The organism is Tenacibaculum sp. Cn5-46, from assembly GCF_022347705.1.
GTDB classification, from domain to species: domain Bacteria; phylum Bacteroidota; class Bacteroidia; order Flavobacteriales; family Flavobacteriaceae; genus Polaribacter; species Polaribacter aiptasiae.
In genome coordinates this window covers 1-115,343 of record NZ_JAKRGD010000001.1, presented here as the reverse complement: position 1 = coordinate 115,343, position 115,343 = coordinate 1, and the positions used below count along the sequence as shown (strand labels likewise).

Annotated in this window: 105 protein-coding genes, 1 tRNA gene and 1 pseudogene (1 of these 107 running past the window's edge); 51 read left to right on the top strand and 56 right to left on the bottom strand. The window is 30.4% G+C overall.

Annotated elements, in window-relative coordinates:
* From MHN29_RS00525 to MHN29_RS18330, 23 genes and pseudogenes are all read right to left on the bottom strand, one after another.
* Positions 1-465, bottom strand: partial view of a deoxyribodipyrimidine photo-lyase gene (locus MHN29_RS00525; protein WP_235273567.1) — the 5' portion only. 831 nt of this gene lie to the left of the window's left edge; only the first 465 of its 1,296 coding nucleotides appear in the window; it begins with the start codon at positions 463-465; its stop codon lies beyond the left edge, outside the window.
* The gene (locus MHN29_RS00520; RefSeq protein WP_235273569.1) at positions 455-940 is read right to left on the bottom strand and encodes an SRPBCC family protein; all 486 of its coding nucleotides are present in this window, start codon (positions 938-940) and stop codon (positions 455-457) included. Before MHN29_RS00520 ends, MHN29_RS00525 begins: the two co-directional genes overlap by 11 nt.
* A gap of 1 nt (position 941) precedes the next feature.
* Positions 942-1,484 (bottom strand): glutathione peroxidase, encoded by a 543-nt coding sequence (locus MHN29_RS00515; RefSeq protein WP_370630554.1) that lies wholly within the window; start codon positions 1,482-1,484, stop codon positions 942-944.
* A complete protein-coding gene (locus MHN29_RS00510) occupies positions 1,485-2,009 on the bottom strand; it encodes a CIA30 family protein (protein WP_235273570.1) in 525 nt (174 codons plus the stop codon). It abuts the gene before it with no gap.
* Between the two features lie 11 nt (positions 2,010-2,020).
* A complete protein-coding gene (locus MHN29_RS00505) occupies positions 2,021-2,698 on the bottom strand; it encodes an SDR family NAD(P)-dependent oxidoreductase (RefSeq protein WP_235273571.1) in 678 nt (225 codons plus the stop codon).
* Positions 2,695-2,919 (bottom strand): hypothetical protein, encoded by a 225-nt coding sequence (locus MHN29_RS00500; RefSeq protein WP_150899926.1) that lies wholly within the window; start codon positions 2,917-2,919, stop codon positions 2,695-2,697. Before MHN29_RS00500 ends, MHN29_RS00505 begins: the two co-directional genes overlap by 4 nt.
* Positions 2,916-3,611: a GTP cyclohydrolase I FolE gene (gene folE / locus MHN29_RS00495; protein ID WP_150899925.1), complete on the bottom strand. Its 696-nt coding sequence runs from the start codon at positions 3,609-3,611 to the stop codon at positions 2,916-2,918. Before folE ends, MHN29_RS00500 begins: the two co-directional genes overlap by 4 nt.
* Complete coding sequence (locus MHN29_RS00490) at positions 3,574-3,990, bottom strand: 6-carboxytetrahydropterin synthase (RefSeq protein WP_235273572.1); 417 nt, start codon at positions 3,988-3,990, stop codon at positions 3,574-3,576. Before MHN29_RS00490 ends, folE begins: the two co-directional genes overlap by 38 nt.
* Positions 3,991-3,992: 2 nt before the next feature.
* Positions 3,993-4,259, bottom strand: a complete 267-nt coding sequence (locus MHN29_RS00485; RefSeq protein WP_150899923.1) for a TIGR03643 family protein — start codon at positions 4,257-4,259, stop codon at positions 3,993-3,995.
* Complete coding sequence (locus MHN29_RS00480; RefSeq protein ID WP_235273573.1) at positions 4,256-4,675, bottom strand: hypothetical protein; 420 nt, start codon at positions 4,673-4,675, stop codon at positions 4,256-4,258. Before MHN29_RS00480 ends, MHN29_RS00485 begins: the two co-directional genes overlap by 4 nt.
* Before the next feature lies 1 nt (position 4,676).
* Entirely contained in the window at positions 4,677-6,137 is a 1,461-nt protein-coding gene (locus tag MHN29_RS00475) for a cryptochrome/deoxyribodipyrimidine photo-lyase family protein (protein WP_255689039.1), read from the bottom strand.
* A gap of 81 nt (positions 6,138-6,218) precedes the next feature.
* Positions 6,219-7,631, bottom strand: a complete 1,413-nt coding sequence (locus tag MHN29_RS00470) for an SDR family oxidoreductase (protein ID WP_235273575.1) — start codon at positions 7,629-7,631, stop codon at positions 6,219-6,221.
* Positions 7,632-8,243, bottom strand: coding sequence for a flavin reductase family protein (locus MHN29_RS00465; protein ID WP_235273577.1), 612 nt, complete (start codon positions 8,241-8,243; stop codon positions 7,632-7,634).
* Complete coding sequence (locus MHN29_RS00460; protein ID WP_235273578.1) at positions 8,243-9,553, bottom strand: AarF/ABC1/UbiB kinase family protein; 1,311 nt, start codon at positions 9,551-9,553, stop codon at positions 8,243-8,245. The genes MHN29_RS00465 and MHN29_RS00460 overlap by 1 nt, the downstream gene beginning before the upstream one ends.
* Positions 9,550-10,203 (bottom strand): TetR family transcriptional regulator C-terminal domain-containing protein, encoded by a 654-nt coding sequence (locus MHN29_RS00455; RefSeq protein ID WP_235273579.1) that lies wholly within the window; start codon positions 10,201-10,203, stop codon positions 9,550-9,552. Before MHN29_RS00455 ends, MHN29_RS00460 begins: the two co-directional genes overlap by 4 nt.
* Positions 10,204-10,208: 5 nt before the next feature.
* Positions 10,209-10,688 (bottom strand): TspO/MBR family protein, encoded by a 480-nt coding sequence (locus MHN29_RS00450; protein WP_235273580.1) that lies wholly within the window; start codon positions 10,686-10,688, stop codon positions 10,209-10,211.
* Positions 10,678-11,376, bottom strand: a complete 699-nt coding sequence (locus tag MHN29_RS00445) for a lycopene cyclase domain-containing protein (RefSeq protein WP_235273581.1) — start codon at positions 11,374-11,376, stop codon at positions 10,678-10,680. The genes MHN29_RS00450 and MHN29_RS00445 overlap by 11 nt, the downstream gene beginning before the upstream one ends.
* Positions 11,373-11,819: a sterol desaturase family protein gene (locus MHN29_RS00440; RefSeq protein WP_235273582.1), complete on the bottom strand. Its 447-nt coding sequence runs from the start codon at positions 11,817-11,819 to the stop codon at positions 11,373-11,375. The genes MHN29_RS00445 and MHN29_RS00440 overlap by 4 nt, the downstream gene beginning before the upstream one ends.
* A 1-nt stretch (position 11,820) precedes the next feature.
* On the bottom strand, positions 11,821-12,663 hold the full coding sequence (locus tag MHN29_RS00435) for a squalene/phytoene synthase family protein (RefSeq protein WP_235273583.1): 843 nt from the start codon (positions 12,661-12,663) through the stop codon (positions 11,821-11,823).
* Positions 12,647-14,128 (bottom strand): NAD(P)/FAD-dependent oxidoreductase, encoded by a 1,482-nt coding sequence (locus MHN29_RS00430; RefSeq protein WP_235273584.1) that lies wholly within the window; start codon positions 14,126-14,128, stop codon positions 12,647-12,649. Before MHN29_RS00430 ends, MHN29_RS00435 begins: the two co-directional genes overlap by 17 nt.
* 77 nt (positions 14,129-14,205) lie before the next feature.
* Positions 14,206-15,168, bottom strand: coding sequence for a fasciclin domain-containing protein (locus MHN29_RS00425; protein ID WP_235273585.1), 963 nt, complete (start codon positions 15,166-15,168; stop codon positions 14,206-14,208).
* A gap of 210 nt (positions 15,169-15,378) precedes the next feature.
* A complete protein-coding gene (locus tag MHN29_RS00420) occupies positions 15,379-16,056 on the bottom strand; it encodes a B12-binding domain-containing protein (protein WP_317208014.1) in 678 nt (225 codons plus the stop codon).
* Between the two features lie 6 nt (positions 16,057-16,062).
* Positions 16,063-16,272, bottom strand: a pseudogene (locus MHN29_RS18330) (MerR family transcriptional regulator); the annotation flags it as partial.
* A gap of 113 nt (positions 16,273-16,385) precedes the next feature.
* Here MHN29_RS18330 and MHN29_RS00415 point away from each other — a divergent pair.
* Positions 16,386-17,336, top strand: coding sequence for a GSCFA domain-containing protein (locus MHN29_RS00415; RefSeq protein ID WP_235273587.1), 951 nt, complete (start codon positions 16,386-16,388; stop codon positions 17,334-17,336).
* 9 nt (positions 17,337-17,345) lie between these two features.
* On the opposite strand, the gene MHN29_RS00410 is transcribed toward MHN29_RS00415, so the two are convergent.
* Positions 17,346-17,627: a rhodanese-like domain-containing protein gene (locus MHN29_RS00410; protein WP_235273588.1), complete on the bottom strand. Its 282-nt coding sequence runs from the start codon at positions 17,625-17,627 to the stop codon at positions 17,346-17,348.
* A gap of 47 nt (positions 17,628-17,674) precedes the next feature.
* Positions 17,675-19,417 carry an aromatic amino acid hydroxylase gene (locus MHN29_RS00405; protein ID WP_235273589.1) on the bottom strand — a complete coding sequence of 581 codons (1,743 nt, stop codon included), beginning with the start codon at positions 19,415-19,417 and terminating at the stop codon, positions 17,675-17,677.
* 112 nt (positions 19,418-19,529) lie between these two features.
* Here MHN29_RS00405 and MHN29_RS00400 point away from each other — a divergent pair, with 112 nt between their 5' ends.
* The 7 genes from MHN29_RS00400 (at position 19,530) to MHN29_RS00375 (ending at position 28,764) form a co-directional block, all read left to right on the top strand.
* Positions 19,530-20,303: a M48 family metalloprotease gene (locus MHN29_RS00400; protein ID WP_235273590.1), complete on the top strand. Its 774-nt coding sequence runs from the start codon at positions 19,530-19,532 to the stop codon at positions 20,301-20,303.
* 9 nt (positions 20,304-20,312) lie between these two features.
* Positions 20,313-20,438 carry a hypothetical protein gene (locus MHN29_RS18250; RefSeq protein ID WP_255689047.1) on the top strand — a complete coding sequence of 42 codons (126 nt, stop codon included), beginning with the start codon at positions 20,313-20,315 and terminating at the stop codon, positions 20,436-20,438.
* A gap of 561 nt (positions 20,439-20,999) precedes the next feature.
* Positions 21,000-24,932, top strand: a complete 3,933-nt coding sequence (locus MHN29_RS00395) for a GEVED domain-containing protein (RefSeq protein ID WP_235273591.1) — start codon at positions 21,000-21,002, stop codon at positions 24,930-24,932.
* Positions 24,933-25,079: 147 nt separating this feature from the next.
* Entirely contained in the window at positions 25,080-26,597 is a 1,518-nt protein-coding gene (gpmI, locus tag MHN29_RS00390) for a 2,3-bisphosphoglycerate-independent phosphoglycerate mutase (RefSeq protein ID WP_235273592.1), read from the top strand.
* A 10-nt stretch (positions 26,598-26,607) separates the two neighbouring features.
* Entirely contained in the window at positions 26,608-27,144 is a 537-nt protein-coding gene (locus tag MHN29_RS00385) for a thioredoxin family protein (RefSeq protein WP_235273593.1), read from the top strand.
* Positions 27,145-27,173: 29 nt separating this feature from the next.
* On the top strand, positions 27,174-27,992 hold the full coding sequence (gene map, locus MHN29_RS00380; protein WP_150899901.1) for a type I methionyl aminopeptidase: 819 nt from the start codon (positions 27,174-27,176) through the stop codon (positions 27,990-27,992).
* Position 27,993: 1 nt separating this feature from the next.
* On the top strand, positions 27,994-28,764 hold the full coding sequence (locus MHN29_RS00375; RefSeq protein ID WP_235273594.1) for a class I SAM-dependent methyltransferase: 771 nt from the start codon (positions 27,994-27,996) through the stop codon (positions 28,762-28,764).
* Here MHN29_RS00375 and MHN29_RS00370 read toward each other — a convergent pair.
* Positions 28,761-29,735 carry an FAD:protein FMN transferase gene (locus MHN29_RS00370; protein ID WP_235273595.1) on the bottom strand — a complete coding sequence of 325 codons (975 nt, stop codon included), beginning with the start codon at positions 29,733-29,735 and terminating at the stop codon, positions 28,761-28,763. The genes MHN29_RS00375 and MHN29_RS00370 overlap by 4 nt on opposite strands.
* A 132-nt stretch (positions 29,736-29,867) precedes the next feature.
* Between MHN29_RS00370 and MHN29_RS00365 the strand changes: the two genes are divergently transcribed.
* The 11 genes from MHN29_RS00365 (at position 29,868) to MHN29_RS00315 (ending at position 41,215) form a co-directional block, all read left to right on the top strand.
* On the top strand, positions 29,868-30,716 hold the full coding sequence (locus tag MHN29_RS00365) for a flagellar motor protein MotB (protein ID WP_150899899.1): 849 nt from the start codon (positions 29,868-29,870) through the stop codon (positions 30,714-30,716).
* Between the two features lie 169 nt (positions 30,717-30,885).
* The gene (gene rplM / locus MHN29_RS00360; RefSeq protein WP_150899898.1) at positions 30,886-31,341 is read left to right on the top strand and encodes a 50S ribosomal protein L13; all 456 of its coding nucleotides are present in this window, start codon (positions 30,886-30,888) and stop codon (positions 31,339-31,341) included.
* Positions 31,341-31,727 carry a 30S ribosomal protein S9 gene (gene rpsI, locus MHN29_RS00355; protein ID WP_150899897.1) on the top strand — a complete coding sequence of 129 codons (387 nt, stop codon included), beginning with the start codon at positions 31,341-31,343 and terminating at the stop codon, positions 31,725-31,727. The genes rplM and rpsI overlap by 1 nt, the downstream gene beginning before the upstream one ends.
* 120 nt (positions 31,728-31,847) lie before the next feature.
* Positions 31,848-32,612 carry a 30S ribosomal protein S2 gene (gene rpsB, locus MHN29_RS00350; RefSeq protein WP_150899896.1) on the top strand — a complete coding sequence of 255 codons (765 nt, stop codon included), beginning with the start codon at positions 31,848-31,850 and terminating at the stop codon, positions 32,610-32,612.
* A 90-nt stretch (positions 32,613-32,702) separates the two neighbouring features.
* Positions 32,703-33,671 (top strand): translation elongation factor Ts, encoded by a 969-nt coding sequence (gene tsf, locus MHN29_RS00345; RefSeq protein WP_150899895.1) that lies wholly within the window; start codon positions 32,703-32,705, stop codon positions 33,669-33,671.
* A gap of 110 nt (positions 33,672-33,781) precedes the next feature.
* Positions 33,782-34,492, top strand: a complete 711-nt coding sequence (gene pyrH / locus MHN29_RS00340) for a UMP kinase (RefSeq protein ID WP_150899894.1) — start codon at positions 33,782-33,784, stop codon at positions 34,490-34,492.
* Positions 34,493-34,539: 47 nt separating this feature from the next.
* Complete coding sequence (gene frr, locus MHN29_RS00335) at positions 34,540-35,094, top strand: ribosome recycling factor (RefSeq protein WP_150899893.1); 555 nt, start codon at positions 34,540-34,542, stop codon at positions 35,092-35,094.
* 97 nt (positions 35,095-35,191) lie between these two features.
* On the top strand, positions 35,192-37,555 hold the full coding sequence (locus MHN29_RS00330; RefSeq protein WP_235273596.1) for an RND family transporter: 2,364 nt from the start codon (positions 35,192-35,194) through the stop codon (positions 37,553-37,555).
* 77 nt (positions 37,556-37,632) lie between these two features.
* Positions 37,633-39,066: an asparagine--tRNA ligase gene (asnS, locus tag MHN29_RS00325; protein ID WP_235273597.1), complete on the top strand. Its 1,434-nt coding sequence runs from the start codon at positions 37,633-37,635 to the stop codon at positions 39,064-39,066.
* Between the two features lie 83 nt (positions 39,067-39,149).
* Positions 39,150-40,613, top strand: coding sequence for an RNA polymerase factor sigma-54 (gene rpoN / locus MHN29_RS00320; RefSeq protein ID WP_235273598.1), 1,464 nt, complete (start codon positions 39,150-39,152; stop codon positions 40,611-40,613).
* Positions 40,613-41,215, top strand: a complete 603-nt coding sequence (locus tag MHN29_RS00315; RefSeq protein ID WP_235273599.1) for a hypothetical protein — start codon at positions 40,613-40,615, stop codon at positions 41,213-41,215. Before rpoN ends, MHN29_RS00315 begins: the two co-directional genes overlap by 1 nt.
* Here the strand turns inward: MHN29_RS00315 and MHN29_RS00310 are convergent.
* From MHN29_RS00310 to MHN29_RS00285, 6 genes are all read right to left on the bottom strand, one after another.
* On the bottom strand, positions 41,210-41,884 hold the full coding sequence (locus MHN29_RS00310; RefSeq protein WP_235273600.1) for a porin family protein: 675 nt from the start codon (positions 41,882-41,884) through the stop codon (positions 41,210-41,212). The genes MHN29_RS00315 and MHN29_RS00310 overlap by 6 nt on opposite strands.
* A gap of 83 nt (positions 41,885-41,967) precedes the next feature.
* Positions 41,968-42,438 carry a biopolymer transporter ExbD gene (locus MHN29_RS00305; protein WP_235273601.1) on the bottom strand — a complete coding sequence of 157 codons (471 nt, stop codon included), beginning with the start codon at positions 42,436-42,438 and terminating at the stop codon, positions 41,968-41,970.
* Positions 42,439-42,456: 18 nt separating this feature from the next.
* Entirely contained in the window at positions 42,457-43,083 is a 627-nt protein-coding gene (locus MHN29_RS00300; RefSeq protein WP_235273602.1) for a biopolymer transporter ExbD, read from the bottom strand.
* A gap of 6 nt (positions 43,084-43,089) precedes the next feature.
* Positions 43,090-43,527 (bottom strand): hypothetical protein, encoded by a 438-nt coding sequence (locus MHN29_RS00295; RefSeq protein WP_235273603.1) that lies wholly within the window; start codon positions 43,525-43,527, stop codon positions 43,090-43,092.
* An 8-nt stretch (positions 43,528-43,535) separates the two neighbouring features.
* Positions 43,536-44,255, bottom strand: a complete 720-nt coding sequence (locus tag MHN29_RS00290) for a MotA/TolQ/ExbB proton channel family protein (RefSeq protein ID WP_235273604.1) — start codon at positions 44,253-44,255, stop codon at positions 43,536-43,538.
* A 254-nt stretch (positions 44,256-44,509) separates the two neighbouring features.
* Entirely contained in the window at positions 44,510-45,541 is a 1,032-nt protein-coding gene (locus tag MHN29_RS00285) for an asparaginase (protein ID WP_235273605.1), read from the bottom strand.
* A 98-nt stretch (positions 45,542-45,639) separates the two neighbouring features.
* Between MHN29_RS00285 and MHN29_RS00280 the strand changes: the two genes are divergently transcribed.
* The 5 genes from MHN29_RS00280 (at position 45,640) to MHN29_RS00260 (ending at position 51,082) form a co-directional block, all read left to right on the top strand.
* The gene (locus tag MHN29_RS00280) at positions 45,640-46,338 is read left to right on the top strand and encodes a zinc metallopeptidase (RefSeq protein WP_235273606.1); all 699 of its coding nucleotides are present in this window, start codon (positions 45,640-45,642) and stop codon (positions 46,336-46,338) included.
* A gap of 208 nt (positions 46,339-46,546) precedes the next feature.
* Positions 46,547-48,919, top strand: a complete 2,373-nt coding sequence (locus tag MHN29_RS00275) for an outer membrane beta-barrel protein (protein WP_235273607.1) — start codon at positions 46,547-46,549, stop codon at positions 48,917-48,919.
* Between the two features lie 69 nt (positions 48,920-48,988).
* Positions 48,989-49,996 (top strand): sensor histidine kinase, encoded by a 1,008-nt coding sequence (locus MHN29_RS00270; protein ID WP_235273608.1) that lies wholly within the window; start codon positions 48,989-48,991, stop codon positions 49,994-49,996.
* Positions 49,997-50,000: 4 nt separating this feature from the next.
* Positions 50,001-50,765 (top strand): LytTR family DNA-binding domain-containing protein, encoded by a 765-nt coding sequence (locus tag MHN29_RS00265; protein WP_235273609.1) that lies wholly within the window; start codon positions 50,001-50,003, stop codon positions 50,763-50,765.
* Between the two features lie 44 nt (positions 50,766-50,809).
* A complete protein-coding gene (locus tag MHN29_RS00260) occupies positions 50,810-51,082 on the top strand; it encodes a hypothetical protein (RefSeq protein ID WP_150899879.1) in 273 nt (90 codons plus the stop codon).
* Between the two features lie 58 nt (positions 51,083-51,140).
* On the opposite strand, the gene lepA is transcribed toward MHN29_RS00260, so the two are convergent.
* The gene (gene lepA, locus MHN29_RS00255) at positions 51,141-52,937 is read right to left on the bottom strand and encodes a translation elongation factor 4 (RefSeq protein ID WP_235273610.1); all 1,797 of its coding nucleotides are present in this window, start codon (positions 52,935-52,937) and stop codon (positions 51,141-51,143) included.
* Between the two features lie 103 nt (positions 52,938-53,040).
* On the opposite strand from lepA, the gene dusB reads away from it, so the two are divergent.
* Entirely contained in the window at positions 53,041-54,042 is a 1,002-nt protein-coding gene (gene dusB, locus MHN29_RS00250) for a tRNA dihydrouridine synthase DusB (RefSeq protein WP_150899877.1), read from the top strand.
* A gap of 3 nt (positions 54,043-54,045) precedes the next feature.
* On the opposite strand, the gene MHN29_RS00245 is transcribed toward dusB, so the two are convergent.
* The 6 genes from MHN29_RS00245 to MHN29_RS00220 form a co-directional block, all read right to left on the bottom strand.
* The gene (locus MHN29_RS00245) at positions 54,046-55,248 is read right to left on the bottom strand and encodes an ABC transporter permease (protein WP_235273611.1); all 1,203 of its coding nucleotides are present in this window, start codon (positions 55,246-55,248) and stop codon (positions 54,046-54,048) included.
* Between the two features lie 37 nt (positions 55,249-55,285).
* Positions 55,286-55,681 (bottom strand): 30S ribosome-binding factor RbfA, encoded by a 396-nt coding sequence (gene rbfA, locus MHN29_RS00240; RefSeq protein WP_235273612.1) that lies wholly within the window; start codon positions 55,679-55,681, stop codon positions 55,286-55,288.
* Between the two features lie 21 nt (positions 55,682-55,702).
* Positions 55,703-56,347 (bottom strand): response regulator transcription factor, encoded by a 645-nt coding sequence (locus MHN29_RS00235; protein WP_255689061.1) that lies wholly within the window; start codon positions 56,345-56,347, stop codon positions 55,703-55,705.
* Between the two features lie 69 nt (positions 56,348-56,416).
* Positions 56,417-57,169, bottom strand: a complete 753-nt coding sequence (locus MHN29_RS00230) for a sensor histidine kinase (protein WP_235273613.1) — start codon at positions 57,167-57,169, stop codon at positions 56,417-56,419.
* Positions 57,170-57,786: 617 nt separating this feature from the next.
* Entirely contained in the window at positions 57,787-58,437 is a 651-nt protein-coding gene (locus MHN29_RS00225; RefSeq protein WP_235273614.1) for a hypothetical protein, read from the bottom strand.
* A 253-nt stretch (positions 58,438-58,690) separates the two neighbouring features.
* A complete protein-coding gene (locus MHN29_RS00220) occupies positions 58,691-59,317 on the bottom strand; it encodes a hypothetical protein (RefSeq protein WP_235273615.1) in 627 nt (208 codons plus the stop codon).
* A 95-nt stretch (positions 59,318-59,412) separates the two neighbouring features.
* On the opposite strand from MHN29_RS00220, the gene mce reads away from it, so the two are divergent.
* The 6 genes from mce (at position 59,413) to MHN29_RS00190 (ending at position 63,086) form a co-directional block, all read left to right on the top strand.
* Complete coding sequence (mce, locus tag MHN29_RS00215; protein WP_235273616.1) at positions 59,413-59,814, top strand: methylmalonyl-CoA epimerase; 402 nt, start codon at positions 59,413-59,415, stop codon at positions 59,812-59,814.
* 62 nt (positions 59,815-59,876) lie between these two features.
* The gene (locus tag MHN29_RS00210) at positions 59,877-60,755 is read left to right on the top strand and encodes an ABC transporter permease (protein WP_235273617.1); all 879 of its coding nucleotides are present in this window, start codon (positions 59,877-59,879) and stop codon (positions 60,753-60,755) included.
* A 6-nt stretch (positions 60,756-60,761) separates the two neighbouring features.
* Positions 60,762-61,004, top strand: coding sequence for a DUF3098 domain-containing protein (locus tag MHN29_RS00205; RefSeq protein ID WP_150899868.1), 243 nt, complete (start codon positions 60,762-60,764; stop codon positions 61,002-61,004).
* Between the two features lie 2 nt (positions 61,005-61,006).
* Positions 61,007-61,816 carry an undecaprenyl-diphosphate phosphatase gene (locus MHN29_RS00200; protein WP_235273618.1) on the top strand — a complete coding sequence of 270 codons (810 nt, stop codon included), beginning with the start codon at positions 61,007-61,009 and terminating at the stop codon, positions 61,814-61,816.
* On the top strand, positions 61,816-62,511 hold the full coding sequence (gene truB / locus MHN29_RS00195; protein WP_235273619.1) for a tRNA pseudouridine(55) synthase TruB: 696 nt from the start codon (positions 61,816-61,818) through the stop codon (positions 62,509-62,511). Before MHN29_RS00200 ends, truB begins: the two co-directional genes overlap by 1 nt.
* Positions 62,512-62,546: 35 nt before the next feature.
* Positions 62,547-63,086 carry a hypothetical protein gene (locus tag MHN29_RS00190; protein WP_235273620.1) on the top strand — a complete coding sequence of 180 codons (540 nt, stop codon included), beginning with the start codon at positions 62,547-62,549 and terminating at the stop codon, positions 63,084-63,086.
* Between the two features lie 3 nt (positions 63,087-63,089).
* Here the strand turns inward: MHN29_RS00190 and MHN29_RS00185 are convergent, their stop codons facing one another.
* The 3 genes from MHN29_RS00185 to MHN29_RS00175 form a co-directional block, all read right to left on the bottom strand.
* Positions 63,090-63,566, bottom strand: coding sequence for an ABC transporter ATPase (locus MHN29_RS00185; RefSeq protein WP_235273621.1), 477 nt, complete (start codon positions 63,564-63,566; stop codon positions 63,090-63,092).
* A 90-nt stretch (positions 63,567-63,656) separates the two neighbouring features.
* Positions 63,657-64,247 (bottom strand): thioredoxin family protein, encoded by a 591-nt coding sequence (locus MHN29_RS00180; RefSeq protein ID WP_235273622.1) that lies wholly within the window; start codon positions 64,245-64,247, stop codon positions 63,657-63,659.
* Positions 64,248-64,357: 110 nt separating this feature from the next.
* Complete coding sequence (locus MHN29_RS00175) at positions 64,358-65,326, bottom strand: NAD-dependent epimerase/dehydratase family protein (RefSeq protein ID WP_235273623.1); 969 nt, start codon at positions 65,324-65,326, stop codon at positions 64,358-64,360.
* 182 nt (positions 65,327-65,508) lie between these two features.
* Between MHN29_RS00175 and MHN29_RS00170 the strand changes: the two genes are divergently transcribed.
* Positions 65,509-66,036 (top strand): hypothetical protein, encoded by a 528-nt coding sequence (locus MHN29_RS00170; protein ID WP_235273624.1) that lies wholly within the window; start codon positions 65,509-65,511, stop codon positions 66,034-66,036.
* Here the strand turns inward: MHN29_RS00170 and MHN29_RS00165 are convergent.
* Genes MHN29_RS00165 through MHN29_RS00155 form a run of 3 tightly spaced genes read right to left on the bottom strand, consistent with a single transcriptional unit; the run spans position 66,020 to position 68,300 of the window.
* Complete coding sequence (locus MHN29_RS00165) at positions 66,020-66,493, bottom strand: regulatory protein RecX (protein ID WP_235273625.1); 474 nt, start codon at positions 66,491-66,493, stop codon at positions 66,020-66,022. The genes MHN29_RS00170 and MHN29_RS00165 overlap by 17 nt on opposite strands.
* A 17-nt stretch (positions 66,494-66,510) precedes the next feature.
* A complete protein-coding gene (locus tag MHN29_RS00160; protein ID WP_235273626.1) occupies positions 66,511-67,224 on the bottom strand; it encodes a LytTR family DNA-binding domain-containing protein in 714 nt (237 codons plus the stop codon).
* A gap of 5 nt (positions 67,225-67,229) precedes the next feature.
* Complete coding sequence (locus MHN29_RS00155; protein WP_235273627.1) at positions 67,230-68,300, bottom strand: sensor histidine kinase; 1,071 nt, start codon at positions 68,298-68,300, stop codon at positions 67,230-67,232.
* Between the two features lie 209 nt (positions 68,301-68,509).
* Between MHN29_RS00155 and MHN29_RS00150 the strand changes: the two genes are divergently transcribed.
* On the top strand, positions 68,510-70,837 hold the full coding sequence (locus MHN29_RS00150) for an outer membrane beta-barrel family protein (RefSeq protein ID WP_235273628.1): 2,328 nt from the start codon (positions 68,510-68,512) through the stop codon (positions 70,835-70,837).
* An 83-nt stretch (positions 70,838-70,920) separates the two neighbouring features.
* Here MHN29_RS00150 and MHN29_RS00145 read toward each other — a convergent pair whose 3' ends face one another.
* From MHN29_RS00145 to MHN29_RS00130, 4 genes are all read right to left on the bottom strand, one after another.
* Positions 70,921-74,382 (bottom strand): efflux RND transporter permease subunit, encoded by a 3,462-nt coding sequence (locus tag MHN29_RS00145; RefSeq protein ID WP_235273629.1) that lies wholly within the window; start codon positions 74,380-74,382, stop codon positions 70,921-70,923.
* A 23-nt stretch (positions 74,383-74,405) separates the two neighbouring features.
* Positions 74,406-75,587, bottom strand: coding sequence for an efflux RND transporter periplasmic adaptor subunit (locus MHN29_RS00140; RefSeq protein WP_235273630.1), 1,182 nt, complete (start codon positions 75,585-75,587; stop codon positions 74,406-74,408).
* Between the two features lie 13 nt (positions 75,588-75,600).
* Entirely contained in the window at positions 75,601-76,923 is a 1,323-nt protein-coding gene (locus tag MHN29_RS00135; protein ID WP_235273631.1) for a TolC family protein, read from the bottom strand.
* A gap of 132 nt (positions 76,924-77,055) precedes the next feature.
* Entirely contained in the window at positions 77,056-77,661 is a 606-nt protein-coding gene (locus tag MHN29_RS00130; RefSeq protein ID WP_150899855.1) for a TetR/AcrR family transcriptional regulator, read from the bottom strand.
* Between the two features lie 126 nt (positions 77,662-77,787).
* On the opposite strand from MHN29_RS00130, the gene MHN29_RS00125 reads away from it, so the two are divergent.
* The 5 genes from MHN29_RS00125 (at position 77,788) to MHN29_RS00105 (ending at position 82,524) form a co-directional block, all read left to right on the top strand.
* Positions 77,788-78,759 carry a polyprenyl synthetase family protein gene (locus MHN29_RS00125; RefSeq protein ID WP_235273632.1) on the top strand — a complete coding sequence of 324 codons (972 nt, stop codon included), beginning with the start codon at positions 77,788-77,790 and terminating at the stop codon, positions 78,757-78,759.
* 51 nt (positions 78,760-78,810) lie between these two features.
* Positions 78,811-78,884, top strand: a tRNA-Ile gene (locus tag MHN29_RS00120).
* 625 nt (positions 78,885-79,509) lie between these two features.
* Complete coding sequence (locus tag MHN29_RS00115) at positions 79,510-80,475, top strand: hypothetical protein (protein ID WP_235273633.1); 966 nt, start codon at positions 79,510-79,512, stop codon at positions 80,473-80,475.
* A 101-nt stretch (positions 80,476-80,576) separates the two neighbouring features.
* Positions 80,577-80,870 (top strand): helix-turn-helix domain-containing protein, encoded by a 294-nt coding sequence (locus MHN29_RS00110; protein ID WP_235273634.1) that lies wholly within the window; start codon positions 80,577-80,579, stop codon positions 80,868-80,870.
* A 100-nt stretch (positions 80,871-80,970) separates the two neighbouring features.
* Positions 80,971-82,524 (top strand): hypothetical protein, encoded by a 1,554-nt coding sequence (locus tag MHN29_RS00105; protein ID WP_235273635.1) that lies wholly within the window; start codon positions 80,971-80,973, stop codon positions 82,522-82,524.
* Positions 82,525-82,621: 97 nt separating this feature from the next.
* On the opposite strand, the gene MHN29_RS00100 is transcribed toward MHN29_RS00105, so the two are convergent.
* The 3 genes from MHN29_RS00100 to MHN29_RS00090 are packed head-to-tail and all read right to left on the bottom strand — an operon-like array spanning position 82,622 to position 83,537.
* Entirely contained in the window at positions 82,622-82,768 is a 147-nt protein-coding gene (locus MHN29_RS00100) for a hypothetical protein (protein WP_159243656.1), read from the bottom strand.
* Positions 82,768-83,052 carry a hypothetical protein gene (locus tag MHN29_RS00095; RefSeq protein ID WP_100210599.1) on the bottom strand — a complete coding sequence of 95 codons (285 nt, stop codon included), beginning with the start codon at positions 83,050-83,052 and terminating at the stop codon, positions 82,768-82,770. The genes MHN29_RS00100 and MHN29_RS00095 overlap by 1 nt, the downstream gene beginning before the upstream one ends.
* A gap of 11 nt (positions 83,053-83,063) precedes the next feature.
* Positions 83,064-83,537 carry a hypothetical protein gene (locus MHN29_RS00090; protein ID WP_235273636.1) on the bottom strand — a complete coding sequence of 158 codons (474 nt, stop codon included), beginning with the start codon at positions 83,535-83,537 and terminating at the stop codon, positions 83,064-83,066.
* Between the two features lie 197 nt (positions 83,538-83,734).
* Between MHN29_RS00090 and MHN29_RS00085 the strand changes: the two genes are divergently transcribed.
* The 6 genes from MHN29_RS00085 to MHN29_RS00060 all read left to right on the top strand — a co-directional run bounded on the left by MHN29_RS00085 (position 83,735) and on the right by MHN29_RS00060 (position 94,382).
* Positions 83,735-83,965 carry a helix-turn-helix domain-containing protein gene (locus MHN29_RS00085; protein ID WP_235273637.1) on the top strand — a complete coding sequence of 77 codons (231 nt, stop codon included), beginning with the start codon at positions 83,735-83,737 and terminating at the stop codon, positions 83,963-83,965.
* 122 nt (positions 83,966-84,087) lie between these two features.
* Positions 84,088-87,336, top strand: coding sequence for an SNF2-related protein (locus MHN29_RS00080; RefSeq protein ID WP_235273638.1), 3,249 nt, complete (start codon positions 84,088-84,090; stop codon positions 87,334-87,336).
* Positions 87,337-87,356: 20 nt separating this feature from the next.
* Positions 87,357-89,528, top strand: coding sequence for an AAA family ATPase (locus MHN29_RS00075; protein WP_235273639.1), 2,172 nt, complete (start codon positions 87,357-87,359; stop codon positions 89,526-89,528).
* A complete protein-coding gene (locus MHN29_RS00070; RefSeq protein WP_235273640.1) occupies positions 89,528-91,378 on the top strand; it encodes a UvrD-helicase domain-containing protein in 1,851 nt (616 codons plus the stop codon). The genes MHN29_RS00075 and MHN29_RS00070 overlap by 1 nt, the downstream gene beginning before the upstream one ends.
* A 47-nt stretch (positions 91,379-91,425) precedes the next feature.
* Positions 91,426-92,238 carry a glycosyltransferase family 32 protein gene (locus MHN29_RS00065; RefSeq protein ID WP_235273641.1) on the top strand — a complete coding sequence of 271 codons (813 nt, stop codon included), beginning with the start codon at positions 91,426-91,428 and terminating at the stop codon, positions 92,236-92,238.
* Positions 92,238-94,382, top strand: a complete 2,145-nt coding sequence (locus MHN29_RS00060; RefSeq protein WP_235273642.1) for a family 16 glycosylhydrolase — start codon at positions 92,238-92,240, stop codon at positions 94,380-94,382. The genes MHN29_RS00065 and MHN29_RS00060 overlap by 1 nt, the downstream gene beginning before the upstream one ends.
* A gap of 118 nt (positions 94,383-94,500) precedes the next feature.
* Here the strand turns inward: MHN29_RS00060 and MHN29_RS00055 are convergent, their stop codons facing one another.
* Positions 94,501-95,799: a site-specific integrase gene (locus MHN29_RS00055; RefSeq protein WP_235273643.1), complete on the bottom strand. Its 1,299-nt coding sequence runs from the start codon at positions 95,797-95,799 to the stop codon at positions 94,501-94,503.
* Between the two features lie 380 nt (positions 95,800-96,179).
* Here MHN29_RS00055 and MHN29_RS00050 point away from each other — a divergent pair, with 380 nt between their 5' ends.
* The 7 genes from MHN29_RS00050 to MHN29_RS00020 all read left to right on the top strand — a co-directional run bounded on the left by MHN29_RS00050 (position 96,180) and on the right by MHN29_RS00020 (position 106,991).
* The gene (locus tag MHN29_RS00050) at positions 96,180-96,635 is read left to right on the top strand and encodes a nuclear transport factor 2 family protein (RefSeq protein ID WP_235273644.1); all 456 of its coding nucleotides are present in this window, start codon (positions 96,180-96,182) and stop codon (positions 96,633-96,635) included.
* Between the two features lie 40 nt (positions 96,636-96,675).
* Entirely contained in the window at positions 96,676-97,341 is a 666-nt protein-coding gene (locus MHN29_RS00045) for a DinB family protein (protein ID WP_235273645.1), read from the top strand.
* 2 nt (positions 97,342-97,343) lie between these two features.
* Positions 97,344-98,162 (top strand): hypothetical protein, encoded by an 819-nt coding sequence (locus MHN29_RS00040; RefSeq protein WP_235273646.1) that lies wholly within the window; start codon positions 97,344-97,346, stop codon positions 98,160-98,162.
* Between the two features lie 291 nt (positions 98,163-98,453).
* On the top strand, positions 98,454-101,543 hold the full coding sequence (locus MHN29_RS00035; protein WP_235273647.1) for a SusC/RagA family TonB-linked outer membrane protein: 3,090 nt from the start codon (positions 98,454-98,456) through the stop codon (positions 101,541-101,543).
* An 18-nt stretch (positions 101,544-101,561) separates the two neighbouring features.
* Positions 101,562-102,920, top strand: coding sequence for a RagB/SusD family nutrient uptake outer membrane protein (locus tag MHN29_RS00030; protein WP_235273648.1), 1,359 nt, complete (start codon positions 101,562-101,564; stop codon positions 102,918-102,920).
* Positions 102,921-102,975: 55 nt separating this feature from the next.
* Complete coding sequence (locus tag MHN29_RS00025; protein ID WP_235273649.1) at positions 102,976-104,208, top strand: DUF4929 family protein; 1,233 nt, start codon at positions 102,976-102,978, stop codon at positions 104,206-104,208.
* Positions 104,209-104,240: 32 nt separating this feature from the next.
* Entirely contained in the window at positions 104,241-106,991 is a 2,751-nt protein-coding gene (locus MHN29_RS00020) for a pitrilysin family protein (RefSeq protein ID WP_235273650.1), read from the top strand.
* Between the two features lie 4 nt (positions 106,992-106,995).
* Here MHN29_RS00020 and MHN29_RS00015 read toward each other — a convergent pair whose 3' ends face one another.
* From MHN29_RS00015 to MHN29_RS00005, 3 genes are all read right to left on the bottom strand, one after another.
* Entirely contained in the window at positions 106,996-108,924 is a 1,929-nt protein-coding gene (locus tag MHN29_RS00015; RefSeq protein ID WP_235273651.1) for an OmpA family protein, read from the bottom strand.
* A 10-nt stretch (positions 108,925-108,934) separates the two neighbouring features.
* Positions 108,935-109,855, bottom strand: a complete 921-nt coding sequence (locus MHN29_RS00010) for a type IX secretion system membrane protein PorP/SprF (protein ID WP_235273652.1) — start codon at positions 109,853-109,855, stop codon at positions 108,935-108,937.
* Between the two features lie 23 nt (positions 109,856-109,878).
* Positions 109,879-115,343 (bottom strand): gliding motility-associated C-terminal domain-containing protein (locus MHN29_RS00005; RefSeq protein ID WP_239176060.1); only part of this gene is annotated, 5,465 nt, incomplete at its 5' end.

Genomic DNA, 115,343 nt, shown 5'->3' with positions numbered 1-115,343 from the left:
ATTTTTATAAGGCGTGTACACGGTATAAGGAGTTCCGTCATCTTTAACAACCTCATCTTTTTCAAAAATTACTTGATCTTTAAACGAATTAAACTCTATTCCTTTCTCTTTTAAAAAGGACTGTACTTGAGCATCTCGATGTATTGCATAAGGTTCGTAATCTTTATTTGTAAAAACCTTTGCTATCTCATACTCTTCAACTAATTTTTGCCAAACATCTATTGGTTTTCCTTTTAAAACCAACAGTGATGATTGATGCTTTTTTAATGTTTCATCTATATTTTTTAACTCTTGATGAATAAAGTTTACACGAGCATCATCCTTAGGTAACTTATCAAGAATACCTTCATCAAAAATAAAAATTGGTAGTACTTTATAACCTGAACTAAGCGTTTTACTTAACGCTTTATTATCATTCAATCGTAAATCTCTACGAAACCAAAAAACAACTATCTTATTTTCCATTAAACAACTTTTCTAAAGTACTGTATCTGTGTTCGAAAATATTTTTAAGTTGTCTTTTTATAAAAACACTTTGCGCTATGTGTCCTAAAAATCCAAATGGAATTTTATACGAAATTTTGTCTTTCATTAATGTTTTTCCTTCTGACAATTCTTCAAACCAATGCTCGTGATGCCACATTTTATAAGGACCAAAACGCTGTTCGTCAATAAAAAATTGTTCATCTTTAACTTGTGTTATTTCTGTAACCCAACTAGACTTTACGCCTGGTAAAATTCCTACTTTATAAGTTATAATTTGCCCTGCATACGCTTTTTTATCTACTTCAGATGTTATTTGAAACCCCATATGTGATGGTGTTATCTTTTCTAAATTTTGAGGAGCACTAAAAAAACTCCATGCTTTTTCAAGAGAAACATCCAACACCTGTTCTGTAGTTAAAGTATATATTCCTGAGTGTTTTTTGAATTGAATCACTTTACAACAGTTTAGTTATTTTACTACTCATAGGTTTTGTTATAGAATAAAACACATCTATCAACCTACCTTCTTCATCTACAAGGTATTTTTGAAAATTCCATTTTACTGAAGAATTCATTTTTCCGTTTTTAGACTTTTGTGTAAGCCATTGATAAATTGGATGTTGATTTTCTCCTTTTACTTCTATTTTTTCTGTCATAGGAAAATCGACTCCATAATTTAACCTACAAAATGATTGTATTTCTGTTTGTGTACCTGGTTCTTGAGCACCAAATTGATTACACGGTAACCCTATAACCACTAGTTTATCTTTATACTTTGTATACAACTCTTGTAATCCATCATATTGATTTGTAAATCCACATTTAGAAGCTACATTAACAAACAATATCTTTTTTCCTTTGTATTGCTTTAGATTCAAATCATCTCCTGATATTCCTTCTATTTTTAGCGTATACAAAGATTCTTTAGGTTCTTTTGTTTGTGCATTTCCTAAAAAACTAAATAATGTCATAAGTATTGTTATTTTTAATAATTTCATTTACCTGATGGTTATTTTTTCTATTTCTAGATTGAATGATTCATTCTTTTTATTTCCTATTAGTATTGCTATTTCCTTTAACTGATTTCCTGAAAAATTCGCTAAATCTAATGTATACCCTCTAAATGACGGGTAAAAATCTGCTAAAGGTAATTCTATTTCTTGGTTTTCAGTAGTAGTTTGAAACTTATGCACATACCAAAAACGTTGACTTCTACTTGCTTTCAACCTTAACTGATATTCTTTACCATCACCTTTTAAATTTAGCACAATTTTTGATTTTTTACCATCTAAATTGATGGCTAATGGTAATCTAGTCATTGCAAATCCACCATTATTTTCTGTTGACACTTCTCCTGAAAAAACTGCTTTACCTTCTTTGTTTACCTCCATTGATGATTTCGATAATCCTCCCATAACCACATCGTTTGTGATATACCATTTTTGAGAATTTTGTGCTTTATCAAAAACCACAATTTCGTCACTAACAAAGAGAAAAACACTTATTAATATTAACCACTTCATTTTTTCTTATTTTAAATTTTTACACTTACTATTCCTGCATCTATCGGAATTATTTGTCCAGTTATTCCTGCTGTCTTATTCGATAGTAAAAAGCAAGCTAAATCTGCCACCTCCGTTGGTTCTAATATTTTCTTCAACGGATGCCTTTCTTTCATTATTTCTTGTTGCTTTTCATTCCTTAACAATCTTGCCGCTAAAGTTGTATCGGTTATTGTTGGTGCTATTGCATTAAAACGAATCTTTGTAGCATATTCTGCCGCTAAGGACTTTGTTAATCCTTCTATTGCAGATTTACTACACGCAATACTAGCGTGAAAAGGCATTCCTAATTTTGACGCTACTGTACTAAAAAAAACTACACTACTGTTATTTTTAGACAATACGTCTTCATAAGCTTTTATGGTTTTTATTGCCCCTTTTACATTGATATTAAAATCATTTTGAAAATCATCAAGAGTTAAGCGTTTAAATGGTTTTAAATTGATGCTTCCAGGGCAATAAACTAAACCATGTATTTCTTCTAACACAGGTAGCTCATCTGTTATAATATCACATTCATAGTTTATGATGTTGGAATGTGTTTCTGTAGAAGTTCTACTTATATTAATAATTTTTGTAGTCTCTTTTAAACTATCTACTATTGCTTTTCCAATACCCTTACTTCCTCCTACTACTACAATTGTTTTCATAACCTACCTTTTAATCTTTTTTCCACCTTTTGCTTAATTAATGTTAGGCGTTTCATGATATCCATCAAGCTTTTATCTTTCGTTTTTTTATAGATTTCATTTATTGATAAAATGATTTCTTTCGCTTTTCTTGATGCTAAAATTTTATCATTTCTAGTTCTTAACTTCTTATGATTTTTTTCAAAATCTAATGCTTCTTGAATTAAATTTACTGTACTCATTTTAAATAATTTTGAAGTTCAACAATTTTCTTTGATGTATTAAAACTACCTCCATAAAAACAGGTTACTGTTTCTGAAGAATCGTCTTTTACTCCTCTTGATGAGACACATAGATGTTTTGCTTCTATAATAACCGCTACATCTTCTGTTTCTAGTATTTCTTGTAAATCTCTTGCTATTTGGTTGGTAAGCCGTTCTTGTACTTGAGGTCTTTTAGCATAATATTGCACGATTCTATTTAGTTTAGAAAGCCCTATTACCTTCCCTGATGAAATATAAGCCACATGTGCTTTTCCCATTATGGGTACAAAATGATGCTCACAATTTGAATAAAAACTAATATTCTTCTCAACCAACATTTGGTTATATTGATACTTGTTATCAAACAACGCTATCTTAGGTTTATTAGCTGGATTTAGTCCTGAAAAAATCTCTTCAATATACATTTTAGCAACTCTTTTTGGAGTTCCTTTTAGAGAATCGTCAGACAAATCTAATCCCATGGTTTCCATTATTTCCTTGAATAAACCTGCTATTTTTTCCTTTTTTTCTTCATTAGAAATCAAAAAAGCATCTGGCACCATTGGTGTTTCTATTCCTGTGTATAAATGATCATCACCTATTTCTTCAACACTCAATCCTGTAAAGTTGCTTTTAGTAGGGATATTCAACAAAGTTTCTTGGTGTTTCATAAAGTTTAATTTTAATTTCTAAATCGTTACGAAGTACGCTTCGCAACTTATTGTAAATCACTATTGCTATGTTTTCTACCGTAGGATTCAACTTTTTAAATTCTTCTAATTCTATGTTTAAATTCTTATGATCAAACGGCTCTAATATTTCTTCTTTTATATGCTTAGATAACTTTTTTGTATCTATTACATAACCTGTATCTTCATCAATTTCTCCAATTATTGTTACTTCCAATTCATAGTTATGCCCATGGAAATTCGGGTTATTACACTTTCCGAAAACTTCTTTATTTTTTTCTAAAGTCCAATTTGGGTTATGCAGTCTATGTGCTGCATTAAAATGTTCTTTTCTTGTAATTCCTAGTTTATGTTTCAACATAATTATCGTTTCGAAACCTTATTATTACTAATATTCCTTTGTCTACTACATTTAAACCTTCCTTTTATAAAGGTTCTTTTAAGTTCATGCTTTGTTTTTCTTCCTTGAACTCTCTTTCTCCATAATCTAAAACTTGATGGCTTAAGTTGTTGTCTCATTAAAACGATCACTTCTTGTTCTTTTAAACCAAATTGATATTGAATTGCATCAAATGTGGTTCTATCTTCCCAAGCCATCTCGATTATTCTATCTAACATTCTTTCATTCATAAAAAATGATTTTGTGTTTTTACTCCCTTCAAATTCATCATTTTATCTATAAACTTTTTATTTTCTTTAAATTTTATGTCCTTACGAAACCTTATAAAACTATTGTCTGAATGAATACTAAAAAATGTATCATTAAACACTACTAACTTATAGTAAGGCACCACCAAACAAAACCTTCTCATTTGCTTTGTTATATAAACTATTACTCCATTAGGTCTTAACTCTATGCTACCATAGTCTAATTCATTCACTTTGGTTAATATTTTTTGGAGATTAACACTTACTTCCTCTACAATCATTCTTCCCGAACCTACCCCTCTTAACTTTAGCGATTGGATAAAACTCATAGGTTTCCCTACTAATGAATTAATTTCTGCTAAATCATCTTTATCCGTGTATGTTATATTGAACAGCATATTATTTAATTATGTGTTTGTTTATAATTCTTAAGCTTTCTCTTATTACGTCTGGATCTTTTTTTAATCCCCAAATAATATCCGATGCTTTTTTTCTTGATGCCTCTACATCTACTATTGGCTTTGGATAATCTTTTCCTAAACTAAAACCATAAAGTTTTTGTTCCAATTCGGTCATTTTAAAAGGTTGATGTTTGAACATTAATGGTAAACCTGCCAATTCGGGTACCCATTTACTTATAAATATGGCATCTGGATCATGCTCTAATCCGTTTTTTATTGGATTATAAATTCTAATAGTATTGATACCAGTTTCACCCGCCTGCATTTGCAGTTGAGGAAAATGAATTCCTGGTTCGAAGTCTAAAAATAATTTTGACAAATATTTAGATGCCTCTTGCCATGGCTGCCATAAATTATGTGTAAAAAAGGACACCAACATTGCTCGCATTCTAAAATTTAAATACCCCGTAGTTATTAAACAACGCATACAGGCATCTATAAAAGGGATTCCTGTTTTACCTTCTTTCCAACCTTTTACATATTTTTCTGTTACATCTTTTTTTAATTTTCGAAATCCTTTATTTATACTTTCTCTTTCCATGACACACTCCATTTCAAACTTTTGTATAAAATGTGCTTGCCATCGCAATCGAGAAGCAAATGCATCTAAAGCTCTCTTATTTTGCACTTTTGACCTTATTGTTTTTACTTGTTGAAAAACTTCTCTTACTGAAAGATTTCCCCACGCTATATATGGCGATAATCGACTACAGCTTTCTCTTGCCTCATTAGGCTTTGATATATGTCTTGCATAATTTTTATAACGATTATTGAAAAAGCTATGCATATATTTTATAGCAGTAGCTCTACCTCCTACTTGAAAATTGCTCTTTTCCGTACTTAAGTCTACTTCTTTTAAGTTTTTTGTTAAAAGGTCAATTTCTTCACTTCTTATAAAATCTGCATTTGTTGGTGTAAAAGAAAAGGTTTTTTTTTCCATATATGACTCCCAATCTTCTTTCCAATGCTCTCTATTTTTTCTACCTCGAAATACTCCATTATGGACATTTTCTTTCCATTCTATCAAATTGTTTACACAAAACCTTTTAAATGACTTATCTCTATTGTAGGTTTTTAATATTCCTGTTTCTAAATGCGAATAAACTTCTGTAATATTTTTTTGTGATTTTAAATACCTAAAAAAAGGAATCACATCCGATTTCACTGATAAAACTTTTGTATTGTATTTCAACAATTCAGAGTTAAGATCTCTTATCGACTCTTTAATAAAGTCCCAATGTCTTTCTGAATAATGTTCATCAACCAAAAGACTATTTTCAAAAAGATAAACAAATAGCACTTTTTTATCAGAATTAAGAGCATTATAAACTGCTTCGTTATCTTGTAAACGAAGGTCTCTCTTAAACCAAACTACTACTATTTTCTCTTTATTATCCAATATTCAAACTCTTTAAATTTTATTTTGTTTAAGATAATCAAAAAATAATTAAACAAAAAATTAATACTCAAAAAAATATACCTATTTAGATAGATGATTTATTAAACCTCTAAAAATAAAACCATGAAAAGGGAGTACTAAAAACCAATACATTCTTCCTAATATTCCTTTAGGTCTAAATACTGCTCTTTGATATAATTTATTCTTCACTATTTTATATTCTAGCCAAGCTTCTCCTGGCAATTTCATTTCTGCAAAAAGCAACAATCTTTTATTCTGTTGGTCCGCTAATAATACTCTCCAAAAATCAAGTGCATCACCAGGTTCTAACTCTGTAGGGTGTCTGCGACCTCTTCTTAAACCCACTCCTCCAAAAACCTTATCAATATAACCTCTAATCTTCCATAAAGTATTAAATCTATACCAGCCCGTTTTTCCTCCTATGCTCCAAATTTTATGTAATGTTTCTGGCTCATCTTTAACATACCTACTCCTAACATCTTTAAAGCATCCAAAATGAGGCAACTCGATATAGTCGCTATATTCTTTTTTAAAAACACCACTTATTTTTGCATCTTTCCAGCTAGAAATCATTGAATTTTGGGCTATTTTCTCAAAAGCTCTATCAACTGCTTCTTTGTAAGTAATTGGTTTTACATTTATTATTTCATTTATATTACTTTCTCTTCCAATCACTTCCACTTTCATACTATCTACCAAAGTTTTAGCTAAATTAAACGAAGTTGAAGTAACAAAATATAACCAATATGATGATAGTTTGGGAGTTAATACTGGTAAGGTAATAATGATACGTTTTAACTTTCTTACTTCTGCAAACTGCAACAGCATTTCCTTATACGTTAAAACTTCAGGCCCAAAAATATCGTATGACTTATTATACACTTTTTCATTAAAAAGTGATTTTGTTAAATATGATAATACATCTCTTATTGCTATAGGTTGTGTTTTTGTATGCAACCATCTTGGAGCGACCATTATAGGGAGTTTCTCCACCAAATCTCTTATAATTTCAAAAGAAGCACTTCCACTTCCAACTACTATACCAGCTCTAAACGTGGTTAAACCATATTTTTTACTACTTAATATTTGTTCTACTTTGTATCTTGACTGCAAGTGCTTTGAAAGCGAATTGTCATTTACTATTCCGCTTAAATATATAACCTGCTTACATGTTGTTTTTTCTACCAAATCTTTAAAGTTTTTAGCACATTTTTCTTCTAAACTTTCAAAATCGTCACTACTGGTAGACATTGAATGTATTAAATAATATGCTGCATCTATATCTTTTGGTAATTGATTTTCTGGCTTTAGAAAATCTATTTCAACAAAATCTATTTCATTTTTAGCTTTTAACTCTAAAGGAATTCTATTTAAATCTCTCACACAACACACAAGAGTATGCCCTTCTTGAAGAAGGATTGGAATTATTCTCTTACCAACATATCCTGTTGTGCCTGTGATTAATATTTTCATTTATTTTGGTCTTTGATACGATAATCTTTTAAACTCTTTTGCTACCATATAAGTATCCAACCCGTTAATTGCTGCTACATTTTCTTTAGAAAGATTTAAAAAACCATCTTCCGACAACATAGTGTCTTCGAAATATAAATCGGTTACCTCTCCCAATACTAAAACTGTATCATTAGCTTTTATGTGGTATTCTTCTAGGTATTTCATTCCTAATTGCAAAGGGGATTCTGCCACAAAAGGTGCATCAAAATTATTTTTATACTCGGAGGTTAAATTAGTTTTATCAAACTCTGATATTTCTGCCGAATATTTTGCTGATGTATGATGCGCTTCTTCTATCATACCTTCACTTATTGCATTAATTGTATAAAACCCTGTTTCTTTAATGTTGTTATAGGTATTTCTGACTACTGTAGTTGGACGCAAGACAAATCCTAAAATAGGTGGATTTGAACCATAATGAACTACTGAACTAAATACCGCAACATTGGTTATCCCTTCTTTGGATTTAGTTCCTATTAAATTTGCCGATTTGTACCCTGAAATGCTATTCATTAGGTTTATTTTATACAAATGCGGAAACGCTTCTATTTCTTTTCTTGTAATATGCATTACAGGTTTTTATAATTATTTATTTTGATTTTTTTTGATTTTAAATCGTGCATCAAATTATACAATCCGAAAAAAGTTCGATTTATATAAATAAAATGCTTGGAACCTCTATTTCCATTCATCTTTTTTAACTCGGTACTTTTAGCATACTTTTGTCCTAAGTCTGCTATTCTTCCGAAAAACTCATCGTCTGAAAAATCAAATTCTTCTTTTTGAAAAGGCTGTGTAAATAAAGATAACATTTCATGAAAAAGCCCTTTAAAGAACTGTTTTTCTTCTTCTGTATCGTCTTTTCTTAAGATTTCAAGTTCGTATAATTTACTCTCAAAAAAAGCTGGATTTTCTATATTCTCTTTTTTTGCTAACTCAAAATAAGGAACGTAAAAATCTTCAGGCACCGACTTCATACAACCAAAATCTATAACAATCAATTCGTTTTTTGGAGATACCAAGAAATTTCCTGGATGCGGATCAGCGTGGACTTTCTTTAAAACATGCATTTGATACATATAAAAATCCCATAAAGCTTGCCCTAATTTATTAGCTTTCTTCTCATCAAGGTTTTGTTCTGTAAACTCTGATAAATGAATACCATCCATCCAATCCATTGTAAGAATTCTCTCTGACGAATACTCTTTATAATAGGCTGGAAACTTCAAATTAGGAATTTTAGCACATGCATTCGCTACTTCATTACTTTGCTTTAACTCTAAGACATAATTTGTTTCCTCAAGTAGCTTATTTTCTACTTCTTTAAAATATTCATCAGAACCCTCTCCTTTTATATTGAACATTTTCATAGCCATGGGCTTTACTAATGCTAAATCTGAAGAGATACTATTTGCAATACCAGGATATTGAATTTTTACTGCTAGCTTTTTATCTTTAACAGTAGCCTTATGAACCTGACCTATACTTGCTGCATTTACTGATTCGTTTGTAAACGTATCAAAAACCTCCTCTGGAGTTTTCTTAAAATATTTTTTAAATGTTTTTACAACTAAGGGACCAGATAATGGTGGTACTGAAAACTGCGATAATGAAAACTTTTCTACGTAAGCATTTGGGAGTAAATTTTTCTCCATACTTAACATTTGAGCTACTTTTAATGCAGAGCCTTTTAATTCCTTTAACCCGTCGTAAATATCTTCTGCATTGTCTTTATTTAACTGGTCTCTAGCTTCTTCCTCTGTTTGTGTTAACTTATTCCCATAATACTTAGCATAATTAACTCCAACTTTTAGCCCTGTTGTTACCAACTTTGTAGCTCTTTCTATTTTTGAAACGGGGATTTTATTTAGCGTTTTCATACCATGGGCATTTTTTCTTTCCACAAAAACTTAGCTAAATCTATCACACTTTTTACTGGTGCTATTTGCTGTATATCGAAACTTGCTTTTACTGATTTCTCTATAAAAACATCTGTTTTCTCAAAATTTGGCGATTCATCATCTATCCAAAACTTGAGAATCATTAATAATTGAATCCAATAACTTTCTGCTATTGTTTTATCCTGAACCTTGTTAATTTTATCATTTTTAAAATCAATCTTTTCAAGAGATATTCCATCTATAAAACTGATAAACTCTTTTCTTAACTCCTTTAAAACTGAAAGCTTGTTAAAATCTAACTTATTATTTTTTAACTGAAGTAAAACGTAGGATCTATTTGCTGTTAACAATTCAAAAAAAGTAAAATAAAAACTTAATAGCTTTTCTTTTGAACCATAATCTTTATAGGCTTCTGTTTTATGAAGCATGTGAATTGTTTCTTTGGCAAACGTTTTAAAAATTTGCTTCTCTAAACTTTCAAAACTTGAAAAAAACTTATAGAAATCTCCCTCTTCAAAATTGTTATTCTTTGCAAACTCAAAAATAGAATGTGGTTTTCCAGATATTAGAACTGAGTTCATATACCATTCTATGATTATTTCTGGTGTTATTTTTTTCTTTCTACTCATAATTTCTAATTATTAAATACTACATAAGCGTTTAAACTTGTAGCGATTGTCATCCAAACTAAATAAGGCAATATTAATAGTGTATAAAATTTCATTTTTTTTAAATACTCAACGGTAAAATACCCTATTAACAGCCACAATGCGGTTATTATAATTAACCCTAAAACTGTATAATGCTGATTGAAGAAGAAGTAATTCCACATAACATTCAAGATCCATTGAACCATGTATAGATATGCAATAAGAAACCCTCCTTTAGTTAGTTTGAATTTGAAGCTTAAGTTGGTCATATAAAATGAAAAACAAAACATGATAAAAAACCAGGCTGCTCCAAAAACCCAGTTTGCTGGCGTCCAAGGCGCCTTATTTAACGATTTGTACCAATCTGTTTGGGGGCCATTATTCATTAACCATACCCCAACGATTAATGCCAAAAAGTTTAAACTTAAAAAAATTAAAAAACGGATAACTTTACTAATTCCCATAGACTTTTGTTTTAAAATGATTAAATATTAACTGTATTGAAAACAATAAGTTAAATGCATAAAACACATCTTCAAGGGGAATCGTAAATAATCGAACATTTATATTTTCTGAGTTGTTATACCAAACAACTGGACTCTCTATAAAACTTCCTGTTAAAATTCCATTTACAATAAAAAAAGGAACTAAAATTATCAGAAAACTTGGAAAATATTCTTGTAACGCAATTAAATGCTTTTTTAAACTATAAAGCATTAATGATAAAAATAATAAAAAATTTACTACCGTGTAAGTTTTATCTAAATTAAATATCAATAACCAAAAAACAATTATTATCGACACCACACTTATGATAATAGTCTGTGTCCTAGACAATTTTAATTTTGGCTGATAAATTCTTAACATCTCATGCGTAAACAAACACGCATAAGGTATGCAGATAAAGAACATCCATTCTTCTATTGGCATTTGCAGTATTTTCGCTCCTAAAAAATAGGTATTGTTAAATCCCCAAACACCATAATTTGTAAAAATTGCATCCCAAACTAAAAAAGGGATCGCAACTATAACTATACTGAGAAAAACAATTTTTGCGTACTTAATAAAGTGTATCTCTTTTTCAAAAATACTATAGAGTAAAGGTATACTTATACTTCCTAAATTTAATATTAAATACAAGTAACTGCTCATTGTCTTTTCTTAAAATATTTAAATGGCACGAATAACATACCAAAGCACTCTCCTTCTTCTTTACCTAAATGTTTGTGATGTATCTTATGTGCTTTTCTTAAACCTCTTAAATATCTATTCTTTGTATTCTTAAACCAACTAAATCTTCTATGAATTAATACATCATGTATTAAAAAGTAAGCTACTCCATACAACAAAATACCCAAACCAATGAAAAACAGATAATTTAATTCAGGTCTAATTCCAAAGTAAAATAGTAACATACTTGGTATTGCAAAAACCACAAAAAAGGCATCATTTTTCTCGAACACATGCGGATAACCTGGTTGATGATGATCCTCATGTAAAAACCATCCAAAACCGTGCATTACATATTTATGAGTACACCATGTAACGCCTTCCATCATTATAAATGTTAGTATTGTGACAGTTGCAAATATCATTTTAGATTAGTTTTAATTTATATTTCACATAACTTCTAGCCAATAAATTAATTTTCATTGGATTAGAAATTCTTATTCTAGTATCCATAATTTTAGACGATGGAGTAGCTTTCAATTTCTTTAAAAGCTTTTTGTAATATCTATATGCTATAAAAACTCCAAACTTTGCTTCTACTGGTAGCTTTAAGATACCATTTTTAAAAGCGTAATCAAAATCTTCTTCTATTTCTTTAATTATCATTTCTTTTGAAGCATCATTTAATTTTTCCAAATTAACATTTGGAAAATATGATCTATTTAGCACTTCATAATCATCTTTTAAATCTCTCAAAAAATTAACTTTTTGAAATGCCGAACCTAAACGCATTGCTGCATCTTTTAATTCATCATATCGTTTTTCATTTCCATTAACAAAAACTTTCAAACACATTAACCCTACAACATCTGCAGAACCATAGATATATTCTTTATACTCTTCTTCTGTTGTGTATTCTGTCTTATACAAATCTGCCCTCATACTTTTCAAAAAAGCACCTACCAAATTATCTGGGATATTATAGGTATTAACTGTATGTATAAATGAATTCAAAATAGGATTTAGACTAATACCTTCCTTCTTTGACGAGTAATAATCTTTTTCAAATTTTGTTAAAAGTTCTTCTTTATTGTACTGATGAAAAGAATCTACGATTTCATCTGCAAAACGGACAAATCCATAAATATTATAAATAGCTACTCTTACTTTTGGCGCTAACATTCTGGTAGCTAACGAAAATGACGTGCTATATTTTTGTGTAACTAATTTACTACACGAATACGAAACCTCATCAAATAGTTTTTTCATTTTGGTGGTTTTTAATGATTAAATCTGAAGCTATTTTTCCTGAAATTAATGAAGGGGGAACACCGGGTCCGGGAACCGTTAATTGTCCTGTAAAAAATAAGTTCTTAACTTTTTTACTTTTTATTTTGGGTCTTAAAAATGCTGTTTGGGTTAAAATATTTGCTAAACCATAGGCATTTCCTTTATACGAATTATAATCTTCAATAAAATCGTTAACACAGTAACTTTCTTTAAAAATCACTGAATCTTTTAATGATTGTTTTGTTAACTTTTCTAACCTTTTAATTATAATGTTAAAGTATTTTTCTCTTAAAGCAGGCGTATCTTCTATCCCTGGGGCTAAAGGAATTAGAAAAGTAGCTGCTTCTTTATTAGTTGGAGCAAAAGAACCATCGGTTATCGAGGGGAAACTTGCATAAAACAGTGGTTCTTTTGGCCAACTCGGTTGATCATAAATTGTTTTGGCATGTTCATCAAAATCTGTATCAAAAAACAATGTGTGATGACATACATTTTTCAGCTTTTCATTAAAGCCTACATAAAATAATAAAGATGATGGGGCAAAAACTTTCTTTTCCCAATACTTTTCAGAATACTGTCTATATTCTTTAGGCAAAAGTGTTTCTGTATGATGGTAATCTGCACCACTTAATACTACATCAGCGTCTATAAAATTACCATTTACTATCAATCCATTTGCATCTCCTAATGGGTTTACACAAATTTCCTCGACAATAGCTTCAGTTTTGAAATGTACTCCTAATGAAACCGCCAAAGAAACCATCGCTTCTATAACTTTATACATTCCTTCAACAGGATGCCAAGTACCTAGGGAGAAATCGGCATAATTCATAAAGTTATAAAAGGCTGGTGTGTTACTTGGTTTTGCACCCAAGAATAAAACTGGGAACTCTAATATTTGAATTAATTTTTTGCTTTTTATTTTTTTTCTTACCTGCTTTCTAATTGTTGAGAAAAACTGAGTAATTTTTCCAATGGTAACCGGCGTTATTAGTTCTAATGGGGATATACCTGGTTTATAAACTAAATCGTTTATAGATACATTGTAATTATACTCTGCCGACTTTAAAAAACGTTTTAGGTATTTTGAACTTCCTTTTTCTTCTTTTTCAAATACCTCATAAATTTCTTCCAAATTACCGGGTATTGTAATCGAATCAAGAACGTCAAAGTACACTTGATAAGCTGGTGTTAATTTGTTTAATTGATAATAATCAGAAGGTTTTTTATTAAAATCGGAAAAAAATTTCTCAAAAACATCAGGCATCCAATACCAAGTTGGCCCCATATCAAAAGTAAAACCATCTCTTTTATATTGTCTAGCTCTTCCACCTACTGTTGAATTCTTTTCATAAACTTCAACTTCATAACCTGCCTTAGCAAGATAACAAGATGCTGCTAGCGATGAAAAACCTGAACCTATTATTGATATTTTTTTTTCCAATTTTATATATATTATAAATATAACTTAAAAACCATTAACAAAAAAGCAAAACCCGCTCATAAACAACAAGTTAACTATTAAGGTAATAAAACACTATCTATAGCATGGATAACTCCATTAGCACCTTGAACATCTGTTACAGATATCCCTACTGATTGACCTGATGATGTTTCTAGCTTTGCTCCACTAGACAAATCAACAGTAACTTTACCTCCACTAAACATAGTTACCTCTTGATTATCGGTTAACTGATCTGCCTGCACATTACCACCTGCAAAAACATGATATTTTAAAACCGCTTCTAAGGTTGCTATTGGAATATCTGCTAGTGAATTCCATGAAGCATTACTATCCAATAAAGCCTGAAAAGCGCTATTTGTTGGTGCGAAAATGGTATAAGGGCCTGACATTTTTAGCAGAGATACAAAATCGGTTGTATGCCTAGTATCTGTTAGTGCAGCCACAAGAGATGTAAAACCGCTATTATTTAAAGCCAATGTTACTACATCTGCTGGCAACATTACTTTATCTATAATATGGACTACTCCATTAGTTGCCGAGATATCCGTTGCTATTGGTTTTGAATCTCCATTGAATTCAACAGCACCTGTAACTTCCACCTGTAATGAAAGGGGCTCATCATTAGGCCCTGTTGCTAATGTATTTACATAAGTATCTGATAAATCATTCTTCATTACTTTGCCACTTAATACATGATACAGTAAAACTGTCTTTAATGTCTCTAAAGGAATATCATTTAATGAATTCCAAGAATTATTTGAATCTAATAAATCTTGAAAAGCTTTGTTATTAGGAGCAAATACCGTGAAAGGACCATCTGCTTGTAAAGCAGAAACTAAATCGGCTCTTTGTAAAGCCGCAACTAAACTACTTAAGTCAGATGTTTTTATTGCCTTTTGTACAATATCATCATTATCAATAATTACTGGATCATCATCACTACAGGATGTAAACAAACAAATACTTAGAAATAAAACTAAGAAGAAGGGTATCCTCGATAAACTTTTTGTAAATAACATAATCGTATTGTTTAATTAGCGCTTACTCTTTTTATTTATGACCTGATTTTCAGCTTCCTCAGGTTTTGTTTAACCTTTTACTGATTTAAATAAACAAAATTAATTTTCAGTAAAAAAATAGTCTTGACTAGCAAAACACATTTCAAAACTACAAATAATGTTTAACAAAAACAAAAAAAGATTAAACAAAATTATTTTTAACAAAAAAAATTACAATTTATTAAGTAACTCAATTACTGAAGGATATATAGAAATATTAGTCTTAAAATCAATACCAACTACATCCATTGCTTTTTTTCCTACAGCCATTAATTCGTGATCAGTGCCTTTTAACACATCTTCTATTTCATAAAAATAATCCACCACTTTATCATCATAAGGACGCACTGTCATAGAAGTAACAAAACATATTTTAGATTTGCTTTCAAAAAAATAATTCAAATTATTCAACGGTAAACTTTGACCTAAATAAATTGTCTGATACCCTCTTAACACAAGCTCATAATTTAAATACATCAACCCTAATTCATGAACTTCATTTTCTGGTAAAAAAAGCACATAAGTTTTATCAGAATTGACTATTGAATGTTCAAGGTTCTCAATATTTATCTGTATTTTCTGAATAATTAAATTTGAAATGAAATGCTCATGAGCCGGCAGAAGAGTATCTGTTTGCCAAAGCAACCCTATATGATTTAAAAAAGGAACAAAGACATCTTTGAATATATTTCTAAATGTTTTCTTGTGAAGTAATTTATTATAAGTATTATTAAATAAAACTTTATCAAATTGAAACATTGCTATCTTAAAAGAATTGATAGCTTCATCATTTACCGCATACTTAAACGCTAATTCCCTAGCATTAACTTTTATTTGATCATTACTCATCTGAGCAATTTTGGAAATCTTAAAATTGTGCTTATTCAACAACACTACATTTAACAATTTCATTAAGCTCTCAGAAGAATAATATCTAATATTTGTATTAGTTCTGTTAGGCTCTAATAAATTATATCTTTTTTCCCATATCCTAATGGTATGCGCCTTTACCCCTGAGATGTTTTCAAGGTCTTTAATCGTAAATATGCTCTTTATATTGTTCAACTTATTTCAGATAATAATAAACAAATATAGTCAAATTTAAATAAAACAAGTAAATTGATTAATTTTTAAAATAACAATAATTATTTTTGACTTGTATAAATAGCTCTCTTTTTATGATACTATCAACTCAGATACCTATTAAAAAAAATCTCCATAACCCAATTAGCTACAAATCCAAAATAACTTTAATAGGCTCTTGTTTCACTGAGAACATTGGCAATAAGCTTACCTATTATAAATTCAGAGCCATTCAAAATCCATTTGGTATTTTATTTCACCCTAAAGCAATTGAAAGCTTAATTACAAACGCTATCAATGAAAAACAATATTCTGAAAAAGATATCTTTTTTCACAACGAAAGATGGCATTGTTTTGACGCCCATTCTAACTTAAGCTCTATCAACAAGGGAGACTTATTAGACAATTTAAATAACAATACCCAACTAACTCTTGAGAATTTAAAAAATTCATCGCACTTAATTATAACGCTTGGTACTTCTTGGGTATACAGACATATTTCTTCTGACAAAATTGTAGCAAACTGTCATAAAGTTCCTCAGAAAAAATTTTTAAAAGAAATCCTTTCTATTGATGAAATTTATGAAAGTTTAGATGCCATAAATACTCTTATTAAATCTGTAAATAAAAACACTTCTATAACCTATACAGTTTCGCCAGTTCGCCATTTAAAAGATGGTTTTATTGAAAACCAACGTAGTAAAGCTCATTTAATTTCTGCTATTCATCAAATAACTGATAACAGAAAAAACATTGACTACTTCCCTTCTTATGAAATTATGATGGATGAATTACGTGATTATAGATTTTACAAACAAGATATGATACACCCTAATGAAACTGCTATAAACTATATATGGGAAAAATTCAGTAGTATATTTTTTAATGAATTAACCCAAAAAACAATACAGGAAATTGAGAGTATTCAAAAAGGTTTAGCCCACAAACCTTTTAACCCTAAATCAGAAGCTCATCTTAAATTCTTAAATAATTTGGAACAAAAAAAGGAAACACTTCAAAAAGCATTTCCTTTTATTAAATTTTAAATTCAATATTTACTTAACTAAATACTGGTCTACATTTTGCCAAGGACCTCCATTAATTACGTCAATTCCATGACCTTGTAAAAACTGTGTAGCCTGTCCACTTCTTCCTCCACTTTTACACACAGCTATTACTGGTTTATTCCAAGATTTAATTTCTTCAACATTTAAAGGCACCACTGTTAAAACTATATGCTTTGCTCCTTCAGAGTGCCCTTCATTCCATTCTGCTAAAGTTCTAACATCTAAAACTACCGCCCCTTTATTTAAATATTCTTGTATTTCGTTTGTCATATCTTTCTTCCTAAAAAAATTTAATAACCCCATTTGTTTTTTAATTCTTACGACAACAAATGTAGTCCGTTTTCTATTAAAGTACTGTAACTCTTGTTACTTTTTAATTTTTCTAAATAATCTCTCAACTCTTCCTTAACCAAATACTCCTTGTCTAAAGCCAATTCATACAACTCTAAAACCAACAACCAATCTTGAGAAAACTCATTTTTTAAAACGTTAAAAATTGAAATTATTTTATCTTCAGTTACTTTATTTTTTTCTCTAACATCCCTTACTTCTTCATATAAACTATAAAGTTTCTTTTGCAAATCACTATAAATTATTTTATCTGTTTTGGTTTCAGAAACTTTCCCTATATCTTCAAAAGAATCAACATCAGCCGGTCCAGAATAAGCTGAAACCAACTCTTTACCTATTGCCATATCATAAATTCCCCACTCTGGCCTGAATAAGACTTGATCTTGATAAGTTACTGTACAATCTTTTAAAGATATTATCAATATTTTCCCTCTTAAATCACGAGTTCCAGTAATTGCTCTTCCTTTTACAATTACACCACTCTCGAATTCTAAAGTCATTTCTTCACCCTCGTATATTCCATATGCTTTTAAATCACGTGGACTCATATCTTCAATAGGCAAATTAATTCCTTTTAATTTCCCTACAGGACTCCCAAAACCTTCTGCATGGTAACTAATTCCATGACCTATCAATTCCTTATCTCTGTTTGCTAAAGCTGTTGGACCAGTTGTTTGGATATAAGCTACTTTTCCTTTTTTATCTTCTATAACATTAGTAAATATTCCAGAAATTTGAATTCCTGTACTTAACTCAACTGTACCTAAATTTTTAGAGTCTATTAATTTTTCAACACCTTTCAATCCACCAGTTCTCAACGCCATTGTATTGGCAAATTCATTTAACACTAGACTTAAATATGCAAAATCTGGTGTAACAAATAATTGTGGTTGTGGTTTTGTTATATCAAAACTAACATTTGCAGCTTCTATAGAATAAGGCACTTTTTTCACCTCATCTTGCATACACCATTTACTTTCTCCTATTGATGAAAGTAAACCAGCACCATAAATTTTAGGGTCATTTAATTCACCTATCAAACCATACTCTACAGTCCACCAATGTAAATTTCTTATTTGTGCCATTTCTGACATCTCTCCCATGTTATCTTGCAACCATTCTACTTTTTCTTGTGCTTCATCAATTTCTTTCTGTGTAGAATTTGGGTTCTCTTTTAATATGGATAATAACCTAATTGCCTCATACATTTCATAATCTTTAGCTGAAGAAATTGCTTTCGAACCAATTTCACCAAACCTACGTAAGTACTCAGAATACTCTGGATTTGCTATAATTGGAGCATGTCCGGCAGCCTCATGAATAATGTCTGGAGCTGGTGTATAAGCAATATGATCTATAGTTCGCATATCTGAAGCTATTACCAACACATTATATGCTTGAAACTCCATAAAAGCATTTGGTGGAATAAAACCATCTACCGAAACAGCTGCCCAACCAATCTCTTTTAAAATACGATTCATTCCTTCCATTTCAGGAATATTCTCAACCGAAATACCTGTTTTTTCTAATCCATTTACATATGAAGAATGAGCTACCTTACCTAAATAATCTACATTCATTCTCATTACATAGCGCCAAACTGCTTGGTTTTGTGCCGTGTACTCTTCATAAGGCTGTCTTACTACAAATTTATGTAAATGCTTAGGTAATTTTTTCGTGATTTCGTTTAACTCAAAATGAGGCTCCATATAGTTGTTTGTTTTGCTGGGTAAATTTAAGTTTTTTCTAGTTTACAAAAAATCGACAATTGTTAAATTATATATTTTGTACCTTTACTTTTATCACAAAAAATCAAAAAACATGAGAAATCGGGGGAGTTTAAGAATTAGACTTTTAATTGGTGCTGGTATTGCTTTATTTGCCTTAGTAAAGTATTGCTCAAGTGCTGAAATCAATCCTTACACTGGAAAAAAACAACACATATCTATTTCTCCTAAGCAAGAAGTAGCTATTGGATTAAGTAGCGCTCCTCAAATGGCACAACAACATGGAGGCTTATACCCTAGTCAGCAATATCAAGATTTAGTAGATAAAATAGGTAAAAAACTTGTTGACAACAGTATTGCTAAACAATCTGGTTATCCTTTTGACTTTCATTTACTACGAGATGAAAGAACCATAAATGCTTTTGCCTTACCTGGCGGACAAATTTTTATCACTTTTGCTTTATTCTCTAAATTAAAAAATGAAGATCAATTAGCTGGAGTTTTAGGACATGAAATAGGTCATGTTATTGGACGTCATTCTGCTGCACGTATGGCTAAACAAGATTTAACTCAAGGTATATTATCAGGAGCTGCTGTTGGTTTTGATCCTAGTACTGCACAAGGAATGGCTGCTATTGCAAATGTTATTAACATGAAATATGGTAGAAGTGATGAATTAGAAAGTGATGAATTAGGTGTTAAATTAATGGTAGATGCTGGCTATAAGCCGGAAAGTTTAATTGGTGTTATGGAAATTTTAAAAGCCGCTGCTGGTCCTAACAGAACTCCTGAGTTTCAAAGCACACACCCTGACCCTGAGAATCGAATTGAAAAAATTAAAGAAGCCATTCGTAAATACAAGAAATAACTCTTCAAAATGCTTTTAGACTCACTAAAAGCATTTTTTGTAACATTTTTGTACAAACCAATACCCACAACATACAACCAAAAAGTAATAGCCATGAGTTTTGGAGGTCCTGTATCAGCAATGATAACCAATTAAAAAAAACAACAAAAGAAATCGTGTATCTACTTTTGAGAAAATTGAAGGCTATGAAACAGATTCTAACACAAAACTTCATTTTGATAAATCGGCTTCTCAACAACTACTTAACCAAATAAAGAATAAGATTCTAAAAGAAAACCAACGAGCCTTGATTAAAAGGATTATATTTTCTTCCTATCTACTTTAACTTACCTCATATATTTTTAATTAAAATTAAGTAAATAATCCTATTCAATAGACATAATACAATTTCTCCCTTCTTAAAAAGATTTTTTGTCCATCTCTACAAAAATCACTTTGTCGATTTTCATTAACATATGTTAATTTTTTAAAAACTCTTTACATTTTCTGTTAAAATAATATCAAAACAAGTATAAATACATCAAAAACAAAGAGTTAACAGAAGATAACTTTGTTTACTAATCAAATTATTAATTAGAAACCATGAAACATTTCAACCCCCACTTATGCTTTCATTTACTATTAATTTTAAGCATTTTACCCCTTAAAGAACTACACTCTCAAAACGTAAAAAGTTCTTGCGGTACAGACAAAGCAATGAAAGAATTATTCGAGAAAAACAAAAATGCTAAAAACGAACTAAATTCTTTACGATTGAAAATCTCCCCCGAAAATCAAGCACAAAAAACTAGTTCCCCATCCTATGTTATACCTGTTGTTTTTCATGTTTTTGGTAAAAATTACAATTCAGGAACTGTAGTTACTCAAGAAATTATTGAAGATGCCTTAAAAAAAACGAATGAAGATTTTCAAGGTCTCAATAGTGATTACAATACCATTGACGCTCCTTTTGATGTTATCAAAAAACCCCTAGACATTACTTTTAAACTAGCAAAAATTGACCCTAACGGAAACCCAACTTCTGGTGTTATTTTTTACAATAAAGCTTCCGGTATGGGAAATTATAATTCTCCAGAAGTAAAGAATGTTGCTTGGGACAATTACAAGTACTGTAACATATACATTACTAGAGACCTATATGGTAACGGTGATTTTTACAATTCAGGAGTTGCATGGTACCCTAACAAAACCATGTCTGACCTAAACATTGCAAGAATTGTTTATAACGGAAGTTATTTAGGAAATAACACTAACGAAAACTTTCGATCTGTTCTTACACATGAGTTCGGTCATTATTTAGATTTACCCCATACTTTTTATGGTGCCGTTTGTTCTACTGACCCAAAAGCTGGTGATGGAATTGCTGATACTCCATCTCATAAAAATAACTCATCAGGAACAGGGTGTCAGGTTATTAAAAACTGTTTAAACCAAGAAATTAACAATGAAAATTTTATGGATTATACAGATTGTTATAAAATGTTTACCCAAGGACAAGTAAACAGGATGATTAATGCTTTAGAAAACTCACCTACAAGAAACACCTTGTGGACTGAAAAAAACCTAATAGCAACTGGCGTAAATTCTAACTTAGGACCAAGATTAATAACTTCAACATCTCAAGTTAAAGAAAGATACTTAAACGATGGTGTTTTAGAAACCTCTATTGAAGTTTCTTGTGAAGAATGCACACTCACAAAAAGTTCTGGAACAATGAATCTTTCTACAGATTATACAGTTCAAAATCTTCCAGAAGGAATAACCACCAAAGTTGATATTATTAACAACACAAAAGCTATTATCAATTTTAATGGCATTGCTACAAATCACTCAGCTTCAAACTCAATAAATAATTTAGCATTTAAATTCAATTCTTCAATTATTACAGGTGGAAGCTCAATTTTATACAAGGACTCTATTGAGAACATTTCTGTAAAGTTTAACGACCCCTACACTGAGTTTTGTAATATTAATATTCGATACAGAACTTATACCCATATTACCAATGTTTCTTTTAACGAAAACAGCAATACTACAGGATACGATGGCATAAGCAACTATGCACCAACAGTAAAATTTAAAGTTAAAAAGAACAAAACATACCCACTAAGCATTACAACCAATAAAGGAGCAGGTGGTGCAAATGATAATTTAAGAATTCAAGTTTGGGCAGATTGGAATTCTAATTTTGTGTACGAAGACAACGAACTTATTGTTAGTCATCCCTATAAAAATACTCAAACTGACAATGACGGGAATTACACCTACAACACAAGTGTTCAAATTCCTAACTCAGTTAAAATGGGCAACACTGCCTTTAGAGTATTAGCACACTATGTACAAAGCAACGAAGGCGACTCAGCTTGTTCTACAATAGATAGTGGAGAATCTGAAGATTACGGTCTTTCAATTGTTCCTGAAAACACTCCTTTTGAAGTAGATTTCTTTGGACAACCTACAACTGTTAACCTATCTGAAGAAGCTCAATTTAACGATTTCTCTATAGCTGCTAATGGAGATAGTTTAAAAAGCTGGAAATGGACTTTTGAAGGTGGATCGCCCGCTAATTCTACAGAAAAAAATCCAACAAATATTTTATTCCCTATTGAAGGTACTTATGATGTAACTTTAGAAGTAACTTCTACAAACGGTTTAAAAAAGACCATTAAAAAAAGTGATTACATTACTTCAAGATTAAAATACTGTAAATCACACCCCAACTATGGCACCTACTTTAGTGTAAATAAAGTCAATTTTAACACTATAAACCACGAACCAGGGAAAAGCAACTATTATAATTATTACAACACCATTTCAACTGATTTAGAAACTGGAAAAACCTATCCTATAACTATTAAATCAGAAAAAGGAAATGGAGGTGATTCTGACGTTAATAAAGTAAAAGTTTGGGCCGACTGGAATTATGATGGTCAGTTTACACAAGATGAATTATTAGTTAACAAAGAAGTGAAATCTAATAACTATGATCAAAACGGAGAATATTCATTTACATCAAATATAACCGTTCCTAACAATGCAGCAATAGGCAAAAAAATTGGACTTCGAATTACTGGTCATTTTGTTGATGGTAAAGGAGAAACTTCTTGTGGTGCTTACGATAGTGGAAACACTGTTGACTACAGTATTTTAATAAAAAAAGGAAACGGGAACACCACATCTTCAATAGTTTCAATTTCTGATGACACTAAAGAAGAAGGAGCTGAATTACAACATTTAGTTACCTTAGACAACACAACTGTTGAAGAAACAAAAATAGCTTTATCTATAAATAATGCCACTGCCATTAATGGAATTGATTTCAGCAACCCAACTTTTACAAATGGAGTTACTTACAACCAAGGAGAAGTTACAATTCCTTCTGGAGTAAAAACATTTACAATAAAAGTTCCAACTATCGACGATTCTACAGTTGAACCTAGCGAAAATTACAATATTACCGCCAACTCAATTACAGCTACTGGAACTATAACCGACAATGACTCCTCTTCTTCTAATTATTGTAGCGCTTCAAACCTTAGAAACGATTCTTACATCACAAATGTGACCTTCGGATCAATTAACAACAGTAGTGGATACAACTCATATTCAAATTATTCAAACATTTCAAATACATTCGCTTCTGGTCAAACATTCAATTTAAAAATTACAACCAAAAACGATCATTGGATATACAATGCTATTGGTACTTGGATTGACTGGAATAATGATGGTGAGTTTTCAGATAACGAAAGAGTATACAAAGCATATAAGGCTGGACCATATGCAACAGACATAACAATTCCTGACAACGCTGTAAAAAATACTACTCTTCGAATGAGAATACGATATGCTTACGGTTCTGAAAATAAGATTACTCCATGTGGTGAAGACACTTACTTTGGTGAAGTTGAAGATTATTCTATCAAAATATCAGCACATTGTTATGCAAGTACACTTAGAAATGATTCATTTATAACCAATGTATCATTTGGAGCAATTAACAATTCAACAGGATTTAATTCATATTCAAATTATGAAAATCTATCACATACTATTTCACCTCAAGAGTCTTTTAATTTAAAAATCACAACTAAAAACGATCATTGGACATACAATGCTATTGGTGTTTGGGTTGATTGGAATAATGATGGTAATTTTTCAAATAGTGAAAGAGTATACAAAGCATTTAAAGCAGGACCATATTCAACTAACATATCAGCACCTAACAATGCAGTAAAAAATACCTCACTTAAAATGAGAGTTCGATATGCATATGGAGCTGAATACAAAATAACACCATGTGGCGAAGACACTTATTTTGGTGAAGTTGAAGACTATACAATCTTAGTTGAAAACAATTCTGTTGCACGAACCGATACAACTAATTTAATTGAAAATATAAAGCTTTACCCAAACCCTTCTGATAGTTTTATATTCCTTAAATTCGAAACAAACAAAAATGTACAATACGAATTAACAAGCATACAAGGTAAAATTATTATGAAAGCTGATAAAACCCCTAATCAAAATCAAATTAAAATATCAGTAAAAGATCTTCCTGTAGGCATTTATTTCATAAAAGGCCAACAAGAAAACAAGATATTCCAAAAGAAATTCTTTGTAAAATAAACTTCTCTAAAAGCATTTTAAAAGACTACTTCGGTAGTCTTTTTTTATTAAAAAACAATACTCATTTTCATCTTATGCAATCGGTTTCGTTAATTTTTAAAAAAGCACTTAAAATCTTTCTTACTTTTGTTTTGTAAAATACACCAAATGAACAAAAAAGTAATCTTAATGATACTTGATGGTTGGGGAATTACTCAAGATCCAAAAGTATCAGCTATATATAATGCAAAAACACCATTTATAAATTCATTATACGACAAGTTTCCGCATGCCGAATTACGTACAGACGGGGAACATGTAGGGCTACCAGAAGGTCAAATGGGGAATTCTGAAGTTGGGCACATGAATTTAGGAGCTGGAAGAATTGTTTATCAAAACTTAGCTAAAATAAACAAAGCTGTAAAAGAAAATACTTTAGCTCAAGAAACAGAATTATTAAAAGCATTTGATTACGCTAAAAAAAATCAAAAAAACATTCATTTTTTAGGATTGGTTTCTAATGGAGGTATTCATTCACATATTGATCATCTAAAAGGCCTTCTTGACGCTGCTAATAAACATGAGCTTAAAAATGTATACTTACATGCTTTTACTGATGGTAGAGACTGTGATCCAAAGTCAGGTAAGTATTTCATAAACGACATACAAGAACACATGCAAAAAACTACTGGGGAATTGGCTTCAATTACAGGTAGATACTATGCAATGGACAGAGATAACAGATGGGAAAGAATACACCTAGCCTATGATGCATTAGTTAATGCTAAAGGAACTTTATCTTTTAATGCCACTGAAAGTATACAACAAAGCTATGATAGTGATATTACTGATGAATTTATAAAACCAATTGTAATGGTTGATAACAACAATCAACCAAAAACTACCATCAAAGAAGATGATGTTGTTATTTTCTTTAACTTTAGAACTGATAGAGGTCGTCAATTAACAGAAGCTTTAAACGAAAAAGACTTCTCAGAATTCAACATGAAAAAGTTACCTTTATACTTTGTTACCATGACAAATTATGACGAAACTTTTAAAAACATTAAAGTAATCTATAACAGTAACAACATAGAAAATACGCTTGGAGAAGTTTTAGAGTCTGCTAATAAGAAACAAATTAGAATAGCAGAAACAGAAAAATATCCTCATGTTACATTTTTCTTTTCAGGCGGTAGAGAAGAAGAATTTAAAGGTGAGAAACGTTTATTATGCCCATCTCCAAAAGTTGCCACTTACGATTTAAAACCAGAAATGAGCGCTTATGAAATTAGAGATGCTATTGTTCCTGAGTTAGAAAACGGAGAAGTGGATTTTGTATGTTTAAATTTTGCTAACGGAGATATGGTTGGACATACGGGAGTTTTTGAAGCTGCAGTGAAGGCTTGTGAAACAGTAGACACTTGTGTTAAAGACGTTGTTACATCTGCTTTAAATAATGACTACACCACTATTTTAATTGCCGATCATGGTAACTGTGAAACAATGATAAACCCTGACGGAACTCCTCATACAGCACATACTACTAATCCAGTACCTATGATTTTAATCGACAAAGAATTAAAATCTATAGAAAATGGGGTATTAGGCGACATTGCTCCTACAATATTAAAACTAATGGGAGTAGATCAACCAAAAGAAATGACACAACATTCACTTATTTAAAACAATAATGATGAGAAAAATCGCATATATACTTTTTACAGCTTTTATAGTTTCATGTGCTTCTGCACCTAAACAAAAACAATTAGCTACTAAAGATAAAGATGGAAATTTAGTTGGTATCGCTACTAAAAAAGATTTCCAACAAGAACCATACGGTTCAGAGTGGTTTAATGATTTTTACAGTTATTATGAAACAGATCAAAACACCATTAATAAATTAAAACCATATTTAAAAGATGTAAAAATCAAAGGATTTATGGGAACTTGGTGTGGAGATAGCAAAAGAGAAATTCCTAATTTTTACAAACTATTAGATGAGACTGGATTCAACTATAAAAACCTAGAATTAGTTACCGTTAATCGAAGTAAAAAAGCAAATGGCCTGGAAGAAGGATTCAATATTCTTAGAGTCCCAACTTTTATTTTTTATAAGGACGGAAAAGAGATTGGTAGATTTGTAGAACATGCTATAGATGGCAGTACAATAGAAGACGATATTTTAAAAATCGTTTCTGGGCAACCTTACACACATCCATATCAAAAATAACCGTAAATTTGCGCTTCAATATTTTTAACATGATCAAATCAAAAACTAGAGAAGAAATAGAATTAATGCGCGAAAGTGCATTGGTAGTGTCTAAAACTTTAGGAATGCTTGCTAAAGAAGTAAAACCTGGAGTAACTACTTTATATTTAGATAAACTTGCTGAAGAATTTATTCGTGAGCAAGGTGCTATTCCTGGTTTTTTAGGACTTTACGATTTCCCTAACACACTTTGCATGAGCCCAAACTCACAAGTTGTACATGGGATTCCAAACAAAACTCCTTTACAAGAAGGAGATATTATTTCTATTGATTGTGGCGCTATTAAAAACGACTTTTATGGAGATCACGCTTACACATTTGCTGTAGGTGAAATAGCTCCTGAAACTCAAAAATTATTAGACGTAACAAAAGAAAGCTTATACGTTGGTATTCGTGAATTAAAAGTTGGAAATCGTGTTGGAGATGTAGGCTTTGCTATCCAAAACTACACAGAAAAACACGGATATGGTGTTGTTCGTGAATTAGTTGGTCACGGATTAGGAAAAGTAATGCATGAGGATCCAGAAATGCCTAACTATGGTCGTAGAGGTCGTGGTAAAAAATTCATTGAAGGAATGGTAGTTGCCATAGAACCTATGATAAATATGGGAACTCAAAAAATACTACAACATAAAGATGGATGGACAATTACCACTTTAGATGGCAAGCCTTCTGCTCACTTTGAACATGATGTAGCAATTGTAGATGGTAAACCAGAATTACTCTCAACTTTTAAATACATATACGAAGCTTTAGGTATTGAAAGCAATGAAGAGGATGAGTTTAGACAACAACCTTTAGTTTTATAAAGTGTCCTTATTTAAAGCCATACTAAACACAATACCTAGACCCATTTTAATAAAAGCTAGTTATTGGGCACGCCCAGTAATAGCCTGGTGGTTAAAAGGTGATAAATTTACTGATCCTATAGACGGTAAATCATTTCGCAAGTTTTTACCATATGGATATGGTATACAAAGAGAAAATGCATTATCACCATCAACCCTCTCACTAGAAAGGCATCGTTTGTTATGGCTCTATTTACAAAACGAATCTGATTTTTTTTCTTCAGAAAAGAAATTAAAAGTACTTCATATTGCTCCTGAACAATGCTTTCTCGATATTTTTAGAAAGCAAAAAAACTTAGAATACATCACTTCAGATTTAGAATCGCCAATAGCAGATGTAAAAGCAGATATTTGTGACTTACCTTTTGAAGAAAATTCTTTTGATGTTATTTTCTGTAATCATGTTTTAGAACATATTCCAAACGACACCAAAGCAATGCAGGAGTTATACAGAGTAATGAAAAGTGGTGGTTTCGGGATTTTTCAAATACCACAAGACCTCAATAGAGAAACTACTTTTGAAGACGATTCTATTACCGACCCAAAAGAACGCGCAAAAATATTTGGACAATACGATCATGTACGAGTGTATGGACGCGACTATTTTGACAAACTTCGCTCTATAGGATTTAAAGTCGATGAAATTGATTTCACAAAAAAAATCGCCCCAGAAAAACTAGAACGATTTGCTTTAATGAAAGGTGAAATTTTACCTGTTTGTTTCAAGAGCTAATTAACATACTCTTTTAATTCATTATTTTTATCGTTATACAACAAAACAACTTTTAACTCAGGATGTTTTGTTAAAAATTCTTTGGTTTTTTCTAATCCCATAGCTAAAAAAGCAGTTGCATAAGCATCTACATCAGCACAATCCCCCTTCATTCTTACAGAAACACTTAATAAATTACTTTCTTGAGCCAATCCTGTTTTAGGGTTTACTGTATGTACAATCTTCTCTCCTTTATCGTTAATTTTATACTTCCTGTAATTTCCAGAAGTAGCCATAGACTCATCTATCAAGTTAATTTCTCTTTGAACAGACCTTGTACCATCTACATTTGGTTTTTCTATTCCTACTCTCCAAGGCTTACCTTTCTTACTTCCACGAGCTCTAATTTCTCCTCCAATTTCAACAATGTAATCCTTAATATTTTTTTGTTCTAAAAACCTCCCTATAACATCAACTCCATAACCTTTTGCAAAAGCATTTACGTTCAATTCAATATTAGAATTATCTCTGTAAACCCTTCTTTCTTTTAATGTAACCTTATCAAAACCTACTCCAGACATAAGCTCTTGAACCTCCTCTTCAGATAAGTTTTTCTTTTCTTTTCCAGAACCAAAACCATATGCATTAATTAATCTCCCAATAGTAGGATCAAAATACCCATCAGTTTCATTATAAATCTTTCTAGCCTTTTCAAAAACTTCTACAAAAAAATCATCAACAACTACAGTACTATCGCCTTTATTAATTTTAGAAATATCTGAAGTCGGCATATAAGTAGACAATGACTTGTTTATCAAATTAAACAAACTATCGATTGATTTCTGATGGTTTTCCTTATTTAAATAAGTAATATGATATGTTGTACCGAAAACATTCCCTTGTAACCTTGTTTTATTTAACTTCTGTTCTTGTTTACATGAAACAAGTAAAAACATCACAATACTAGCTATGTAAATTATATTTTTAAACATCTTTCAAATTTAACTGCAAAAATAATTCATTCTTACTTCATAAAAGATTGTTAATTCTCTTTTTTGTATCATCATTTTTTTAAATTTGCTTTATCATTATATGTAACTATACATCTGAAAAATCAGAATAACATGAAGAAAATATTTTTATTTCTTACCGCAACTCTTTTATTAGCATCTTGTGCTTCAACAAAAGAATTAGATGCTTTGAAAACAAAGCACGAAAAAACAAAAGAAGAATTATTAGCTGTAAAAGCTAACTTAACAAAATGTTTAGTTGAAAAAGATGGTTTCCAAGATAAGGTTTCAAATTTAGAAGCTACTGTTAGTGACTTGAAAAAAGACAAGCAAAACACATTACAACAAGTTGAAAACTTAACTGTTTTAACTAAAGGAGCTAATGACAACATCAAAGAAACATTAACTCAATTAAGTAAAAAGGACAAATACATCAATAGAATTAGAGCTGCTGCTTCTAAGAAAGACTCATTAAACTTAGTTGTTGCATTTCACTTAAAGAAAGAATTACAACAAGGTATTGATGATCAAGATATCGAAGTAAATGTTGAAAAAACTGTTGTTTTCATTTCTATTTCTGATAAGTTATTATTCAAAAGCGGAAGCTATACAGTATCAGACAAAGCTTCAAAAGTTTTAGAAAAAGTAGCTACAGTTGTAAACGGACAACCAGAAATGGATGTAATGATTGAAGGACATACAGATAACACACCTGTTGCTTCTGGATCTGCTTTAAAAGATAACTGGGGATTAAGTGTTTTACGTGCAACTTCTATAGTTCGTGAATTACAAGATAAATACAAAGTGGCTCCTAGTAGATTAATTGCTGCTGGTAGAGGTAGTTTTGCTCCATTAGTAGCAAATGACACTCCTGCTAATAAAGCAAAAAACAGAAGAACTAAGATTATTATCTTACCAAGATTGAACCAATTTTTTGAATTGCTAGAACAAAAAGCAGAGTAATTTAAAAGTTCTATTTATATAAAATAAAAAACGTGCAATTTGCACGTTTTTTTTATATCTTAAAATTAAACTAACCTACTATTTGTCAATCAAATAATTAATCGTACATTTGCACACCTTTTTTAAGGATCAAATTATATATTAATAAACAAAAACTAATCGTGTAATTATGAACACATTAAGTTACAAAACAGTATCGGCTAACAAAAACACTGTTAACAAGGAGTGGGTTTTAGTTGATGCGGACGGGCAAACGTTGGGTCGTCTAGCTTCTAAAGTAGCAATGCTAATTAGAGGTAAATACAAGCCAAACTATACTCCTCACGTAGATTGTGGAGATAACGTGGTTATTATCAACGCAGAGAAAATTAACTTAACTGGAAAGAAGTGGACTGATAAGTCTTATATCCGTCACACAGGATATCCAGGAGGTCAAAGATCATTAACTGCTACAGAAATGTTCGAAAAAGATCCTACGAGATTAATCGAGAAAGCAGTAAAAGGAATGTTACCTAAAAACAAATTAGGTAGTGCGTTATTCAGAAATTTATATGTTTACGCAGGTACAGAGCACAAACAAGACGCTCAAAACCCAAAAGCTATTAACCTTAACGATCTTAAATAATGGAAACTGTTCACAAAATAGGTAGAAGAAAAACAGCTGTTGCACGTGTTTACGTTTCTCAAGGAAGTGGAAACATCACTGTTAACAAAAAAGATTTAAATAACTATTTAACAACTCCTACTTTACAATATAAAGTAAAGCAGCCTTTAATGTTAACTGACAACTTAGAGTCTTATGACATTAAAGTAAATGTTTATGGTGGAGGTGTTACTGGTCAAGCAGAAGCTATCCGTTTAGCAATTACTAGAGCATTAGTAGCTATCAACGAAGAGCACAAAGCAATCTTAAAGCCAGAAGGATTATTAACTCGTGATCCAAGAATGGTTGAGCGTAAGAAATTCGGTCAGAAGAAAGCACGTAAGAAATTCCAGTTCTCTAAACGTTAATCGTTTATTAGAGCTGTTATTTATAAAACAATTTATAACAAACAGTTTAGTATCTAAATATTTCAGACTTTATAAACTACTGAAATATTGCGAAAACAGAACGTAAACACATTTATTAAAATGGCAAACATTCAAGAATTATTAGAAAGTGGCGTTCACTTTGGTCACTTAACAAGAAAATGGAACCCAAACATGGCTCCATACATTTATACAGAGCGTAATGGTGTTCACATCATCGATTTGTATAAAACATCAGCTAAAATTGAGGAAGCAGCAAATGCTTTACAAAAAATAGCTAATTCTGGACGTAAAATCTTATTCGTTGCTACTAAGAAGCAAGCTAAAGATATCGTTGCAGATCGTGCAACAAACGTAAACATGCCTTACATTACTGAGCGTTGGCCAGGTGGTATGTTAACTAACTTTGTTACTATCCGTAAAGCTATTAAGAAAATGGCTACTATTGATAGAATGAAGCAAGATGGTTCTTTTGATGCATTATCTAAAAGAGAAAAATTACAAATCAACCGTCAGAGAGCTAAATTAGAAAAGAACTTAGGATCTATTTCTGATATGACTCGTTTACCTGCTGCTTTATTTGTAATTGATGTAAAGAAAGAGCACATTGCAGTTGCTGAAGCACAAAAATTAAACATTCCAATCTTTGCAATGGTTGATACGAACTCTGATCCAAGACCAGTAGATTACGTAATCCCTGCAAATGATGATGCTTCTAAGTCTATTGATAAAGTTTTATCATATGTAACTGATGCTATCGCTGAAGGTTTATCAGAAAGAAAAGCTGATAAAGAAAAAGCAAAAGCTGAAAAAGCCCCAGCTAAAGAAGAAACAACTTCAACTGAGGTTAAAGAAGAAGCAAAATAATTTAAATTTAAAGGTTTCATTACATTGGAACCTTTAAATTTTTACAACTTTGTACAATAAAATATTTACAACTAAAAAATAACAATAGAGATGTCAGTAAAAATTAGCGCTGCAGACGTAAAAAAATTAAGAGAAAGTACCGGAGCTGGTATGATGGATTGTAAAAATGCATTAGTAGAAGCTGGTGGTGATTTCGATAAAGCAATTGAAATTTTACGTAAAAAAGGACAAAAAATCGCTGCTAAAAGAGCAGATAGAGAGTCTACTGAAGGTGTAGCAATTACTAAAATTAGTGATGACAACACTTACGGTGTTGCTATTGTATTAGCATGTGAAACAGATTTCGTTGCTAAAAATGATTCTTTCAAAGATTTAGCTTCTCAATTTGTTGATATTGCTTTTAACACAAAAACTAAAGAAGAATTTTTAGCTGCTGACTTCGGTGGAATTACTGTTGCTGAAAAGTTAATCGAGCAAACTGGAGTTATCGGTGAGAAAATTGATATCACTTCATTCGAAAGAATTGAAGCACCATTCGTAGGAGCTTATACTCACGTTGGTAAGATTGCTGCAATGGTTGGTTTAACTGCACCAGTTGAAAACTCTGCTGTTTTAACTAAAGATTTAGCTATGCAAGCTGCTTCAATGGGAGCTACTTCATTATCTTACAAAGATTTTGATCCTGCATATGTTCAGTCTGAAACTGAAGCAAGAATTGCTGCTATTGTAAAAGATAACGAAGAATTAGGTCGTTTAGGTAAAACTTTAAAGAACGTACCTCAATTCGTATCTAGATTACAATTAACTGATGAAGCTTTAGCTAATGCAGAAGAAGCTGCTAAAGAGCAATTAAAAGCTGAAGGTAAACCAGAGCAAATCTGGGATAAAATCTTACCAGGTAAAATGGAAAGATTTATTTCTGATAACACAACTTTAGATCAAGAGCAATGTTTATTAGATCAAAAGTTTATCAAAGACGAAAAGAAAACTGTTGCTGAATACGTTGCTTCTTTTGGTGATGTAGAAGTTAAAAACTTCGTAAGAGTTACTTTAGGATAATTCTCAACAGAAATTTTATATAAAACCATCCATTTTTTGGATGGTTTTTTATTTTATAAAAAAACAAACTCAAAAAAAATACGTAGTTTTGCACAACTTTCAACAAGACTATGCAATATAAAAGAATCCTTTTAAAATTAAGCGGAGAAGCTTTAATGGGAGAACGTCAATATGGTATTGACCCAAAAAGACTTAAAGAATACGCTCAAGAAATTAAACAAGTAGTAGACAGAAATATTCAAGTTGCCATTGTTATTGGTGGTGGTAATATTTTTAGAGGTGTTGCTGGAGCTAGTAATGGTATGGATCGTGTACAAGGAGATCACATGGGAATGTTAGCTACTTGTATTAATGGTTTAGCTTTACAAAGCGCATTAGAAGACGAAGGAGTTCATACTCGTTTACAAACAGCTATCGAAATTAAAGAAATAGCAGAACCATACATTAAAAGACGTGCAAACCGTCATTTAGAGAAAGGACGTGTTGTTATTTTTGGTGGAGGAACTGGAAATCCTTATTTTACAACAGATACTGCAGCCGTTTTAAGAGCTATTGAAATTAATGCAGATGCTATCTTAAAAGGAACTAGAGTTGATGGTATTTACAATGCCGATCCAGAAAAAGATAAAGATGCTATAAAATACAACAATATATCTTTTAAAGATGTTATTGAAAAAGGCTTAAAAGTAATGGATATGACTGCCTTTACTTTGAGTGAAGAGAACAAATTACCAATTATTGTTTTTGACATGAATACTAACGGTAACTTATTAAAGTTAGTTTCTGGTGAACAAATTGGAACAATAGTTGATAACGAATAAACCGAAATAACCTCTTTCAAAAACAGAGGTCAATAAATACGAACAAAATGAACGAAGAAATTGATTTTATTTTAGATTCGGCCAAAGAGGCAATGAATAATGCTATAGAACACTTGGTAAAAGAATTACGTAGTATTAGAGCTGGTAAGGCATCTCCTTCAATGTTAGCTAACGTACAAGTTGACTATTATGGGGCAGCCACTCCATTAGGACAAGTTGCTAATGTAAGCACACCAGATGCAAGAACAATTACTATTCAACCATGGGAAAAAAACATGTTGCAAGAAATAGAAAAAGCTATTATGATTGCAAATTTAGGTTTTAATCCTATGAACAATGGTGATAACATTATTATTAGCGTTCCTCCATTAACCGAAGAGCGTCGTAAAGATCTTGCTAAACAAGCAAAAGCTGAGGCTGAACATGCTAAAGTTGGTGTTCGTAATGCTCGTAAAGATGCTAACAATGAAATCAAAAAAACTGATGCTTCTGATGACATGAAGAAAAATGCAGAAACAAGCGTTCAGGATTTAACAGATAGTTTTGTTAAAAATATTGATGAAAAATATTCTGTAAAAGAAAAAGAAATTATGACTGTTTAGGTCTCTTTATAAACATTATAAAAAAGAGTGTTTTTAAGACACTCTTTTTTTTCGTTTAATTGTTTCATTTACCCTAACTTTGCTAAAATTTTTTTGAATGACTTTTTGGACTAAAATCGCAGGATTTTTACTACGAAACCGATACTTGGTTTTAATTACTATAGCTGTTATTACGGGACTTTTAGTCACTCAGATGAAGTATATGCGTTTTTCATATACTGAGGCAAATTTGCTTCCTAAAGACCATGAAGCAAACATTCAATACGACAAGTTTTTAGAAATTTTTGGTGAGGAAGGGAATTTAGTAATCCTAGGTGTAAAAGATTCAACAATTTTTACCCCTCAAAAATTTAACGCTTGGAATAAACTTGTAAAGAGTTTAGACAGCGTAAAACAAGTTGACTTCACTGTTTCTGTAGCAGATGTTAAGCAACTGAAAGCAGATAGAAAAAAGAGAAAATTTATTGTAGAACCTTTATTTGACAAGGTTCCTTCTACAGATGAAGAAGTTAATAAAATAAAGAAACAATTATTTGAAAAACTTCCTTTTTACGATAACCTATTATATAATGATCAAGGTACTTTACAAACTGCCATTTATATTAATAAAGACATTGTAAATACACCTGCTCGTCGAGATTTTATTGCAGAAATTTTAATTCCTACTATAGATAAATTTGAGAAAGATAATGATATAGATGTTCGTGTTTCTGGAATGCCTTATATACGTACTGTAAATTCTCAAAACATTATTAATGAAATGGGAATATTTGTAGTTGGAGCTTTACTAATTACTGCTATTATATTCTTTTTCTTTTTCCGTTCGTTCAGAGCAACGTTCATAACACTATTAGTAGTAGGTATTGGTGTAGTTTGGGCATTTGGATTTATTGGTTTATTCAGATATGAAATCACGGTACTTTCTGCATTAATTCCTCCATTAATTATTGTAATTGGTGTACCTAATGCGGTATTTTTAATTAACAAATACCAGCAAGAAATAAAAAAACACGGGAATCAAGCAAAGTCTTTACAACGTGTAATTTCAAAAATTGGTAATGCTACCTTAATGACAAACATAACAACAGCTTCTGGTTTTGCAACCTTTGTTTTTGTTAAAAGTCAATTATTAAGAGAATTTGGTATTCTGGCATCGGTTAATATTATTAGTATTTTCATACTTGCTTTATTAATTATTCCAATCTTATACAGTTTTATGCCTCTTCCAGAGAAAAAGCATTTAAACCACTTAGAAAAAAGATGGATGGGGAATGTTGTTTCTTGGATGGAACGCATGGTAAAGCAACAAAGAATTGCAATTTATATTACTACGGTAATCGTTATCATATTAAGTATGATAGGATTATTTCAAATCCGAGTTTCAGGTAGTTTAATTGAAGACATGCCAAAAGGTATGCAGTTTTATAAGGACATCAAGTTTTTTGAAAGCGAATTTGGAGGTATTATGCCTTTAGAAATTTTAATTGACACCAAAAGAGAAAAAGGTGTTATGAAACTTTCTACTTTGAAAAAAATGGAAAAGTTAAATGAAACTATTGAAACTTTTCCTGAATTATCAAAACCTATTTCAGTAACTAACTTAGTTAAATATTCTAAGCAAGCATATTATAAAGGAAATCCAAAATACTATCAACTACCAACGAGTCAAGAAAAAGCACACATTTTTGCGTATACTAAAAACTCAAATAGTAACGCTGGTATGTTGAAAAACTTTGTAGACAAAACTGGTCGTTATGCGCGTATCACTACTTTTATGAAAGATATTGGTACGGATAAAATGGACATTATTCAAGATCGTTTACAAGCTGTTATAAAGAAGCAGTTTCCAGACGAAAAGTTTAAAGTTTCTATGACTGGTAAAGCATTGGTATTTTTAAAAGGAACTAACTATTTAATTAAAAACCTAGTTATTTCTTTATCATTAGCCATTTTATTGATTTCAATCTTTATGGCATGGATGTTCCGTTCTTACAAAATGATATTTATATCATTAATACCAAATATGCTTCCTTTATTAATTACTGCTGGATTAATGGGATTCTTTAGTATTCCTATTAAACCTTCAACAATTTTAGTATTTAGTATTGCTTTTGGTATATCTGTTGACGATACAATTCACTTTTTAGCTAAATACCGTCAGGAATTGTTAGCTAACAATTGGAAAATAAAGCCAGCGGTATATGCTGCTCTTCGAGAAACAGGAGTTAGTATGTTTTATACTTCAATAGTATTATTTTTCGGTTTCTTAGTTTTTACAGTTTCTAGTTTTGGAGGAACAATTGCCTTAGGTGGTCTTGTCTCTGTTACTCTTTTATTAGCAATGGTATCAAACTTATTATTACTACCTTCTTTATTACTTTCTTTTGAGAAAAAGATTGCGAATAAAAAGGTTTTAAAAGAAACTAACTTTAAAATTTTGCCTCCAAAAGAAGACAAATAAAAGTTTATTCGCATTTTATATATCAACATTGCTCAATTCTTTGTAAAAAAGTATCTTTGCTCTTCAATTTTTAAAAGATGAAAAGAAGTAGCGTTAAAGAATTATTACATTCTGAAAAATTTTTACAAGAAGTACATGTAAAAGGATGGGTTAGAACTTTTAGAAGCAATCGTTTTATTGCTCTAAATGATGGTTCTACTATTAATAATATTCAATGTGTTGTCGATTTTGAAAATACAAATGAAGAACTTTTAAAAAGAATAAATACTGGCGCTGCAGTAAGCATTACAGGTACATTAGTTGAAAGTCAAGGTAAAGGACAAAAAGTTGAAGTTCAAGTGACAGATTTAGAAATCTTAGGTGATTCTAATCCTGATGAATATCCAATTCAACCAAAAAGACATAGTCTTGAGTTTTTACGTGAAAATGCGCATTTACGCATTAGAACAAATACATTTAGTGCTGTTATGAGAGTGCGTTCAGCTTTATCTTTTGCTGTTCACAAATATTTTCAAGAAAATGGTTTTAACTATGTAAACACACCTATTATTACTGGATCTGATGCTGAAGGAGCAGGTGAAATGTTTCATGTTACAAACTTCGAAGCCAACAAAGCTCCATTAAATGAAGAGGGTAATGTAGATTACACTCAAGATTTCTTTGGTAAAGAAACAAACTTAACAGTATCTGGTCAATTAGAAGCTGAGACTTATGCAATGGCATTAGGTAAAGTATATACTTTTGGGCCTACATTTAGAGCTGAAAATTCTAATACAACACGTCATTTAGCTGAATTTTGGATGATTGAACCTGAGGTTGCATTCAACGATTTAGATGCTAACATGGACTTATCTGAAGATTTTATTAAGTCAGTTTTAAAATATGTATTAGATAACTGTAAAGATGATTTAGCATTTTTAGACAACCGTTTAACGCAAGAGGAAAAATCTAAACCTCAAGCGCAACGTAGTGAAATGACTTTAATTGAAAAGTTAAACTTTGTTGTAGATAACAACTTTAAACGTGTTTCTTATACAGAAGCTATAGATATATTACGTAACTCTAAGCCAAATAAGAAGAAAAAATTCCAATTTCCTGTAAACGAATGGGGTGTTGATTTACAATCGGAGCACGAGCGTTATTTAGTTGAAAAACACTTTAAATGTCCAGTAATCTTATTTGATTATCCTGCAAATATTAAAGCATTTTACATGCGTTTAAATGAAGATGGAAAAACTGTACGTGCTATGGATGTTTTATTCCCTGGTATTGGAGAAATGGTTGGAGGATCACAACGTGAGGAGCGTTTAGATGTATTAAAAGAGAAAATGGCTGCTTTAGATATTCCAGAAGAGGAATTATGGTGGTATTTAGATACTCGTAAATTTGGTACAGCTGTACACTCAGGTTTTGGTTTAGGATTTGAACGTTTAGTATTATTTACTACAGGTATGAGTAATATTAGAGATGTTATACCATTTCCTAGAACGCCTCAAAACGCAGAGTTTTAAAAAAATCATAAAACTTATAAACACAATCGTCATTCCTTATAGAATGGCGATTTTTTTTTAAGCCTTTTCTTATATTTGTAGATATGCTAAAACAAGGTTTACATCATAAATTATTACAAAAATTATCTCCTCAACAAATTCAGTTGATGAAACTAATTCAATTGCCTACGCAAGCATTTGAAGAACGTTTAAAACAAGAAATAGAAGAAAATCCAGCTTTAGATACTGGTAAAGAAGAACCTGAGAGTTTTGAAGATACTTTATCTAATGATTCTGAGTATGATGATACTGGAAACGAAAAAATTGAAACAGACGATATTAATATCGATGAGTATTTAAGTGACGATGAATTTCCTAGCTATAAAACTCAAGCAAATAACTATTCATCTGATGATGATGAGAAACAAGTTCCTTATGCAGCTGGAACTACCTTTCATCAATCCTTAAAAAATCAATTAAATACTTTTAGAATTGATGATGAAGAACGTGCTATTGCTGAATTTTTAGTCGGAAGTATAGATGACAGTGGTTATATCCGTAGAGATATTATTGATTTAGTAGATGATTTAGCTTTTACTCAAAACGTATTTACAACTGAAGAAAAGGTAACAACTGTTTTAAAAACTGTAGTTCAACGATTAGACCCTATTGGTGTTGGTGCTTTAGATTTGAAGGAATGTTTAATTATTCAACTTAAATCTAAACCTGAAAAGAAAAGTACTTCATTAGCGATTAATATTCTCGAAAATGCTTTTGATCATTTTGTAAAGAAGCATTATAAGAAGCTTCTTGAAAAGTTTGACATTGATGAAGAGCAATTAAAAGAAGTAATTGCTGAAATAAGTAAACTAAATCCAAAACCTGGAAGTTCGTATGCTGGTAATAATAAAATAGCAGAACAAATTGTTCCAGATTTCTCAATTCGTATTATTGATGGCAATTTAGAACTTACTTTAAATTCTCGAAATGCTCCTGAATTACATGTCTCTAGAGAATATAACAACATGTTAAAAGGATACAGCAAATCTAAAGAGAAAAGCAAAGCTCAAAAAGATGCTGTATTATTTATAAAACAAAAGTTAGATGCTGCTAAATGGTTTATTGATGCTATAAAACAGCGTCAACAAACGCTATTAGTTACCATGAATGCTATTATGCATCGTCAAGAAGAGTATTTCTTAACTGGTGATGAACGTAAGTTAAAACCAATGATTTTAAAAGATATTGCTGATGAAATTCAAATGGATGTATCAACAGTGTCTAGGGTTGCTAATAGTAAATATGTTTCTACACCTTATGGTACCAAGTTAATTAAAGACTTTTTCTCTGAATCAATGAAAAATGATCAAGGAGAAGACGTGTCAACTAGGGAGATTAAAAAGATTCTAGAGACTGTTATTAATGAAGAAGAAAAAAGAAAACCTCTAACTGATGAGAAATTATCTAAACTTTTAAAAGAAAAGGGATATCCTATAGCTAGAAGAACTGTAGCTAAATATAGAGAACAGTTAGATATTCCTGTAGCTAGATTACGTAAAGAAATATAATGAAACGTTGGTATAAATTCATATCAACCATTCTTCACCCAATTGTAATGCCTACGATTGGGATTATTCTTTATTTTATATTAACTCCAATTAATTTAAGTACACGACAGCAATATACCATATTGGGAATTGTTTTTATTGCCACTTATATTATTCCACTTCTTTTATTAGTTTTTTTAAAGCGTATAAACTATATAAAATCATTTCAAGTACATGGAATTAAAGAACGACGAATTCCAATATTTTTTATGATGACATTATTGTTTATGGTTGGTAAGTTCTTTGCCGAAATAAGTATTATAAGAGATTTATCTTATTTATTTTTCGGTGTTGTATTAGGCTTAATTGTAATTTATTTACTTTTTATATCAAAAATAAAGACCAGCTTACATCTATTGTCAATGGGAGCAGCAACTGGTTATTTTTTATTATTCCAACAAATACATAATATCAATATCCTACCTTTAATTATAATTTTTATTTTACTTTCAGGGATATTAGCAGCCTCAAGATTGCATTTAAAGGCTCATACTAGCAGAGAAGTGTATATTGGTTTTTTTATTGGCTTAATTAGCCCTTTTTTAGCTTTCTATATCTTATAACAGATAAAAACTTAATCCAAACTTAATTACCTTAGTATTTATTGGATTTCCATTTAATACAGCATTTTTAAACATAGATGTTAAGCCATAGTAGGCATGAAAGTTAAAAGTACCATATCCAGCCGACAGTATTAAACCTGCTTGAAATTTATTGAACTGAGAAATATTTGAAAAAGTAACAGTTTTACCAGCCGCATTATTATAACGGAAAACATTACTAAAATTATAACTTAGTTTAATACCTGTATAAACTCTCCAAAAAGAATAGGTTTTCGCTGTTGAAGTTCTCCATCTAAACTGAATAGGCATTTCAATAGCATGTGTTTTTAACTTATTAGCTGTAATTGTATTATTAACCTCAAATACATTTCTATCGGTTTCTGAAATATTTAAACTATGATTAAAGGAATCAAAAGTGTATCCTAAACCTACTCCAATAGCTATTTGACCACTTTTTACTACTGGAATATCTTTTATATAACCTCCAGAAAAACCAAAAGAAAAACCACTTTTAGCAACTTCTAATGGTTGGCTATTTAACACATTATATGTTACATCAATATATAACTGATCTTCCCAATACTTATCTCCTATTTGTAAAGAATCTTTTTGAGAATAAACACTGATAGTTAAAAACAGTACAAAAAATGCTTGAATATATTTCATCATAATAATCTAATGCTAAATATACTTTTTTTGTATAAAAAAAGAGCAACCATAGGATTGCTCTTTTTTAATTTATTTAAAAGTAATTACTTTTTAATTTCACTTGCTTTATGAGTAGATAAACTCAATTTAAGAGCATTTACATCTCTTAATTTCTCGCGAATATCAGCTAAAGTACCAACATTCGATTCTGTATCCATTTTTAAAGAAGTTGTCATAAAAGGAACTTCAGCTTCAGAAACATTACTTCTTTCTAAAAAGATAAAAGCTGGTACATCATCAGGTGTAGCGATTTTATCATTTAACTGAATTCTATTATAACTAGTTCCATATTTAGCGTCTTTTGCTTTACCCACATAAATAGTACTTACTAAACTTTTACGTTCAAGTTTTTTAACTTCGCTTGCACTTGGTAAACGAGGGTTTTCAATAGCTAAATCTGTTTCTCTCATTACTGTTGTTACCATGAAAAAGAATAATAACATGAAAACAATGTCAGGTAATGCAGATGTATTCACTGCAGGTACTCCCTTTTTTTTCTTTCTAAATTTAGACATTCTTAAATTGTTTTAATATTATTGAACATTAGTAGGCTCAGAATCAGATATAATTTGAGGGTAACTACTCTTTATATCTTCTACTTTTTTTCTTAAAGATTGATCCTTTCTAGCACTATCTTTAAAAGCTTGCTCTAAGTCTGTAAAACTCATTCCATATTTTTCTTGACATAATCTGTTACGTAATATGGTATAAGCCTTTAATAATTCATTTTGAACACTTACATACATTCCATATTCAGTACCTCTGTCACTTTCTACAGAAATAACTGCTTTATTTGGATGATCAGAAGATGTTGGATCTTTTTCTCCTTTACAGTAATCACAAGGTGCTCCTGCATCTTTTCCAGGCATTGGGTTTCCAACACCTCCACCATTATCTATAAACTTTAAAGCAGCACTTCTTAAGTCCTTCAACTCCATAACTTCATCTTCTACGAACAATTCATTATTTCTGTTTATAGTAATTTGAAAAATATTTTTTTCTTTAATTTTAGGTGGTTCAACGTCTGTTTTTTCAGCTAACTTTTTAGGAATACCTGAATCGACGTCCATAGTAGTTGTTACTAGGAAAAAGATTAGTAGCAAGAATGCAATATCTGCCATCGAACCTGCATTAATTTCTGGGTTTTCTCTTCTTGCCATAATTTTTTATGATTTAATTATTCCTTTTAATAAATCCCATACAAAGAACACACTAGCTATAGCTCCTAGGAAAACACTATATGTAATTCCTGTTCCAACCCATTTTGAAGTACTTCCAGCTGGAGACAACTCTGTTCCGTCAGATGCTAATACTTGTCCATCAGATGCCATGAAATAAGAAATAGCAAATACTACTGCTAAAGCTACAAGTCCTAATAATGTTTTCTTTAATGCTGCAGGATTTTTTAACATTCCCCATAAAGAAGCAACTATAGCTACTACAACTACTCCAATTAATAACCATGTTGAATAAGTAACTAAAGGTCCAACAGCACCAGAAAGCGCCTCGACGTTTTCTTCATCTATTCTAACAACGTTTACAAATAACCCAGCACCAATAATTGATATTGCAGTTATAAGTAATGTTAATACTTTATTATTCATATGATTTATTATTTTTTATACTTAGCTAATAAGTCGATTAAAGAAATTGAAGCGTCTTCCATGTTGTTTACGATACTATCAATTTTAGATACGATATAGTTGTAAAAAATCTGTAATATAATTGCTACGATAAGACCAAATACTGTTGTTAAAAGTGCAATCTTAATACCACCAGCAACTGTTGCAGGAGAAATATCATTTTGTACAGCAATAGTATCAAATGCTTGAATCATACCAATTACAGTACCCATGAATCCTAACATTGGTGCTAATGCAATAAATAAAGATAACCAAGAAACATTTTTCTCTAATAATCCCATTTGAACTCCACCATATCCTACTACAGCTTTTTCAGCAGCATCTAAACCTTCGTCTGCTCTTTCTAATCCTTGGTAAAAGATAGATGCAACAGGTCCTTTTGTATTTCTACAAACTTCTTTTGCAGCTTCAACACCACCTGAACTTAAAGCGTCATCGATACTAGCAACTAATTTTTTTGTATTAGTTGTAGCCATGTTTAAGTAAATGATTCTTTCAATAGCAATAGCTAAACCTAATATTAAAGCTACCAATACAATCCCCATAAATTTAGGATCTCCTTCAATAAAACGTTGTTTTAACTCTTGGTGAAAAGTTTTGTCCGCTTCAGTTGCTTGCGCATAAGTTGACTGAATAGCTCCTAAAAACATAAATCCTGTAATAGTTAGGATATTTACTACTTTTTTCATTTTGTTATAATTAATTTTAAATAGTTAACGGTTTAAAAATACAAATTTTACTGTGAACAACTTAATTTTTTATTAATAAGTAATTCTTTTCTTGTACTTATTACACTTTTTTATTTTTTCAGAGTGCCAAGTAACAAAAAATTGTTGGGACATTAAAAAAAAACAGAAGTATTTATATACTTACAGCTCATTTTTATTCTTTTAACTACTATTTCAAGCAGTTATAACGGTAAATTTAACGATTTATTTACAAATTAATTAATTTCTCCTCTTAATGAAGTTTCAAAATAGTGCTTAAATTCGTCTTTTGACAACTTTTCACCTAGTAAATACATCATTTTTGCAACCGCCGTTTCAGTTGTAATGTCTTTTCCGTCTACAATTCCAATACGTTTTAACTCAGAACTTGTCTCATAATGCCCCATAATAATGCTTCCTCCAGCACATTGAGTTACGTTTACAATGTAGATACCTTTATCAACAGCTTTTTCTAGTAAGTTTACAAACCACTTTTCTGTTGGTGCATTTCCAGAACCATATGTTTCTAAAATAATACCTTTCAAATTAGGTATATCAATAAAACTGCTTACAACTGATTCTGTAATACCTGGAAATAACTTTAAAATAGCAACATTATTGTCTAGTTTCTTTCTAAAAACTAATTTCTCTTCTTTCTTATTAGGTTTTAATAAAAGAGGATAATTAAAATTTAAATGAACTCCACTTTCTGCTAAAGGTGGATAATTCATAGATGCAAATGCTTCAAATTGTTCTGCATTAATTTTTGTTGTTCTATTTGCTCTATACAATTTATATTCAAAATACAAACCTACTTCTTGTATTACAGGCATATTGTTTTCAAAAGTAGAAGCCACTTGTATAGATGTAATCAAATTTTCTTTTGCATCTGTTCGTAAATCACCTATTGGTAATTGCGACCCAGTAAAAATGACGGGCTTTTGTAAATTTTCAAACATAAAACTAATAGCTGATGATGTATACGACATCGTATCGGAACCTGTTAGTACCACAAATCCATCAAACTTATCATAGTTATCAGAAATAATTTCAGCTATATTGATATAATAATTCACGTTCATATTTGAAGAATCAATAGGTTCTTCAAAAGATATTGTAGAAATATCGCAATGTAATTGTTGTAATTCTGGAATCTTATTTGAAATTTGACTAAAATCAAAAGCTTTTAATGCTCCTGTATTATAATCCTTAACCATTCCAATAGTTCCCCCTGTATATACAATTAAAATCTTAGGCTTATTTGTCATTTTGACATCTTATATTATTAATATTCTAAAATGGAATAATTTATGTTGTAAATTTATCAAACAAAAATGACACAAAAATTTTAAAACAATACTATATTATGTTAGGTTTTTATGCAATAATTGGTGTTATTACATTATTTAGTTGGCTAGTAAGTAATACGCTACAAAGAAAGTTTAAAAAATATTCTCGAATACACTTAAGAAATAGGATGAGTGGTGCTGAAATAGCTGAGAAAATGTTAGCCGATCATGGAATTTTTAACGTAAAAGTAATTTCTACTCCTGGTAGACTTACCGATCATTATAATCCTGTAAACAGAACTGTTAATTTAAGTGAAGCTGTATATAATGAAAGAAATGCTGCCGCTGCAGCTGTAGCTGCTCATGAAGTTGGTCATGCTGTACAACATGCTCAAGCATATCAATGGTTACAAATGCGTTCAAAACTTGTACCTATAGTTAGTATTTCATCTCGATTTTCTCAATACATGGTTATTGGTGGTATTATATTAGGGGCTGGTGCTGGGCAACCAGGCATTGGACAATTAATAGCTGTAGCTGGTTTAATATTTATGGCCTTAGGTACTTTATTTAGCTTCATCACTTTACCCGTTGAATACGATGCTAGTAATAGAGCTTTAGCATGGTTAGAAAACAAACACATAGTTACTAGAGAAGAATTAGCTGGATCAAAAGACGCTTTAAAATGGGCTGCTAGAACCTATTTAGTTGCTGCTTTAGGATCTTTAGCTATGCTACTATACTGGGCGTTAAGAGTATTAGGCAACAGAGATTAACAAAAATTATATTTACTAAAACATCAAAAGCTTCGAAATATATTCGAAGCTTTTTTTATGACTTCAGAAAACCATTTCATATCTAATTGCGTCTTTAAGGTTATAGGAAATAAAAATCTATTCATCGGAAAATTAACCCGCTTTATCGGATTTCTATTTTTTAATTTTCAAGAAGAACACACTTTTGAAGTGTTAAATAAAAAAAGATATGAAAGCTATTACTACTATTTTATTCGTATTAATTACCGCAATTACTGCCCATGCTCAACACAGTATAAGTGGAAAAATTGTTGACAATCAGAAAAACCCATTACCATATATTAATGTTATACTTTATAATGTAGATAATCCTGGGCAACCTAAAGGAACAATTTCTGATGAAGAAGGAAATTATTCTATAAAAAACATTGAAAAAGGAAAGTACCGAATAACTGTTACTACTTTAGGTTTTAAAAGTGAAAAAGTAGCGGAATTTCAATTATCATCTAATAAAACTTTCAACTTTACTTTACAAGAAGAAAGCCAAACTTTAAATGAAGTTGTTGTAAAATCTAAAAGACCTGTAATAAAACAAACTGCGGAAAAGTTGGTAGTTGATTTAGAAAAAACCGAAATGGTTAATTCTAACTTACAAGATGTAATGCGTAAAGTTCCCGGCGTATTGGTTACAAACAACGGAATTTCTATTGCTGGAAAAAGTGGCGTAAGAATTCTAATTAACGGAAAAACTACTGAATATATGGATGTTCAAAGTTTACTTCGTGATTTTCCTGCTGATAATATAGCTAAAGTTGAAGTAGTAGAACAGCCAGGTGCCGAATACGATGCTTCTGGTTCTGGAGCCATCATAAACATTATCTTAAAGAAAAATGTTCGTTTAGGTACTCATGGTAGTTTAACTGGATGGGTTGGTGAAGATGAAGGTTTCGAATATGGAACAAGAGCTTCTATAGCTAGTTATAAAAACAAATTAAATTGGCAAACAAGTATTAGTCATTCAAAACCTACATGGAGAGATGATTTATTTTTAGTTAGAACTGTTGAAAACGAAACCTATGATCAAGTTACCAAAGAACCATACAAACCAAACAACCTTACTTTTAGCGGTAACTTAGATTATTACATAAACGACAAACATTCTATTGGAATTGGTGGGCGTTGGAATAACAGAAAATCTGACAGAATCGCAACTAGTAAAACCATTATTTCCAGCAGCTCAACTACAAACACCCTTTTTTCAGAAAATACTTTTGACAGAGATAGAATAGATTTTAATATTAACCCATATTATGAATATAAATCTGATACTGATAAACTATTTATAGATTTTAATTATATCGATTATAAAAATGACAACACCAATACTTTATCTGACGTAACAGGAAGCACACTTCCTTTTCAAGACAGAAGGTATATACAAGATGGAAAATATACTATTAAAACTTATAAAGTAGATTATAGTAAAACTGTTTCTGATAATTTTAAATTCAGTATTGGAAGTAAATATGCTATGGTAAAAACAGATAGTGATTTACAGTCATTTTTAGAAAATAATTCAAATGGCTTTGATTTAGATCAATCAAATAGCAGTCGATTTTTAGTAGACGAAAAGATATTTGCAATTTACTCAAAGATTAATGCTACTGCAGGAAAATGGACCTTTTCTGGAGGATTACGTTATGAAGATAGTAACACTGACGGAACTTCTATTTTTTTAAAAAATGGTCAAATGGTAAATGAAATAAAGAAAAGACCTATTAGCAAACTATTTCCTAGTGCATCAGTTAGTAGAAAAATAACGGAAAGTATTGGAGCTAGTTTATCTTATAGTTATCGTATTAGAAGACCTTCATATAATAGCTTGAATTCATTTGCTACTTTCTTAGACCCTTTTTCTGCTGGTGAAGGAAACCCGAGTTTAAGACCTGCTTTTACAAATAACTTTCAGTTTAATTTAACTTATGATGGTCAACCATTTTTTACAGTAGGCTACAGTAAAACAAACGATGTTATTTTCGACTTAATAAAGCAAAACAACACAACCGCTCAAATTAGACAACAAGCAGTAAACGTTGAAGATTTCACTAATTGGAATTTTAGATTATTCGCTCCTTTGAGTTTTGTTAAGGGTTTAGAAGGATATACTGGTTTTATAGTTAACAAAAACTCTTACAATTCAGTAATACACAATGTAAACTTATCTAAATGGAACTTATTTTGGTTTGCTCAAGCAAATTATAAACTACCTTGGGATGTAAACTTTGAGCTAAGTGCTAATTATGGAACTGGTGCTTTAGAAGGTCAAATAGAAGTTGATTGGTTAGCTGGTTTAGATTTTTCATTCGGAAAAAAATTCTTAGACAACAAGTTAAAAGTAAATCTTGGATTTAATAAAATGTTAGACCGTGGTTTTAATGGAAGAATCGATTACGGTAATGGTACAGCCAGGGTAGAAAGTAATGGGTCTCGTCAAAACATTCAACTGAGGTTTGTATATAGTTTTGGGTCAAAATTCGGAAAGAAAAAATCGAAACGTGATTCTTCTAGAGATGAAGAAAATAGAATTCAAGACAATAATTAATTTCTTATACTTTTGTTTTTATATGGACATCACAAAATTCATAACTTGTGATGTCTAACTTAAATTTCTATGGATACTAAACTTAATAAATCAGACTGGACACTTATTATTATCCTATATTCTGTTACTATAGTTATAAACTCTATCGATTACTATAAAGATGGGAATATGCTTAAAGAATATATCGTTGATTTTTCTGTCTCAATAGTAATGTCTTTGTCTGCTGTGTTATTTTTTATGTATTGGCTAATCCCAAACTATCTAGTACACAAACAAAAATATATTCATTTTGTATTCTTTGGACTTCTTAGTCTTTTTATAGGAGGATATATAGATAAAGTAGCAAGTTATTGGAGTGGAGAAAATGATTGGTCTAAATTCCCTAAAGGAATAGATTTGTTTCTACATTCAGTATTTAGACTTTTAGACAACATTGGTTTAATACTTGGTGTTCTTTTAACCAAAAAGTTTTATCAAGGCAAAACTGAATTAATTAATATTGAAAAAAAGCAAAAAGAAAACGAATTAAAACTATTACGTTCACAAATAGAACCACATTTTTTATTCAATAATCTAAATACACTTGATAGTTTAATTGATTCTGATTCAGAAAAAGCAAAAGAATACATTAATAGATTATCATTAATTTATCGCTATCTAATTCAAACCAAAGATGCAGAAGTAATGGAGCTTTCGAAAGAATTAAAATTCGCTGAAAACTATATTTTCTTAATTGAAACTCGTTTTGGAAATGATTACAAATTCAATATTGAAAAAAAAGTAACTATATCAAACAAATTTATTCCTACTGGTGCATTACAAACCCTTATAGAAAACGTAGTAAAACACAACAAAGCCAATAAAGAACCTATAGAAACAAACATTACCATAACTGAAGGTTGGCTAACTGTAAAAAACACCAAAACCAACACTCCAAACAAGGAAAGTTTAGGAACAGGATTAGAGAACTTACAAACTCGTTATGAGCTATTATCTGATAAAAAAATGGTTATAGGTAATAATACCAATAAGTTTATGATATCTATCCCTGTTATTAAATTGAGTGATGAAAACTAACAATATGAACATTTTAATTTTAGAAGACGAAATTCCTGCTTATCAAAAACTGATAAATTATTTAAAGGATTCTTTTGGAGAAAATTTTTCTCATGATGTAGCTCGCACAAATTCAGATGGAAAAAAGTTCTTAACAGAAAACACTTATGATTTTATTTTATCAGACATTCAATTGTTAGATGGTATTTCTTTTGATTTATTTGATGAACTAAACATCAACATACCTATTATATTTTGTTCTGCACATGACGATTATTTGTTTAAAGCTTTTAACACCAATGGAATTGCTTATATTTTAAAACCTTATTCTAAAAACGATTTTAATAAAGCTATCAATAAATATCAACAGCTATTTAAACAAGGAGATTACAATCAATTAAACCACGAAACCTTAACCAACTTAAAATCTGCTTTACAAGAAGAAAACTATTCTTATAAGAAACGATTTGTTATAAAGAAAACTAAAGGAATTCAGCTCTTAAATGTTGTGGACATTAGTTTAATAGAAGCATCAGGAGATTTTTGCATTGCTACCGACTTTAATGGAAAACGTCACAATATCTCACAAACATTAGGTGGAACATTTAAACAATTAAATCCTTCTAAATTTTTCAAAATCAATAGAAGTGAAATTATCAATATAGATTATATCGAAAATATTGAGAACCATTTTAAAAACCGTCTACTAATTAGTATGAAAGGTATTAAAGAAAAACCTATGACTAGCTCTTCAACTACAGCGGATTTTAGAAAATGGTTGGAACAATAGATTGAAAAAAATATATTTGCAGCCTTAATCATTAACTTTAAACTATGAAAAAAATTATTTTGTCTATTGCTATGTTAACTTCCATAGCTTTTGTTGCTTGTTCTGATAACGATGATAATCAAAAAAAATGTATCTCATGTGAGTATTCGGGAGCAGGTACTACAAAGCCTATCAAAACTGAGTATTGTAATAATGGTGATGGAACAATGACAATTACTGTTGAGGGAATTCAAACTGTTACTTCTGATATTCCAGAAGGTAGTACTTTTGAAGACGTTATAGAAGCAGCTAAAACACAAGGTACAACTTGTAATTAAGAAATATTCATAACAAAAAAAAGCCTCAGTTAAATTAACTGAGGCTTTTTTTTATATTCTAATCGTTTAATTTCAATACTGCCATAAACGCTTGTTGTGGAATTTCTACATTACCAACTTGACGCATACGTTTCTTTCCTTTTTTCTGCTTTTCTAATAACTTACGCTTACGAGAAATATCACCTCCATAACACTTAGCCGTTACATCTTTACGAAGTGCTTTCACAGTTTCACGTGCTATAATTTTTGCTCCAATAGCTGCTTGAATTGGAATATCGAATTGTTGACGCGGAATTAATTCTTTTAACTTCTCACAAATTCTTTTACCAATAGTATATGCATTACTATCATGTAATAAGGCAGAAAGTGCATCAACAGTTTGTCCATTTAATAGCATATCTACACGTACTAATTTAGATTTTTGCATTCCAATAGGCGAATAATCAAAAGAAGCATATCCTTTAGAAACTGTTTTCAATCTATCGTAAAAATCAAATACAATTTCAGCTAATGGCATATCAAAAATTAACTCAACACGTTGAGGAGTTAAATAAGTTTGATTTACAATTTGTCCACGCTTTTCAATACAAAGGCTCATTACTTGACCAACAAAGTCAGATTTTGTTATAATAGAAGCTTTAATAAACGGCTCCTCTACCCTATCTAATTTCGATGGGTCTGGTAAATCTGTTGGGTTATTAACAATAATAATATCATCAGGATTTTTCTTGGTAAAAGCATGATAAGATACGTTAGGTACTGTTGTAATAACGGTCATGTTAAATTCACGCTCCAAACGCTCTTGAATAATCTCCATGTGTAACATTCCTAAGAATCCACAACGGAAACCAAATCCTAAAGCCGCTGAACTTTCAGGTTGAAAAACTAAAGATGCATCATTCAACTGTAGTTTTTCCATTGAAGCCCTTAACTCTTCATAATCTTCGGTATCTACTGGATAAATACCAGCAAAAACCATTGGCTTTACATCTTCAAAACCATCAATAGTATCGGTAGTAGGATTTGCAAAATCAGTAATAGTATCTCCTACTTTTACTTCCTTTGCTGTTTTAATTCCTGTAATTAAATACCCTACATCTCCTGTTTTAATTTCTTGCTTAACAACTTGCTCTAACTTTAAAGTACCTACTTCATCGGCTCCATACTCTTTCCCTGTTGCCATGAATTTAATACGTTGGTTCTTTTTAATAGAACCATCTATTACTCTAAAATAAGTTTCAATCCCTCTATAAGAATTGTATACAGAATCGAAAATTAATGCTTTTAATGGCGCATCTGGATTTCCTTCAGGAGCAGGAATTTTATCGATAATTGCTGCTAAAATATTATCAACCCCAAAACCAGTTTTACCACTTGCATGAATTACATCTTCTGGCTCACAACCTAATAAATCTACAATATCATCTGTAACCTCTTCAGGATTTGCTGATGGTAAATCTACCTTGTTTAAAACTGGTATTATTTCTAAATCGTTTTCTAACGCTAAGTATAAGTTAGAGATAGTTTGTGCCTGTATACTTTGTGCTGCATCTACAATTAGCAAAGCACCTTCACAAGCTGCAATAGAACGAGAAACTTCATAAGAGAAATCTACGTGCCCTGGAGTATCAATTAAGTTTAAAATATAATCTTCTCCATTATATTTATAATCCATTTGAATTGCGTGCGATTTAATCGTAATTCCACGTTCACGCTCCAAGTCCATATTATCAAGTAACTGATTTTGCTTTTCACGTTCTGACACAGAACCTGTATAGTCTAATAATCTATCAGCAAGTGTACTTTTACCATGATCAATATGTGCAATAATGCAAAAATTTCTAATTTTCTTCATTCGTCGTATTTCTAACTTCTTATAGTCGACAAAGATACTTTATGTAAAATGCATCCACAAATAAAAATTTATTCAATAAAAAAATAAAAAGTAACTTTGCAGCATGGTAAAAATTGGAGATATAGAACTTCCTGATTTCCCGCTTTTATTAGCGCCGATGGAAGATGTGAGTGATCCACCGTTTAGAGCTTTATGTAAAGAAAACGGTGCAGATGTGGTTTATACTGAATTTATTTCTTCGGAAGGACTAATTCGTGACGCTGCAAAAAGCGTAATGAAATTAGATATTTACGAGAAAGAACGCCCTGTTGGAATTCAAATATTTGGAGCTAACCTAGACTCTATGCTTAAAACCGTAGAGATAGTTGAAAAATCAAATCCAGATATTATTGATATTAATTTTGGTTGTCCTGTAAAGAAAGTTGTTTCTAAAGGTGCAGGTGCTGGTATTTTAAAAGACATCGATTTAATGGTTAAACTTACAGAAGCTATGGTAAAACATACCAAACTTCCTGTAACTGTTAAAACTCGTTTAGGTTGGGATCATGATTCTATAAGAATTGTTGAAGTAGCTGAACGTTTACAAGATGTAGGATGCAAAGCTATTGCTATACATGGTCGTACTCGTGCTCAAATGTATAAAGGTGATGCCGACTGGAAGCCAATTGCACAAGTAAAAAACAATCAAAGAATGCACATTCCTGTTTTTGGAAACGGTGATGTTACTTCGCCTGAAAGAGCAATGGAAATGCGTGATGAGTATGGTTTAGACGGTTGTATGATTGGTAGAGCTTCTATTGGATATCCTTGGTTTTTTAACGAAGTAAAACACTTCTTTAAAACTGGCGAACACTTAGCAAAACCTACCATAGCACAACGTGTTGAAATGGCTCGTCGTCATTTAGAAATGTCTATTGACTGGAAAGGAGAACGTTTAGGTGTTGTTGAAACAAGAAGACATTATACAAACTACTTTAAAGGTATTCCTCATTTTAAAGATTATCGTATGAAAATGGTTACTTCTGATGATCCTAAAGATGTTTTTGCTACTTTTAATGAAGTGGAAGCTAAATTTGGAAACGCAACTATTCCTGAAATAAAATAAGCTTTATTTCTCAATAAATGCTTTTGATATTCTTGAGCTTGCAATTTTTGCCGCTACATAACCTAGTATTGAAATTGTAAGCATTACCAAGAATAAATTAAACCATCTAAATTCTACGGGGTAAGCTAATGTTTCTGTAATCATAAATAATTCGAATTTTTGCTGAATTAACACCAAAATAATTCCAATTAAAAGCCCGATACCCATTCCTACTAGTGTCAATAAAAAGCCTTGTAAGACAAAAATTCTTTTTATTTTATCTATTGTACTACCTAAATCTACTAAAGTTTTTAGGTTTTGTTTTTTATCAATTATCATCATAATAATTGAACCTATTACATTAAACAATGCAATAGCTATAATCAATGTAAAAATTAAATACGATATAAAGTTTTCTGTATTTACTACTTTATAATATACCGTATTTAATTGTGCTCTGGTTTGCACTTTGAAAGCCTCTCCTAAACTTTCCTGTAAACTAGATTGATAGTTATCTAAATCAATACCTTCTTTTAGTTTTAATTCTATAGCCGTAAATTGATTATCTTTATAATTAAGCAATTTCTGAGCTAACTCGACTTCTGTAAAAACAAACTTACCCTCAAACTCTTCTGAACCTTTGTAAACACCTATAATTTGAACAGGTATAGAGTTAAAAGCATTATTTGGGTTTATAAATCCTTTTCCTGGCTTGGGAACCAAGATTTTTAAAGGTTCACCAAAATTCATTATTCCTAATGATAGTTTATATCCAATACCGTAACCTAATACGGCAGTATTTCTAAATTCTGGATCTATCCAACTCCCTACTTTCAACAAAGAATCTACAGGTAAAATTTGATTGTAATTTTGTTCTACTCCTTTTATATATGCTATCTGATTTTTATCCTTATAACTTAAAAAAACTCGCTCTTCTATCACTTTAGACACAGCTAACACCTCATCATTTTCTATTATTTTTTGATAAATTTCATCAGAATATTCAATGGTTTTACCTTTAACCATTGAAATTTTAATATCTGGATCTGAATCTTGAAGTAATGAGTCGCTAAATGTCCTTAACCCTGAAAACCCTGATAAAATCACAAACAAAGCTAAGGTTCCAACAACAACACCAAAAATGGTTATAAACGTTATAATGTTTATTGCATTGGTGCTTGCTTTTGAAAACAAGTATCTTTTAGCTATGTATAAAGGAAAGTTCAACTATTAATAAATCTAAGTAGCAATGTAAACAAATTTATTAACGCTTTTGACGACGTGGTAAAATTTCTGGATTCTTAATTGGATCAACGTCTCCTCCTTTTAAAGACTTATCAATATCTTCAATATAATCTAAACTATCATCTCCAAAAAACAATAATTCAGGCATTCTCCTAAGCTGGTTTTTGGTTCTTTGTGCTAATTCATGGCGTATCAATGGTGTGTTAGATTTAACACCTTCAATAATTTCATCTCTTTTTTCAGAAGGAAAAACACTCAAATATACTTTTGCTACCCCTAAATCAGCAGTAACAGAAACTTTTGATACCGATATAATCACTCCCTTCATTCCATCTTGCGCGGCACGCTGCAAAACATCTACTAAATCTTGTTGCAGTACTCCTGCAATTTTTCGTTGTCTATTTGTTTCTTCCATGCTGCAAATTTAGGCATAAATTTACGGAGTGTAAATTTTATTTTTTATGGCATACATCACTAAGCCTACTCTGTTTCTAACATTTAATTTAGTAAACAAACTATCCCTATAACCATCGATAGTTTTTGGGCTTAAAAACATTTTGTCTGCTATTTCTTTATAGGTTAATTCTGAACAGGCTAATTTCATAAAGATTATTTCGTTTTCTTTAAATCGAATAGAATTTTTACCATTCTTACCGGATACTGAATCTAACAATAAGTTTGTAACATTTCTCGTATGAAAGAAACCATTATCCATCATTTCTAGAAGCGCCCTTTCTAATACTTCTTTTTTAGTATCTTTTAGCAAATAACCAACGGCTCCTGCTTTAAGCATTTTAAGAATAGTACCATCTGCATCTTCTACAGATAATGCCATTACATGTACATGTGGGTGATTTTCTACAATCCATTCGGTAGTTTCAATACCATTCATTACTGGCATATTTACATCAACTAAAACAATATCTGGAATATTTTTAGGTGATGCGGAAAACTTCTCCGAAACTTCTTTCCCATTTTTACATGTATATAACACTTTAAATTTATCAAAGGTATTTACCATACCTTCAATTGCCTGTGATAATAGAGTGTGATCATCTACAACAACAACTGAGTATTTCATAATTACGTAGGTTAGGTTATTATCTTGTTGTGAGGGACAATATAATGAAGGGACAATGTACTACAATTCTTAAATATAATAATTTATTATTAAACTGGTTCCTTTTTGAGGTTCCGATTTAAATTTTGCTTCGGCATTTATAAGTTTTGCTCTCGCCTTAATATTCTGTAAACCAATACCTTTTAATCTTACTTTTTTCATTTCAAAACCAACTCCGTTATCTTTTGCTTCGATCTCAATAGCATCTTTTTTATAATTTAAAAACACTTCGAGTTTAGTTGCTTTTGAATGTTTTATCGTATTTGAAAAAAATTCTTGTAAAATTCTAAAGATTATGATTCCATGTTTTTGATTTATTTCTCTTTCTTCTCCTTCTACTTCAAAACTAGATTCTATATAATTTAATCTATTAAATCTTCGCAATTCTAGTTCTATTGCTTCTCTTAATTTTATAGCATTAATAAAATCGGGGTTTATCGACTTGGACAATGCTCTTATTTCCGTTAAACTTTTTGCTATAGTATCGGCAATTTCTTCTATATTTTCTGGAGAAGCATGTTGCATTTGTATTTTAGCTAAAGTTAAGAGTTGCCCGATATTATCGTGCAACTCCCAACTTATATTTCTTAAAGTTTCTTCTCGTATTTCTATTTGAGTTTCCGCTAACTCTCTTTCGTATCGTTTTTTACTTTCTGCACGCTCCATTAATAGTTTATTCTTTCTATTTTGAAATACTGTAAAAAGAGAAACTACAAACAGCACTCCTAAAACGACTAAAATAGTAGAAACAAATACAACTACCTGACTCTCTTCCAACTCCATATCAATCCAGTTAAAAAACAAACATGCATTACAATAGTCAACAGGTGTTGTATTTTATATAAAGTCAAAAACACGTTTCCTGTCTTTAAAAAATTAACTATTGCTGTTAAAGGCATAGTACCAATATAATACAATAATAAACCTGTTGTAATCCAAAAAAACACATTTTTCTTATAATTCAACACCTTTTCGGACAACAAAAACTCTCTTAAATATAGCATTAAAACTATTCCTATGAAAACAGCCCCAAAAACAGGAGCTATCGTATTGTATTTTGTTGAAAAAATAGCTTTTCCATAATAAAAGGAGCTACAAAATAAAATCACATTATAAAGAACTGTAAATATTTTTATAATTTTTTTTGTGAGTGAATTTTGTGAAATATCTCTATAAAAAAGAAACAACACGTTAAACTCTAATAGGACCATTAAATTATAAAATGCATTATTTAATCCATATTTAAAAAAAACAACTCCAATTACATCAAAAAAAAACATGCAAAAAAGAAATACAATAAAATACCTTATACTTTTAAAGCTTATATTTTTGTTAAAAAAAACATAAGATAAGAAAGATATTATAGCAAAAGCTAACGCTATATAATTCAGTTTAAACATTTAGTATGGCGGTTGTAAAAAACCTTTATTTCCTGCTCCACTTAGGTCATTTGAATTTCCAACTGGTAATTCTATGCTATAATCGTAATCTTCTCTTTTTCCTTCATTAAACTCTTCCATAGAATTATAAATCCAGTTATATCCATTTTTAGCTAACATTTCTTTAAACGTAACTAACTTTCCTTGTGTAAAAGATTGTAAAGGATCAAAAGCTACTTGTTTACCATCAATTGTTGTAGTTGGGATATAAATTAAATCCTGGTAACTTTTTCCTGTTCCATTATAATTAGGCATAGCAGCTGAAATAAAGCTAATTCCTGATATTTCAATCCCTGCTTTTTTACTCAACTTCATTATTCTTCCTAAATATTTTAAAAACTGGTTATAATCATAAGTATTGATACGTGAATCTTCATAACCTAAAGCTTTTTCTAAAGGTGCTATTCTTGTAGTATCGTAAGTTCTTAACATATTTACTATCTTTTTATAATCTAGCATTTCAGGAGTTCTTCCTTCATCAGAATAACAAAATGTACCATCTGGAATTTGTGATTGCCAATCATCACACTCACATTTCTGTTTTTCACATGAAGCCATAAAATTCACTGTGAAAACAATGATTAGCAATTTTAGTAGGTTAGTTTTTTTCATAATAAAAATAATATTTAAATTCACTTTAAATATACTAGCTTATTTTCAATAATAATCAGCTTATTTCAACACATTTCTTATAAAGCATTCTATCAAACACTTATATTTTCTTAGTTTTTTAAAATACAGGAAAAACCCCTATAAAATAAAAATGGATACCCTATAGTTTTTTCAATATTTTTACTCTTGAATATTAATTTTTACTTAAAACGAAAAAACCCACAATTAGTGGGCTTTTTTTATTTTTTAGATATTAGTACGGGGGGGATAATGTTCCTCTATTTGCATTTGAACTCTCACTATCTACAAGTTCATCTCTTCTTAAAAAATTTTGTTTTATTTCTTTGATCTCTATTTTTTTATTTTCATAATCTTCTTTAGTATCGTATATCCAATTATAACCATACTTCCCTAAAATTTCTTTCATTGTTATAATTTTTCCATTTTTCGAAACTTCAGGAGCAAAGGCTATATTATGCCCATTTATCTCAGTAGTTGGCATAAACATAACTGTCTGATAATTAGAAACACCATGCAAAGTATTTTCAGGATAGGAAGCAGACACTATGTTAATCCCTGTTAATTTTATCCCTTTTTCTTCAGACACTTTTTTAACATAGTTTAAATAAGTCTCTAAAGCTTCAATTGTAAAAAAATTTACACGGGTATCTTCCTTCCCTAAAGCCTTTTCTAAAATTGGTTTTCTGGTCTTATCATAATGCTCAAGCATTCCTACCATTTCCTTGTACATCAATAAGTTTTTAGGTTTTATAATTTTAATATTTCTTTCTATTAAAACTTCTGTGGGTTTGTCTTGTGTACAAGAGATTAAACTAGCCCATCCTATGGAGGCGACCAACAAAATTTTTGTTATTTTCATATAAGTAATCATTTTAAATTAATATTGGGATTAATTTAATGTTTATTTCTTTCACAAATTCAAACAGACTCGTTTTTCTTTTATACTTTTACCTTATGGATAAAATAGAACATATTGGTATTGCTGTAAAAGATTTAGAAAAATCAAATCAGCTTTTTGCATCACTTTTTGGAGAACCACATTATAAGATTGAAGAAGTCGCTAGCGAAGGTGTTAAAACCTCATTTTTCAAGTCTGGTCCTAATAAAATAGAACTTTTAGAAGCTACTAAACCCGACAGTCCTATTGCTAAGTTTATTGAAAAAAAGGGGGAAGGAATTCATCATATAGCTTTTGCAGTTACAAATATTGAAGCAGAAATAAAGCGTTTACAAAAGGAAGGTTTTACCGTATTAAATGAAATCCCTAAAAAAGGAGCTGATAATAAACTAGTCGCTTTTTTACATCCAAAAACTACTAATGGCGTTTTAATTGAATTATGTCAGGAAATTGAATAATTCGTTCAATAGGAATTACCAAATATTTGTATCTTGCAATGTTAAAATTACAACATTAAATAATGACAACCTCTTTTGATTCTTTTCAAAAACGACGCTTACAATCATCTTATGTTTCAGTAGTAGTTAGTATTGCGCTAGTACTTTTTATGATTGGGATTTTAGGTTTGGTTTTATTAAAATCTACCAAAGTTGCTAATCACTTTAAAGAGAAAGTAGTGATGACTCTATTTTTAAAGGATGATGTTACTGCTAAGCAATCAAAAAACTTTAAAGAAACTTTAAAGAAAAAAGAATACACAAATAAAGTTATCTATATAACTAAAGAGGAAGCTGCAAAAACATACAAAAAAGACCTAGGTGAAGATTTTTTAAAGTTTTTAGGTGATAATCCTCTTAAAAACGGATTAGACATTTACCTAAAAGCAGATTTCGTAACTCCTGAAAAGATGAGCGAGATTGAAAAATCTTTTGAGAAAAATAAATTGGTAGCTGAAGTAAATTACGACAAACCTTTAGTTCGATTACTAACACAAAACATTCAAAAAATTAGTTTTTGGTTATTAGTGTTAAGTGGTTTCTTTGGTATTGTTGCTATTATACTAATTAATAGCTCTATTCGTTTATCTATTTACTCTAAAAGATTCAATATAAAAACCATGCAAATGGTTGGAGCAACTAAAAGTTTTATTCGTAGACCATTTATATGGCAAAGTATTAAGCTAGGTTTACTGGGAGCATTTATCGCATTAAGTGGAATTGCTCTTCTAATTTATTACATAAATAAATACATTCCTACACTAGAAATGTTATCGGACTACACTCCTTTAGCTTATGTTGCTGGAGGTGTATTATTTGTATCTTTCTTTATTACTTGGATAAGTACATTTTTTGCCACACAACGTTTTTTAAACTTACAAACTAACGATTTGTATTACTAAGATTTTATGAAAAAAGATAATTTGACAAAACAAGAATTTTTATTCGGTAAACGCAATTATATAATCATGTTAATTGGCTTAGCTGTTATAGCATTAGGATTTATTCTAATGGCCGGTGGTGGTAGTGACGACCCTAAAGTATTTAATCCTGAAATTTATAATTGGCAAAGAATTCGTTTAGCTCCAACTCTTGTTATTATTGGACTAGGTATTGAAATTTATGCTATTTTTGCCAATCCAAAAAAATAAGCATGGGATTATTAGAGGCTATTATCTTAGCCATTATTGAAGGTATCACTGAATATTTACCTGTTTCTTCGACAGGACATATGATTATCGCTTCTTCATTTATGAGGATAGCAACAGATGATTTCACAAAACTATTTACCATAGTTATTCAACTAGGTGCTATTTTATCTGTTTTAGTACTGTATTGGAAACGCTTTTTTCAAAGTTTCGATTTCTATTTAAAACTGTTAGTAGCATTTATTCCTGCTGTTGTGTTAGGATTGCTTTTAAATGATGTTATTGATAGTTTATTGGAAAGTCCAGTAACAGTTGCAATTTCTCTAATTATTGGAGGTATAATTTTATTAAAAGTTGACGATTGGTTTAAAGCCAACGAAGAGTTTGATGAAAAAAATCCGACAGCTCATACAGAAATAAGTTATGCTACTGCTTTAAAAATTGGTTTTTTTCAATGTTTAGCTATGATCCCAGGAACTTCAAGAAGTGGTGCTAGTATTGTAGGTGGTATGACTCAAAAAATAAATAGAAAAACAGCTGCTGAATTTTCTTTCTTCTTAGCGGTTCCTACTATGTTAGGTGCTACTGCTAAAAAAACCTATGATTATTATAAAGCTGGATTTGAATTATCTTCTGAACAAGTAAACTACCTTATTATTGGTAATGTTGTTGCCTTTATTGTTGCTTTAATAGCTATCAAATCATTTATAGATTACTTAAGTAAAAAAGGATTTAAAATCTTCGGATACTACCGTATTATATTTGGAATTACCCTATTAATAATTCACTTTTTCGTATATAAACTTTCTATATAATGCTGACTGCTGAAGACTATAAAAACGGACAAGTTTTATTAATTGATAAACCTTTAGAATGGACTTCTTTTCAAGTTGTCAATAAATTACGTTGGCATATTCGTAAACGTTTTGATATTAAAAAGATTAAAGTTGGTCATGCAGGAACTTTAGACCCTTTAGCTACCGGTTTATTGATTATTTGTACTGGAAAACAGACTAAAAATATCAACGAATATCAAGGTCAAATAAAAGAATATACAGGTACAATAACTCTTGGTGAAACAACTCCTAGTTACGATTTAGAAACTGAAGTAAACGAAACTTTCCCTATAGAACATATTACTGAAGAATTGATTCATAAAACAACAGAAAAATTTATAGGGAAAATTCAACAAAAGCCACCTATTTTTTCAGCAATTAAAAAGGATGGTAAACGTTTATATGAACTAGCTCGTAAAGGAGAAACTACTGAAATTAAATCGAGAGAAATTACTATTTCTGAATTCGAAATCACCAACATTAGTGCTAATAAAGTTGACTTTCGAGTTGTTTGTAGTAAAGGGACTTATATTCGTTCTTTAGCTTACGATTTTGGTTTAGCTTTAAATTCTGGAGCCCATTTATCTGCCTTAAGGAGAACTAAAATTGGAAATTTTTCTGTTAGTGACGGACTAAGTATTGATAATTTTATAAAATCATTAGAAGTGGAATAGTTTTTGTCTCATAGAGCAAAAAAACATTTACTTCTATGAAAAAAACTACACTACTACTCTTTGTAACTTTAGTTGTTAACTTTAAAATTAGTGCTCAAAATGAAAACAAACGTCCTTTCTTTACTGGATCTTTAAGTACTACTTTTGGAATTAATCAAAAATACAAATTAGGAGAAGAAGGAAACGGTCCTTTAATTGTACCTAAATCTATTTTATTAAGAACTGGTTTTGGATATCAATTTAATGATCGTTGGGCATCTACCTTTAATATAGGTTATGATCATCATTTTACATACGCTATCAACTCTATTCCAATGTACGCTAGTGTTCGTTATAATTTTATAAAAAAAGCCAGTAGTGCTTATTTTATTGAATCTAGTTACGGACAAATGTTTCGTCCTTCCAATCGATTTTCAAATGGTAACTATTACAAGGTTGGTTTAGGAATCCTATCTCTTAGTAATAGTAGTTTTAATGGAATGATACGTTTAGATTTTCAAAGAAAAAAAATAGCCCAATTTAAAAATGGAAATCTAGACAGTATTTCTCTTGGTATTGGCTTTACCTTATTCTAATTTTTAAAGAAAACGACTATACCAACTCTCTGTAATTGGTACTTCCCAATAATTATCTAACTCATGTTTTGTTTGAACTAAGTTATCAAAAACAATGGTTTTACCAGTTACAGACTTATTTTTTATTAGCTTTTTAAAATCTTTTAGCTCTTTATACTGAGTATATTCCCCTTGTTTAAAACAAACATTCATCTTATCTAATAACTCAATATCGTACTCTTGCTGTAATTGTAATACAAAAGCTACTTGTTTATCTATTTCTGCGTTAGATAACTGTATATTATCTTCTACTGAAAAAATAATAAATCGATTATACCTTAACTCAAAAGATACTTTAAAATCTTCTTCAGACTTCCACTCTTCGGAAAATGTTTTTAGTTTTCCCTTTAACCCTTCTATTTCTTGCGGATAAAACTTTCTACTAGATGGATAAATCCAAACTTTAGCTTCTTCTGATAACGTATTGAAATCTACTAACATAATTATTCTTTCTGTGCGGCAAATATACAGAAAACAAAATCCTCTTCTTGTTAAGATTCAAGAAGAGGATTTACTTTATAAAAAAGGATTTTATTTTAATAATGTAAGAATATCTTCTTGCACATTATTCCCTTTGTTCTTATTATACCAAACTTGTAAATCTTTTTTAAAATCTGCATCTAAACTTCCGTGTTCAGTCTTATAATCTGCAACCATTTTAGTAGCAACTGATGGCCTTGGCCCCCAAGTATCAACTACTTCATTTTCTTTATCTAATGCAATTAATTTAGGAATAGATCTTCCTCCGTTAGTTAAAAACTTATCCATTAATTCTAAGTTTTCATCTCTTAAGACTAACTTTAATTGAATATTAGGGTTTTCTTCTGCTATTTTATTAATAACTGGTAAATTCTGAGCTGCATCTCCACACCAACCTTCTGTTAAAACCAACCAAGTTTGTGGCTCTTTTACATCCTTAACCTTTGCTATAGTTTCTTCAGAAATTTTTATAGTTTTATCTAAACGCTTCATTCTTTTATCGTTTAGTAAACTATAATTTAATAAGGCATCAGATTGAGTTAATCCAGTTGACTTTCCTTGTTCTAACAAATCTTTTACAAGAGTTCTATATTCAGAATATGAAATGGCTTTTTGTAAACTGCTTTCTATAATTTCTTTCATCTTAATAATCTTATTATACTACAAATGTACTAGTTCGTCTTAATGTATACAGTAACCTAAGTTACGAACTACAAAAACGGAATAATATAGACGTAAAGATGATTAGAAGCTTACACTTCTTCTAATTTTTGACTTTCTAAAGATTTTAAATTACTAATAATATCCTTAGTCATCGATGCTAAATCGTATTCATGTTGCCATCCCCAATCTTTTCTTGCTTCTGTATCGTCAATTATTTGAGGCCAGCTATCAGCAATCGCTTGTCTAAAATCTGGGTTATAAGAAATTGTAAATTCAGGAATATATTTTTGAATTTCTTCAGCTATTTCTTTTGGTGTAAAACTAATGGCAGATAAATTATAAGAAGTTCTAGTTTTTATTTTTTCAACATCAGCTTGCATTAACTGAATTGTTGCTTTAATAGCATCATTCATATACATCATTGGCAAACGAGTATTTTCTGATAAAAAACATTCGAAAGTTCCTTTTTTCAATGCTTCAAAGTAGATATCAACTGCATAATCCGTTGTACCTCCTCCTGGTAATGTTTTCCAACTTATAATTCCAGGATAACGAATGCTTCTTACATCTACTCCATATTTTTCATGGTAATAATTACACCAATGCTCTCCAGCAACCTTACTAATTCCATAAACTGTTGAAGGCTCCATAACTGTTTGTTGTGGTGTATTAATTTTTGGTGATGTAGGTCCAAAAGACGCCATTGAACTTGGCCAGTATACTTTTTCAATATGTTTTTCTCTTGCTAGCTCTAAAACAGCTAATAAAGAGGTCATATTTAAATCCCAACCCTTTAATGGATATTTTTCTGCTGTTGCCGACAACATTGCTGCCATCAAGTATACTTGATTTACTTTATATTTTTGAATTACTTTTAAAATATCTTCTTGACTAGTTGCATCAATTATTTCAAAAGGACCAGAACTCATCATTTCTTTTCCTCCTTCTCTAATATCTGAAGCTATTACATTATCATTACCGTAAATAGAACGTAATTGTTGGGTTAATTCTGTCCCTATTTGCCCGCAAGCTCCTAAAACTAATATCGTGTCATTCATTTTTAATAATTCAAAAATATAGTGCGGCAAAGTTATTAAATTTCATATTTCACAAAAAATATTTATCCTTTTTTAACTATCATCAAAACAAGAGCTTAATCTACTGATTACAAACTTATAATTCTATTTTCATTTTTAAATCAAGTAAAATATGTACTTTTATACTTTTAATTTATCGTTTAATGAGACCTTTTCAAATTCTTATATTTTCTTTTTTAATTGTTTTTATTTCTTGTAAAAAAGAAAAAAATCAAAACAAAGAAACTATTCAGAAAACAGATGTTAACACTTCTGTAAAACATGCTGAATACACAGTACTTGACAAAGGATCTATACAGGAAATTAGAAATTGGAAAGAATATTTTATAACTGAAGAATTTTTAGCTCAATTTAAAAATATTAGTCCTACTGATGCTTTAAACAACGCCATAGAACTTAAAGATTTAACCAAACAATTAAAAGACAGTTTAAATATTGAAACTTTAAAAACTCCAGCTTTTAAAGCTCGTGTTAATGTTTTTGAAAATGAAGTTTTAAGACTTGCAGATATGACCTATATTCCTTCTATATCTTCAAAGAATGTTAATAGTCAAGTTGAAAAAATGCTTTCTCTTTTTGGTAGTATGAATGATAAAATAAACGCTGTTTATGCTAAAAAACGTTTTGACAAAGCGGTAAAATTAGATAGTTTATTTAACAGTTTTGAATAGTATTAATAGCTTCGTAAACTAAATTACTTTCAAAACCTCTGTATAGTAGGTAATCTGCTACTTTTTTTCTTCTTTTAAATAAGTTTGTTTCAGACACTAATTTGTTTTTCTTTTCCACTAAAGAATACAAAGTAGACATATACTCTTCTTCATCAATTTCTTTTAATGCTATTTTAATATTATAAGTAGAAATATCTCTCATTTGAAGTTCACTAGTTATTCTTTGCTTTCCCCATTTTTTAATTCTGAATTTACCTCTAGCAAAACTTTTAGAAAATCGTTCTTCATTTAAAAAATTTTCTTGTAGTAAATGTAGTAAAATACTATCCTTAGCCTCTGGAATTAAATTATATTCTGATAACTTTTTCTCTACTTCTTTATGACATCTATCTTGATATACACAAAAACTCTCCAACTTTCTTTTTATTTCTTCAACCGAAATAACCTGTTTCTTCATAAAACAAAAGTACTACCCTATTTCCAGTTATTTAAAAAAGATATCACCTTTTCTTTATAACTTGCTCCTATTGGGATTTCCGTTGAATTTACCTCTATATCATTAACTGTAAAAGCTGATATTTTATTAATATTTATAATATAAGAACGGTGAACTCTTAAAAAATTCACTTCTTTTAATTCCTGTTCTATTTCACTAATCCTATATTTAGAAACTATTCTTTTATTATCTACTGTATGTATTTTTATATAATCTTTTAAACTTTCAATAAATAGAATATCGTTAATAACCACTTTATGATGTTTATTTCCTGATTTTACCAACATAAAATCATCTGTTTCTTTTTCTTTATATTGAATTGATTGTGATTGTTTTTTTTGATCTCCTAAATAACGATCTACAGCCTTAAAAAAACGTTCAAAAGTAATAGGTTTCAATAAATAATCTATAACACCCAAATCATAACTTTCAATAGCGTAATCTCTATATGCTGTAGTAAATATGGTTTTTGGTGGATTCTTTAATGTTTTTAAAAAATCTATCCCTGTTAAATTTGGCATTTTTATGTCTAAAAACAACAAATCTACTTCTTGAGTATTTAATATTTCAAATGCTTTTATAGCATTATTACATGTAGCTACTATTTCTAATGCATCAATTTTAGAAATATGTTTTTCTAGCAATTTTATAGCTAAAGGTTCATCATCTACCACCAAACACTTTATTTTCATATTTCTTATTCTTGATTAATTTTTAAAGTAACAATAAATCTATTCTCACTAGATTTAATATCTAACTCATAATTATTACCACATATTAAATCTAATTGTTTTCTAATATTAGGCAAACCTATACTATCTTTTCCTTTAACCTCATAAGCATCTACTATCGTATTGGCTATTATAAATTGAAATTTTGATCCTTTACTTGAAATATCAATATCAATTTCTGGAGAACCACTATCTTCTCCTGCACCATGTTTAAAAGCGTTTTCTACCAAAGACAATAGTATTAAAGGTGGAATTTCTATATCATTTTCTATATTTTCTGTAAAATTAACTTTTAACCTTTCATCATAACGTAACTTTTCTAATTCTATAAAGTTCTTCAACAACTCTATTTCACTAGATAACAACACATATTTACCATTACAACGATACAATACATGGTCTAAAATTTCTGATAATTTACTTATTGATGTTGATGTTTTGGGTGAATTAACCACAGAAAGAGAATAAATATTATTTAATGTATTAAATAAAAAATGTGGATTTAACTGCGCTTTTAGCGTTTTTAACTCTGCTTCCGATTTTTCTTTACTTAAACTTAAATCCCTCTCCTTAATCTTTTTATATTCTAAAAGATATTTAGCAAAAAGAAATATAAGTGCTACAGAATAAACACTTGGAACATAACTAACTAATAATTTTCTCCAATCTGTCAATATCTCTAATATTGGCTCTTGTACAAACGGAGGTCTTCTAACTAAAGTTTCACCTACATGAACAATCATAATTCTACCAAAAGCACTAAAAACATAAGTTCCTATAACAAATAATAAAATCGCTTTTATATACTTCTTTTTTAAGAGAAACTTGGGTATAACAAAGTAAGCAAAGTAATAAGAAGTAAAAATTTGTGCAACCAATATGCTTCCAAACATGGTTAAAATTGCGTACAAAGGATCATTCTCATGCCTTATGACCCCTTTAGGGACATTTAAAAATAACAGTACAATCCAAAACACCAAGTGTTTTAATATCCTGTTTTTTTGAAAATAACTAATTAGTTTGTTGATTGTATCCATGCTGGTAAAGATAAAAATAGCCTATTAATTATAATACACCAGTCGACAAATCAACCTTTTCTAATCCTAAACACTCAATTTTATCTACCAAATGAGTTTTTTACTCCGAAAATATTCAAACGTCGATTTTTCGCACTCATTTGTCGATTATTAAACTTCAGCTTCTTAATCCAATTCATATTTGCACCATAATACAAATAACAAACAAAATGAAAAAAATACTGTTCCTTCTTTTATTAATAAGTACTGTTGGTGCTTCTGCTCAAATAAACCTTAGGGGTAAGGTAGTTGAAAAAAACACGCAACATCCTTTAGAATTTGCCACTGTGATTTTAACCAGTCCAGAAAACAATAATGTGATTGCAGGCGAATCAACTAACAGCAAAGGAGAGTTTTCTATCAAAGCTAAAAAAGGTGTCTACAATATTAAAATTGAATTTATCGGCTTTAAAAGTCATACCATAAATAATTTTTCACTTACTAAGAATCAATCAATTCAAACTATTTTTTTACAAGAAGATTCAGAAGCACTAGACGAAGTTGAAATAGTTGCTGAAAAATCTACAACCGAATACAAATTAGACAAACGTGTTTTTAATGTTGGTAAAGATTTAATATCAAAAGGAGGCTCTGTAAACGATATTTTAAACAATGTTCCTTCTGTTAATGTTGATATTGAAGGAGCCGTAAGTTTACGTGGTAATTCTAATGTTCGTATTTTAATTAATGGTAGACCTTCTGTGTTAACAGCAAATAACGGATTAGAATCTATTCCTTCTGAAAACATTGAGAAAGTAGAAGTAATTACCAACCCATCTGCTAAATATGATGCTGAAGGAACTGCAGGAATTATCAATATTATTTTGAAAAAGAATAAAAAGGGACGCTTTGGAAGCTCGCTTCAACTAACCACGGGTATACCAGATAATCATAGTATTAATTATAATGTTAATTATAAAAAGGAAAAGTTTAATTTGTTTTCTAATATTGGGTATCGCTATTTATCATTCGATGGAAACGGTTACTTAAACAGAACCAACTTTACGAATAATGTACCTGTATCTTTTTCTAACAGAACCACTAATAGCACTAGAAGTCGTAGAACATTCAATCTTTATTTTGGAAGTGATTATTACATTAACGATAAAAACACACTAACCTTAAGTTATTATTACCGAAATAACACAAGCAAAAATAATGTTGATTACACCTTTAACTTTTTAAATGCTCAAAAACAAGTTGACAATATTCTTACTTCAAACGAATCGTATAGAGAACCTCAAAAAGCAAATCAAATTGAACTTAACTATGTAAAAACCTTTGATAAAAAAGGACAGAAACTTACAGTGAATTTTCAATATGACTTTTGGAATGATGATGAAAACGAATCAGTAGAAGAGCAACAACAATTTCCAACTACCTCAGCAATCAACTTATTAAGAAGTAGAGATATAGAAAGTAGTAAAGATTTCTTGTTCCAATCTGATTTTAAATTACCAATTACAAAAAAATCACATGTTGAAATGGGTATAAAAGGTGAAATAAGAAACATTGATAGTGATTATAAAGTTTGGGATAACAATGTAGTAGTAGATACTTTGAATAATTTATTAAAATATAACGAACGTATTTACGGTGCTTATATTCAATATGGAAATAGAAAAAATAAATTACAGTATTTACTAGGTTTACGTGCCGAACATGCAAATACAGGAAGTACTGACAGAAGAGATGAATTTAGAACTTCTAAAAGTTATACCGATTTATTTCCAACTGCTCATTTAACTTATAATTTTAATCAAGCTACCAATGTACAAGTAAGTTATAGTAGAAGAATTAGACGACCAAGCTTTTGGCACTTAAATCCTTTTGGAGGAATTTCAGACAGAAGAAACATTCGTGTTGGTAACCCAGATTTAAATCCTATGTATACAAACTCTTTTGAGTTAGGTTTATTAAAACGATGGAAAAAATTCACTTTAAACCCATCTATTTACTACCAAAGAACAACTAATGTTTTTGAAACTTTAATAACCCCTAATCCATTTGGAGCTTTAGTATCAAAACCAATTAATTCAGGTATTGAAAAAAGATTTGGTGCTGAATTAGCTATTCGATACTCTCCTTTTAAATGGTGGCGATTATCTAGTGAATTTAATTACTTTTCTTTTGACCAAAGAGGTTTATATACTGTTGATGATAGCACATGGTCTACACGTTTAAATTCAAGAATGAAGTTTTCTAAACTAACTATTCAATCTAGTTTTAATTATCGTGGAGAAAGACAAAGTGGGCAAATATTTACTGAAGCTCAATACAGAGCAAATATTGGAATTAGCAAAGATTTTTGGGAAGACAAAGCTACCGTAACTTTAAATATGAACAATATTTTAGACTCTAGAGTAAGTAGACAATTAATAACTGATGAAAATTATACTACTAATAACTATAGTAGACCTATTGGTAGATTTACATCAATTACTTTTACATATCGATTTAATAGAACTAAAAAAGATAGAGATCGTTTACCTGACTAAAAACAATTAAATCATAACTTTAAAAGCAAGAAGAGCTAAAAGTAAAATACTTTTAGCTCTTCTTTATTGTTAACAAAAATTAATTATAAACTACGTAACCACATTTTAAACTTAGTAATTAAGTAGAATAAAATAGGGACTACAATTAACGTTAAGAATGTTGCAATGAATAATCCGTAAATTACTGTCCATGCTAATGGTCCCCAGAAAATTACGTTATCACCTCCCATATAAATATGTGGATTAAATTCACTAAATAAAGTATAGAAGTTAATATTGAATCCAGTTGCTAATGGAATTAACCCTAAGATTGTTGTAATTGCTGTTAATAATACTGGACGTAAACGAGCTTTACCTCCTCTAATTACCGCTTCTCCTAAAGTTTCAACATCAACATAATCGCTTTCAGCAATTCCATTCTCCACTTTCTTTCTATCAATTAATAACTGTGTATAATCTAGTAATACCACTCCATTGTTCACTACAATACCTGCTAATGAGATAATCCCCATCATTGTCATCATAATTACGAATGGCTTCGCTGTAATTATCAATCCTCCAAATACACCAATTAAACTTAAGAAAATCGCTAACATGATAATTCCTGGCTTAGAAACTGAGTTGAATTGGAAAATTAATATTAAGAAGATTAATCCTAAACCTGCAAAGAATGCTCCCATTAAGAACGCCATTTGCTTGTTCTGCTCTTCAATTTGACCTGTATAATTAATCTTTACCGTAGCTGGTTTTTCGGTAAACGATTTCATTTCACTTTCAATCTTCGCTACAATCGCTGCTGCATCTGTATACCCTGGTGCTAAAGCTGAATATACGGTTACCACACGCTTTACATCTTTATGTTTAATTGCACTAAATCCAGAAGTATTTGTTTGTTTCGCTATTGCTGATACAGGAATTTCTTTGATTTGACCTGAAGCCATATCTCTAAACGTTATTTTCTGATTGAAAATAGCACTCTTATTATACCTGTTATCCTTATTAAAACGCACATAGATATCATAATCTTCACCGTCTTCTTTATAAATACCTGCTTTAGTACCGAAAATTGCATTACGTAATTGTTCTCCAACTTTAGATGCACTTACTCCTAATTCACCGGCTTTTTTACGATCTACATTTACTAACATTGATGGTTTAGACTTGTTTACATCAATCTTTAACTCATCAATACCTGCAATACTTTTCGAATTGATAAAATCACGCATTTTTTCAGCAGTATTAATCAATTCCGAGTAATCTTTTCCTTCTAACTCAATATTAATAGGGTATCCAGCTGGCGGTCCTACCGCTTCTTTCTCTACTGAAATTGCTAAACCTGGATAGATTCCTTTTAATGCCTCTGTTACTTTCTTTTGTAATTCTTTACTATCTGCTCCTTCACGATATTTATACTCTCGCATTGAAGCAGTAATTTTTCCTCTATGTGGCATTTCTGCTGTTGAACCTCCATCGGTTTGTGGATTTCCAGATCCTGCTCCTACTTGTGATACAGCACTTTCTACTAAGAAATTGTGATCTCCATGCATATATTCTGGTGAATTCAACACATTGTATACACGTTCTTCCAAATCTTTCATGATCAGATTTGTTTTCTCAATATCCGTTCCTTGAGGATACTCTATATAAACAATAATCTGGTTAGGTGTATTGTCTGGGAAGAATTCTACTTTAGTTCTCTGACTTGCTACAGATGCTCCAAAACCACCAAAAGCAAAGAATAATAAAAGAACTGTTGCTATAGTAATTGCATAAGGTCTCCATCCTTTTAATGCAGCTCTTAATACTCTTTCGTAAAAACGCTCCCAACGTGGCAATACTTTATTTTGAAAAGCATTTGCCCAAGGTCTTAACGCAATTCTATATACCCATAACATGATCGCTGTAAATACCATAATTGTACCTAAAGCTCTGTAAGCTCCTCCAAAAATGACAATTAACAATCCTATTATTGCCATGATAGATGATAAAGTAATTATCCTCTTTAATGGCATGTTCTTATCCTCTACACTCATAAACTGAGATACCATTACTGAGTTAAAGAAAATTGCAACGAATAAAGACGAACCTAAAACTACCGATAGTGTTACAGGGAAATAAATCATAAACTGCCCCATAACTCCTGGCCACATCCCTAATGGAATAAATGCTGCTACCGTAGTTGCTGTTGAAATGATAATAGGGAAAGCAATTTCTCCAATACCTTTTTTTGCCGCTTCAATTCTTGGCATTCCTTCATCCATTAAACGATATACGTTTTCTACAACTACAATACCATTATCTACTAGCATTCCAAGCCCCATAATTAATCCAAAAAGAATCATGGTGTTCATCGTATAACCTAACCAACTTAAGATCATTAACGACATGAACATTGACATTGGAATTGCAAATCCTACGAATAATGCGTTTTTAAATCCAAGGAAAAACATTAGTACTAATACTACTAAGATTACCCCGAAAATAATATTGTTTACTAAATCATCTACTTGTCCTATGGTTTTCGATGACTGATCATTTGCAATGGTAACTTTTAAATTACTTGGAAATACATTTTCTTTAGCATCTTTTACAATCTCTTGAATCTTTTCAGCTGCTTCTACCATGTTTTTACCAGAACGCTTCTTTACATCTAGCATTACCACAGCTTCACCAAACTCACGTGCATAGGTAGTTTTATCTTTATCTTTAAAAGATACTTTTGCGATATCTTTTAAATAAATAGAATTTCCTTTTTCAGACTTTACTACAAAGTTTTGTAACTCTTGCGGATCTTCTATTTCTCCTAAAATTCGTATAGTACGACGTTGACCACTTGCAATTAAGTTACCAGCTGACATTGTTACATTCCCTCCATTTACCGAGTTGATAATATCTTGGAAACTTACCTGAGCAGCCATCATTTTATAAATATCTACAGCTATCTCAACTTCTTTCTCCTCTGCACCACGGATATCTACTTTTTTAATCTCACCTAAATCCTCTATTTCATCTTCTAAATATTCACCAAATTCTTTTAATTTATCTACTGGGTAATCACCAGAAATATTAATATTTAAAATTGGCATTTCTTCAGACATACTCAACTCAAACACATTAGGCTCTACTTTAGCCCCGTTAAAAGTTGGCCAGTCTTCACCAGAAGTTTCTTGGTCTATTTCGTCTTTTACCTTCTGCTTTGCTTGATCTACTGTAATATTTTCATCAAACTCAACAACCACCATCGAATAATCTTCTTGCGAAGTTGACGTAATTTCTACTACATTACTTACCGTTTTTAACTTATCTTCTAACGGATCGGTAATTAGTTTTTCTATATCTTCAGCTGTATTTCCTGGATATAATGAACTAATATAAATTTTAGTTTCTCTAATTTCCGGAAAATTCTCTCTTGGCATACTTAAGAAGGCAGAAATACCCATAATAAGTATCATCACCATCATTACATAAATGGTTGTCTTATTATTAATTGCCCAAGAGGATAAACCGAATTCTTTATCGACTTGTTTTTTTTGTTTCTCAGTCATGTTAACTTGTAATCTTTAGTTGATTATTTTGCTTTAGCAGCAGCTAAGATTTTTACTTCTTGTCCATCTTTTACACTACGAGCACCTTCTTCTACAATTTGAGCTCCGTTTTCTACTCCTGTTAAAACTTCAATTACATCTCCTTGAGTTTTCCCTGTAGTAATAATTGCTTGTTTAGCTGTTCCTTTTTGATCTTTTACATCTTTTACCAAATAGATATACTGCTCTCCCTTTGCATTTTCTGAAATAATACTTTGTGGTATTAAAATCGCTTTTGGATTTGTATAATCGTTGATTCTTAACTTCGCAGTTAAGTTTGGCTTGATACTTCTGTCTTTATTTGGAACTCCAATTTCTACTTTAAATGTTCTATTAGCTGGATTGATAAAATTTCCTGCTTGACGAATTTTAGAGTGTAATGATTTTCCTAAAATTGGGAACTCAACCTCAACACTTTTCCCTTTTTTAATTGAAGTGATATAGCTTTCTGGAACATCAGTTTCAATATACATATCACCTAAGTTCACGATTCTAAACACTTCAGATCCCATTCCTGGTGCTACTACTGTTCCTTGCTCTTTAATTACATCGTCAATAACTCCTGTAAATGGTGCTTTGATCACAGATTTTCCTAACTGTCTCTTTAACTGATCAACAGCATTCTTTTGTGCTTCATATGAAGTTTTAGCTTGTAAATACTGAATTTCAGAACCAATCTTTTGTTCCCATAATCTTTTTTGACGTTCGTAAGTTGTCTTAGCTAAAGCAGCTTGCGCTTCTACCTGTGCTACTTGATTTCCTAAACCTCCATCATCTATTTTAGCTAAAGCTTGTCCTTTAACTACTCTTTGACCTTCTTTTACATAAATGCTTACTAATTGTCCAGCCATTTCTGGATACACTAAAACATTTTGCTTTGTTTGAACATCTCCTTGTAATTCTAAGTAGTGAACAAAATCTTCTGTTTTAGCAGAAAACACTGTAATTAAAGGTATTTTTTTGTTCGTATCTAACTCAGAAATCTTATCGTTTAACTGCTTTATCTCAGCAGCTAATTCTTGTTGTTTTGTATCTAACTCAGCCTTTTTCGTTCTTATTTGAGCTAAATCATTGGTAGCAATTACATCTTGAATAGACTGCCCTTTATTTCCTCCACATGAAGCTAAAAGAGCGGTTAGTAATACTATTGAATATATTTTTCTCATTATAGTTGACTTTTTATTTTATTGGTGTGTTTAATGCGTTATCTAATTTAGCTTTGTTGCTAATAATATTTAATATTGATTGTAAGTAATTGTTTTGTTGAGAATACAATTGATTACGTGCTGCTAATAAATCAATACTAGTTGTAACCCCTTCATCAAACTTTATTTTTTGCTTACGCTCAATACGTGTTGCTAATGCTAAGTTTTTCTTAGCAGTTTCATAATTTTCTATACTTAATTCGTAATTGCTTTGAGCTTGTTCTGCTTGTAGATTTAATCGTTGCTTTGTTTCTGCTAAACGAATATCAGCACTTTCTAATGCTATTTTTGCTTGAGCAGTTTTTGCACTTCTTCCTAAAGAACTAAAAATTGGAATATTTATTCCTACTCCAAAAACTGAAGTTGAAATCCAATCTTGAGACGAGTTAAAAAAGTTAAAACTATCTGCATTTGCTAATCTAGAATAGTTTACATAAGCTCTTACAGTTGGTAAAGCTTTATTTTTTTCTAATTTCATTAACAAACGTTTAGCTTCTCTATCGTTTTCAGCTATTCTAAAATCTATATGATTTTTAAGATTAAACGATTGTGCTAATAAGTTCAAATCCGTATTATTTACAACTAAATCATCCAAACTATCTGTTAATTTCAACTTTGTGTTAATAGGATTTCCTAACGATAAGTTTAACATCTGATAAGCAATCTCTCTATTTCTATCAGCATTACGTTGTTGACTAATAATGTTTCCTTGCGTAATTTTGAATTGCTCAACTGTTTCTTCCTCTGTCAATCCTTGTTTAAATCCTTCAACTGCTCCTTTTAATTGACGATCTACAGTTTTCTTATTTCCTTTTAAAATTTCAATACGCTCTTCAGCTACTAACACATTTCCATAAGCATTTATAACAGCTTCTCTAGTAGATAATTCTGTTTTTTCTTTAGCTTGTTCAGAAATTTTCAAATAGGTTCTTGCTGATTGTAATCCTACTAAATACGATCCATCAAACAATAACTGATCTAAAGTAACCGTTCCTGTAACATTGTGTTTTGCTCCAAAATCTACGGTTCCATCTCCATTAAAATCGACTCCTGGGAATTGTTGCTTTAAATTATTTTGATAGTTTATCACTCCGCTAATTTGTGGAAACCCTATAGCGGTAGTTTCCCATTTTCGTTTTTTGGCTGCCTCAATATCGTTCAAAGCAACTTTGTTATTATAGCTATTCTTTATTGCAAATTGTATGGCTTCTCTCATAGACAAACTCATTTCTTTTTCTTGAGCATTTGAACTCAATGCAAAAAAGAATATGCAAACTGCATAAATTATTCTTCTCATGTATTCCTAATAGTTTTGTATTTGGTGTTTTAACTTTTAATCCCTGTTTAATAAGTACCCTTTTGTTTTACTATTCCTTTAGGAGGAATTAAAAAGAATACTTTGAAATATTAATCTTCTTTTCTTATGTATTTATATGGTGTTATTTTTTAATTCCCTTTCTAAAACTTCTAATCCTTTTTTAGTAGCAATAGCTCGTATATGATATTCCAATACTTCGTACTCTACCTTCATTAGTTCATCCATTCTTTCTCCGTAATAATCGCTATCAAAAATTCCGAATATTAATGTGAAATAGAAGTTTGTTACTAATTCCTTTTTTATTTCTGGTCTATATAAACCTTGCTCAATCCCCTTTTCTAAATTATCGCTATTACAATCTCTGAACATACACACTTCTCTTTCTATAAGATTTGTATACGATTCTGGATAATATTTTTTTAACTGAAACATTGGTGAGGTCTTCGCATTTTTAAACATTTCTTTAAAAACCTTCTTTACAGCAAACTCTTCTTCAATTGCATTATACTTTTGTTCTTTTATTAACATAATAGTATCGTCAATTGCTTTCTGAACTGCTTCTATAGAAGCATCTACCAAATCTGATTTGTTTGAAAAATACTTATATAGCGTCTTCTTTGATATTGCTAAATCGCCCGCAATATCGTCCATCGTTACACTTTTGAACCCATAGTTCAAAAACATTTGCCCTGCCTTTTCTAATATTTTATCTCTCATAATTCTGGGCAAAGGTACGTCAGGAAACTTTAGAAACAAAAAAAGTTTCCAGAGTTTTAAAGATTTTTTAACATTCTCTTAAGTATAAAATTTAAGTTTACCTTATTTTTACAAAAAATTTTAGATTTGGACATATTACAATATCAATCAGACTTTTTAACTTATTTAGAATCTCAAAAAATTGTTAGAGAACCAAAGAATCTTTACGAACCAATAGACTATATACTTCAACTAGGCGGTAAAAGAATTCGTCCTATTCTTACACTTATTGCCTCTGATATTTTTTCGGGGAACTTTTCACAAGCTATGCCTGCTGCATTAGCCGTTGAAGTCTTTCATAATTTTACTTTAGTTCATGACGATATTATGGACGATGCTCCTCTAAGGAGAGGAAACGAAACTGTTCATGAAAAATGGGATATTAATACAGGAATTCTGTCTGGAGATGCTATGTTAATTTTAGCATATCAATATTTTGAAAACTATCCTCCTGCTATTTTCCAAAAATTAGCTCAACTTTTTAGTAAAACAGCTCTCGAAGTTTGTGATGGACAACAATTAGACGTTGATTTTGAAACCAGAAACGACGTTACAATTGAAGAATACATCAAAATGATTACTTTGAAAACTTCTGTTTTAGTTGCTGCTGCATTAAAAATGGGAGCTATTGTTGCAGAAGCTGATGAAGAACAGGCACAACATTTATATAACTACGGTTTAAATTTAGGTATTGCTTTTCAATTACAAGACGATTATTTAGACACCTACGGTGATCCTAAAACTTTTGGGAAACAAGTTGGTGGAGATATCATTGAAAACAAGAAAACTTTTCTTTATTTGAAAGCTTTAGAAGTAGCAAATAACGATGATAAACAGAAACTTTTTGCTCTTTATAACGAAAATCAAGAAAATATTTCAGAAAAAATAAAGACAGTTACTAGCATTTTTTCAGACAATAACATCCCTAAACATACACACGAACTTATTGAGTATTATACTAATAAGTCTTTTGAATGTTTAACTCACTTAAACATTAGTGAGGATGCTAAAGAGGGCCTACGCATGTTTGGTGAAAATTTAATGAACAGAAAAGTGTAAAAAATTGCATTTTATTCAAAAAAGTTTTTATTTTTGCATCCCAATTTAACCGGTCCTATAGCTCAGTTGGTTAGAGCACCTGACTCATAATCAGGGGGTCCATGGTTCGAGCCCATGTGGGACCACGTAACAAACTCGTAACATACTATAAACAGTACTGTTGCGAGTTTTTACTTTTTACAGGGTGCTTCAGAGGGTGCTTATATCTCAAAAACAGTAAATTAAGCTCAACTCACTATATATAAAGATACAAAATTCTCAGCTATTTTTATTCTATATCAGAGACAAAAACAGAATTCTTTCTATAGAAACATGGGGGAATATTCAAAAAAACGGGTTCTATATCAAAGCATATAGCCCCAGTCCCTATAGATAGAAACTCTCATTTATTTTTTTTATTAAAACCTCCAAAAAGAATCTATTATTTTTTTTGCGCCACTTCTCCTCCCCTTTACAATTGGACAATCAATCTGTTTAACACAAATAAACTTGTAAAATATAAATAGCCATAAAACATAAAATTATAGGCAAAAACAAGCTCTTCTATTAATTTATCCGTTATTATACAATATCCTCATTCGATTATTAGGAAAGTAAAATTTTAGCCTACAGACAAAAAGTGTATACACATACGTAAACTTTAAATTATACTTTAAAAACAACATTATTTACATCTTCTAAATATTGTATTTTTACGAGTATAAGGGTACTTCCTCACGCATCCTCTTAGATTAACCTTAATTGAAAATTATGAATGAAACTGAATCTTGTTTAAACGAAATCACAACCAAATACCCAAAAAAATGGGAAGACCTTGACAAAAGCATAAAAAGAATAATTCCTCACAAGCAAGATTCTCCTTTTGACCCCTATGAATCTAAGTACTACAAAGAGTTTATACTATCTAATAGAAATGATCAGGTAGAATATATCCCCACTGAACAATTATCAGAATCTTTCATTAAAGCTCATAACTCTCTTATTGACAATAGTGGCATATATATGATAGACTTTCAAAATCTACTTAACGATTATGATGAAAGTTATTTTGATCTTGAATCTTGGAGTAATGATCGAAAAGAAGTTATACTAAATAGTATTAACAACTACTTGTTTGATTGCAATATTTTTAAAGGCATCTTTTTCTTTTCTCAATTAAGTGAGGCTTTTAGGGAAATTGATAAATCACTTCACAATTTGGACAATATAAAATACTTTGGTGCAAATAAACCCAGTTGGCTACAAACTAAAATTAAAGAAATATTAGAACTAGAGGTTAAATCCATTAAAGATACATTAATATTTAATTACAAGCCTATTTACTCCAAATTAGATCAAGTGCTATATAAAACAAAAGCTTCAAGTGAATTTTATAAATTTTCAGACAATGACTGGTTTAAAATAGCTAAAGCTATTGCTGAAGGTTATATAGACTTTGAAGCAAGTCATTATATAATTGATAAAGAAAGGATATATATTGAAGCTGAAGCTTCTAGATTAGTTTCCAATTATATTTACGGAAGTGAATTTAAAAAACAGTCAGTTAATGCCTACCTTAATCAAACAAAGTCAAATACTCCTACTAACAAAAACATCTTTATTCCTAGCAGAATAAAAGCTTTAGAATTTATTGCTGAAGAGGCTAAGAACAATGGTTTTGAGTCTGATTATTTTAAAGAAAAGTTAAAAAAGTTAAAGAAAGATAAAGAAAGATAATCTTTTTTAACATTCCTTTTTTTAATACTGGTAATGAAATTGTAAAACTGTAAATTTTCTTCTATTTGCAGTAGCACAATAAAAAAATGTGCTATAATATCATGAGTATTAAATTAGTAAAAACAATTGATTTTGATTTGGAAGAGTTCCAAAACATTATCAGGAATTCAGTTGCCTCAGTACTGAAAGAGCAAAATGAGTTATTAATAGGAACTTCTAAAAGAGATTCTTCTGATTATTATCTCTCAAGGAAGGAAACTGCGGAGTTTTTAAAAATTTCTGAAACTACATTATGGAGTTTGGATAAAAAACAAATTCTCCCAGCAAAACGCTTACATGGAAAAGTATTATACTTAAAAAGTGACTTACTCAACTTCCACAAACAAGCAGCTTAAAGTAATTTAAGCAAAAAAACAATTATTTAATAACTAAAAAGGCAAAGTGATATCCTCATATCGCTAGGACTCTCTTTGTCTTTTTTTTAAAACAAAAACAATGGTTTATAGAAATTATTTAATCACAATTAACAGCAATTTATTCAATGCTCTTGAATCAGTAGTAGAGAAGCATAATAAACATTTAGACAAAACAGATAAAAACAGAATTAGCATGGACAAAGCTGTATTTTTAATACATTATATTGATTACAAAAAAAGTCAAGTAAGAGAAAATTCTCAAAGTACTTTTGTAAGAATCTCTTCTCAAACTCTTAACTCATTTTTAAAGAAAGAGCTTAAAAAATATAAAGCTTTTTTAGTAAAACATGAGTTTATAAAAACAATACCTTATTGCAAAATAAGCAACCTAGCTATAGGGTACAAGGTTTTACATATAAGAGCTACTCAGAAGGAGGATAAAGACACTTATGACGTTTATGAATTTTTAAATAAAGAGTATGAAACATTTTTATTTAAAGAAATAGACAAAATTGAAAGCAAAAAGAAAAAAGCTGCTGACAGAAACACCAAACATTTAACAAAATGGTTAAATGGAGACGAAATCCAAATAGACTGGAAAAAAGCTCTACATTTTATCGATAATGGTTCTTTTAGCGATGATAAAAAATCTCAATATTCGTCTAGTGTAAATAAAATTCGTTTTAATCATTGGCATTACTCTAGAACTACGAATGATAATAGACTTCATAGCAATTTAACAAATATGAAGGAGGAGTTGAGAGCATTCATAACTCATAGAGAAGAAAATTTAGTATCACTAGATATTGAGACTTCACAACCTTATCTATTAGCAGGCATATTAAATTTACTCAAGAATAAATCGGTATCTAAACTTGATTTTATACTAGGAGGAATACGTAGTAAGGACGTGAGAGACAAGTTTCACTCTCTAATGAATTCTATTTCTTATGAACCTATTGATATCACTGGTATAGAGCTTTACATAAAATTTATTCGTCAAACTGACTTTTATCTATATGTAAACCAAAAGTTATGTGACGATTTTAAAAAGAAAATAATGGATGAATCAAATAAAGGTTTTTATATCAAAAAAACTTATTGTACAAAACGATCTAAACAAATAGTAGAGTCAGTTAAGGCAAGAAAATATTGTAAATCTTTAACTTTAGAGTACATGTATTGTTCTCTCGAAAACTATTCTGAAGGTATAAAAGAAATAAAACGAATTTATCCAGAACCAGTAAATAAGTTTATTTATGGTTTTAAATATTGTAAAGAAATAGAAATACCAAGAAAGAAAAGAAAGTTACCTGATAAGAGGAAAATAAAAAAAGCAAAAAAATTATTTCCTAAGTTTCTTCAACAGGTAGAATCATTTATCATTTTAGACGTTATAACCAAAGAGTTATCTAGAAAGTATCCTAAAATGTTTATGGCTACGATTCATGATAGTGTAATTGTCACAAAAAAACATGAGTCTGAAGTCAAAAATTATTTAAGAAATAGGTTATTAGAAATATTTGATTTACCACCAAAAATTAAAAGTGAGGACTGGATTCCTCACTTTTTTTTGTATAACAGTTTATATTTTCTGTATAGAAAAAACAGATACATGGTCACTAATGGGTGAATAATAACAAAAAGATAGATGTTTATCTCCTCATAAGTTATACCTAAAGAATCAGCTAAGATTCTTAAAAAATCTACACAAAATTGAAAAACGTCTTTCACTTTGAATTATCTCTTATAAAAATATAATAGAGCACATATAAACCTATTAAAGTACCAATTGCTGTACTCCAAATGGTATCCCCTCCACTTTCAGCTTTTAAATCACCTATAACACTCGACTGAAAAAATAAAAATCTTATCATTATTTTGATACTTTTTTAATAGTCTCATCCATTTTTGATGCTTCCATAAAAACTGAACCAACTTGTTTGTAAACCATTCTTTTACCACAAACATCAAGAGCATATGTAGCCCCGTGTAAACCTTTGTTCTTATCTACAACCTTAATATTCTCTTTAGGACAATTTTGTTCAATTGAAACAGTCTTAATTAAAGTCTTTTCAGTTGTTCCAAAAACCGTTCTATTCACAGCTCCACATGAGAATAAGGTTAAACTTGTTAATGTTATTAATACTATTTTTTTCATTGCCTTAGTATTTATTGTTTATTAAAATTCCATTTTATTATATACTTTATAAGAATTCCATTGTATTGATATTCTTCATCAAAAGTTAATGATAAACGAGTGTTATCAACGGTATATTCAAACAAAAGTGTTTGAGCAGAAGTAGACATAATCAGCCTTAATTTATTCGGAGGAATGGTAAGCCAACCAAATTTAGAATCACTAAGGGCATTGTTCTCTGGATATAAAATTTTACCTGAACCGTCTCTTTTAAAACTAAGAACAGTTTTGAGCTTATCTCTTTCTTTTAATCTGTTTTCTATTTTAGTTTTTGCTTCATCATAACTTAAATTACCATGATTAGTTATTTCAACTATTTCTGAATTACTATTTACCCAAGGATGTCTTGTCAGTAAATCATCTGAAGAACTAGAGCCTAATTCTTCATTAGAAGAGCAACTAGCAAATAATAAAATACTACAAAACAGTATTAAGATTTTTTTCATAATTAAATTTTTAATGTTTTTTTATGTGATTCCAAATAATCTCTAAATGAAGATTAACTAAACTAAATCAGCTACTACACTATAAAAAATTACTAGATAATAATTTCACCTCATAGCAAATATAAACAAATATGCCGAACAAACAACCCCTTCTATACAATCCCTTGTTTGCTAGCATCTATTTAGAAATTTGTTATATGCCAAGAACACGTAAAACGCCTATCCCAGAAGTAGTAATAGAATTCGGAAAACGAATAAAAAAATTAAGATTAGAAAGAAAAATGTCTCAAATGGATGTTGGAGCTGCCCTAAATGTAGATAGAGAAAACATCCGAAAATACGAAAAGGGGCTTCAAGAACCCAAACTATCTACAGTTGTTAAATTCGCTGAAGTTTTTAAAGTTTCTTTTGATGAGCTTTTAAGTTAGGAGCTTACTGAATTAAATGTAATTTTCGGAAAAATACTTCTCAAATTACGGATATCCCCTTTTTTACTACAAACAAAAAAAATAGCTTTATGGGTTAAAAAAACAATTAAACCATTAAAGCTATGAAAGGAAGTCAAACATTTCTTGATTTTAAATCACCTCCAGAGCCTTATCTAAAATGGCCTGAACAATTTGATTTTCCGATTAACTTAGACTATCCTGAAAGGCAAGTAGAAGAAATTCTTTTAAACGACATATTAGAATCTAAAAACTTTATCATCCTGACTGGGTTTACTTCTCTCTCTTATTTGATAGATTGTTTTGGAAAAGTAGACACTTATACTAGGGATAAAAAAATAAAAATCGTACTAGGCTTTGAACCCAATTTAAGAGGCAGAAAGAAATACCACACGAAATCTCTTGATAAAGAAATAGCTGAATTTTGGCTAAAAAAAGGACTATCAATCACCAAGGGAGGAAGTGTAATAAGCTTAATAGAAAAAATAAAAGAAGAGATAGTTGAAGTTAAATTTTACAATAAATTACATGGTAAAATTTATGCAAGTGAAACAGTTGCTATGATAGGGTCTTCGAATTTTAGCAACAATGGTCTAAAAAAACAAACAGAAGCTAATTTAAGGGTTTTAGCTGATGATGATAAAGTTAAGTATAATGGAATCAAAACAATTGCTTACAATTATTTCCATAAAGCTTCAAAGTATAATGATATAATTGAACTTCTTGAAAAAATAATAAGCCCAGTCGATTGGCAAGACGCTTTAGCACGAGCAATTTCAGAAGTTTTGGAAGGAAATTGGCTAGAAGATTATCAAATCCTAAAAAACAAACTTGAGAATGCTAATTTATGGCCTACACAATATAGAGGTTTAACTCAAGCTCTAACTATCCTTCAAGAAAACTCTAATGTTTTAATTGCCGATCCAACAGGAGCTGGAAAAACAAAATTATGTTCAACTATAATATTGGCTTTAGAAAACTGGCTTTTTGAGAATGGTAGAATGGAGAAAGCTAATTCAGTCATAGTTTGTCCTCCATTAGTAATAGAGAAATGGAAAAAAGAGTTTAGAGAGCTTTCTACAATTTCTAATAATCAAATTTCAAATGGAACATTAAGTAATGGTAAGCTTAAAAAATTAAGAATCGCTGAAAAAGAATTAGATCTAGCAAATATTCTAGCGATTGATGAAGCTCACAACTACCTAAATATAAAATCTAAAAGAAGCATAGCAATAAGAAAAAATAATGCAGATTATAAATTATTAATTACTGCTACTCCCATTAATAAAAAAGTAGATGATTTACTTAAGATAGTTGAGCTCCTAGACATAGATAATTTAGATGACGAGAGCTTTGAGTCATTTAAAAACCTAAAGATTCGTCCTAATCTTAAAAAACCAAAAGACATCCAAAAACTAAAAAATTTTGTTAGCAAATTTACTGTCAGAAGAACTAAAAAAAATATTAACGACCAAATTGACTTAGAGCCTCATTTATATAAAAACTCTTTAGGTAAACAATGTAGGTTTCCTACTCAAATTTCTAAAACTTATAAAACAGAAGAAACTACTGAGGACATAGAAATTATAAAACAAATAAATTCTATTTGTAGGAAACTAAAAGGGATTACTTACCTAAAAAAAATAAACAAACCCCATTTTGATATAAAAGACAAGGATAAACAAACCTATATTGACCATAGACTACTGGTAGCAAAAAGTCTTTCAATATACGTCATTCGTTACAGATTAAGATCTTCTAAAATTGCCCTACTAGAGCATATAATTGGTCACGAAGAAATCCAAGAATATGAACAATTTCCATCAAGGAAAAACAAAGAAAATAAAGTAAAGTTATCTGAACTTGATAAATTAATCGAAAAAGAAAAACTACCATATGTAAGCAACATGTTTAAACAATGTAAGCTTCCCGATTGGATGAAAGATTTAGACACTTATAAAAAAGCATGCAGGGAAGAAAGAGATAACTACTCTAGAATATCTGAACTAACAAAAAAATTGACTAGAAAAAGAGAAGAGGGAAAAGCTTTGACCTTAATAAAACAAATAGAAACAAACCACAACAAAATAATAGCTTTTGACTCTTGTATAATTAGCTTATTTTATATAAAACACATCATCAAACAATTACGCCCAGAGATAAAAGTTCTAATAGCCTCTGGAGAATCTGAGAAAGAAACTGAAGAAGTTCTAGATAAGTTCGATTTAACATCAGAAAATAAAGAAAAAATAATAGCTCTTTGTTCTGATAAAATGTCTGAAGGAGTCGACTTACAAAGAGCCTCTGCCATTACATTATTGGATCTACCAAGTGTAATTAGAATAGTAGAACAAAGATTTGGAAGAATTGACAGAATGGACACTTTAATGCCTGAAATTGAAATGTATTGGCCAGATGATTCTAAAGAATATTCATTGAATGCTGACAAAAGATTGTTTGAAGTTGCTGACTTAGTAAAAGACACTATTGGATCAAACTTTAAACTACCTGAATCATTAAAATTTAAACATTTTTCAAAAAACTCTTCTATTAACAAAATAATTAAGGAATATGAGGAATATGAACTAGCTGATGATTCATGGGAAGGAATACATGATAGTTTTCAACCGATAATTGAGTTAAAACAGGGTAAGAACTCGTTAATTAAAGAAGAGGAATATAGAGCTTATATAGGTATTGATTCCCAAGTAAAAACTGGTGTTAGTTTTTTAGAATCAAAAAACAAATGGTGCTTTATTTCTACAAGAGGAACCAAAAATAAAAGCCCTAAATGGTATTTTATTTGTACCGAAAACAAAGACTACCAAGTTTATACAGATTTTTCTAAAATCTGCAATTTATTAAGGTTGAATATTGGAAAAAAGCAAACTAAGGTAGAATGGAATGACCACTATTTAAATTATTACCTAGACATCCTGAGAAATAAAGAAATAGACTTATTACCGCCTAAAAAAAAGAGGGCGTTAAATGTTGCTAAAGAAATTCTATCTAAAAGAATAAAGCAAAAGAAAATCCCTTTAGAAGAAAAAAAAGTTATCAAACAGTTATTGGAGTTATTTAACCAAAAGAATAGACATGTAGATTACGATGAATTTGCTAGTTTATGGATTAAATTTCTTCAACCTTACATTGATGATAAAAGAACTAGAAACAGCCGTAGCCGACAACCATTTAACTTTAACGATTTAGTTTCTTCAAGAGAAATATCAAAAATAAACTTTGATGTGAAAAAATTAATTAAGATTCTTGAAGAAGTCCCCTCACACGAAAATATTGACAATAAAATTGCAGCTTGTATTGTCGGTGTGCCTCAAGAAAACTCATCAAACTAAGAATAATTAATAAAATTACAATGAAAATATCCTTTGTTGAACTACAAAATTTCAGAAAACTAAAATATTCTCGAATAGATTTTTCTAATAAAGAAACAATCTTTGTTGGAGCTAATAATAGTGGAAAAACATCTGCTATGGATGCCCTAATTCTTTTCTTAAAAGAGAAAACAAGTTTTAAAACACAAGATTTTACATTATCCAACTGGGAAAGTATCGATAAAATAGGTAAGTCATGGTTAAATAGAAAAGAAGGAGAAGAAATTGACTATAAAAACAATGATTGGAATAAATTATTGCCCCAGCTAGATATATGGTTAAATATTGAAGAGAATGAAATTCATTATATCAATCATTTAATACCTACATTAGATTGGGATGGAGGGAATTTAGGAGTAAGACTTAAATTAGAACCAGACAATATAGAAACATTGCATGATGATTTTTGTGAAGCGTATAATCGTTCTAAAAACCTCAAAGGTAAATCAAAATTGAAATTATGGCCTTCCCATATGTGGGAGTTTTTAGAAAGAAGATTACATAAATATTTTACCATAAAATCCTATATATTAGACCCTTCCAAAGTCAACCATATCGACAACACCGCTCCCCAGGAACTTCCAGAAGATAGTTTACCTATAGATACTAACCCCTTTAAAGGGCTAATTAGAATAGATATTATTAATGCACAAAGAGGCTTTACCGACTCAAATGATAACAACACACATTCAGTCACCTTATCCACACAATTAAAAGAATACTATTCAAAACATTTAGACCCTTCAAAAGAACCAAACAAAAAAGATATTGAAGCTTTAGAGTCCATAGAAAATGCTAAAGAAGCCTTTGATAGAAAATTAAATGAAAGTTTTACACCCTCAATAAAAGAACTAGAAACTTTAAATTACCCTGGTTTTGGTAACCCAACTATTAAGCTTTCCACTAAAATATCTACCATCGATGGACTAAATCATGATTCAGCCGTTCGATTTAAACCAAATGAAGAGTCAGAACTAACTCTCCCAGAAAAATATAATGGATTAGGGTATCAAAACCTTATATCAATGGTTTTTAAATTAATTCGGTTCAGAGATAGTTGGATGCAAACAGGAAAAAGCCTTTCAGGGTTATCCAATATCGAAAAAGAAGATATTTACGAACCTTTACATTTAGTTTTAATCGAAGAACCTGAAGCTCACTTACACGCTCAGGCTCAACAAGTATTTATAAAAAAAGCATACGAAGTTTTAAGAGGACATGAAAACTTAAAAAACAAAAAACAATTTAACACTCAATTAATTGTTAGTACTCACTCAAATCATATAGCGCATGAGGTTGAGTTTACATCATTAAGATACTTTAAAAGGTCTCTAAATAAAGATAAAAAAGAATTACCTACATCAATAGTTGTTAATTTAACCGAAACTTTTGGAAAAAAAGACAGTACCTCTAAATTTTCTGCTAGATATTTAAAAACCACACATTGCGACTTGTTTTTTGCTGATGCAGTAATCTTAGTAGAAGGTACTGCAGAAAGAATGCTTGTCCCCCATTTTATTAAACAGCATTTTCCTCTACTTTCCTCTTCATATATTTCGATTTTAGAAATTGGTGGTAGTCACGCACATAGATTAAAACCATTAATAGATAAATTAGGAATTATAACATTAATCATTACTGATTTAGATGCAGTCAATGATGATAAAAAAGCTGTTTTACCTGAACTAGAAAAAGGGTATAACACAGGAAATGACACATTAAAAAAATGGATTCCAATTGAGTCAAAATTAGATAACCTTATTAAGTTGGGTGAAGAAAAAAAAGTTTCTAATAACCTACAAGTAAGAGTTGCATACCAGACAAAAATTGATTTAAACACTACAAACTCTAATAATAAAAACATAGTATACCCTTATACTTTCGAGGATTCATTAGGATTCTCTAATCGAGAGTATTTTAAAAAATACAGTGGAAATGGATTTATTAGGAAGTTGAATAGTGAATTTAACTCCGATAGTAATATGAAGGACATAGCAAATACATTATTCACATATTTAAAAGATAATGGAAAAGTTAAAGCTCCTTTTGCTTTAGATCTACTCTTCATGGAAGAGCCCGAACAATTAAAAGCTCCCAACTATATACAGGAAGGTTTAAAATGGGTTGAAAATCAATTAAAATCAAGAAATTAATGAATGAAGAAATTGACAATAACTGTGATAACCATGTAGATGACGAGGTCTACGAATGTTTAAATCTTGACACTCCTAAAAGTTTCTTTTTATTTGCAGGGGCTGGAGCAGGCAAAACAAGGACATTGGTAAATGTTCTTAATAAAGTAAAAGAAAATTATGGGCAAAGATTACATTTATCTAACAAAAAAATTGCCGTAATAACTTATACCAATAATGCTTGTGAAGAAATTAGACACCGTCTAGGAAATGACGCACTATTTAAAGTATCCACTATCCATAGTTATATATGGGATTTGATAAAGCATTACAATGAAGATATTAAAGAGTGGATTCGTATCAAAATAACCAATGATTTAGTTGAACTTAGAGAAAAACAGGCTTCTGGTAGAACTGGTAAAGCTCAACAAGAAAGAGCTAGAAAAATTATAAAAAAGACTCAAAAATTAGAAGGTTTAGACAACATTAAAAAATTCACCTACAACCCTAATGGAGATAATTATACTAGGCAATCTTTAAATCACAGCCAAGTTATTGGAATTGGGGCAGATTTTTTAAAAACAAAACCTTTAATGCAAAAAATAATGGTCACAAGTAATCCGATACTTCTTATAGACGAAAGTCAAGATACTGTAAAAGAGCTTGTAGATGCTTTCTTAATAGTACAAAAGGAAAACAGGTCGGCATTTTGCCTTGGTTTATTAGGAGATACTATGCAACGCATTTATAGTAGTGGAAAAGAAGGCTTAGAAAAAAACCTACCTAAAGATTGGGTTACTCCTTCAAAAAAAATGAATCATCGTTCATCTAAAAGAATTGTTGATTTAATTAATAGAATTAGAAAAGAGGTAGACACAAATCAACAAAAACCTAGAACAGATAAAGGAAAAGGGCATATAAACTTATTTTTAGTTTCAGATAAATCAACTGACAAGTTATTTATTGAGTCTCAAATAGCTAAAAAAATGGCTAAAATCACTAATGATGATTTATGGTCTGGAAATAACTCTAATATTCAAACACTTGCAATTGAACATCAAATGATAGCTAGGAGAAATAACTTCCTTCAATTATTTGAACCGCTATATAAAATTGAAAAGTTCAAATCAGGACTACTAGATGGCACTCTATCTCAATTAAGGTTATTTACAGAATACATACTACCCTTAATCGAAGCTTTAAAAAACAAGGATAAATTTAAGGTTTCGCAAATAGTAAGACGAAACTCCCCATTAATGAAACCAGACAATTTAAAACTCAAAAAAAAACAAATTCAAGTTTTAAAAAAAGTAAACGAGGCAGTAATTGATTTATTTAATTTATGGAATAATGGCAATGATCCTACTCTACTTGATGTACTGAAAAAAGTTAGTACTTTAAAATTGTTCACAATACCTGACTCTCTACAGGAACTTATAAAAGAATCAGATAATGAAACTGAAAACAAAGCTCTAGAGGCTTTAAAAGCCTCTTTAAACACTCCTTTTAGTCAAATAAAATCATATAAAGAATATGTAATAGGGGAATCGAAGTTTGAAACTCATCAAGGAGTTAAAGGATTAGAATATCCCAGAGTTATGGTAATTATTGACGATTCAGAAGCAAAAGGTTTTATGTTTAGTTATGATAAACTTTTTGGAGTAAAAAAATTATCAGACAATGATAAAAACAACATCAAGAATGGAAAAGAAACTAGTATAGATCGAACGAGAAGATTATTCTATGTCGCATGTAGTAGAGCTCAAAACAGTTTAGCTATAGTAGTCTACACTGATTCTCCAAAACTTATTAGAGAAAGTGTAATAAAAAAAGAATGGTTTGTAGATAATGAAATAGAAATAATATCATAACATATACAGACTCAAAATAAAGCAATTATATAAACTATCATTAATAAATGAATGAAATAGATAAAAAATCAATAGCTGAAAACGATAACAATCGCTCAAGATTTATTTATGATTTTTTGCAAAAAAAGAAAGTTAAGAATTTAAAAACTGATACTAATATTCCAAAAAAAATAATGCAATACTGGCATTCATCAAAAGAATTACCAAAAGATGTTTCTAAATGCATTCAAAGTTGGAAAATTTTAGAAAAGCAAGGATTTATGTTTGATTTTTTTGACGATGAATCTGCTAAAGTATTTATCTCACAAAACTTAGAAAAAAAACATCTTAATTGTTATTTAAAATGTCATCATCCAGCAATGAGGTCTGATTATTTCAGATTATGCTACCTATATATTTCTGGTGGGTTTTATGTGGATTGTGATGAGTTCTTTTTAGATAATGATATAACTTTATTTTTTAGTAATAATAACATTAAAATTCAACCTCTTTGTTATTCCATTAAACATAATAACATGATTGAAAAGGAAAAATTCCTATACACCCCATACGATAAGAATAATATATATTATTTCAATAACGACCTCATTATATCTCCTCCTCAACATCCTTTAATTTTCTTCGCTCTAGAAAGAGCTACTAACAAACTATTAAAAGACACAAATATTCAAAATATTCAATCTACAACAGGACCAGGAAACTTAAGTGCTTCTGTAGTTTATTATCTCTTAGAAGGTGAAAATGAATTAGAAATCATCGAACATGCAATATCAAAAAATATTTGGGATTTGGATTATAGAAAAGACGATCGTAATTGGAGGCTTTATAAAGGAGATAAAAAAAAATGGTTTAATAGATAATGAATATTATAACAAACAATCGTAAACTTCTATTACTTAAATATAAGTTAAGTAAATTAATAACATTTTTCTCTAAACAGGAAAAACTGAAATCATTTAGTGATAACCACAAATCTATAAATAAAGTTTATGTAATTAACCTTGAAAGACAGAAAAAAAGATGGGCCTTAATTCAAAAAGAGCTTGGTAATATTAAAACCAAAAACAAGGAAAGCCTACTTAGTTACACTGAAAAAATTTCAGCTATTGATGCTAGAAATAAATTAAACTCAACAAACAAAATCAACCCCACTTATAAACTTAAAGATCAATATTTTGTAGACCCAAACCCTCAATTATTAGATATAATAAGAAAAAAAGAAATTAATATTGATTTAACTAAACAAGAAATTGCAGTCGCTCTATCACATATCTCAGTATGGGAAAAAATAGTAAGTGAAAATATCGAAAATTCACTTATCCTTGAAGATGACATTCATTTTGAAAACAAATTTTCTAATAAACTAAATTCTCTATGGGAAGAAATTTCAGAGTCTAAAATCGAATTTGATTTAATTTATCTTTCTTATAAGAAAGTAGATTTCAGTCCCGACATTAAAGAATTTTCAAATAACCTTTCTATTCCTAATAGGGGGATATGGTGGTTTTCAGGCTACATTTTATCTAAAAAAGGAGCTCAAAAACTATTAAATTCACTTCCTATAACTGGTCCAGTAGATTTATGGATTAATCATAAATTCAATAAACTAAAAGTTTATATTAGTAATAAATCTATAATTAATCAAAAACTTTTTTTTGTTTCTGACAACAGTTATTCTATACTACCTATTCTATCTCAGATCGGTATAAAATCAAATAAAACCTTTATTAATTTAGATAAATTAAAAGGAGTAAATCCTGTTTTTATTTTCGATTTAACCACAAATAATCAAACCACCCTTACGAAACTGGATAAATTATTAAGTTTAAATAGTTATCGAACTCTTAATATGAAATCAGGTATAGAATCAAACCATGTAGTAGATCTTATTTTAAAACAAGACCCTCTTCTTTTTGATGCATATATCGGATTTGATTCAATAATTGAATTGATCCCAAATTTGGTCAGGTTTTATCCAAACGTTATAATAATTCTTTTAACAGATGAGGATTTTTTAGTCCCTAAAACCTATTCCTTATATGTTAATCAAAAAATATATTGTTTTAACCCTAATAAGAAAAACATTATTAAAAAGGTATCCCTTTTACTTAAAATAAAAAGCTGGAATTTAGATGATTTTAAAATGCCTGAAATCACTATTGATGTTAATAGTAAAAAAGTAGAAACAAACATTCTTAATAATCATAAATATTTAGAACATGATGTTACCCCTTGGATTCTTCCTATAGAAAATATAAAAAAATATTTACCATATAACATTAACGAAAATGAAATATCTCCTATTGCTAAACATATTAAAAATAAAACTGATTATTTTGAAAAATTAGATTTGGATTTTTGGACTATATTAGAAGATACTTTCCCTTCTAATCAAGCTCAATTTTCTAAGGAAAATTTCAAATTATTAAATAATGAGAATTCTGGGTTTCAATTAGAAATTAACAATAAAAAAAATGGTGCTAAAAAATATTCTTCTTCTTCAATTTTCTCTAAAAAACAATTCTTATATGGAAGTTTCGAAATATCAATGAAACCAATAAAAGGAGAAGGTATTATTTCTGCTTTTTTCTTACATAGAAATGATCCTTGGCAAGAAATTGATATTGAGTTTTTGGGAAATGACACAACAAAAATACTACTAAATGTATATTATAATCCAGGTATAATAGGTACAAATTACAACTATGGAGTGAGAGGAACACCTGTGTTAATTGATTTAGGGTTTGACGCTTCTGAAGATTTCCATAATTATAGAGTAGAATGGGAGTTTCATGAAATTAGATGGTATGTAGATGATAAAATTATTCATGTAAGAAAAAGATGGACACCTACCCCTATCCCAAATCTCCCAATGTCCTTATATGTAAATGCTTGGATTACTAATTCAGAAGAACTAGCTGGTAAGTTTGACGAAAAAACTCTTCCAAAAGCTTCAAATATAAAACATGTTAAAATTTACAACTTTAACTATATGAAAAATTAAAATAACGAAACAAGAGATGTAATAGAATACTTAAGCTCATATTCTTGGTTTAAACTAAATTAGTCAGTATTTTATTACATCACTCATATTACTAAACATAAAATACATTTTATATACATCAATCAAAAAAACCACTTTCCATTACTATTAGTGCTTCTTCTCTTTTTTCAATTCTAACATACTTTAAAAATTCTCGCTCAGTTTTATGACCAGAAAAGAGCATGATATTTTGAATTGGTTTTTTATCGATATAATGATTTGTACAAAATGATCTTCTCGCAGTATGTGTTTTAACTAAATCATACTTTGGAATTCCTTCTCTTACTAACTCCCCTCCTTTTGTATAAGAAACTGTTATCAATTCTTTAAACCCAGCTTTCTTACATACTAATTTTATATTCTCTCTTAAAACTGGCTCGCTTAGTTTTGGTGGAAAACCTCCATTATATCTATCCATTATCTTTTGAATTTTAGAAGTAATTGGAATACGAACAATCGTGCCTGTCTTTTTCTGATGTATCTTAATTACTTTACGACCTTTAATAACTTCAATATTTTCTTCTGTTAAACCATTGTAATCGCTAACTCTTTGCCCAGTGTAACAACCTATCAGAAAAATATCTCTTGCTAATTCTAGTTTTGATCTTTTACTAAAATCTTCATTAGCTAAGATTTCAAGTTCTTCTTTTGTTAGAAAAATCTCTGTTGTAGTTTCTTTTAACACTTTAAAGCTTCTACTTTTAAAAATTGAATTATCAGTAACCCCATTAGTTAGAGCATCATTAAGAAAAACTTTAAGATTCTTAATATGTTTACCCACACTATTTAAACTATATCCTTCCTTCTCTAAAAACTGAACGAATCCTCTGTAAAAAGACAAATCAATATCATCAAATCTTAACAAGTGTCCACTTGACTTCTCATACTTTTCTAACATTTTAATTGTTTGGTTACACGATCTTGTTGTTACTTTTTTAATTTGACTTTTCTTTTGCTCTAACACCTTTCTAGAGTAATAAATCAACTCTTTATTTTTCTCCTCTTCTCTATCTGTTTCATCTTCTCCTTTTATCTTTTTTTCTATTAAAGATGATAACAATTTTACATCTATAAAATCACTCACTTTTTTGATTTTAGTAAGTTCTTCTTCCGCATAAGATTGGATATTGTTTATAAATGCATTAACCTCATAAGCATTTGTAACCATTCCTTTCCCTGTTTTAACTCTTTGTTTAATTACATCCCAATTCTTTAAGCTACATTTATAGCCAATACTTTTTTTAAAGCGTCTTCCTTTTGAGGAGAAATGTAACATAATCAAACTCTCTTTTTTAGGAGTTAACTCTAAACTTTTAATCGATTCTTTTAAACTAAATCTAATTACACCATGTGTACTTTGTAATACTAAATTGCTCATTATTTTATATTTAAATTATGTTTAAAACAAAGCGAATTATGTACCAAACTAGGGTGCTTGAGAGGGTGTTTTTAGTTTGAATAATTCTGAATTATTTTAAATATTATTTAATGACAGAGCATTAATTTTTACTGACACTACTGACAATTCAAGGATTGTCATTAAATGTGTTTTAAAATGATTTATAAGCGAAGTACATGTGGGACCACCTTTAAAGCTTCACTTTTTGTGAAGCTTTTTTGTTTTTAAGTGTTAAACAAACAACAATTCACCTTACTTTTCCTTTTACAGAATAAGATTTATTTAACACTCTTTTATTTCTGTATTTATTAAATTGGTTGCCCTAACTAAACACACAATTACCTTACATAAATTCTTTTATGAAAATATTCTTTTCTTCTTTTTTGATTCTATGGACATTAAATCAAGCCACTGCACAAAACGCAACAAAAACACATAAAGATTCAATAAACACCATAATTCAGAAATACTATGATTTAAACCTAAAAGTATTTCAAGCTGATTCAAAAATTGAAGATATCAATAAAATTTTTGAACTTTTCTCTGACGATTTCACCTACATACATCCAAAATACGGAGGCACCTATACCCGTGAAGATTTATACAATGGATATGTTAGAAATCAAAAAAATGGTGGCTATAAAGGAGAGGAAACTGCTGTAAAAATTGTAAATAGAATAATTGGCTTAAACGCTGCAGTTGTTCAAAGAAGCTATGTTATTAACAAAAACGGTGAACTTAAAGACGAAAAACCTAAAATGACACTTTTTGAATTTAAAAAAGGAAAAATTTTTAGAATATTTGAATATTGGTAAATACAAAACAAAAACCACTATATATTTAACAATAAATTTTATGAAAAAACTACAAGAAAAATCTAGTCGTAGAGACTTTATTAAAAAATCATCTTTGTTTACACTAGGAGCAGGAAGTTTATTAGCATTTCCGCAGGACATTTCAGCAGCTCCCCTAATGAGTTATTCAAATGACATTAATGCTATTGGCCCTAAAAAAGGTTTTTCTCCTCAAATAGGAACGCTCGTTTCTATGATGGACTGGATGCGTATGGTAATTTTACTACCTGTAAAAGGAATGAGTGTAAGCGATTTAGATTATTTAGTTGATGATAATGCAAACTCAATCGGAGCTATGCTATGGCATTTAGCAGCTACAGAAAGATTTTATCAAATCCATACTTTTGAAGGAAGAGAATGGGGTGATTGGGATCAAGAGGATAAAGATAATTGGAGCATTGCTTCAGGACTTGGAGACGAAGCTCGTAAAAAAATTAAAGGAAACAACTTAGAATTCTATCTTGAAAAACTAGAAAAAGTAAGAGAACACACACTTAAAGAATTTGCAAAACGAGACGATGAGTGGCTAATGAAAGTAGATAAAAATTGGCCATGGGGACCTACAAATAACTACTGCAAATGGTTCCACGTATGTGAACACGAATCAAACCACAACGGACAATTTAAGTTTATAAAAAAACGTCTTCCATCTAGTAAGAAAAACTAAATATGAATAAAACATTACTCATACTACTCTCCTTAATCACTTTCTTTTCTTGTAAAACAGAAAAAACAACTGAGATTATTGTTATTGGTGCTTTACACAATCCTGAGCCTAATTTTAATTCAGAAATTCTATTCAATATATTAGAAGATGTAAAACCTGATTTTATATTACGCGAATTAGATTCTGCTGCATTTACTCCTGATTTTAGACATAAAGTTGATTTAAAAAGCAATGAAGGAATGGCCTCAGAAATGTATGTTGAAAAATACCCAAACACCAAATTAAGACCCTATGAGTTCGAAGGAAGAAATCAATACCGAATTAATATCGGTTCGCGTCCAACAGATAAATTCACCACTAGACTTTTAGATAGTTTAAACAAGGCCGGTTTATTATCTGAATCTCAAGCTAAAATCCATAACAAATACAAAGCACTTATTTTACCTTTAATTGAATTAGCTGCAAAATCTCCTGAAAATTTCAACAATTCTAAAACGGATAGTATTTGTGCAGAAAGACAATATTATCAATATCAGATGTTGAAAAAAATAACAAATAGTAGAGAAGAATTTGCTACACATTTTCACACTAAACCTAATGGAGAAAAAATTAGTTATAGAGATGGATATAAACTAGCTGGTGATTTTTGGGATTTAAGAAACCAGACGATGGCTAAAAATATTATGCGAATTTCTAAACAAAACCAAGGAAAGAGAATTGTTGTTCTATGTGGTTTTATGCACAGATATTATATCTTAAGTGAACTAAAAAGGTTAACACAGAATAAGAATATCGTCTTGAAAGAATACTACGATTTATAAAAATACTTTTTATTTTTTCAGTAGAGAGTTAACAACCAAACAAACACAACACACAAAGCTTTACTAGAAATAGTAAAGCTTTTTTGCTATGTAGTTAAGACAAATAAGAAATCAGCCTACAGTTAAAAGCTCAGATCCACCATATACAACTCATAACCAATCACTTTAGTTAAAACTGTCATTAAAGTCCATAAACGTTAAAAATTTTAACACTTTTTTTTTAGCTAAATATGTTTTTTCTGAACAGGATAAAGAATACATTTGCAATCTATTTTTATTTAATCTAAATAAATGAAGAGAGTATTTTCCCTTATATTAATGCTCATTGCAATTAATATTACCGCTCAGAAATTAGTAAAAGGTAAAGTAATAGATGCCTTTAGTAAAGAACCTTTAATTGGAGTAACCATTGTTAATAAAAACAAAAAAACTGGTGCTTCAACAGATTTAAATGGTGAGTTTAAAATAATAGCTACATCAAAATTGTCATTTAGTTATGTTGGCTATAAGACTAAAACCTTAAACATATCCAACAACAAAAAACCTTTAGTTATACAATTAGAACCTCAGACTGAAATGTTAAATGAGGTTGAAGTAATTGCAAAGAAAAACATTAATGATATTGATTTACGTAAGGCTACAGGAGCTATTTCTACAGTTAAATCGCAAAAAATAATAAACAGACCCACCGTAAATGCCTTACAACCACTACAAGGTCAAGTAGCAGGTTTAACTATAAAAGCTAGTGGTGAGTTAGGTAAACCCTTGAAAATTAGAATTAGAGGAACTTCAACATTACCCATAAAAACACCAACCAATAGTCAATTAACTGATGAGCAGCGTGAATTACTAGACAACAAAGCCAATCAACCTTTGTTTGTATTGGATGGACAAATAATTTCAGCTGATGCTTTTGCTACTTTAAACGTTAATGATATTGAAGAAATAAAAATACTAAAAGACGCTGCTGCTAATGCATTATACGGAGTGAAAGCTTCTAATGGAGTTATAGAAATTACAAGTAAGCGTGGTATTAATGGCAAAACTCAATATGCATTTAATTTCCAACAAGGTGTTACTTTCAAGGGAAAACCTAATAGATCTATGATGGGAACTGAAGAGAAATTAGAGTTTGAGCGTTTATCAAAAAACCAAGCCACACCTGGCTATTATTTATCAGAAGAATATATTAGACAAACATTTAGTGGTAACCCAAATATTAATCAGTTAGTAGCTGAAGGACAGCGAAAACTAGATTCTATAAAAAAAATTAACACAAATTGGTTTAATGAATTAACTCGTGTTAGCACTTATCAATCATACAATATCAGTACACGTGGCGGAAACGAATCTAGTAAGTTTTATGTTTCTGGTAATTTCTCTAAACACGGTGGAAAATTTGATGGAAACGAAATTGATCGATTTACTGGTAGATTAAATTATGAATACAATGTTTCAAAAAACATCTATTCAATGTTTAATGCTGGTTTTGGTATATCTGAAAGCACAACGCCACATGGATCTAACTTCTCTCCTACTAATTTGATTTATGTTTTAAATCCCTATGAACAAAAAAATGCTGGAAAGTTAATTTCTCATAGAGGATATACATTTCAAGAATTAATTAATCAATATACCAGAACATCTAAAGACAGACGTTTTAATTTTTCATCTAACATAACCGCCAAACTATCAAAAAACTTAAACATTGCAACCATTGTTGGTGTTGATTACGTATTAAGTGAAAACCTATCTATAATTCCTCCCGACAATTATTCACAAATAATAAAAGGAGTTCCTGTACATGAACGAGGTGAAGCTAACAAAACTAAAATAGTTAACACTAATTTAAACACTAATACTCGTTTAAATTATGACTTAAATTTTGGTAAACATCATCTTTCTTTTAGTGCCAATATGGATTATTTTAAATCAACCAATGATTTTATAGGTATTAGTGGACATGGTTTACCTAGTAAATTACTTTCAGGTGCAGGTATAAACAATAATTTAACTGGAGCAAATAGAGCTAGAACATCTTCTTCTAAAGTACAAGAAGCCACTTTAGGTTATGGTTTTTCTACTTTGTATGAATGGAATAATAAAATAGACATTTATGGTAGTTATAAAAGAGATGCTTCTTCTCTTTTACCAAGCGACAAACGTTGGAATACATTTTGGGCAACAGGTATTGGCTATACTTTAAGTAATGAATCTTTTTTAAAAGACAATTCTTGGCTAAATAGGTTAAAATTTAGGGCTAGCTATGGTAAAACTGCTAGTTTAGCAGGAATAACACCATCTTTAGCAATACCAACTTTTAGTTACGGAACAGATGCTTATTTAGGAATTCGTGATTTTTCATTGGTAAATTTATTTAATAAAGATTTACGACCAGAAGAAAACACCTCTATAAACTTTGGGGTTGATTTGCGATTATTTGACACTTTTAATTTAACAGCAGAAGTATATCACAGAAGAACAAGAGACATGTTACTTACTGTATCAATACCTCCTTCAAACGGTTTTACACATCAGTTAAAAAACGTCGGAGTTATGGATAACGAAGGGATAGAAATAACTTTAAATACTACTCCTATAAAAAACAGCACTTTTCACTGGAATACTTCTGCTACTTTTTCTTACAACAGAAACAAAGTAATAGATTTATATGACGGCCCTACTCTTAACGTAACCGATAAACAACATGGTTACTTATATCCAGATTATGAAGTAGGAAAATCAACTGATATTATTTACGGTTTAGTATACCTAGGAGTTAACCCAGCAGATGGACATCCTTTATTCCAAAGAAAAGATGGTAGTAGTTTTGATGGCAATACAGAAAGACCCAATAAGGAAGACTTTATTGTAATGGGTAGATCTACCCCTCCTTTTACAGGTGGTTGGTTTCATAACTTAAGTTATAAAAACTGGCAATTAGGAATAGATATTTATTACAACTTTGGTGGTAAAGCAATACATACTAATAGAAGTAAAGTATACAATCAAGAAGATGTACATAAAAACCTTAATGCTGGACAATTACAACATACATGGTTTAATATTGGAGATGTAAATAAAATTTATCCAACATTAAATTTACACACCAATAAGTATAGTGAATTAATTGATTTAGCAAATACACAAAATATTAGTAGTACCGATTTTATTAGACTCAACAACATCATGCTACGCTACAACTTTAACAATCAGACTCTTCAAAAAATAAGTAAAGGGCTTATTAAAAATTGGGGAATGTATACTCAAGTTAGCAATATATACACATGGACAAATTTCGGAGGAGGTGATCCAGAATCTGGGAACTTACAAGGTTCATCACAACCTATATTAACCTTTGGAACCAACATTACTTTTTAAGCTTAAATAAAATTAAAAATGAAAAAATCAATTTACTTATTACTATTAATAGTAAACATAGCATGTAGCTTAGATTTACCTGTTGAAGACCAAATAACCGGTTTGGATGCTATTGACAATACAGCTACAGCAAACGAAAGTTTATCGGGTATTTATAAAGCCTTTCCTAATGAAAGAGTAAATTTTTCAAAATTATCGGACGATTTATATCCAAATCATACTATTGATGATAATTTATCAAGCTTCAATTTATACAAATGGAATTCGCAACAATTAGTTTTTTTATCAAATTCATTATGGACTTCTTATTATAGTGTAAATGCTAAAGCAAACATATTACTTAGTAGAATCCCTTTAATACAGACTTCAGGTACTGATGATTCTAACTTATTAAAATACATTGAAGCACAAGCACTATGTTTAAAAGCATATGCCTATTTTGAACTTATTCAATTGTACTGTACAAACTACAACGCTAACAATTTAGGAATCGTTTTAAAAGACGATATAGCTTCCGCTGAACTTCCAAGAAGCACACAAGAAGACAGTTATTTAGCCGTTGAAAAATTATTATTGAAAGCCATTGATTTATTTCCAGAAGAAAACAGTTCGAATCTGCGTTTTTCAAAAAACAGCGCTAAAGGGTTATTAGCTAAACTATATTTTAACTGGAAAAAATACCAAAAAGCTATTGATTTAAGTACTGAAATAATAACAAACCTTCCTTTAAAAAGTAATGATTTAAACACCGTTTGGTTAGCTCCAAACAACAACAATGAAGCTTTACTAACATTTGATGAAGAAAACTTTTATTACAGTTCTATTTATGACGACACAGAAAACAACGATGAATTTTACGCTAACTTCTCTATAAACTTCGATACAAATGATACTCGTTTAGCTAATACTTTTATTAATGAAGATTTCAGATTAGTTAACAACACTATCATAAAAGTAAATTTTCTAAAAAAATACAGAAATAATGTAGTAGAAAAACTTAACACATCAACAGTTGTACTTAGAACAGCTGAATTATACTATATAAAAGCTCAAAGTTTAGTAGCCTTAAACAAAGAAACTGAAGCTAGAGAAACTATAAATAATCTTTTAACAATTAGAAAAGCACCTCATATTACAAGTTCTGGAATTGCTTTTTTAAATGACCTCTTAAAAGACAAACAAAAGGAATTTATAGGAGAAGGAAATCGTTATTTCGATTTAAAACAACAAGCTTTAGAGTTGCCAAGAGTAAACGAAACTAACAATAATAATTTATTTACTATACAACCTAACGATTATAGATGGTTATTCCCAATCCCACTAAGCGAAATATCAAATAACAAAGCCATTCAAAATCAACAAAACCCGAATTGGTAACATCTTAAAAAATTACAAACACCCTTAAACATAAATATTTTTAATTAAAACAATCATGAAAATTTTAAAATCAATATTCTTAGTACTTGTAGCAAGTATTATTCTAACATCTTGTAGCGATGATGCAATACCTGTTTTTTCAGGAGATGTTAATGTGACCTTAATTAGCAAAGGATCTACAGAAGTAGTAGAAGGAGAAGCTGCTACTTTTACATACGATGTAGTATTAAGCAATGCTTTTAAAGAAGATATTACTATTAACTTTGACTTAGATGAGTTAGCAAACTATCCTACTTTATTAAGTATTGAGCCAGTAACTATTGTTAAAGATCAAACAAAAGGAGTTTTAAAAGTTACAGCCACTAAAAAACCAGATGCTGAAAATGTGCTAGCTGACGATTTAAAATTAACTTTTACAATTAAGGATTACCAAGGTATAACTAATAATATATTATTAGCTGATAGCTACACAATTACTGTAAAAGCTGAGGAAGGGATTACTCCTTTAACTGCAGATCAACAAGCTTTAATTAAGCATTACAAATCACAAGGAATCGATCTTTCTATGTGGATTGGTAAAATTCCTGTACAGGTAGAAGTAGTTACAGCTCCAAATGGTTCTTTTGTTCCTTTTGAAACATCACAAACATTAAATTATACTGGTGTAACTCATATTACTTTAAGTGAAAACGCTACTAAAGACAAGCCTTTATTAGTAATGACCAAAAATGCTTTTGGTTTATCTGAATATTTACAATATGTATTTAGACATGAAACAATTTTAAACACTGAATACTGGAATAATTCAGGATTACCTGCATCTTCTGGAGTTTTAAAAGCTTTAGGTGATGAAAAAGTAAACAAGTGGAAAAATAAAGAATATGATTTTAATGTAAAAGTAGACGACTTAGAGTTTAAATCAGACGGAAAAGTAGATTATGTTCGTGAAAATAATACTTATGATATTTATGCAAACTTTACAGATCCTAATAGAACCAAAGATTTAGCTGCTGTTGATTTCCAATACGAATTTCCTTTATGGGATGAGTTATTAGCATTAGCAAATGGAAATGCTACATTAACTGAACACATAACAACTGGTGGTTCTGTATACCCTAACAGCTACATTGGTTATAGTACAATTATATCTGATGATTGGGGAGAAGGAGATTGGGTTGCTCCTACTAGTTCATATAATGCAACAGAAATGAACTTTAAATTTAATACAGATCATACAAACTCTGGATCTTATGATATTGTAACTGTTAAGTTTACACAACCTAACTAATAATACATAATAACAAACAATTATTTTCTTAGATGAACACTTCAAATCAATTAACCAAACTGCTACTTTTATTCATAGAAGTGTTCATCTTCTTATACCTTACTAGTATAAAAACGCACGCTTTCCAACAACAGGAAAGCGTGCTACTTTCTAACAAGTTAAAAAATGGAATGGAATATACCATTCAAAAAAACAAAAGTTCCAATGAAACGCTATTCTATTTTTTAGTAAAAACAGGTTCTATTAATGAATCTGACGAACAATTAGGTTACGCTCATTTTTTAGAACATATGGCTTTCAATGGAGGAAAGCGTTTTAAAAACGATTCTTTTGTTCAGTATTTAAAATCACAAGGACTACAAATAGGTGTAAATTTTAATGCTACAACAAATTATAATTACACACTATATGAAATTAATTTCCCTAAAACTATTTCAGAAACCACTCTTAAAAAAGTACTTTACTTTTTTGCAGACATCTTAAGTGATTTATCTTTAAGTGAAAAAGATATTCAAACACAACAAAAAATTGTTTTAGCTGAGAAAGAAGCTGCCGCTAAAGCTGACTCTTTATTTTTTTTTAAGCTCGGAAAATCTAGATATCTAAATAGATTAGCCATTGGGACTACAAAAAGCATACAAGGAATTACTTCAAAAAAACTACAGGAGTTCTATAAAAAATGGTACCAACCTCACGCTGCTAGATTACTTATTATTGGCGATATAAATCTATCAATTAATAAATCAAAAAAAATAATAGAAAATACATTCTCTCTTATTAAAAACACAAATAAAAGTTCTGTTTCTAAAAACTTTTTTCAAGACTTAAACAACACTATAGTTATAAGTCAATTCAAAAAAAACAAACAGCCTAAACTCATTCTAAACTTAGCTGAAAAACATAGCCCTACCTCAAAAAAAGAAAGAAAAATAAACAGCATTATAAGTAACGTCCTTTCAAAACGATTAGATACTATTCTTTCACCAAAAACAAACCCTATTGTTCGTAGTAATTACTTTTTGGGAGATGTACGCTATACTTCGGTTGAATCTAATTTAACATCAAACCCTTCAACCACATTAACTAAAATATTTACTGAATTAAAACGATTAGCCCTTTTTGGTATTTCTAACAATGAATTAAAAAATCATCTTAAAGAGAATACACAAAAAAACAACTCTAAGAGTAATCTCTTCCATGCTAACCAATGGCTAGATTTTCAATTAGGCATTAAAAAGAAATCTACAAATTCAACTAAAAAAATTAGCTCCTCTTCTATAAAAAAAGCAGCTAAAAAGTTATGGAAAAACTCTATTAAAAGAGTTTACATTATAGATTCTTTACATTCTAAAAACAATATTAACTCTAAAAACTTAGAGAGTATTATACGAGAAGTAAATCGAAAAAAACTAAACGATTATCATTATAAAACTCCTATTAAGAAAATTGAAAAAAAGGAAAAAACTCCTGTTTTAACAACTGAGAAATTAACTCCAAAGCACCCTATAATTAAAAAAGAACATAAAAACTTAGGAATTGTAGAAGTCGAATATAAAAATGGTATAAAAGTATTCTTAAAACCTACAAACTCAACCGATGAAATTCGCATTCTTGGATATGCTAATGGAGGAACATCAAATATTCCAGATACTCTTTATTACCAATTAGAATCTACAGTTTCATATATAGAATTAGGTGGTATTGGAAATTTAAATTATGAAAATCTAGAAAAATTTCTAGAAAACAAAAACATGGGAACTTCTCAAATTGTTTCAGAAGATAGTCGTGCTATTTATGGTTTCTCTTCACAAAAAGATATTCCTGATTTTTTTAAATTTTTATATTTAAAAATGACAGCTGCTCGTGTTAACGAAAAAGAATTTAAATCAATAGTTTCTGATGAAATTAAAAGTTTGTCTCCAACATACGAAAGTCCTTTTGCAATAAAATCTGACTTTAAAATAGCGGAACTCTCAGGTACTTATTACCCCAATAGAAAAAGTGCCAATTCTGGAGAAGAATTTAAAAAGTTAGATTTAAATCAAATGAAAGATTGGTATAACACATGCTTTTCTTTTGCTAATGATTGGCAATTTATTGTAACAGGAAACTTTAAAAATGAAGAAATACTCCCTTTAGTTAACACTTATTTTGGTAATCTAAAAAGAAACTCTAATCCAATAAAAAACAAACCTTTATTCAATCTTAAAGTTATTGATAGTACTTATACTTACAACAAAAAGAGTACAACTATTAATACAGATAATACACAAATTTATTACTTGCCTTATAAAGCCAATCTTAAAAATAGTTTACTTCTTTCTTTAAGCGAACGCATGCTTCGCGATAAGATTACGTTATTATTAAGAGAAAGCTTAGGTTTTGTATACACACCACTTATAAGTATTGAAAAAGATATTTTAAACAAACAAGCCATCTTAAAAATAAACTGGCAGTGTAAACCTTCTGTTCTTAAACGTTCTAAAAAGAAACTAAAAGAATTATTATCTAATATTGTAAATACTACACTTTCTGAACAAGATTTTAACAGTTATAAACAACAATTATATTTACAGTACAACTCTATTATAAATAGCACTAGTACTCATACTTGGGCATTCAGTTTACATAAAAGCTTATCGAACAAGGTTTCAGTAAATGAACTGAACAACTACAAAAAAACTTTACAGGATATTACTATTAAAGACTTACAGAACTTTTTAAAATCTAACTTTAAAGAATCTAAAAAAAATACTGTTCAAGTTGTAAATCAACAACCATAAAAAGTTACTTTTCAAGGTTCACTATATAAAAATAAGATCTTCTATTTTTTTGATGTTCTTCTTCCGTACATTTATTTTGATTTAAATCATCACAATTGTTTAATAACTGTTCTTCTCCATAACCAATGGCACTTTCTATTCTTTCTTCTGAAATACCTCTTGAAATAATATAGTTTTTTGTAGAAATCGCTCTTCTTTTTGATAATTGCTTGTTATACTTTTTTGTTCCTCTACTATCGGTATGAGATTCTATTTTGATAATCATTTCTGGATTATTTTTCATAACTGAAACAATGTGTTCTAACTCATACTCTGCATCTTCTCGAATATTATACAAATCAAAATCAAAGTATATGGGGTTAATTACTATTTGATCTTCCACTATTAACGATTCTAATTGTAAATTAGTTATAATTGATTTATTGTTAACATCAAGTGTTTGCACTTCTTTTTGGTCATTTCTATAATCTTCTTTTGAGGCTATAACAACAAACTTTTTCTCACAATCTATTTCATCAAAAATATAACTTCCATCTTCATTTGTTCTTTCTGATTTTAAAACATTTCCTTTCTCATCAATCAGTTTTACCGTAGCATTTTCAATAGGTTCATTTGTACCTACCGCTGTTACAACTCCTTTGATACTTTCTTTACAGTTATAAATCATATAACTATAAATATCATCATCTCCTTTTCCTCCTTTTCTATTTGAAGAAAAGAAACCACTTGTTTTTTCATCATTTATTACAAATGCAAAATCATCCAAACTTCCATTTACAGGAGCTCCTAAATTAACTGGTTTTGAAAAAGAATCATCCTGACTCCTTGATTCAAAAACATCTAAAGCTCCCAATCCTAAATGACCATCAGATGAAAAATATAATGTTCCATCCATTCCTACATATGGAAACATTTCTCTTCCCTCTGTATTTATTGTATTACCTAAATTTTCTGGTTTACTATAACTGTCATTACCTAAAATATTAACTTTATAAATATCTGTAGCTCCAATTCCTCCAGGCATATCAGAAACAAAATATAATATTTTCTCATCCGGACTTAAAGCTGGATGCCCACACGAAAATCCATCTGCATTAAATGGTAATTCTTTTACATTCTTCCATTCCCCTCCTATATCCTCAGCCTTGAATATTTTTAAATGCGTTACACTGTTTTTATCCCCTTTTAATTTATCATCATTATAATTATCTCTAGTAAAATACATTGTTTTTCCATCTCTAGTAATAATTACATTAGATTCATGATAACGAGTGTTAATCGATTTCAACTTCTTTACACCTGACACATCTATCAATTCACTTTCATCATTGAATGTTTCTTCTGCTTCGTAAATATTTAAAAAAGGTTGATTATTCCATTTATATAAGTTTTTATCAAACTTAGTTCCTTGAGGTTTTGTAGATGCGAAGTACAATTTATTATTAAAAATAAATCCTCCAAAATCGGAATACGCTGTATTTGATGATAGGTTATTAATATTTACAAACGTTTTTTTCTTCTTTGAATAATTCACAAAGTAATCTTTATTATTCTCCAAAGCTATAGCCCTACTATCAGTACTCTTTACTTTTTTTAGTTTTCTCAGCCAAATATCAGATTCTTTAATTTTTCCATTACTTTTTAAAACCTGTGCATATCTAAAAATGTATTCTGGTAAAACAATCGCTTCATGTTTTTTCATCAATAAAGCATACCATTTTTCTGCTTCTATTGATTCTGTATTGAAATAATAAGCATCTCCCAACCTACTTATTACCGCCATTGAAGTATCTCCTTTTTGATATATTGACTCATACAATTCAGCAGCTTTTTTATATGCATATTCCTTAAAATATCTATTGGCTGCGTATTTTCTTTGAGAGTATCCTAAAACCGTGTTTAGTAAAATTACTATGAATATAATTTTTTTCATTTTTTAAGCTTTAAAAGAATCTTGGTGATTTCAATACGTTTGGTTTAAAAATCTCATAACGCAACATCAGTTCATAAGTACCTGAATTATAATTACTGTAATTAGTAGTTGTTAAATCGTAAGCAAATCCGATGTGTAATCCTTTTGATGCTTGTAGTCCTAATAAAGCACTAATAGAATCGTCCCATCTCCATGCCAGTCCTACTCTGAATTTTTCATTAAACAAAACATTTGCAGATACATCAATTGAAATCGGAGCTCCATTCACCACTTTAGCTAAAGCCGCAGGTTTAAATTTTATACGTTCGCTTAAATCAAAAACATATCCCCCTATTAAAAAGAAATGTAATCGTTCTTCAGCTTCGTCTCCTCCATTAAAAGTATCATCGTAATGAGTAGTTCTTAAAATATTTGGAACTGCTACCCCCATATACCACTTAGGTTTATGATAATAAATACCCGCTCCTATAGTGGGTAAAAATTTATTCACGTTACTTTCAAATAAAATATCAGGGTTTTCAGAAATTCCTTTCGACCAATCAATATTCAAATGTCTTCCACCTAATTTTAATCCAAAAGCTAAATTTCCTTCATCACTAGTTCTTACTGTATAAGAAACATTAACATCCAAATAAATTTCACTAGAGGGTCCTATATTATCATTAGTTAGATTCACCCCTAACCCTACTCCTGAATATCCTAATGGTGTATCATAACTCAACGTTTGTGTATCAGGAGCTCCATCAACTCCTACCCATTGCGTTCTACCTAAAGCGGTAATAGTTGTATGTCCTCTTGACCCAACATAAGCTGGATTTACACTCATTGTATTATACATATATTGTGTATACTGAGGATCTTGCTGGGAATACACTTCAAGAGTCAGTAATAAGAAAATTATAGTTATTATTTTAAAATGTGAATTATTCATATCTTTTTCTATTCAAATTATTTTTACCTGTTAATGTACAACCAGCCTACAATTGGTTTTTCGTTATTCCCTAGGTCTAGTACATAGTAATAAGTTCCTACTGGTAGTTTAACATCCTTTTCTACAGTTGCTCTTCCATTGGAAGTACCATCCCAAGTATTATCATAACCTTTCTTTTTATAAACCAAATTTCCCCATCTATTAAAAATTTCTAGAGTGTTATTTGGATACTTTTCAATACAATTTATTTTAAACTTACTATTGACTGTATCATCATCATTAGGTGAAAACTCATTAAACACCGTTAAACAAATAGGGCTAACACTGGCTGATGAAGAATTATTTGAAGAATCACTATCAAATTGATCTAAATTAGATACATTAACTATATTCAAATAGTCTCCTGAAGATTTCACTTTTACAGTTAAATACAATTTGATTGTTTCATTTGGATTAAGCGTAGGTATTTGCCACAGTCCAACTATATCGTCGTAAACTCCAGAACTAGTTGTATAAGAAACAAACTCATATCCATCTGGCAACACTTCTTCTATCTCAATATTGGTTGCAATACCTGGACCGTTATTGGCTAAAGTAATAGTAAACATAACATTAGTATTAGCTCTAGGCTCAAGATTATCTACTTCTTTTGTTAAAGCCAAATCTACACCTTGCAATAAGATCCCCACACTACCTTCATCGTCTTCACTTTGATCTCCATCATCATTATTCACCTCACTATCAACATCATATTGATCACTTTTAATTACTTGCGCTATATTTTTATATTCATCTACAACTCCTGTTGGAGCCTTTATTATAGCATCATATGTTAATTGCAATCCTGAACTAGTTACCGTCAGATTAGACCAAGTAATTTTATTTCCTATTAAAATTCCTCCATTTGTAATCGAAGTTATATTCTCATAACCAACTGGTAAAACATCTTCTACACTTACACCTGTTGCTGTATTAGCACCTGAATTATTTAAATCAATTGTAAAAGTGACTATATCACCAACATTTGGCGTTGAGTTACTAATAGTTTTTTGCAAACTTAAATCAACTACCTGAGGAACAATGACAATACTATCTTCGTCATCTTCACTTTGATCCCCATCATCATTATTTACATTACTATCTATATCTCCACTATCACTTGCAGTAATCTGAGCTACATTTTTATACTCATTTGCCACTCCTGTAGGAGCCTTAACAGTCGCTTTATATGTTAATTTAATTCCTGAAGTGTTTATTATCAAACCATTCCAAGTAATTTTACCTCCATTTAAAACACCTCCATTACTTATCTGTGTTACATTCTCATAGCCAGAAGGCAAAATATCTTCTACACTAACATCACTTGCTACACTAGGTCCTTGATTATTTATTTCTAAAGTAAATGTAACAATGTCACCTACATTTGGAGTTAAGTTATCAACTGTTTTAATCAAGTTCAAATCAGCACACTTTCCAACAACAACTATTGATTTACTACTAGTAACACTAGTACATCCTGTTCCTACATTGCTAACTACCACTTGATAATATAAAGTTCCTTCGGTTGAAGTTACTGGACTATAACTCGCAGTTGCACCTCCTGTTCCACTGGTTACATCACTATAAGGCCCTGCTAAACTTGTTGCTGATTGCCATTGATAACTCAAACTTCCTACTCCGCCACTAGCTGCTACACTTAGAGTTACTGCGCCATCTTTACAAACAGTTGTATTTGCTGCTGGCTCAGTATCAATGGTTGGTAATGCATTTACTGTCACTGTTGATTTACTACTGGTAACACTAGTACATCCTATTCCTGCATTGCTAACTACCACTTGATAATATAAAGTTCCTTCGGTTGAAGTTACTGGACTATAACTCGCAGTTGTACCTCCTGTTCCACTAGTTACATCACTATAAGGCCCTGCTAAACTTGTTGCAGACTGCCATTGATAAGTTAAACTTCCTACCCCACCACTCGCTGCTACGCTTAGAGTCACGGTCCCGTCTTTACAAACAGTCGTGCTCGCTGCTGGCTGAGTATCGATGGTTGGAACTTGGTTAACTATAACTGTTGATTTATTACTGGTAACACTAGTACAACCTGTTCCTGCATTACTAACTACCACTTGATAATATAAAGTTCCTTCGGTTGAAGTTACTGGACTATAACTCGCAGTTGCACCTCCTGTTCCACTGGTTACATCACTATAAGGCCCTGCTAAACTTGTTGCTGATTGCCATTGATAAGTTAAACTTCCTACCCCACCACTCGCTGCTACATTTAGAGTTACTGCTCCGTCTTTACAAACAGTCGTGCTCGCTGCTGGCTCAGTATCTATGGTTGGAACTTCGTTAACTATCACTGTTGATTTACTACTGGTAACACTAGTACATCCTGTTCCTGCATTGCTAACCACTACTTGATAATATAAAGTTCCTTCGGTTGAAGTTACTGGGCTATAACTCGCAGTTGTACCTCCTGTTCCACTAGTTACATCACTATAAGGCCCTGCTAAACTTGTTGCAGACTGCCATTGATAAGTTAAACTTCCTACCCCACCACTCGCTGCTACGCTTAGAATTACTGCTCCGTCTTTACAAACAGTCGTACTTCCCATTGGTTGGCTATTTATGGTTGGAACTTCGTTAACTATCACTGTTGATTTACTACTGGTAACACTGGTACATCCTGTTCCTGCATTACTAACTACCACTTGATAATATAAAGTTCCTTCGGTTGAAGTTACTGGACTATAACTCGCTGTTGTACCCCCTGTCCCACTGGTTACATCACTATAAGGCCCTGCTAAACTTGTTGCTGATTGCCATTGATAGGTTAAACTTCCTACGCCTCCACTGGCTGCAACATTTAAAGTCACTGCGCCATCTTTACAAACGGTCGTACTTGCCGCTGGCTCAGTATCGATGGTTGGTAATGCATTTACTGTTACTGTTGATTTACTACTGGTAACACTGGTACAGCCTGTTCCTGCATTGCTAACTACTACTTGATAATATAAAGTTCCTTCTGTTGAAGTTACTGGACTATAATTGGCTGTTGTACCTCCTGTTCCACTGGTTACATCACTATAAGGTCCTGCTAAACTTGTTGCTGATTGCCATTGATAAGTTAAACTTCCTACACTACCACTGGCAACGACATTTAAAGTCACTGCTCCTTCTTTACAAACTGTCGTGCTGGCTGCTGGCTCAGTATCTATGGTTGGAACTTGGTTAACTATAACTGTTGATTTACTACTGGTAACACTGGTACATCCTATTCCTGCATTGCTTATCACTACTTGATAATATAAAGTTCCTTCGGTTGAAGTTACTGGACTATAACTCGCTGTTGTACCTCCTGTTCCACTGGTTACATCACTATAAGGTCCTGCTAAACTTGTTGCTGATTGCCATTGATAGCTCAAACTTCCTACTCCACCAGTGGCTGCCACATTTAGAGTCACTGCGCCGTCTTTACAAACAGTCGTGCTCGCTGCTGGCTCAGTATCTATGGTTGGAACTTCGTTAACTATAACTGTTGATTTATTACTGGTAACACTAGTACAACCTATTCCTGCATTGCTAACTACCACTTGATAATATAAAGTTCCTTCGGTTGAAGTTACTGGACTATAACTCGCTGTTGTACCTCCTGTTCCACTGGTTACATCACTATAAGGTCCTGCTAAACTTGTTGCTGATTGCCATTGATAACTCAAACTTCCTACGCCACCACTAGCTGCAACATTTAGAGTTACTGCTCCGTCTTTACAAACGGTCGTGCTCGCGGCTGGCTGAGTATCGATGGTTGGTAACGCATTTACTGTTACTGTTGATTTACTACTGGTAATACTGGCACAGCCTGTTCCTGCATTACTAACTACTACTTGATAATATAAAGTTCCTTCGGTTGAAGTTACTGGACTATAACTCGCAGTTGTACCTCCTGTTCCACTAGTTACATCACTATAAGGTCCTGCTAAACTTGTTGCTGATTGCCATTGATAACTCAAACTCCCTACGCCACCACTCGCTGCTACATTTAGAGTCACTGCGCCGTCTTTACAAACTATCGTACTTGCTACTGGCTGAGTATCGATGGTTGGAACTTGGTTAACTATAACTGTTGATTTATTACTGGTAACACTAGTACATCCTGTTCCTGCATTACTAACTACTACTTGATAATATAAAGTTCCTTCGGTTGAAGTTACTGGACTATAACTCGCCGTTGTACCTCCTGTTCCACTGGTTACATCACTATAAGGCCCTGCTAAACTTGTTGCTGATTGCCATTGATAACTCAAACTTCCTACCCCACCTCTTGCCATCACACTTAAAGTCACGATCCCGTCTTTACAAACAGTCGTGCTTGCAGCTGGCTCAGTATCGATGGTAGGTAATGCATTTACTGTTACTGCTGATTTACTACTGGTAACACTGGTACATCCTGTTCCTGCATTTCTAACTACCACTTGATAATATAAAGTTCCTTCGGTTGAAGTTACTGGACTATAACTCGCAGTTGCACCTCCTGTTCCACTGGTTACATCACTATAAGGTCCTGCTAAACTTGTTGCTGATTGCCATTGATAAGTTAAACTTCCTACTCCACCACTGGCTGCAACATTTAGAGTCACGGTCCCATCTTTACAAACAGTCGTGCTCGCTGCTGGCTCAGTATCTATGGTTGGAACTTGGTTAACTATAACTGTTGATTTATTACTGGTAACACTAGTACAACCTATTCCTGCATTGCTAACTACCACTTGATAATATAAAGTTCCTTCGGTTGAAGTTACTGGACTATAACTCGCCGTTGTACCTCCTGTTCCACTAGTTACATCACTATAAGGTCCTGCTAAACTTGTTGCAGACTGCCATTGATAACTCAAACTTCCTACGCCACCACTAGCTGCAACATTTAGAGTTACTGCGCCGTCTTTACAAACGGTCGTGCTCGCTGCTGGCTGAGTATCGATGGTTGGAACTTGGTTAACTATAACTGTTGATTTACTACTGGTTACACTAGTACATCCTATTCCTGCATTGCTAACTACCACTTGATAATATAAAGTTCCTTCGGTTGAAGTTACTGGACTATAACTCGCTGTTGTACCTCCTGTTCCACTAGTTACATCACTATAGGGTCCCGCTAAACTTGTTGCTGATTGCCATTGATAGGTTAAACTTCCTACGCCACCACTAGCTGCAACATTTAGAGTTACTGCTCCGTCTTTACAAACAGTCGTACTTGCTGCTGGCTCAGTATCGATGGTTGGAACTTGGTTAACTATAACTGCTGATTTACTACTGGTTACACTAGTACATCCTGTTCCTGCATTGCTAACTACTACTTGATAATATAAAGTTCCTTCGGTTGAAGTTACTGGACTATAACTCGCTGTTGTACCTCCTGTTCCACTAGTTACATCACTATAGGGTCCCGCTAAACTTGTTGCTGATTGCCATTGATAGGTTA

Excerpts from the sequence above, each read along its gene's own strand:
- MHN29_RS00515 (WP_370630554.1), bottom strand. The coding sequence starts at position 1,484 with ATGAAATTATTAAAAATAACAATACTTATGACATTATTTAGTTTTTTA.
- MHN29_RS00260 (WP_150899879.1), top strand. The coding sequence starts at position 50,810 with ATGAAAAAAATTATTTTGTCTATTGCTATGTTAACTTCCATAGCTTTT.
- MHN29_RS00445 (WP_235273581.1), bottom strand. The coding sequence starts at position 11,376 with ATGAGCAGTTACTTGTATTTAATATTAAATTTAGGAAGTATAAGTATA.
- MHN29_RS00130 (WP_150899855.1), bottom strand. The coding sequence starts at position 77,661 with ATGAGAGATAAAATATTAGAAAAGGCAGGGCAAATGTTTTTGAACTAT.
- MHN29_RS00075 (WP_235273639.1), top strand. The coding sequence starts at position 87,357 with ATGAAAATATCCTTTGTTGAACTACAAAATTTCAGAAAACTAAAATAT.
- MHN29_RS00225 (WP_235273614.1), bottom strand. The coding sequence starts at position 58,437 with ATGAAAAAAACTAACCTACTAAAATTGCTAATCATTGTTTTCACAGTG.
- MHN29_RS00280 (WP_235273606.1), top strand. The coding sequence starts at position 45,640 with ATGTTAGGTTTTTATGCAATAATTGGTGTTATTACATTATTTAGTTGG.
- MHN29_RS00160 (WP_235273626.1), bottom strand. The coding sequence starts at position 67,224 with ATGAAAATAAAGTGTTTGGTGGTAGATGATGAACCTTTAGCTATAAAA.
- MHN29_RS00210 (WP_235273617.1), top strand. The coding sequence starts at position 59,877 with ATGACAACCTCTTTTGATTCTTTTCAAAAACGACGCTTACAATCATCT.
- MHN29_RS00045 (WP_235273645.1), top strand. The coding sequence starts at position 96,676 with ATGAAAAAACTACAAGAAAAATCTAGTCGTAGAGACTTTATTAAAAAA.
- MHN29_RS00190 (WP_235273620.1), top strand. The coding sequence starts at position 62,547 with ATGAAAAAAACTACACTACTACTCTTTGTAACTTTAGTTGTTAACTTT.
- MHN29_RS00510 (WP_235273570.1), bottom strand. The coding sequence starts at position 2,009 with ATGAAGTGGTTAATATTAATAAGTGTTTTTCTCTTTGTTAGTGACGAA.
- MHN29_RS00395 (WP_235273591.1), top strand. The coding sequence starts at position 21,000 with ATGAAAGAATTATTCGAGAAAAACAAAAATGCTAAAAACGAACTAAAT.
- MHN29_RS00170 (WP_235273624.1), top strand. The coding sequence starts at position 65,509 with ATGAGACCTTTTCAAATTCTTATATTTTCTTTTTTAATTGTTTTTATT.
- MHN29_RS00080 (WP_235273638.1), top strand. The coding sequence starts at position 84,088 with ATGAAAGGAAGTCAAACATTTCTTGATTTTAAATCACCTCCAGAGCCT.
- MHN29_RS00490 (WP_235273572.1), bottom strand. The coding sequence starts at position 3,990 with ATGTTGAAACATAAACTAGGAATTACAAGAAAAGAACATTTTAATGCA.
- MHN29_RS00405 (WP_235273589.1), bottom strand. The coding sequence starts at position 19,417 with ATGGAGCCTCATTTTGAGTTAAACGAAATCACGAAAAAATTACCTAAG.
- map (WP_150899901.1), top strand. The coding sequence starts at position 27,174 with ATGATCAAATCAAAAACTAGAGAAGAAATAGAATTAATGCGCGAAAGT.
- MHN29_RS00010 (WP_235273652.1), bottom strand. The coding sequence starts at position 109,855 with ATGAATAATTCACATTTTAAAATAATAACTATAATTTTCTTATTACTG.
- MHN29_RS00315 (WP_235273599.1), top strand. The coding sequence starts at position 40,613 with ATGAAACGTTGGTATAAATTCATATCAACCATTCTTCACCCAATTGTA.
- MHN29_RS00035 (WP_235273647.1), top strand. The coding sequence starts at position 98,454 with ATGAAGAGAGTATTTTCCCTTATATTAATGCTCATTGCAATTAATATT.
- rplM (WP_150899898.1), top strand. The coding sequence starts at position 30,886 with ATGAACACATTAAGTTACAAAACAGTATCGGCTAACAAAAACACTGTT.
- MHN29_RS00025 (WP_235273649.1), top strand. The coding sequence starts at position 102,976 with ATGAAAATTTTAAAATCAATATTCTTAGTACTTGTAGCAAGTATTATT.
- MHN29_RS00455 (WP_235273579.1), bottom strand. The coding sequence starts at position 10,203 with ATGAGTAGAAAGAAAAAAATAACACCAGAAATAATCATAGAATGGTAT.
- MHN29_RS00330 (WP_235273596.1), top strand. The coding sequence starts at position 35,192 with ATGACTTTTTGGACTAAAATCGCAGGATTTTTACTACGAAACCGATAC.
- MHN29_RS00485 (WP_150899923.1), bottom strand. The coding sequence starts at position 4,259 with ATGAATGAAAGAATGTTAGATAGAATAATCGAGATGGCTTGGGAAGAT.
- folE (WP_150899925.1), bottom strand. The coding sequence starts at position 3,611 with ATGAAACACCAAGAAACTTTGTTGAATATCCCTACTAAAAGCAACTTT.
- mce (WP_235273616.1), top strand. The coding sequence starts at position 59,413 with ATGGATAAAATAGAACATATTGGTATTGCTGTAAAAGATTTAGAAAAA.
- MHN29_RS00415 (WP_235273587.1), top strand. The coding sequence starts at position 16,386 with ATGATACTATCAACTCAGATACCTATTAAAAAAAATCTCCATAACCCA.
- MHN29_RS00275 (WP_235273607.1), top strand. The coding sequence starts at position 46,547 with ATGAAAGCTATTACTACTATTTTATTCGTATTAATTACCGCAATTACT.
- MHN29_RS00015 (WP_235273651.1), bottom strand. The coding sequence starts at position 108,924 with ATGAAAAAAATTATATTCATAGTAATTTTACTAAACACGGTTTTAGGA.
- MHN29_RS00365 (WP_150899899.1), top strand. The coding sequence starts at position 29,868 with ATGAAGAAAATATTTTTATTTCTTACCGCAACTCTTTTATTAGCATCT.
- MHN29_RS00110 (WP_235273634.1), top strand. The coding sequence starts at position 80,577 with ATGAGTATTAAATTAGTAAAAACAATTGATTTTGATTTGGAAGAGTTC.
- MHN29_RS00150 (WP_235273628.1), top strand. The coding sequence starts at position 68,510 with ATGAAAAAAATACTGTTCCTTCTTTTATTAATAAGTACTGTTGGTGCT.
- MHN29_RS00050 (WP_235273644.1), top strand. The coding sequence starts at position 96,180 with ATGAAAATATTCTTTTCTTCTTTTTTGATTCTATGGACATTAAATCAA.
- MHN29_RS00235 (WP_255689061.1), bottom strand. The coding sequence starts at position 56,347 with ATGAAATACTCAGTTGTTGTTGTAGATGATCACACTCTATTATCACAG.
- MHN29_RS00060 (WP_235273642.1), top strand. The coding sequence starts at position 92,238 with ATGAATATTATAACAAACAATCGTAAACTTCTATTACTTAAATATAAG.
- MHN29_RS00370 (WP_235273595.1), bottom strand. The coding sequence starts at position 29,735 with ATGTTTAAAAATATAATTTACATAGCTAGTATTGTGATGTTTTTACTT.
- MHN29_RS00435 (WP_235273583.1), bottom strand. The coding sequence starts at position 12,663 with ATGAAAAAACTATTTGATGAGGTTTCGTATTCGTGTAGTAAATTAGTT.
- MHN29_RS00450 (WP_235273580.1), bottom strand. The coding sequence starts at position 10,688 with ATGGGAATTAGTAAAGTTATCCGTTTTTTAATTTTTTTAAGTTTAAAC.
- rpsB (WP_150899896.1), top strand. The coding sequence starts at position 31,848 with ATGGCAAACATTCAAGAATTATTAGAAAGTGGCGTTCACTTTGGTCAC.
- MHN29_RS00065 (WP_235273641.1), top strand. The coding sequence starts at position 91,426 with ATGAATGAAATAGATAAAAAATCAATAGCTGAAAACGATAACAATCGC.
- MHN29_RS00090 (WP_235273636.1), bottom strand. The coding sequence starts at position 83,537 with ATGAAAAAAATCTTAATACTGTTTTGTAGTATTTTATTATTTGCTAGT.
- MHN29_RS00055 (WP_235273643.1), bottom strand. The coding sequence starts at position 95,799 with ATGAGCAATTTAGTATTACAAAGTACACATGGTGTAATTAGATTTAGT.
- MHN29_RS00230 (WP_235273613.1), bottom strand. The coding sequence starts at position 57,169 with ATGGAGTTGGAAGAGAGTCAGGTAGTTGTATTTGTTTCTACTATTTTA.
- MHN29_RS00305 (WP_235273601.1), bottom strand. The coding sequence starts at position 42,438 with ATGTCTAAATTTAGAAAGAAAAAAAAGGGAGTACCTGCAGTGAATACA.
- MHN29_RS00205 (WP_150899868.1), top strand. The coding sequence starts at position 60,762 with ATGAAAAAAGATAATTTGACAAAACAAGAATTTTTATTCGGTAAACGC.
- MHN29_RS00480 (WP_235273573.1), bottom strand. The coding sequence starts at position 4,675 with ATGCTGTTCAATATAACATACACGGATAAAGATGATTTAGCAGAAATT.
- tsf (WP_150899895.1), top strand. The coding sequence starts at position 32,703 with ATGTCAGTAAAAATTAGCGCTGCAGACGTAAAAAAATTAAGAGAAAGT.
- MHN29_RS00265 (WP_235273609.1), top strand. The coding sequence starts at position 50,001 with ATGAACATTTTAATTTTAGAAGACGAAATTCCTGCTTATCAAAAACTG.
- pyrH (WP_150899894.1), top strand. The coding sequence starts at position 33,782 with ATGCAATATAAAAGAATCCTTTTAAAATTAAGCGGAGAAGCTTTAATG.
- MHN29_RS00410 (WP_235273588.1), bottom strand. The coding sequence starts at position 17,627 with ATGACAAACGAAATACAAGAATATTTAAATAAAGGGGCGGTAGTTTTA.
- rbfA (WP_235273612.1), bottom strand. The coding sequence starts at position 55,681 with ATGGAAGAAACAAATAGACAACGAAAAATTGCAGGAGTACTGCAACAA.
- MHN29_RS00100 (WP_159243656.1), bottom strand. The coding sequence starts at position 82,768 with ATGATAAGATTTTTATTTTTTCAGTCGAGTGTTATAGGTGATTTAAAA.
- rpsI (WP_150899897.1), top strand. The coding sequence starts at position 31,341 with ATGGAAACTGTTCACAAAATAGGTAGAAGAAAAACAGCTGTTGCACGT.
- MHN29_RS00165 (WP_235273625.1), bottom strand. The coding sequence starts at position 66,493 with ATGAAGAAACAGGTTATTTCGGTTGAAGAAATAAAAAGAAAGTTGGAG.
- MHN29_RS00070 (WP_235273640.1), top strand. The coding sequence starts at position 89,528 with ATGAATGAAGAAATTGACAATAACTGTGATAACCATGTAGATGACGAG.
- MHN29_RS00145 (WP_235273629.1), bottom strand. The coding sequence starts at position 74,382 with ATGACTGAGAAACAAAAAAAACAAGTCGATAAAGAATTCGGTTTATCC.
- MHN29_RS00220 (WP_235273615.1), bottom strand. The coding sequence starts at position 59,317 with ATGAAAATAACAAAAATTTTGTTGGTCGCCTCCATAGGATGGGCTAGT.
- MHN29_RS00300 (WP_235273602.1), bottom strand. The coding sequence starts at position 43,083 with ATGGCAAGAAGAGAAAACCCAGAAATTAATGCAGGTTCGATGGCAGAT.
- MHN29_RS00140 (WP_235273630.1), bottom strand. The coding sequence starts at position 75,587 with ATGAGAAAAATATATTCAATAGTATTACTAACCGCTCTTTTAGCTTCA.
- MHN29_RS00400 (WP_235273590.1), top strand. The coding sequence starts at position 19,530 with ATGAGAAATCGGGGGAGTTTAAGAATTAGACTTTTAATTGGTGCTGGT.
- MHN29_RS00105 (WP_235273635.1), top strand. The coding sequence starts at position 80,971 with ATGGTTTATAGAAATTATTTAATCACAATTAACAGCAATTTATTCAAT.
- lepA (WP_235273610.1), bottom strand. The coding sequence starts at position 52,937 with ATGAAGAAAATTAGAAATTTTTGCATTATTGCACATATTGATCATGGT.
- MHN29_RS00385 (WP_235273593.1), top strand. The coding sequence starts at position 26,608 with ATGAGAAAAATCGCATATATACTTTTTACAGCTTTTATAGTTTCATGT.
- MHN29_RS00470 (WP_235273575.1), bottom strand. The coding sequence starts at position 7,631 with ATGAAAATATTAATCACAGGCACAACAGGATATGTTGGTAAGAGAATA.
- MHN29_RS00175 (WP_235273623.1), bottom strand. The coding sequence starts at position 65,326 with ATGAATGACACGATATTAGTTTTAGGAGCTTGCGGGCAAATAGGGACA.
- MHN29_RS00440 (WP_235273582.1), bottom strand. The coding sequence starts at position 11,819 with ATGATATTTGCAACTGTCACAATACTAACATTTATAATGATGGAAGGC.
- MHN29_RS00095 (WP_100210599.1), bottom strand. The coding sequence starts at position 83,052 with ATGAAAAAAATAGTATTAATAACATTAACAAGTTTAACCTTATTCTCA.
- MHN29_RS00290 (WP_235273604.1), bottom strand. The coding sequence starts at position 44,255 with ATGAAAAAAGTAGTAAATATCCTAACTATTACAGGATTTATGTTTTTA.
- MHN29_RS00185 (WP_235273621.1), bottom strand. The coding sequence starts at position 63,566 with ATGTTAGTAGATTTCAATACGTTATCAGAAGAAGCTAAAGTTTGGATT.
- MHN29_RS00425 (WP_235273585.1), bottom strand. The coding sequence starts at position 15,168 with ATGTTATTTACAAAAAGTTTATCGAGGATACCCTTCTTCTTAGTTTTA.
- rpoN (WP_235273598.1), top strand. The coding sequence starts at position 39,150 with ATGCTAAAACAAGGTTTACATCATAAATTATTACAAAAATTATCTCCT.
- MHN29_RS18250 (WP_255689047.1), top strand. The coding sequence starts at position 20,313 with ATGCTTTTAGACTCACTAAAAGCATTTTTTGTAACATTTTTGTACAAA.
- MHN29_RS00085 (WP_235273637.1), top strand. The coding sequence starts at position 83,735 with ATGCCAAGAACACGTAAAACGCCTATCCCAGAAGTAGTAATAGAATTC.
- MHN29_RS00285 (WP_235273605.1), bottom strand. The coding sequence starts at position 45,541 with ATGACAAATAAGCCTAAGATTTTAATTGTATATACAGGGGGAACTATT.
- MHN29_RS00155 (WP_235273627.1), bottom strand. The coding sequence starts at position 68,300 with ATGGATACAATCAACAAACTAATTAGTTATTTTCAAAAAAACAGGATA.
- MHN29_RS00465 (WP_235273577.1), bottom strand. The coding sequence starts at position 8,243 with ATGCATATTACAAGAAAAGAAATAGAAGCGTTTCCGCATTTGTATAAA.
- MHN29_RS00040 (WP_235273646.1), top strand. The coding sequence starts at position 97,344 with ATGAATAAAACATTACTCATACTACTCTCCTTAATCACTTTCTTTTCT.
- MHN29_RS00500 (WP_150899926.1), bottom strand. The coding sequence starts at position 2,919 with ATGAGTACAGTAAATTTAATTCAAGAAGCATTAGATTTTGAAAAAAAT.
- MHN29_RS00295 (WP_235273603.1), bottom strand. The coding sequence starts at position 43,527 with ATGAATAATAAAGTATTAACATTACTTATAACTGCAATATCAATTATT.
- dusB (WP_150899877.1), top strand. The coding sequence starts at position 53,041 with ATGGTAAAAATTGGAGATATAGAACTTCCTGATTTCCCGCTTTTATTA.
- MHN29_RS00310 (WP_235273600.1), bottom strand. The coding sequence starts at position 41,884 with ATGATGAAATATATTCAAGCATTTTTTGTACTGTTTTTAACTATCAGT.
- MHN29_RS00135 (WP_235273631.1), bottom strand. The coding sequence starts at position 76,923 with ATGAGAAGAATAATTTATGCAGTTTGCATATTCTTTTTTGCATTGAGT.
- MHN29_RS00505 (WP_235273571.1), bottom strand. The coding sequence starts at position 2,698 with ATGAAAACAATTGTAGTAGTAGGAGGAAGTAAGGGTATTGGAAAAGCA.
- MHN29_RS00200 (WP_235273618.1), top strand. The coding sequence starts at position 61,007 with ATGGGATTATTAGAGGCTATTATCTTAGCCATTATTGAAGGTATCACT.
- frr (WP_150899893.1), top strand. The coding sequence starts at position 34,540 with ATGAACGAAGAAATTGATTTTATTTTAGATTCGGCCAAAGAGGCAATG.
- gpmI (WP_235273592.1), top strand. The coding sequence starts at position 25,080 with ATGAACAAAAAAGTAATCTTAATGATACTTGATGGTTGGGGAATTACT.
- MHN29_RS00180 (WP_235273622.1), bottom strand. The coding sequence starts at position 64,247 with ATGAAAGAAATTATAGAAAGCAGTTTACAAAAAGCCATTTCATATTCT.
- asnS (WP_235273597.1), top strand. The coding sequence starts at position 37,633 with ATGAAAAGAAGTAGCGTTAAAGAATTATTACATTCTGAAAAATTTTTA.
- truB (WP_235273619.1), top strand. The coding sequence starts at position 61,816 with ATGCTGACTGCTGAAGACTATAAAAACGGACAAGTTTTATTAATTGAT.
- MHN29_RS00115 (WP_235273633.1), top strand. The coding sequence starts at position 79,510 with ATGAATGAAACTGAATCTTGTTTAAACGAAATCACAACCAAATACCCA.
- MHN29_RS00270 (WP_235273608.1), top strand. The coding sequence starts at position 48,989 with ATGGATACTAAACTTAATAAATCAGACTGGACACTTATTATTATCCTA.
- MHN29_RS00460 (WP_235273578.1), bottom strand. The coding sequence starts at position 9,553 with ATGAAAACGCTAAATAAAATCCCCGTTTCAAAAATAGAAAGAGCTACA.
- MHN29_RS00420 (WP_317208014.1), bottom strand. The coding sequence starts at position 16,056 with ATGAGTAATGATCAAATAAAAGTTAATGCTAGGGAATTAGCGTTTAAG.
- MHN29_RS00020 (WP_235273650.1), top strand. The coding sequence starts at position 104,241 with ATGAACACTTCAAATCAATTAACCAAACTGCTACTTTTATTCATAGAA.
- MHN29_RS00030 (WP_235273648.1), top strand. The coding sequence starts at position 101,562 with ATGAAAAAATCAATTTACTTATTACTATTAATAGTAAACATAGCATGT.